General features: G+C 71.8%; 110 protein-coding genes and 1 pseudogene (2 of these 111 running past the window's edge). 67 read left to right on the top strand and 44 right to left on the bottom strand.

Going from position 1 to position 113,211, the window contains the following annotated elements:
* A protein-coding gene (locus ABGB14_RS15480; RefSeq protein ID WP_347644356.1) for a metallophosphoesterase crosses the window boundary here: on the top strand, positions 1-543 show its final stretch. The gene continues 897 nt to the left of window position 1, outside the view; only the last 543 of its 1,440 coding nucleotides appear in the window; the start codon falls outside the window, past its left edge; the stop codon is at positions 541-543.
* Between the two features lie 63 nt (positions 544-606).
* Positions 607-2,166, top strand: coding sequence for a bifunctional 3'-5' exonuclease/DNA polymerase (locus ABGB14_RS15475; RefSeq protein WP_347644355.1), 1,560 nt, complete (start codon positions 607-609; stop codon positions 2,164-2,166).
* Positions 2,167-2,239: 73 nt separating this feature from the next.
* Here ABGB14_RS15475 and ABGB14_RS15470 read toward each other — a convergent pair whose 3' ends face one another.
* The 10 genes from ABGB14_RS15470 to ABGB14_RS15425 all read right to left on the bottom strand — a co-directional run bounded on the left by ABGB14_RS15470 (position 2,240) and on the right by ABGB14_RS15425 (position 13,342).
* A complete protein-coding gene (locus ABGB14_RS15470) occupies positions 2,240-2,575 on the bottom strand; it encodes a transcriptional regulator (protein ID WP_347644325.1) in 336 nt (111 codons plus the stop codon).
* Positions 2,572-2,949 (bottom strand): hypothetical protein, encoded by a 378-nt coding sequence (locus tag ABGB14_RS15465; protein ID WP_347644323.1) that lies wholly within the window; start codon positions 2,947-2,949, stop codon positions 2,572-2,574. The genes ABGB14_RS15470 and ABGB14_RS15465 overlap by 4 nt, the downstream gene beginning before the upstream one ends.
* Before the next feature lie 68 nt (positions 2,950-3,017).
* Complete coding sequence (locus ABGB14_RS15460; protein WP_347644321.1) at positions 3,018-4,295, bottom strand: MFS transporter; 1,278 nt, start codon at positions 4,293-4,295, stop codon at positions 3,018-3,020.
* Positions 4,296-4,361: 66 nt separating this feature from the next.
* On the bottom strand, positions 4,362-5,177 hold the full coding sequence (locus tag ABGB14_RS15455) for an MOSC N-terminal beta barrel domain-containing protein (RefSeq protein ID WP_347644320.1): 816 nt from the start codon (positions 5,175-5,177) through the stop codon (positions 4,362-4,364).
* Positions 5,174-6,370 (bottom strand): Cmx/CmrA family chloramphenicol efflux MFS transporter, encoded by a 1,197-nt coding sequence (locus tag ABGB14_RS15450; protein ID WP_347644319.1) that lies wholly within the window; start codon positions 6,368-6,370, stop codon positions 5,174-5,176. Before ABGB14_RS15450 ends, ABGB14_RS15455 begins: the two co-directional genes overlap by 4 nt.
* Positions 6,371-6,421: 51 nt before the next feature.
* Entirely contained in the window at positions 6,422-6,994 is a 573-nt protein-coding gene (locus ABGB14_RS15445; protein ID WP_347644318.1) for a TetR/AcrR family transcriptional regulator, read from the bottom strand.
* Positions 6,995-7,071: 77 nt separating this feature from the next.
* Entirely contained in the window at positions 7,072-9,429 is a 2,358-nt protein-coding gene (locus tag ABGB14_RS15440; RefSeq protein ID WP_347644317.1) for a protein kinase, read from the bottom strand.
* Between the two features lie 220 nt (positions 9,430-9,649).
* The gene (locus ABGB14_RS15435; protein ID WP_347644316.1) at positions 9,650-11,041 is read right to left on the bottom strand and encodes a DUF1116 domain-containing protein; all 1,392 of its coding nucleotides are present in this window, start codon (positions 11,039-11,041) and stop codon (positions 9,650-9,652) included.
* 49 nt (positions 11,042-11,090) lie between these two features.
* Positions 11,091-12,446: an FdrA family protein gene (locus ABGB14_RS15430; RefSeq protein WP_347644315.1), complete on the bottom strand. Its 1,356-nt coding sequence runs from the start codon at positions 12,444-12,446 to the stop codon at positions 11,091-11,093.
* A 32-nt stretch (positions 12,447-12,478) separates the two neighbouring features.
* Positions 12,479-13,342, bottom strand: coding sequence for a DUF2877 domain-containing protein (locus ABGB14_RS15425; protein ID WP_347644313.1), 864 nt, complete (start codon positions 13,340-13,342; stop codon positions 12,479-12,481).
* Between the two features lie 131 nt (positions 13,343-13,473).
* Here ABGB14_RS15425 and ABGB14_RS15420 point away from each other — a divergent pair, with 131 nt between their 5' ends.
* The 9 genes from ABGB14_RS15420 (at position 13,474) to ABGB14_RS15380 (ending at position 22,750) form a co-directional block, all read left to right on the top strand.
* Positions 13,474-15,078, top strand: coding sequence for a PucR family transcriptional regulator ligand-binding domain-containing protein (locus ABGB14_RS15420; protein ID WP_347644312.1), 1,605 nt, complete (start codon positions 13,474-13,476; stop codon positions 15,076-15,078).
* 11 nt (positions 15,079-15,089) lie between these two features.
* On the top strand, positions 15,090-15,293 hold the full coding sequence (locus ABGB14_RS15415) for an RNA-binding S4 domain-containing protein (protein WP_220446781.1): 204 nt from the start codon (positions 15,090-15,092) through the stop codon (positions 15,291-15,293).
* 227 nt (positions 15,294-15,520) lie between these two features.
* Complete coding sequence (locus ABGB14_RS15410) at positions 15,521-16,933, top strand: solute carrier family 23 protein (RefSeq protein ID WP_347644310.1); 1,413 nt, start codon at positions 15,521-15,523, stop codon at positions 16,931-16,933.
* The gene (locus tag ABGB14_RS15405; RefSeq protein ID WP_347644309.1) at positions 16,930-17,844 is read left to right on the top strand and encodes an FAD binding domain-containing protein; all 915 of its coding nucleotides are present in this window, start codon (positions 16,930-16,932) and stop codon (positions 17,842-17,844) included. Before ABGB14_RS15410 ends, ABGB14_RS15405 begins: the two co-directional genes overlap by 4 nt.
* Complete coding sequence (locus tag ABGB14_RS15400) at positions 17,834-18,421, top strand: (2Fe-2S)-binding protein (protein WP_347644308.1); 588 nt, start codon at positions 17,834-17,836, stop codon at positions 18,419-18,421. The genes ABGB14_RS15405 and ABGB14_RS15400 overlap by 11 nt, the downstream gene beginning before the upstream one ends.
* Positions 18,418-20,775: an aerobic carbon-monoxide dehydrogenase large subunit gene (cutA, locus tag ABGB14_RS15395; RefSeq protein ID WP_347644307.1), complete on the top strand. Its 2,358-nt coding sequence runs from the start codon at positions 18,418-18,420 to the stop codon at positions 20,773-20,775. The genes ABGB14_RS15400 and cutA overlap by 4 nt, the downstream gene beginning before the upstream one ends.
* A 9-nt stretch (positions 20,776-20,784) precedes the next feature.
* Entirely contained in the window at positions 20,785-21,801 is a 1,017-nt protein-coding gene (locus ABGB14_RS15390) for a leucine-rich repeat domain-containing protein (RefSeq protein ID WP_347644306.1), read from the top strand.
* A gap of 50 nt (positions 21,802-21,851) precedes the next feature.
* The gene (locus ABGB14_RS15385; RefSeq protein WP_347644305.1) at positions 21,852-22,256 is read left to right on the top strand and encodes a hypothetical protein; all 405 of its coding nucleotides are present in this window, start codon (positions 21,852-21,854) and stop codon (positions 22,254-22,256) included.
* A 53-nt stretch (positions 22,257-22,309) separates the two neighbouring features.
* Positions 22,310-22,750: a hypothetical protein gene (locus ABGB14_RS15380; RefSeq protein ID WP_347644304.1), complete on the top strand. Its 441-nt coding sequence runs from the start codon at positions 22,310-22,312 to the stop codon at positions 22,748-22,750.
* Positions 22,751-22,770: 20 nt separating this feature from the next.
* On the opposite strand, the gene ABGB14_RS15375 is transcribed toward ABGB14_RS15380, so the two are convergent.
* Together ABGB14_RS15375 and ABGB14_RS15370 are read right to left on the bottom strand one after the other, a co-directional pair.
* Positions 22,771-22,968 carry a hypothetical protein gene (locus ABGB14_RS15375; protein WP_347644303.1) on the bottom strand — a complete coding sequence of 66 codons (198 nt, stop codon included), beginning with the start codon at positions 22,966-22,968 and terminating at the stop codon, positions 22,771-22,773.
* Between the two features lie 94 nt (positions 22,969-23,062).
* The gene (locus ABGB14_RS15370; protein ID WP_347644302.1) at positions 23,063-24,181 is read right to left on the bottom strand and encodes an RNA-guided endonuclease TnpB family protein; all 1,119 of its coding nucleotides are present in this window, start codon (positions 24,179-24,181) and stop codon (positions 23,063-23,065) included.
* A gap of 22 nt (positions 24,182-24,203) precedes the next feature.
* Between ABGB14_RS15370 and tnpA the strand changes: the two genes are divergently transcribed.
* The 6 genes from tnpA (at position 24,204) to ABGB14_RS15340 (ending at position 29,509) form a co-directional block, all read left to right on the top strand.
* Complete coding sequence (tnpA, locus tag ABGB14_RS15365; protein WP_347644301.1) at positions 24,204-24,659, top strand: IS200/IS605 family transposase; 456 nt, start codon at positions 24,204-24,206, stop codon at positions 24,657-24,659.
* A gap of 272 nt (positions 24,660-24,931) precedes the next feature.
* Positions 24,932-26,161: an amino acid ABC transporter substrate-binding protein gene (locus ABGB14_RS15360; protein ID WP_347644300.1), complete on the top strand. Its 1,230-nt coding sequence runs from the start codon at positions 24,932-24,934 to the stop codon at positions 26,159-26,161.
* Positions 26,158-27,036, top strand: coding sequence for a branched-chain amino acid ABC transporter permease (locus tag ABGB14_RS15355; RefSeq protein WP_347644299.1), 879 nt, complete (start codon positions 26,158-26,160; stop codon positions 27,034-27,036). The genes ABGB14_RS15360 and ABGB14_RS15355 overlap by 4 nt, the downstream gene beginning before the upstream one ends.
* Positions 27,020-28,009, top strand: coding sequence for a branched-chain amino acid ABC transporter permease (locus ABGB14_RS15350; RefSeq protein WP_347644298.1), 990 nt, complete (start codon positions 27,020-27,022; stop codon positions 28,007-28,009). The genes ABGB14_RS15355 and ABGB14_RS15350 overlap by 17 nt, the downstream gene beginning before the upstream one ends.
* On the top strand, positions 28,006-28,737 hold the full coding sequence (locus ABGB14_RS15345) for an ABC transporter ATP-binding protein (protein WP_347644297.1): 732 nt from the start codon (positions 28,006-28,008) through the stop codon (positions 28,735-28,737). The genes ABGB14_RS15350 and ABGB14_RS15345 overlap by 4 nt, the downstream gene beginning before the upstream one ends.
* A complete protein-coding gene (locus ABGB14_RS15340; RefSeq protein WP_347644296.1) occupies positions 28,730-29,509 on the top strand; it encodes an ABC transporter ATP-binding protein in 780 nt (259 codons plus the stop codon). The genes ABGB14_RS15345 and ABGB14_RS15340 overlap by 8 nt, the downstream gene beginning before the upstream one ends.
* Here the strand turns inward: ABGB14_RS15340 and cydB are convergent.
* Together cydB and ABGB14_RS15330 are read right to left on the bottom strand one after the other, a co-directional pair.
* Positions 29,478-30,359, bottom strand: coding sequence for a cytochrome d ubiquinol oxidase subunit II (gene cydB / locus ABGB14_RS15335; RefSeq protein WP_347644295.1), 882 nt, complete (start codon positions 30,357-30,359; stop codon positions 29,478-29,480). The two genes, ABGB14_RS15340 and cydB, sit on opposite strands and share 32 nt — an antisense overlap.
* Positions 30,360-30,370: 11 nt before the next feature.
* A complete protein-coding gene (locus ABGB14_RS15330) occupies positions 30,371-31,717 on the bottom strand; it encodes a cytochrome ubiquinol oxidase subunit I (RefSeq protein ID WP_347644294.1) in 1,347 nt (448 codons plus the stop codon).
* 161 nt (positions 31,718-31,878) lie between these two features.
* Between ABGB14_RS15330 and ABGB14_RS15325 the strand changes: the two genes are divergently transcribed.
* The 3 genes from ABGB14_RS15325 to ABGB14_RS15315 all read left to right on the top strand — a co-directional run bounded on the left by ABGB14_RS15325 (position 31,879) and on the right by ABGB14_RS15315 (position 34,365).
* Positions 31,879-32,649 carry a carbon monoxide dehydrogenase subunit G gene (locus ABGB14_RS15325; RefSeq protein WP_347644293.1) on the top strand — a complete coding sequence of 257 codons (771 nt, stop codon included), beginning with the start codon at positions 31,879-31,881 and terminating at the stop codon, positions 32,647-32,649.
* An 84-nt stretch (positions 32,650-32,733) separates the two neighbouring features.
* Entirely contained in the window at positions 32,734-33,630 is an 897-nt protein-coding gene (locus tag ABGB14_RS15320; RefSeq protein WP_347644292.1) for a hypothetical protein, read from the top strand.
* Between the two features lie 63 nt (positions 33,631-33,693).
* Complete coding sequence (locus tag ABGB14_RS15315; protein WP_347644291.1) at positions 33,694-34,365, top strand: DsbA family oxidoreductase; 672 nt, start codon at positions 33,694-33,696, stop codon at positions 34,363-34,365.
* On the opposite strand, the gene ABGB14_RS15310 is transcribed toward ABGB14_RS15315, so the two are convergent.
* Entirely contained in the window at positions 34,350-34,979 is a 630-nt protein-coding gene (locus ABGB14_RS15310) for a thymidine kinase (RefSeq protein ID WP_347644290.1), read from the bottom strand. The genes ABGB14_RS15315 and ABGB14_RS15310 overlap by 16 nt on opposite strands.
* Positions 34,980-35,105: 126 nt before the next feature.
* On the opposite strand from ABGB14_RS15310, the gene ABGB14_RS15305 reads away from it, so the two are divergent.
* The 4 genes from ABGB14_RS15305 (at position 35,106) to ABGB14_RS15290 (ending at position 40,127) form a co-directional block, all read left to right on the top strand.
* A complete protein-coding gene (locus tag ABGB14_RS15305; RefSeq protein WP_347644289.1) occupies positions 35,106-35,561 on the top strand; it encodes a hypothetical protein in 456 nt (151 codons plus the stop codon).
* A 7-nt stretch (positions 35,562-35,568) separates the two neighbouring features.
* On the top strand, positions 35,569-37,581 hold the full coding sequence (locus tag ABGB14_RS15300) for a hydantoinase/oxoprolinase family protein (protein WP_347644288.1): 2,013 nt from the start codon (positions 35,569-35,571) through the stop codon (positions 37,579-37,581).
* Between the two features lie 7 nt (positions 37,582-37,588).
* Entirely contained in the window at positions 37,589-39,727 is a 2,139-nt protein-coding gene (locus ABGB14_RS15295) for a hydantoinase B/oxoprolinase family protein (RefSeq protein WP_347644287.1), read from the top strand.
* Positions 39,728-39,851: 124 nt separating this feature from the next.
* Entirely contained in the window at positions 39,852-40,127 is a 276-nt protein-coding gene (locus ABGB14_RS15290) for a hypothetical protein (RefSeq protein WP_347644286.1), read from the top strand.
* Here ABGB14_RS15290 and ABGB14_RS15285 read toward each other — a convergent pair.
* Positions 40,101-40,196: pseudogene (locus ABGB14_RS15285) on the bottom strand (NADPH:quinone oxidoreductase family protein); the annotation flags it as partial. The gene ABGB14_RS15290 and the pseudogene ABGB14_RS15285 overlap by 27 nt on opposite strands.
* A 515-nt stretch (positions 40,197-40,711) precedes the next feature.
* Here ABGB14_RS15285 and ABGB14_RS15280 point away from each other — a divergent pair.
* The 5 genes from ABGB14_RS15280 to ABGB14_RS15260 all read left to right on the top strand — a co-directional run bounded on the left by ABGB14_RS15280 (position 40,712) and on the right by ABGB14_RS15260 (position 45,575).
* Positions 40,712-41,089 (top strand): peptidase inhibitor family I36 protein, encoded by a 378-nt coding sequence (locus ABGB14_RS15280; protein ID WP_347644285.1) that lies wholly within the window; start codon positions 40,712-40,714, stop codon positions 41,087-41,089.
* Between the two features lie 226 nt (positions 41,090-41,315).
* Positions 41,316-42,464 carry a hypothetical protein gene (locus tag ABGB14_RS15275; RefSeq protein ID WP_347644284.1) on the top strand — a complete coding sequence of 383 codons (1,149 nt, stop codon included), beginning with the start codon at positions 41,316-41,318 and terminating at the stop codon, positions 42,462-42,464.
* Positions 42,465-42,507: 43 nt separating this feature from the next.
* Entirely contained in the window at positions 42,508-43,392 is an 885-nt protein-coding gene (locus tag ABGB14_RS15270) for a Gfo/Idh/MocA family oxidoreductase (protein ID WP_347644283.1), read from the top strand.
* 76 nt (positions 43,393-43,468) lie between these two features.
* Positions 43,469-44,476 (top strand): NAD-dependent epimerase/dehydratase family protein, encoded by a 1,008-nt coding sequence (locus ABGB14_RS15265; protein ID WP_347644282.1) that lies wholly within the window; start codon positions 43,469-43,471, stop codon positions 44,474-44,476.
* Between the two features lie 43 nt (positions 44,477-44,519).
* On the top strand, positions 44,520-45,575 hold the full coding sequence (locus tag ABGB14_RS15260; protein ID WP_347644281.1) for a dihydrodipicolinate synthase family protein: 1,056 nt from the start codon (positions 44,520-44,522) through the stop codon (positions 45,573-45,575).
* 87 nt (positions 45,576-45,662) lie between these two features.
* Here the strand turns inward: ABGB14_RS15260 and ABGB14_RS15255 are convergent, their stop codons facing one another.
* A complete protein-coding gene (locus ABGB14_RS15255; RefSeq protein WP_347644280.1) occupies positions 45,663-46,868 on the bottom strand; it encodes a hypothetical protein in 1,206 nt (401 codons plus the stop codon).
* Between the two features lie 74 nt (positions 46,869-46,942).
* Here ABGB14_RS15255 and ABGB14_RS15250 point away from each other — a divergent pair, with 74 nt between their 5' ends.
* The 6 genes from ABGB14_RS15250 to ABGB14_RS15225 all read left to right on the top strand — a co-directional run bounded on the left by ABGB14_RS15250 (position 46,943) and on the right by ABGB14_RS15225 (position 53,073).
* Positions 46,943-48,079, top strand: coding sequence for a DegT/DnrJ/EryC1/StrS family aminotransferase (locus tag ABGB14_RS15250; protein WP_347644279.1), 1,137 nt, complete (start codon positions 46,943-46,945; stop codon positions 48,077-48,079).
* Between the two features lie 87 nt (positions 48,080-48,166).
* Positions 48,167-49,411 carry a sugar ABC transporter substrate-binding protein gene (locus tag ABGB14_RS15245; protein WP_347644278.1) on the top strand — a complete coding sequence of 415 codons (1,245 nt, stop codon included), beginning with the start codon at positions 48,167-48,169 and terminating at the stop codon, positions 49,409-49,411.
* 18 nt (positions 49,412-49,429) lie between these two features.
* The gene (locus ABGB14_RS15240) at positions 49,430-50,296 is read left to right on the top strand and encodes a sugar ABC transporter permease (RefSeq protein ID WP_347644277.1); all 867 of its coding nucleotides are present in this window, start codon (positions 49,430-49,432) and stop codon (positions 50,294-50,296) included.
* Positions 50,293-51,162: a carbohydrate ABC transporter permease gene (locus ABGB14_RS15235; RefSeq protein WP_347644276.1), complete on the top strand. Its 870-nt coding sequence runs from the start codon at positions 50,293-50,295 to the stop codon at positions 51,160-51,162. Before ABGB14_RS15240 ends, ABGB14_RS15235 begins: the two co-directional genes overlap by 4 nt.
* Positions 51,159-52,112 carry a hydroxyacid dehydrogenase gene (locus ABGB14_RS15230; protein WP_347644275.1) on the top strand — a complete coding sequence of 318 codons (954 nt, stop codon included), beginning with the start codon at positions 51,159-51,161 and terminating at the stop codon, positions 52,110-52,112. Before ABGB14_RS15235 ends, ABGB14_RS15230 begins: the two co-directional genes overlap by 4 nt.
* Before the next feature lie 31 nt (positions 52,113-52,143).
* Positions 52,144-53,073 (top strand): dihydrodipicolinate synthase family protein, encoded by a 930-nt coding sequence (locus ABGB14_RS15225; RefSeq protein ID WP_347644274.1) that lies wholly within the window; start codon positions 52,144-52,146, stop codon positions 53,071-53,073.
* A 28-nt stretch (positions 53,074-53,101) separates the two neighbouring features.
* Here ABGB14_RS15225 and ABGB14_RS15220 read toward each other — a convergent pair whose 3' ends face one another.
* Together ABGB14_RS15220 and ABGB14_RS15215 are read right to left on the bottom strand one after the other, a co-directional pair.
* Positions 53,102-53,818, bottom strand: a complete 717-nt coding sequence (locus ABGB14_RS15220; RefSeq protein WP_347644273.1) for an amidohydrolase family protein — start codon at positions 53,816-53,818, stop codon at positions 53,102-53,104.
* Complete coding sequence (locus tag ABGB14_RS15215) at positions 53,815-54,618, bottom strand: amidohydrolase family protein (RefSeq protein ID WP_347644272.1); 804 nt, start codon at positions 54,616-54,618, stop codon at positions 53,815-53,817. Before ABGB14_RS15215 ends, ABGB14_RS15220 begins: the two co-directional genes overlap by 4 nt.
* Before the next feature lie 152 nt (positions 54,619-54,770).
* Here ABGB14_RS15215 and ABGB14_RS15210 point away from each other — a divergent pair, with 152 nt between their 5' ends.
* From ABGB14_RS15210 to ABGB14_RS15195, 4 genes are all read left to right on the top strand, one after another.
* Positions 54,771-55,442 carry an amidohydrolase family protein gene (locus ABGB14_RS15210; RefSeq protein ID WP_347644271.1) on the top strand — a complete coding sequence of 224 codons (672 nt, stop codon included), beginning with the start codon at positions 54,771-54,773 and terminating at the stop codon, positions 55,440-55,442.
* Positions 55,439-56,221: an amidohydrolase family protein gene (locus ABGB14_RS15205; protein ID WP_347644270.1), complete on the top strand. Its 783-nt coding sequence runs from the start codon at positions 55,439-55,441 to the stop codon at positions 56,219-56,221. Before ABGB14_RS15210 ends, ABGB14_RS15205 begins: the two co-directional genes overlap by 4 nt.
* The gene (locus tag ABGB14_RS15200) at positions 56,218-57,393 is read left to right on the top strand and encodes a DegT/DnrJ/EryC1/StrS family aminotransferase (protein ID WP_347644269.1); all 1,176 of its coding nucleotides are present in this window, start codon (positions 56,218-56,220) and stop codon (positions 57,391-57,393) included. The genes ABGB14_RS15205 and ABGB14_RS15200 overlap by 4 nt, the downstream gene beginning before the upstream one ends.
* Positions 57,394-57,468: 75 nt before the next feature.
* Positions 57,469-59,469, top strand: coding sequence for a PQQ-binding-like beta-propeller repeat protein (locus ABGB14_RS15195; RefSeq protein WP_347644268.1), 2,001 nt, complete (start codon positions 57,469-57,471; stop codon positions 59,467-59,469).
* Here ABGB14_RS15195 and ABGB14_RS15190 read toward each other — a convergent pair.
* Positions 59,454-61,412, bottom strand: coding sequence for a hypothetical protein (locus ABGB14_RS15190; RefSeq protein WP_347644267.1), 1,959 nt, complete (start codon positions 61,410-61,412; stop codon positions 59,454-59,456). The two genes, ABGB14_RS15195 and ABGB14_RS15190, sit on opposite strands and share 16 nt — an antisense overlap.
* 73 nt (positions 61,413-61,485) lie before the next feature.
* On the opposite strand from ABGB14_RS15190, the gene ABGB14_RS15185 reads away from it, so the two are divergent.
* The gene (locus ABGB14_RS15185) at positions 61,486-62,163 is read left to right on the top strand and encodes a histidine phosphatase family protein (protein WP_347644266.1); all 678 of its coding nucleotides are present in this window, start codon (positions 61,486-61,488) and stop codon (positions 62,161-62,163) included.
* A 51-nt stretch (positions 62,164-62,214) separates the two neighbouring features.
* On the opposite strand, the gene ABGB14_RS15180 is transcribed toward ABGB14_RS15185, so the two are convergent.
* Positions 62,215-62,748, bottom strand: coding sequence for a hypothetical protein (locus ABGB14_RS15180; RefSeq protein WP_347644265.1), 534 nt, complete (start codon positions 62,746-62,748; stop codon positions 62,215-62,217).
* Between the two features lie 78 nt (positions 62,749-62,826).
* Between ABGB14_RS15180 and ABGB14_RS15175 the strand changes: the two genes are divergently transcribed.
* Positions 62,827-63,984, top strand: coding sequence for a CoA transferase (locus ABGB14_RS15175; protein WP_347644264.1), 1,158 nt, complete (start codon positions 62,827-62,829; stop codon positions 63,982-63,984).
* A 74-nt stretch (positions 63,985-64,058) separates the two neighbouring features.
* Complete coding sequence (locus tag ABGB14_RS15170; RefSeq protein WP_347644263.1) at positions 64,059-65,591, top strand: carboxyl transferase domain-containing protein; 1,533 nt, start codon at positions 64,059-64,061, stop codon at positions 65,589-65,591.
* A 32-nt stretch (positions 65,592-65,623) separates the two neighbouring features.
* Here ABGB14_RS15170 and ABGB14_RS15165 read toward each other — a convergent pair whose 3' ends face one another.
* From ABGB14_RS15165 to ABGB14_RS15145, 5 genes are read right to left on the bottom strand one after another with little or no spacing between them, the layout of a single operon-like run.
* On the bottom strand, positions 65,624-66,019 hold the full coding sequence (locus tag ABGB14_RS15165; protein ID WP_347644262.1) for a hypothetical protein: 396 nt from the start codon (positions 66,017-66,019) through the stop codon (positions 65,624-65,626).
* Positions 66,016-66,462: a hypothetical protein gene (locus ABGB14_RS15160; protein WP_347644261.1), complete on the bottom strand. Its 447-nt coding sequence runs from the start codon at positions 66,460-66,462 to the stop codon at positions 66,016-66,018. The genes ABGB14_RS15165 and ABGB14_RS15160 overlap by 4 nt, the downstream gene beginning before the upstream one ends.
* Before the next feature lie 4 nt (positions 66,463-66,466).
* Positions 66,467-67,264, bottom strand: coding sequence for a carbon-nitrogen hydrolase family protein (locus ABGB14_RS15155; RefSeq protein WP_347644260.1), 798 nt, complete (start codon positions 67,262-67,264; stop codon positions 66,467-66,469).
* The gene (locus tag ABGB14_RS15150; protein ID WP_347644259.1) at positions 67,224-68,141 is read right to left on the bottom strand and encodes a DUF418 domain-containing protein; all 918 of its coding nucleotides are present in this window, start codon (positions 68,139-68,141) and stop codon (positions 67,224-67,226) included. The genes ABGB14_RS15155 and ABGB14_RS15150 overlap by 41 nt, the downstream gene beginning before the upstream one ends.
* Positions 68,138-70,033 (bottom strand): alpha/beta fold hydrolase, encoded by a 1,896-nt coding sequence (locus ABGB14_RS15145; RefSeq protein ID WP_347644257.1) that lies wholly within the window; start codon positions 70,031-70,033, stop codon positions 68,138-68,140. Before ABGB14_RS15145 ends, ABGB14_RS15150 begins: the two co-directional genes overlap by 4 nt.
* 25 nt (positions 70,034-70,058) lie before the next feature.
* On the opposite strand from ABGB14_RS15145, the gene ABGB14_RS15140 reads away from it, so the two are divergent.
* On the top strand, positions 70,059-71,225 hold the full coding sequence (locus tag ABGB14_RS15140) for a pyridoxal phosphate-dependent aminotransferase (protein ID WP_347644256.1): 1,167 nt from the start codon (positions 70,059-70,061) through the stop codon (positions 71,223-71,225).
* A gap of 78 nt (positions 71,226-71,303) precedes the next feature.
* Here the strand turns inward: ABGB14_RS15140 and ABGB14_RS15135 are convergent, their stop codons facing one another.
* Complete coding sequence (locus tag ABGB14_RS15135) at positions 71,304-72,404, bottom strand: FUSC family protein (protein WP_347644255.1); 1,101 nt, start codon at positions 72,402-72,404, stop codon at positions 71,304-71,306.
* 102 nt (positions 72,405-72,506) lie between these two features.
* Complete coding sequence (locus tag ABGB14_RS15130) at positions 72,507-73,205, bottom strand: alpha/beta fold hydrolase (protein WP_347644254.1); 699 nt, start codon at positions 73,203-73,205, stop codon at positions 72,507-72,509.
* A 153-nt stretch (positions 73,206-73,358) separates the two neighbouring features.
* Between ABGB14_RS15130 and ABGB14_RS15125 the strand changes: the two genes are divergently transcribed.
* The gene (locus ABGB14_RS15125) at positions 73,359-74,450 is read left to right on the top strand and encodes a ring-opening amidohydrolase (RefSeq protein WP_347644253.1); all 1,092 of its coding nucleotides are present in this window, start codon (positions 73,359-73,361) and stop codon (positions 74,448-74,450) included.
* Positions 74,451-74,717: 267 nt separating this feature from the next.
* Here the strand turns inward: ABGB14_RS15125 and ABGB14_RS15120 are convergent, their stop codons facing one another.
* Entirely contained in the window at positions 74,718-75,308 is a 591-nt protein-coding gene (locus ABGB14_RS15120; RefSeq protein WP_347644252.1) for a nucleotidyltransferase family protein, read from the bottom strand.
* A 301-nt stretch (positions 75,309-75,609) separates the two neighbouring features.
* On the opposite strand from ABGB14_RS15120, the gene ABGB14_RS15115 reads away from it, so the two are divergent.
* Positions 75,610-76,152, top strand: a complete 543-nt coding sequence (locus ABGB14_RS15115; RefSeq protein WP_347644251.1) for an SseB family protein — start codon at positions 75,610-75,612, stop codon at positions 76,150-76,152.
* 133 nt (positions 76,153-76,285) lie between these two features.
* Here the strand turns inward: ABGB14_RS15115 and ABGB14_RS15110 are convergent, their stop codons facing one another.
* Positions 76,286-77,275 (bottom strand): hypothetical protein, encoded by a 990-nt coding sequence (locus ABGB14_RS15110; protein ID WP_347644250.1) that lies wholly within the window; start codon positions 77,273-77,275, stop codon positions 76,286-76,288.
* Positions 77,276-77,501: 226 nt separating this feature from the next.
* Between ABGB14_RS15110 and ABGB14_RS15105 the strand changes: the two genes are divergently transcribed.
* The 6 genes from ABGB14_RS15105 to ABGB14_RS15080 are packed head-to-tail and all read left to right on the top strand — an operon-like array spanning position 77,502 to position 82,073.
* Positions 77,502-78,083, top strand: coding sequence for an A24 family peptidase (locus ABGB14_RS15105; protein WP_347644249.1), 582 nt, complete (start codon positions 77,502-77,504; stop codon positions 78,081-78,083).
* A 46-nt stretch (positions 78,084-78,129) separates the two neighbouring features.
* The gene (gene aroC, locus ABGB14_RS15100) at positions 78,130-79,311 is read left to right on the top strand and encodes a chorismate synthase (RefSeq protein ID WP_347618232.1); all 1,182 of its coding nucleotides are present in this window, start codon (positions 78,130-78,132) and stop codon (positions 79,309-79,311) included.
* Positions 79,308-79,826 (top strand): shikimate kinase, encoded by a 519-nt coding sequence (locus tag ABGB14_RS15095; protein ID WP_347644248.1) that lies wholly within the window; start codon positions 79,308-79,310, stop codon positions 79,824-79,826. Before aroC ends, ABGB14_RS15095 begins: the two co-directional genes overlap by 4 nt.
* Positions 79,823-80,893, top strand: coding sequence for a 3-dehydroquinate synthase (aroB, locus tag ABGB14_RS15090; protein ID WP_347644247.1), 1,071 nt, complete (start codon positions 79,823-79,825; stop codon positions 80,891-80,893). The genes ABGB14_RS15095 and aroB overlap by 4 nt, the downstream gene beginning before the upstream one ends.
* Positions 80,890-81,324: a type II 3-dehydroquinate dehydratase gene (gene aroQ, locus ABGB14_RS15085; RefSeq protein WP_347618235.1), complete on the top strand. Its 435-nt coding sequence runs from the start codon at positions 80,890-80,892 to the stop codon at positions 81,322-81,324. The genes aroB and aroQ overlap by 4 nt, the downstream gene beginning before the upstream one ends.
* Positions 81,321-82,073: an SGNH/GDSL hydrolase family protein gene (locus ABGB14_RS15080; protein ID WP_347644246.1), complete on the top strand. Its 753-nt coding sequence runs from the start codon at positions 81,321-81,323 to the stop codon at positions 82,071-82,073. Before aroQ ends, ABGB14_RS15080 begins: the two co-directional genes overlap by 4 nt.
* A gap of 421 nt (positions 82,074-82,494) precedes the next feature.
* Here ABGB14_RS15080 and ABGB14_RS15075 read toward each other — a convergent pair whose 3' ends face one another.
* Positions 82,495-84,507: an ATP-dependent DNA helicase gene (locus ABGB14_RS15075; RefSeq protein WP_347644245.1), complete on the bottom strand. Its 2,013-nt coding sequence runs from the start codon at positions 84,505-84,507 to the stop codon at positions 82,495-82,497.
* A gap of 230 nt (positions 84,508-84,737) precedes the next feature.
* Here ABGB14_RS15075 and ABGB14_RS15070 point away from each other — a divergent pair, with 230 nt between their 5' ends.
* Positions 84,738-85,883, top strand: a complete 1,146-nt coding sequence (locus tag ABGB14_RS15070) for a hypothetical protein (RefSeq protein WP_347644244.1) — start codon at positions 84,738-84,740, stop codon at positions 85,881-85,883.
* A 195-nt stretch (positions 85,884-86,078) separates the two neighbouring features.
* On the top strand, positions 86,079-87,656 hold the full coding sequence (locus tag ABGB14_RS15065) for a Na+/H+ antiporter (protein ID WP_347644243.1): 1,578 nt from the start codon (positions 86,079-86,081) through the stop codon (positions 87,654-87,656).
* On the opposite strand, the gene ABGB14_RS15060 is transcribed toward ABGB14_RS15065, so the two are convergent.
* The 5 genes from ABGB14_RS15060 to ABGB14_RS15040 all read right to left on the bottom strand — a co-directional run bounded on the left by ABGB14_RS15060 (position 87,653) and on the right by ABGB14_RS15040 (position 93,101).
* Complete coding sequence (locus ABGB14_RS15060; RefSeq protein ID WP_347644242.1) at positions 87,653-87,910, bottom strand: UBP-type zinc finger domain-containing protein; 258 nt, start codon at positions 87,908-87,910, stop codon at positions 87,653-87,655. The two genes, ABGB14_RS15065 and ABGB14_RS15060, sit on opposite strands and share 4 nt — an antisense overlap.
* A gap of 154 nt (positions 87,911-88,064) precedes the next feature.
* The gene (locus ABGB14_RS15055) at positions 88,065-90,185 is read right to left on the bottom strand and encodes a transglycosylase domain-containing protein (protein ID WP_347644241.1); all 2,121 of its coding nucleotides are present in this window, start codon (positions 90,183-90,185) and stop codon (positions 88,065-88,067) included.
* A complete protein-coding gene (gene bla / locus ABGB14_RS15050) occupies positions 90,185-91,093 on the bottom strand; it encodes a class A beta-lactamase (RefSeq protein ID WP_347644240.1) in 909 nt (302 codons plus the stop codon). The genes ABGB14_RS15055 and bla overlap by 1 nt, the downstream gene beginning before the upstream one ends.
* A 96-nt stretch (positions 91,094-91,189) precedes the next feature.
* Positions 91,190-92,413 (bottom strand): MFS transporter, encoded by a 1,224-nt coding sequence (locus tag ABGB14_RS15045; RefSeq protein WP_347644239.1) that lies wholly within the window; start codon positions 92,411-92,413, stop codon positions 91,190-91,192.
* A 100-nt stretch (positions 92,414-92,513) separates the two neighbouring features.
* The gene (locus ABGB14_RS15040) at positions 92,514-93,101 is read right to left on the bottom strand and encodes a helix-turn-helix domain-containing protein (protein ID WP_347644238.1); all 588 of its coding nucleotides are present in this window, start codon (positions 93,099-93,101) and stop codon (positions 92,514-92,516) included.
* A 153-nt stretch (positions 93,102-93,254) separates the two neighbouring features.
* Here ABGB14_RS15040 and ABGB14_RS15035 point away from each other — a divergent pair, with 153 nt between their 5' ends.
* From ABGB14_RS15035 to ABGB14_RS15010, 6 genes are all read left to right on the top strand, one after another.
* Positions 93,255-94,247 carry an alpha/beta hydrolase gene (locus tag ABGB14_RS15035; RefSeq protein WP_347644237.1) on the top strand — a complete coding sequence of 331 codons (993 nt, stop codon included), beginning with the start codon at positions 93,255-93,257 and terminating at the stop codon, positions 94,245-94,247.
* A 160-nt stretch (positions 94,248-94,407) separates the two neighbouring features.
* Positions 94,408-94,797: a hypothetical protein gene (locus tag ABGB14_RS15030; RefSeq protein ID WP_347644236.1), complete on the top strand. Its 390-nt coding sequence runs from the start codon at positions 94,408-94,410 to the stop codon at positions 94,795-94,797.
* 64 nt (positions 94,798-94,861) lie between these two features.
* Complete coding sequence (locus ABGB14_RS15025) at positions 94,862-95,188, top strand: DUF202 domain-containing protein (protein WP_347644235.1); 327 nt, start codon at positions 94,862-94,864, stop codon at positions 95,186-95,188.
* An 8-nt stretch (positions 95,189-95,196) separates the two neighbouring features.
* Positions 95,197-95,547, top strand: coding sequence for a DUF202 domain-containing protein (locus tag ABGB14_RS15020; protein ID WP_347644234.1), 351 nt, complete (start codon positions 95,197-95,199; stop codon positions 95,545-95,547).
* Positions 95,548-95,616: 69 nt separating this feature from the next.
* Complete coding sequence (locus tag ABGB14_RS15015) at positions 95,617-95,928, top strand: hypothetical protein (RefSeq protein ID WP_347644233.1); 312 nt, start codon at positions 95,617-95,619, stop codon at positions 95,926-95,928.
* Between the two features lie 112 nt (positions 95,929-96,040).
* Complete coding sequence (locus ABGB14_RS15010; protein ID WP_347644232.1) at positions 96,041-96,463, top strand: hypothetical protein; 423 nt, start codon at positions 96,041-96,043, stop codon at positions 96,461-96,463.
* Here ABGB14_RS15010 and ABGB14_RS15005 read toward each other — a convergent pair.
* Complete coding sequence (locus ABGB14_RS15005; RefSeq protein WP_347644231.1) at positions 96,460-98,319, bottom strand: ABC transporter ATP-binding protein; 1,860 nt, start codon at positions 98,317-98,319, stop codon at positions 96,460-96,462. The genes ABGB14_RS15010 and ABGB14_RS15005 overlap by 4 nt on opposite strands.
* Positions 98,316-100,100: an ABC transporter ATP-binding protein gene (locus ABGB14_RS15000; RefSeq protein ID WP_347644230.1), complete on the bottom strand. Its 1,785-nt coding sequence runs from the start codon at positions 100,098-100,100 to the stop codon at positions 98,316-98,318. The genes ABGB14_RS15005 and ABGB14_RS15000 overlap by 4 nt, the downstream gene beginning before the upstream one ends.
* Before the next feature lie 169 nt (positions 100,101-100,269).
* On the opposite strand from ABGB14_RS15000, the gene ABGB14_RS14995 reads away from it, so the two are divergent.
* Both ABGB14_RS14995 and ABGB14_RS14990 read left to right on the top strand, forming a co-directional pair.
* Positions 100,270-100,749, top strand: coding sequence for a nucleoside deaminase (locus ABGB14_RS14995; RefSeq protein ID WP_347644229.1), 480 nt, complete (start codon positions 100,270-100,272; stop codon positions 100,747-100,749).
* Between the two features lie 48 nt (positions 100,750-100,797).
* Positions 100,798-101,337 carry a TetR/AcrR family transcriptional regulator C-terminal domain-containing protein gene (locus ABGB14_RS14990; protein ID WP_347644228.1) on the top strand — a complete coding sequence of 180 codons (540 nt, stop codon included), beginning with the start codon at positions 100,798-100,800 and terminating at the stop codon, positions 101,335-101,337.
* 22 nt (positions 101,338-101,359) lie between these two features.
* Here the strand turns inward: ABGB14_RS14990 and ABGB14_RS14985 are convergent, their stop codons facing one another.
* The gene (locus tag ABGB14_RS14985) at positions 101,360-101,914 is read right to left on the bottom strand and encodes a lytic transglycosylase domain-containing protein (RefSeq protein WP_347644227.1); all 555 of its coding nucleotides are present in this window, start codon (positions 101,912-101,914) and stop codon (positions 101,360-101,362) included.
* A 472-nt stretch (positions 101,915-102,386) separates the two neighbouring features.
* Between ABGB14_RS14985 and ABGB14_RS14980 the strand changes: the two genes are divergently transcribed.
* Positions 102,387-102,872 carry a glutathione peroxidase gene (locus ABGB14_RS14980; RefSeq protein WP_347644226.1) on the top strand — a complete coding sequence of 162 codons (486 nt, stop codon included), beginning with the start codon at positions 102,387-102,389 and terminating at the stop codon, positions 102,870-102,872.
* A 192-nt stretch (positions 102,873-103,064) separates the two neighbouring features.
* Entirely contained in the window at positions 103,065-104,198 is a 1,134-nt protein-coding gene (locus ABGB14_RS14975; protein WP_347644225.1) for a hypothetical protein, read from the top strand.
* Positions 104,199-104,236: 38 nt separating this feature from the next.
* On the opposite strand, the gene ABGB14_RS14970 is transcribed toward ABGB14_RS14975, so the two are convergent.
* Positions 104,237-105,295, bottom strand: a complete 1,059-nt coding sequence (locus tag ABGB14_RS14970) for a LacI family DNA-binding transcriptional regulator (RefSeq protein WP_347644224.1) — start codon at positions 105,293-105,295, stop codon at positions 104,237-104,239.
* Between the two features lie 179 nt (positions 105,296-105,474).
* Between ABGB14_RS14970 and ugpC the strand changes: the two genes are divergently transcribed.
* Positions 105,475-106,689 (top strand): sn-glycerol-3-phosphate ABC transporter ATP-binding protein UgpC, encoded by a 1,215-nt coding sequence (ugpC, locus tag ABGB14_RS14965; protein WP_347644223.1) that lies wholly within the window; start codon positions 105,475-105,477, stop codon positions 106,687-106,689.
* 143 nt (positions 106,690-106,832) lie between these two features.
* Here ugpC and ABGB14_RS14960 read toward each other — a convergent pair whose 3' ends face one another.
* Positions 106,833-107,582: an SDR family oxidoreductase gene (locus ABGB14_RS14960; RefSeq protein WP_347644222.1), complete on the bottom strand. Its 750-nt coding sequence runs from the start codon at positions 107,580-107,582 to the stop codon at positions 106,833-106,835.
* 34 nt (positions 107,583-107,616) lie between these two features.
* On the opposite strand from ABGB14_RS14960, the gene ABGB14_RS14955 reads away from it, so the two are divergent.
* A complete protein-coding gene (locus tag ABGB14_RS14955) occupies positions 107,617-108,771 on the top strand; it encodes a PQQ-dependent sugar dehydrogenase (protein ID WP_347644221.1) in 1,155 nt (384 codons plus the stop codon).
* Here ABGB14_RS14955 and ABGB14_RS14950 read toward each other — a convergent pair.
* Complete coding sequence (locus ABGB14_RS14950) at positions 108,731-109,066, bottom strand: carboxymuconolactone decarboxylase family protein (protein ID WP_347644220.1); 336 nt, start codon at positions 109,064-109,066, stop codon at positions 108,731-108,733. The two genes, ABGB14_RS14955 and ABGB14_RS14950, sit on opposite strands and share 41 nt — an antisense overlap.
* Before the next feature lie 151 nt (positions 109,067-109,217).
* On the bottom strand, positions 109,218-110,390 hold the full coding sequence (locus tag ABGB14_RS14945; RefSeq protein WP_347644219.1) for a TerC family protein: 1,173 nt from the start codon (positions 110,388-110,390) through the stop codon (positions 109,218-109,220).
* A 167-nt stretch (positions 110,391-110,557) separates the two neighbouring features.
* Between ABGB14_RS14945 and ABGB14_RS14940 the strand changes: the two genes are divergently transcribed.
* Positions 110,558-111,034, top strand: coding sequence for a hypothetical protein (locus ABGB14_RS14940; RefSeq protein WP_347644218.1), 477 nt, complete (start codon positions 110,558-110,560; stop codon positions 111,032-111,034).
* A gap of 121 nt (positions 111,035-111,155) precedes the next feature.
* A complete protein-coding gene (gene glnII / locus ABGB14_RS14935; RefSeq protein ID WP_347644217.1) occupies positions 111,156-112,175 on the top strand; it encodes a glutamine synthetase in 1,020 nt (339 codons plus the stop codon).
* 52 nt (positions 112,176-112,227) lie between these two features.
* Here the strand turns inward: glnII and ABGB14_RS14930 are convergent, their stop codons facing one another.
* A protein-coding gene (locus ABGB14_RS14930) for an aldehyde dehydrogenase family protein (protein ID WP_347644216.1) crosses the window boundary here: on the bottom strand, positions 112,228-113,211 show its 3' portion. It continues 555 nt past the right edge of the window; only the last 984 of its 1,539 coding nucleotides appear in the window; its start codon lies beyond the right edge, outside the window — the gene reads right to left on this strand; it ends in the stop codon at positions 112,228-112,230.

Raw genomic sequence — 113,211 nt, 5'->3', positions numbered from 1 at the left:
CGCTATCCGGTCAAGGTGGGGGACCGGGTGATCCAGTACGTCGTGTCAGGGGGCGGCGGCGCGTTCATGCACGCGACGCACACCATCGAGCGGGTCGACGTGGCCGGCGTGCACGAGGACGACTTCAGGTGCTACCCGCTGCGCGGCGACTCGCTGTCGTTCTACAGCCAGCTCTACGCCACCAGGCTGCGGATGAAGTGGCTCTACCTCACGCCCGCGGAGGCCGCGTGCGTCATGTCGGAGCACGTCAAGAACCGGCCGGTCAGGACACCGGAGGGCACCGTCGCGATCACCCGCAGGATGCGGTGGGCGGCGCGGCTGCTCGGGGCCTGGCCGTGGCCGTTCAGGCTGCCCGTCGACAAGGTGTTCCACCGCTACCTGTCCGAGCTGTCCGACTGGGACACCCCGCCCTTCTTCAAGCAGCTGATGCACGTCACGGTCACGCCCGGCGAGCTGACCCTGCGCTGCTTCGCCGCCACCGGGTGCCTGGGGCAGGAGCTGGATCCGCCGCTGGAGGACGAGGTGCGCATCAGCCTCGCGTGAGCCGTTCCCGGCCCGTTCCCGGCTTTGTCGGAGGCGTTTGGCACTCTTGACCACGTGCATGTCGTGGTCGCGGGAGAGACGCTGCTCCCGGTCGGTGGCTCCCCTCGCCGTCCCGCCGATCTGGCGCGGGCCGTCGCCGAGCTCGAGGCGGCCGAGCGCCCGCGCTGGGTCTGGGCCGACGCCAGGGAGGACTACACGCCCCTGGTGGCGGCCGGTGTGCGGGTCGCGCGCTGCCATGACATCGCGCTCACCGAAGGGCTGCTGCTGGCGCACGAGGGCCGCCACGGCGAGGCCCGATCCGCCAGGGCCGCGCACGCCAGGCTCCACGGGCTGGCGGTGCCCGATGACGAGCCGAGCGCGCCCGGCACGCTCTTCGCGCCCGAGCCGCTCGGAGCGGAGGCGGTGGCGGAGGTGCTGGCCGGCCAGCTCGGGCGCGTCGCGGCGCTGCCCGAGCCAGGAAGGTTCCGGCTGCTGGTCGCCGCGGAGTCCGCGGGGGCGCTCATCGCGGCCGAGATGGCGCACGACGGCATGCCCTGGCGCGCGGACGTGCACGACGAGCTGCTGACCGAGCTGCTCGGCCCGCGGCCCGTGCACGGCATGCGGCCGGCCAAGCTGCAGGCACTGGCCTCTGAGGTGGCGGCGGCGTTCGGCCATCCGGTCAACCCCGACTCGGTGCAGCAACTGGTCAGGGCGTTCAAGGGCGCCGGGGTGACGCTCAAGACGACCAGGTCGTGGGAGCTGAAACGCGTCGACCACCCCGCCGTGGCGCCGCTGCTGGCCTACAAGGAGCTGGCCAGGCTGTTCAGCGCCCACGGGTGGGCGTGGGCCGACCAGTGGGTGCGCGACGGCCGCTTCCGCCCGGAATACGTGGTGGGCGGGGTGGTCTCCGGGCGGTGGGCCACCAGCGGCGGTGGGGCGCTGCAGATCCCCAAGGTGATGCGGCGGGTGGTGGTGGCCGACGAGGGGTGGAGCCTGATCGTCGCCGATGCGGCCCAGCTGGAGCCGCGGGTGCTGGCGGCGATGGCCGGTGACGGAGGGCTGGCCAGGGCGGCGGGGGAGATCGACCTCTACGCGGCGCTGGCGCAGTCGTTCGGTGGCGAGCGGGCCAACGCCAAGATCGCGATGCTGTCGGCCATGTACGGCGGCACCAGCGGCGACGCGTCCAAGCTGCTGACGGTGATGCGGCAGCGCTTCCCCAAGGCCTACCAGTTCGTCGAGGACGCGGCGAAGGCGGGCGAGGAGGGGCGGCTCGTGCGCTCCTGGCTCGGGCGCACCTGCCCGCCCCCGTCGGCGCGGTGGAAGGAGCTGGTGTCGGGGCCCGAGGGCGGGCGGGCGGCCAGGGACCGAGGGCGGTTCACGCGTAACTTCGTGGTGCAGGGCACGGCCGCCGAGTGGGCGCTGGCGCTGATGGCGGTGCTGCGAGGGCTGCTGCCCGAGCCGGCCCGGCTGGTGTTCTTCCAGCACGACGAGGTGATGGTGCACTGCCCGCTGGAGCAGGCCGACGAGGTGATGGCGGCGGTGTCCGCGGCGGCGGCCGAGGCGAGCAGGCTGCTGTTCGGGCAGACGCCGGTGCGCTTCCCCATGGAGGCCGTGGCGGTCACCTCCTACGCCGACGCCAAATAGACAACCGCACGGCACCGCCGATCTCCCGCGCGGGGCGGCTGTCCCCGCACTGCCGGCCCGGCCTACGGGATCGTCAATCCGGCGTCGGGCCGGCGGCGGTCCGCCTCGCCGTTTCGGCGATGCTCTGGAGCGCGTCCAGGTGGCCGGCGAGAGCCTGGCGACCTTCGGGGGAGAGGGAGAGCCAGGTGCGGGGACGCTTGCCGACATAGCCCTTGCGCACCTTGACATAGCCGGCGTCCTGGAGGGCGGAGACGATCCGGCTGACACTGGCGTCGGAGATCCGGGCGTAGTCACGGACCGCAGCGAACTCGGCCTCCAGGCACCCCGACAGGAAGGCCATGACAGCCAGCCGCGTGGGGTGCTGGATCGACTCGTCCAGCGCCGGCGGCGGATCGTGTTCGGCTCTCATGGCCGGGCCTCGCCTTCTTCCCGGACGGTGACCGCCCAGAGCGCCGCACCGCCCAGTACGGCGGAGGCAAGAGCGCCTCCGGCCTGTCCGAACGGGATGGCCGACAGCCAGCCGAAGCCGAACGCGGCGGCCGGGATCAGCTGGCGCAGCACCCGCTGTCCGATCGTGCCGCCGGGCATGGTGATGACCCCTCCACGACTGACCACCGCCGCGTGCACGCCCAGGAACGCCAGCATGGCGAGCAGGCCGGCGGCCAGGAACGGAACCTGATCGGTCCACGGGCCGAGCAGCAGCCCGAATGCGGCGGCGAACAGCAACCCGCGCGCCGGTGCGTACCAGGCGGGAGCCGCAGGTCGGGCGCGGGCTGCTCCCATCGCGTCCCGGGCGAGGCGCAGCGCGTCGCGAGTGGTGTCGACCGCGGGCGGGTGCCGCCTTTGCGGCGCTAGCCCGTGGGGGTGCGGCGCCAGACGGTGACGAGCCAGCAGCCGGCCAGGGCGACCATGACGCCGACGACCAGGCCGAGCATGCCGTAGCCGAGCATCCCCACGATCGCCCCGGCGACGATCGTGCCCGTGGCGCCGCAGACGTTCATGAGCAGGTCCGACAGGCCCTGCACGGCGGGGCGGCGGGGGAGCGGGACGGACTCCGTGACCAGGGCGGAGCCCGACACCAGGCCGCACGACCAGCCCAGTCCGAGCAGCACCAGCGCCGCCGTCACCTGCCACACCCGGTGCCCAGCCGTGCCCGCCAGCGTGGCCGCGCACAGCAGCAGGGCCATGCCGAGCACCAGCACCGGCAGCTTGCCCGCCCTGTCGGCCAGCCAGCCGACGACCGGCGACAGCACGTACATGCCGGCGATGTGCAGGCTGATGACGAGGCCGATGACGTCCAGGTTGGAGCCGTCGTGGTGGAGCTTGACCGGGGTCATCGACATGACCGACACCATCGCGGTGTGGCTGATCGCGATCATGATCAGCGCCGTGCGGGCCATCGGGGTCGTACGCAGCGTCTCCCAGGCTGTCCTGATGGTCCGGTTGCGGCCGGGCGCGGGCTTGTCCTGCGTGTCGTCCAGCAGGCCGCGCGCCAGCTTGAGCGGGTCGGGCCGGAGCAACCCGAGGATGATGAGCAGGGCCAGGGCGAACGCCAGCGCGGCGAACGCGAACGGCCCCGCCTTCGCCGCCATCCCCAGCCGCATGCCGATCTCGTCGGCGGGCTCGGCCAGGTTCGGACCGGCCACGGAGCCGATGGTGGAGGCCCAGACGACCAGCGACAGGTGCCGGGCGGAGCGGCCCTTCGGGGAAAGGTCGGTGGCGGAGTAGCGCGCCGCCAGGCTGCCGGCGCTGCCGCCGCCCACCAGCACCAGCCCCACCAGCAGCAGCGGCCACGAGCCCAGGGTGATGGCGGCCACGGAGATCGCGCAGCCGGCCAGGGCCGCCAGATAGGCGAGCGACAGGCCGGCACGCCGCCCGCCGCTGCCCGATGCCCTGGCCGTGGGCAGGGCCAGCAGTGCCGCGCCGGCCACGGTGGCCGTGCCGGCGAAGCCGCTGATCACCGTGGATCCCGACAGCTCGTCCACGACCACCGAGCTGAGCGCCAGCCCGACCGCCACGCCCACGCCGCCCACGATCTGCGTCGCGGAGAGAACGGCCAGGGTGCGACGCTGAATGCTCGGGATCCGGTCAGAGGGCAGCGTCGCGGGCTGGATGGGGGCACTGGTCACCAGTGAAGTCTGACATAACCCCCCAACACCGCCACAAAGACGACAGAATTCTTATTTCCGCGATATTCAGAGGATCGTGACGGCATCGCCCACAACGATGCGTCCGGGCCCGTCAGGGATCAGATTGATCCCGAACCAGACCTTGCCGTCCCACTTGCGGTGCCTGGCCAGCGTCCTGAGGGGCTCCTTGCCCTTGGTGTACGTGGCGGTGTCGATCGTGGTCAGCACGCAGCGGTCGCAGCCCTTGGTGACCCGGAAGCCGACGTTCCCGATGCGCAGCCGCTTCCACCCGTCCTCGGCGAAGGGGGTGTCGACCCCGTCGATCACCACGTTCGGCCGGAACCGGCGCATGGGCAGCGGCGCGGGCGGCTCCTCGCCGTGTTCGAGCGCCGTCTCCGCGATCCAGTCGTTGAGCTGGGCGAGCGAGGCGCTGGTGGTGAGCAGCAGGGGATAGCCGTCGGCCAGGCTCACGCGGTCCTCCGGGCGCCCGTACGCCGGATTGACCGGGCGGCGGGTCGGGTCGTCGAGCCACTTGAGCCGGACGGGCTGCCCGGCGAGCTCCGACAACCACCGCGCCGCGTCGTCGCCGCAGTCGGTGAGCTCCACCGGGGTGCGTCCCACCTTCACCGTGGACATCGTGGTGGCCGGGACGACCGGCAGCGGGGCGGCGTGCGGGCCGGTCAGCGTGAGGGTGTCGCCGTCGAGCTCGGCCACGCAGGCCAGCAGCGCCGGCTCCTCGCGCGCGGTGAGGAGGTCGCCGTTGCGGTCGGTGACGAGATAGCGCCGGTCGCCTGCCAGACCATACGGCTGCACCTCAGCCTCATCGACGTCATGACCGGTGGTCGATTTGATGGGATAAAAGCGGATGTTCCCCAGCTTCATACGGCAGACCGTATCTCACTGATCGGCGCGGCCTGCGGGGACGCGCTCCTGCGGTGCTGGTACGCGGCCAGCGCGACCGCGCCGAGCGCGGCCACCCCGATGGCGGCGCCGATCCAGGCGACGGACGGGTAGCCGAATCCCGCGCCGATGGACAGCCCGCCCAGCCAGGGGCCCACGGTGATGCCGACGTTGAAGGAGGAGACGTTCATCGCGGCGGTCAGCGTGGGAGCGGCCTTGGCGAGGGCGAAGGGGCGGGCGTTCAGCGCCGGGTTGGTGCCGAATCCGAACGCGCCGAGCAGGAAGACCAGCACGATGGCGAGGACGGGCACGGCCGCGGACGCGGCCAGCGCGGCGGAGGTCGCGATGAGGCCCGTGACCCCGGTGAACAGGACGAGGAACGGCCGCGCGTCGGCGGTCCTGCCGCCGATCGTGATGCCGATCAGCGCGCCGACCCCGTACAGGGCCAGGACGGCGGGAATCCAGGCGGGCGCCAGGCCCGTGGTGCCCGTCAGCAGGACGCTCAGGTAGCTGAAGGAGGCCAGCAGGGCCGCCGTGGTCAGCGCGATCGTGCCGTAGGCGAGCCAGAGCGGCGGGTTCAGCATGGCGCGCAGCTCATCCTGCACGCGGGGCCGAGCCCCGGCCTCGGGACGGCCGCCGGGGATGGTGGCGAACACGCCCACCGCGGCGAGCGCCGACAGCCCGGCCACCGCCCAGAACGCGGCCCGCCAGCCGAGATGCTGGCCGATGACGGTGCCCGAGGACAAGCCGATGATGGTGGCGACCGTCAGCCCGCCCGCCAGGATGCTCATCGCCCTGCCGCGGGCGTTCGCGGGCACGAGGCCGATCGCGGTGCTCGCCGCCACGGCCCAGAAACCGGCGTACACGAAGGCGCCGGCCACGCGGGTGGCGAACACGACGGCGTAGTCGGCCGTCATCGCGCCAACGACGTGCGTGAGGGCGAAGACCAGCATGAACGTCAGCAGCGCCGTACGGGGTGGCCAGCGCAGCGTGGCGATGGCCAGCACGGGAGCGCCGACCAGCATCCCGATGGCGAACGCCGAGATCAGCAGCCCCGCCTCGGGGACGGACACGTGCAGGTCGCGGGCCATCTCCGGGAGCAGCCCGGCCAGCATGAGCTCCGACGTGCCCTGCGCGAATATCGACAGGCCCAGTATGTAGACCGCCAGGGGCATGGCGATTCCTCCAATTTAGAATGATCAGTACAAAATTAGGGCGCGAAAAAGTCAGAACGCGTCCAGCGCGGTTCGTGCGACGGACGCGAGGGTCTCGCGGCCGGCGCCCCCGCAGGCGGCCACGCGCAGGCCGCTGACCGTGGCGACGACGAAGTGTGCCAGGGCGAGCGCGTCCTTGCCCGCGTCGATCTCGCCCCGGGAGATGCCGGCCTCGATCGCCCCGCGGATCATCCGCACCCGCTTGTCGTAGTCCAGCCGCAGCAACTCGGCGACCGCCGGGTCGTGACGGGCCATCTCGACCTGCGAGTTGACCACCAGGCAGCCGGCCGGCTCCTCGGGATCGGGCTCGACCGCCCACCCCAGCACGGTGCCGACCTTCTCCCTGGCGGGCAGGTCGGACTCCATCAGCTCGGCGAGCCTGGCGTTGCGCCCGTCCATGTAGTGGCGCAGCGCCTTCTGGAACAGATCGCGTTTGCTCGCGAAGGTGTTGTAGATGCTGCTGCGCCCGAGACCGGTGGCCGCGCACAGGGCCTGCGTCGAGGTGTTCTCGTAGCCCGCGCCCCAGAACGCGCGCATGGCCGCCTCGACCGCACGGTCCTCCTCGAACGTCCTCGGTCGCGCCATGCCCGGCACGCTACCAGTTTTGGAACGGCCAGTGCAATATCCGGGGGTTCACGGTGAGACCCGCCGTCGCGCCGAGGTCAGGTGCTTCGCCGGAACGTGTCGAGGAACACCTTGCGCGTGCCGGCCTGGTCGTCCCACTTCAGCTCGGGCAGGTCGAACGTGATCATGAACCCGGTCGTGTCGTCGATCGTGACGTATCGGGTCAGCGCGTGCATGGGGACCCCGTTGGCGGTGGTGTAGGTGTACTCCCAGTCGGTGGCCTTCCATCCCCGGTAGGACACGGCACGCAACTGCACCTGGATGTAGCTCTCCCTGCCGCCCTCGGACTCCTCCCTGCTCAGCCGGGACAACCCGCCGTCGGCCTGCGGCGTCACCCGCTCCACCACGATCCGCATGCCGGAGTCCTCCGGCCCGTCGAACGTGGTCCTGCCGTCGGCCTTCGCCGGCTTCCAGCCCTCCGGCACGCCGGCCGCGAACCCGGCGGCGGTGTGCTCCTCGTAGCCCTCCGGCACCGGGGACGGCTCGCCCCCCGCGGCCGGAGCGCTCGTCGTGGCGGTGGGGGACGCGGTCGCGGCGGTGACCGCGGCCGGCTCCTGCGATGATCCGCCGGACAGGACGATCATCACGGCGCCCGCGACGACGGCCACCGCCACGATCGCGCTGATGAACGTGAGCGGCGTCGGCCGGCCGTCGCGTATCCACGCGCCGCCGCCGTCGTCCTCGCTCCTGCGCCTGCTCGTGCCGGTGCGCGGGGAGGGGCCGGGCAGCGTGGCCAGGCGGCTGCGGCCGATGTCGTGCGACAGGCCGCGTGACTGCTCGTGCAGGTCGGCGGGGGAGGCCAGCGGCCACGGGGTGGCGCCGGACGTACGGCTGTCGGACGTCAGCGGCAGGATCGGCCGGGGCCGCGGTCCTGAGGACGCGTCCATGCCGTCGGCGGAGTCGTCCACGGACGGGTACGTCCCGAAGGGGTCCGGTCCGCCGGGCGAGGACGCGCCACTCTGTGCAGGCGGGCCACCGAGCGAGGAAGGGCCGCCGGGCGCGTGCGAGCCGTCGAGCGAGGGCGGGGCGCCGATCACGGGGAAGCCGCCTGAGGACGAGGGCCCGCCCAGCGGGGAAGAAGGGTCGAGCGAGGGCGGGGCGCCGGCCACGGGGAAGCCGCCCGAGGACGAAGGGCCGCCCAGGGAAGGGCCGCCGTCAGGTGAAAGCGGGCCGCCGGGTGAGGGCGGGCCGCTGCCCGGCCGCTGTGCCCCCGACGGGCCGCCGAACGCCTCGAACCCCTGCGCCGGCGGTAACCGGTCGGTGTTGTGGCTGCCCGACGGGCTCGTCATCCCGTCATAGGGCATCGAGTAGCCGCCCGACGGGCTGCTCATCGGGTCGTACGGCACGCGCACCGGCCCCGAGGGCGTCTCCACGATCCGCGACGGCATCGGCCCCGAGGGGTGTTCCAGCGGCGGCAGCAGCACGGCCGGCGTCGGGTCGGCCTGGCTGGGCAGCGTTCCAGGCGGGGTCCCCGGCAGCGTCCCAGGCGGGGTCTCCTGCGGGCGCGGCCTGGCGGAGCCGTGCGCGCCCAGCACCGTCTCCAGCATCTCGATGACCTGGGCGGAGGTCAGCCGTTCCGCCGGGCTCTTGCGCAGCAGGCCCTCGATCACCGGCATCAGCGCCCCGGCCCGCTGCGGCCTGATCGGGTCCTGGGTGAGGACCGCGCCGAGCACGGCGATCGGGTCGGGCCCTTCGTACGGCGGCCGCCCCTCGACGGCGGCGTACAGCGTGGCCCCGAACGACCACAGGTCGGCCGCGTGCGTGATCGGCTGGCCGGACAGGCGCTCCGGCGGGATGTACGCGGGCGACCCCATGAGCAGCCCGGTCTGCGTGATCGTCACGTCGCCCTCGATGGCCGCGATGCCGAAGTCGGTCAGCACCACCCGGTCCGAGGTCAGCAGGACGTTGCCGGGCTTGATGTCGCGGTGCATGATGCCGGCGGCGTGGGCGTGCCGGATCGCGTCGAGCACCCTGATGCCGATCTCGGCCGCCTGGATCACCGGCAGCGGCCCGCTCTGGCGTACGGCCTGCTCCAGGGACCACGCGCGGACCAGTTCCATCACGATCCAGGGGCGGCCGTCCTCCTCGACGACGTCGTGCACGGTCACGATGCCGGGGTGCGTCAGCCGCGCGGCCGACCTGGCCTCGCGCAGCATGCGCCGGTGCGCCACCTGCTTGCCCGCGTGGTCGAGGCCGTACGGCAGGATCAGCTCCTTGACCGCGACGTCCCGGTCGAGCAGGACGTCGTGGGCCTGCCACACCATGCCCATGCCGCCCCTGCCGACCGGCGACATCAGCCGGTAGCGCCGGCCGATCAGGCGGCCCTGGCTCTGCGGGGTGCCGCTCGGGGGGCCTCCCTCCGCGCCGGGGCCGCTGAGCAAGCGGTCGGCTGCCATGTTCCCGCCCCCATCTCGCCTCATCCGTCACGTGCGTTCTCACGCTACTTGCAGATTGCCACTGAGAAATCCGCCTGACGGCTGCCGCAATGGGCTTTGACCAGGTGCGGCGACAGGGCCGCGGCGGTTTTCTTGCTGGCCTGAGGTTCGTTACGATATCGGCGCTATAACCGCAAGGGAAGCTGACATTGCTTGACAATAGTGCTGACGTGCGGCTATTTCACTTTTCAAATGGGTCACTTGCCGAGCGTGCCAACGCCAGCAACGCGCCGGCGAACGCCTCGGCGGGCGGCCTGACCAGGCCCGCGCCGACCTGCCCCGTGCCGGCCACGCGTCCCGCGATGCCGGTGTTGACGACGGGCAGCAACCCCGTCCTGGCCACCAGGGCGACGTCGATGCCGGCGGGAGTGCCGCGGAAACCGAGGCCCGGGATCTGGTAGGCGGGATGCTCGGCCAGCGTGATCTCGTACATCGAACGGGTGGCCCTGACGGCGTCGGAGACCTCGCCGCCGACGAAACGCACGATGGCGGGGGAGGCCGCCATCGCGAAGCCGCCCAGGCCGGAGGTCTCCGTGATGGTGGAGTCGCCGATGTCCGGGTTGGCGTCGCCAGGGCCGTACGCGCCGAGATAGAGCCCGTCGGGCACGCCGGCCGGGCCGGTGAACCAGCGTCCGCCCAGCCCCGAGACCTGCACGCCGAAGTCGGTGCCGTTGCGCGCCATCGCGACCACCAGCGACGAACCCGGCACGTCGCGGGCCGCGTCCGTGCTGACCTTGGCCGCGGCCATGCCGGCGTTGAGGAAGAAGTGGTCGTTGCCGTTGATGAAGCGCAGCACCTGCGCGGCGGCCCCGGGGGCGGCCTCGACCACGGCGGGCGCCAGCTCGCGCAGCAGCAGCGAGGTGGCGGCGCGGTTGCGGTTGTGCAGCTCGTCGCCCATCTGCAGCGCCTGCGCGATCAGCGAACGCAGGTCGATCGGCCCGGTGCGCTCCAGCGCCGCGGCCAGGGCGGGGCCGAGCACCCCGTCCATCCAGCGCAGCCGCTCCAGCACCTCCGGCCCGTACGCGCCGTAGCGGAGCACCTTGCCCAGGCCCTCGTTGAGCGAGCAGTAGGCGGTGCCGCCGTGCTCCTCGTCGCGCACCTCGAACACCCACATGGACGGGCTCACCACGCCCGCCATCGGGCCCACGGTGGCGTGCTCGTGGCACGGGCGCAGCGTGACGCCGCCCTCGGCGAGCGTGCGCCCGGCCTCGTGCTCGTCGCCCGCCAGGCCCTCCAGCAGCATCGCGCCGATGAGGGCGCCGCGCATCGGGCCGGACGCGCGCTCCCACGTGATGGGCGGGCCCGCGTGCAGGAACGTCCCCTCCGCCAGCAGCTCCGAGGCGCGCCGCACGCCCACCAGGTGCGGGCGGGCGGAGGTCAGCCGGCTGACGGCCAGCTCGTTGGCGGCCTGCCTGCGCGGGTCGGCGAGGACTCTGGCCAGCGCCTCGGCCGTGCCGGGCAGCGGCGGCCGCCACGCCACGGGGACCGTCGGCACGGCCTGGGCCCTGAGCGCGTCGTCGAGCAGGCCGGCGCCGACGGTGACGACGCGGGGCGGTGCGGAGAGCAGGGTCACAGCAGGCTCCTGGCGTGCTGGGGGGCCTGGGCGTCGGAGGTGAACGGGGTCACAGCAGGCTCCTGGCGTGCCGGGCGGCCTGGGCGTTGGAGGTGAACACGGCCGCGCCCGCCTCGCGGAAGGCGGTGGCCTGGCGGTGCAGGTCCTGGGGGTCGCCCTCCGTGCCGATGAGGGCGATGACGACGGTGGCGGGGGCGCGGGCGACGGCGTGCGCGAGCGAGGCGGCCGGATCGGGGTCGGCGCCGTGGCCGAGCACGACGTCCATGAGCACCACGTCGGTGTCCTCGGTGCAGGCGAGCGCCTCGACGCGGAGCGCCGGGTCGATCATGGGGTGGGCGCGTCCCCTGGTGTAGGCGTCGTCGCCGTAGTCGACGATGTCGCCGGAGCCGGCGACCATCGCGGCCTCCGCGCTGAGCGTGCCGCCGGCGTAGACGCCCTTGATCGCCTTGCCGGCCGGGCGGCCGCCCGGCCACGACGGCCAGGACGGCCACTCGGGTACGGGCCTGCCGAGCGCGCGCAGCACCTGCTCCGTCGCCTCCGTGAGGTCGGGCGCGCCCTCCTGGAGCATCGCGCGTACGACCGGCGTGCGCAGCCGGCCCACCGACTCCTCCACGGCCCGGGCCACCTCCGGCGACGGCGGCTTGGAGATGAGCACGATCAGCTCGGTGGCCGGGTCGTCGTCCAGCATGCGCAGGGCCCGCAGCGCCGACAGGCCGCCCACCTCGGCCGACAGGTCCCTGCCGCCCACGCCGAGCACGTGGCTGACGCCCGTGCCCGCCCAGTCGAGCAGGGACGTCACCTGCTGCGCGCCGGTGCCCGAGGCCGCCACCACGCCCACGGGGCCGGGGCGCAGGACGTTCGCGAAGCCCAGGCCGACGCCGCCGATCACCGCCGTGCCGCAGTCGGGGCCCATCACGAGGACGTCCCTGGTCTCCGCCCGCTCCTTCAGCAGGCGTTCCTGCCACACGGGCACGCCGTCGCTGAAGATCATGACGGGCAGGCCCGCCTCGACGGCGTCCAGTGCCTCGGCGAAGGCGTGCTCCCCGGGCGTGGAGACGAGAACCAGGTCAGCCGGGTTCCGCGCGGCCGAGCGGGTGGTCAGCGGCGGCTGGTGCTCCGGCGCCGGATCCGTTCGCTGGAAGGTGGTCAGCTGCCGGTCGGCCTCCTCGACGGCGGCCTCGGTGTCGCTCGCGCGTACGGCGATCAGCAGGTCGCCCGGATCGGTCTCCGGGACCGTGAACCCCAGCTCGCGCAGGATGGAGACGTTGAGATCGGTGGCCATGGCGACCATGGCGGCCCTGACACCCGGCATGTCGGACAGTGCCCGGCTGACCCGCATGAGCGTCACCGAGTCGTGATAAGTCCCCCGCCGTACCAGCACCATCTCGCTCACAGCGTCACTCACGGGCTTGCTCACTGGCTTGCTCACTGGCTCACTCACTGCTCCGGTTCCTGGTCGGCCAGGGCGAGGACCGCGTTCACCCCGATGGCGACGCCCTGCGCCAGATCGGCCCCCGAGGTGTGGCCGAGCCGGTGCAGCCGGCGCAGCGCGGGATCGAGCGCCTGCGTGCCGGCGATGCCGCGCAGCACCCCGATCACCTCGGGGCTGGCCGCGCCCCTGGCCGCGCAGTGCAGCAGCGTGGCCGAGATGGGCGTCGTCCGCGTACGGGCGTCGAAGGTGACCGTCGCGCCGAGCCAGCCGGCCAGCCAGACCGCCCGATCCACGCCGGCCGCCGCGCCCACGTGCCGCAGAGTCACCAGCAGCCCGGCCAGAACGTCGTCGCCGCTCGGCGTGAGCCCCGGCCCCAGCCCCACCAGCTGCTCGGCCGCCGTCACCGCCCCCAGCAGCCAGCCCTTGGCGCATCCGCCCGCCAGCATGTCGACCGCGGCGTTGCCGGCCAGGCCCGGCTCGGGCGGGTCGGTCAGGCGGGCGGCGGCGCGCACGAGGCTCGCCCGGTCGACCGTGCCCAGCGGCGGCGAGGGATCCCACCAGCGCCGGACGGTCAGGTTGAGCGGGCCCAGCTCGATCGAACGGTCGCCCACCGAAGCGTCGTCACCCACCGTGACCTTCGGGAGCGGGCCGGACAGCAACACGGAGTTGGGCAGGCGGATCGCCTCGCCGGTGATGACCGCGATCACCGAAGGCTCAAGATCGGTCCTGACCTCCAGGTAGATCCCGCTGGGAAACGCGGCGAGCACGCGCGCCGGGCGGCGGGACGACTCCAGGACGGGACGTACCGCCGTGCTGGCCGCTCCCGTGACGTGGACGCGGGTACGTCTCGCGTGAGTGCTGACCGTCACCAGACCTCCCAACCGACCCTGGTCCTGACCGTAGAACGGGCCGGGAACCCTCCGTACGGGTAAATTTGCCAACAGTGAGCGGGAAGGTTGGCTCTTCCTGACAGACGGTTCCCGGGGTCACAATCACCTCTATGGAGCCCTCCGTCCGTCCGGCGAGCACCGGAACGATCACCCATGGCGTGTCCGTCGGAGAGGTGCTCGGCGTGTCCACCCTCGCCGACGCCAGGCTGATCGCGGGGGAGAGCGGGCTGGGCCGCATCGTGCAGCGGCTCAACGTCATGGAGGTGCCCGACATCCTGGCCTGGGTCAAGCCGCACGAGCTGCTGCTCACCACCGGCTACCCGCTGCGCAACACGCCGCAGTCGCTCGGCAGGCTGGTGGCCGACCTGGACGAGCGCGGGCTGTCCGCCCTGGCGATCAAGCTGGGCCGCTACGTCGACGAGCTGCCCGCCGAGATGGCCGAGCAGGCCGACCGGCTCGGCTTCCCGCTCATCCAGCTGCCGAACGACGTCGGCTTCGACGACATCCTCAACCAGGTGCTCACCGACATCCTCAACCGCCAGGCAGCCGTGCTCGCCCGCGCCGAGGAGGCGCACCGGGCGCTGGTGCAGGTGGTGCTGGCCGGAGGCGGGCTCAACGAGGTCACCGCCGAGGTGGCGCACCTGCTCGACGTGTCGGTGGCCGCGGTCGACGGTTCGGGCCGCGTGCTGGCCGCCGCGGGACCCGCGGGACACGTGACCGTCCTGTGCGAGTCGGTCACCCGCGAGGGGCCTCCGGCGGCCGGGGCCGACGGGGTACGCAAGCGGTCGTTCGCCTCGGTGCCGGTGCTGGCGGGAGGGCACCACCACGGCAGGATCGTCGCCTACAGCCCGTCCGCGGGCATCAGGGACAGCGACATCGGCATCCTCGAACGCGCCGCCACCGTCGCCGCGCTCGTCGTCACCCGCCAGGAGGCGGTCAACGCCGTCGAGAGCAAATACCGGGCCGACTTCCTGCGCGACGTGCTCACCGGACGGGCCGGCACGGTCGAGCGGGTCACGGCCAGGGCCAGGGCGTTCGGATGGGACCTGTCGCGGCCCGTCACCGTGCTGGTGGCCGAGCTCGACCCCGACGGCGACGAGCGCAGCGCCCAGGACCGGCTGATGGCCTGCTGGACGGCCGCGGTCAGGCGGCACGACCCGCAGGGGGCGGTGGCGGGGTTCTCGCACGAGGTGGTGGCCGTGGTCGACGCCTCCGCCGACGTCGCCAGGATGGCCAAGGACGCCGCCTGCGCCTTCCCCGACGCGCCGCCCGCGACGTTCTCGACCGGCACGTCCCGGCCGAGCCCGGGGGCGGAGACGCTGCCCGAGGCCTACGCGCAGGCGCTGAAGGCCGCCAGGGTCGGGCGGCAGCTGCACGGGCCCGGCGCGGTGGCCCACTTCGACCAGCTCGGCGTCTACCGGCTGCTGTCGCTGGTGAACGACACCGACGAGCTGCACGCGTTCGTCCGCGAGACGCTCGGGCCGCTGGCCACCGACGACGACGCCGAGAACGCCGACCTGCGGCGCACCCTCCAGGCCCTTCTGGAGACCAACCTGAACGTGGCGGAGACGGCCAGGCGGCTGCACTTCCACTACAACACGCTGCGCTACCGGATCGGGAAACTGGAGCGGCTGCTCGGCGGCTTCACCGACGACCCGCACCTGCGGCTCAACCTCACCCTCGCCCTGCACGTGCTGCGCATGCGCGGCATCTAGGCTTGGGGCCTGTGGACTTCGAACTGCGCTCCGACTTCATCCCGCTGTGCGACCTGCTGAAATACTGCGGCATCACGGAGACGGGCGGCATGGCCAAGCAACTCGTCGCCGAGGGCATGGTGCTCGTGGACGGCGAGGTCGAGCTGCGGAAGCGGGCCAAGATCCGGTCAGGCCAGGTGGTCAGCGGTGAGGGGTTCTCGATCCGGGTCGAATAGCCCGAAGGTTCACCTGAACTCACCGCTGGATCACCGGTACCACCGCCGTCCTCCGTGCTGGAACTGATGGAAGGCGCCCAACTGCGGAGAGCGAGAGCTTTTCTCTGGTTCCCGGCGTAGATTTGGCAGATCATGCCCGTGTAGGAGTGATCCGGCGGGCCTAATGTGCCCGCAACGGAAAAGCGTGTCGCCGGCCCAGCGCAACGCCCGGTACAAGAGGGGCTCTCATGGTTTTGGGATGGACCAAGCACGGTGACGGCAAGCATCTGGCCCCGGGAGAGGTGGTCAGGCCCGACGAGCGGCTGAGCTGGCCCCGGATGGTGGGGTTCGGGGCGCAGCACGTGATCGCCATGTTCGGTGCGACGTTCGTCTTCCCCCTGGTGATGGGGCTCGACCCGAACATCGCCGTGATGATGTCGGGGGTCTCGACGATCCTGTTCCTGCTGATCGTAAAGGGCAAGGTGCCGAGCTATCTCGGCACCAGCGCCTCCTTCGTCGGCGGCGTGTTCGCCATCAGGGCGGCGGCGGGAGGCGACACCGCGGGAGCGGACGCGATCGTGACCGGCGCCATCCTGGTCGCCGGCCTCGTGCTGGCGCTGGCCGGGCTGGCCATCCACTTCCTCGGCGTGCAGATCATCCACCGGGTCTTCCCGCCCGTGGTCACGGGCGCGGTGGTGATGCTGATCGGGTTCGGGCTGGCGTTCGTGGTGGCGGACACGTACTGGCCGCAGGACCACTGGGTCGCCCTCGTCACGATGCTGATCACGTTCGTGGTGATCGTGGCGTTCAAGGGGTTCATCGGGCGGATCGGCGTGCTCGTCGGGCTCGTCGCCGGGTTCGTCCTGTCCTGGGTGCTGGACAGGGTGGCCGGGCCGGTCACGTCGGTGCTGCCCGGCGCGAACCTGCGGGACGCCTCCGGGGCCGCCTGCCAGCCCGAGGGCCCGTACTGCGTGGCGACGGCGTTCCCGCACGACCGGGTGGACTTCGAGCCGGTGGCGCAGGCGGAATGGATCGGGTTGCCGGAGTTCCACGGGCCCGACTTCAAGACCTCCGCCGTGCTGCTCGTGCTGCCCGCGCTCATCGCGCTCATCGCCGAGAACATCGGCCACGTCAAGGCGGTCGGCGAGATGACGGGCACCGACGTCGACCCGTACGTGGGCCGCGCCGTGGCGGCCGACGGCCTCACCACCGCGCTCGCCAGCTCGGTCGGCGGCTCGCCCACCACGACGTACGCCGAGAACATCGGCGTCATGGCGGCCACCAAGGTCTACTCCACGGCCGCCTACTACATCGCCGGGGTCATCGCGATCCTGTTCGGCCTGTGCCCCAAGTTCGGCGCGCTGGTCGCGGCCACCCCCGGAGGCGTGCTCGGCGGCGTCACCGTGATTCTCTACGGCATGATCGGGCTGCTCGGCGCGAAGATCTGGATCGAGAACCGGGTGGATTTCGCCGATCCCGTGAACATGGTTCCGACCGGGGCGGGCATCATCCTGGCCATCGGACCTGTGCAGCACTTCATCGGGGGCGACTTCACCTTGGAGGGCATCGCGCTCGGCACCATCGTGGTGCTGGGCGGCTACCACTTGCTCAGGGCCATCGCCGGGCGCGGCCCCGGGCCGGCCGGGGGCGAGCCCGCGTGAAGCCGCCGCCGTTCGCGTACCACGCGCCCCGTGACGTCGGCGCGGCGCTGCGCACGCTCGCGCAGGTGCCCGGCAAGGTGCTGGCCGGCGGGCAGAGCCTGATCCCCCTGATGAACATGCGGCTGGCCGCACCCGAGCACCTCGTCGACATCAACCGGATCGGCTCCCTGTCCACGATCGACGCGACCCCGGCGGGCGTCAGGGTGGGCGCGCTGGTCAGGCACTCCGATGCCGAGCACGCGGGCGCGCACCCGCTGCTCACGCGGGCGCTGAAGCTGGTCGCCCACCCGGCGATCCGCAACCGGGGCACGGTGGTGGGCAGCCTCGTGCACGCCGACCCGGCCGCCGAGCTGCCGGCCGTGCTGGCGGTGCTGGACGGCACGATCCGGCTGGCCCGCTGGGAGGGCCGGGCCGTGGAGCGGGAGGTGCCGGCGCGGGAGTTCTTCGTCGGACCTCTGGAGTCGGCGGTCCGGCCGGGCGAGCTGGCCGTGTCGGCGTACTTCCCCGCGCTGGGCCCGGGCACCGGCACCGCCTTCGAGGAGGTGGCCCGCAGGCACGGCGACTACGCGCTGGCCGGGGTCTGCGCCGTGGTCACGGTGGACGGCGACGCGCGCGTCACCGCCGCCAGGGTCGCCTGCGTCGGCGTCGGGCCCGTGCCCGTCGTCGTGGACGTGACCGGGGCATGCGGGGGAGCGGATGTGACCGGGGCGTTCGGGGAAGTGGACATGACGGGAGCGTCCGGGGGCGCGGCCGGCGGCTGGGCGGAGGCGGCGCGGGCCGTGCAGGAGGAGACCGAGCCGGAGAGCGACGTGCACGCCTCGGCCGCCTACCGGCGGCACCTGGTGGGCGTGCTCGCCGAGCGGGCGCTGCGGAGCGCGGCCGGGGAAGGGGCGGCAGCCCGTGGAGCATGAGATCACGCTCGTGGTGAACGGCGCGACCAGGCGGGTGAAGGTGCCCGCCCGCCGGTTGTTGTCCGACTGCCTGCGCCACGACCTCGGCCTGACCGGCACCCACGTGGGCTGCGAGCACGGCGTCTGCGGCTGCTGCACGGTGCTGCTCGACGGCCGGCCGGTGCGCTCGTGCCTCACGTTCGCGGTCACGGTCGACGGGCAGGAGATCACCACCGTAGAAGGCCTGGCACGCGAGGGAGCGCCGTCGCCTGGACTGAGGAGCGCAGGGAGCGCAGCGACCGGAGCGACGAGGGAAGGCGGCGGATTTGAGCGACCGAGCCGCCTCCACGAAGTGGAGGCAGTGAACACAGCGCTGTCGCCGGTGCAGCGGGCGTTCGCCGAGTGCCACGGCCTGCAGTGCGGGTTCTGCACGCCGGGATTCCTGTGTACGGTCACCGCGTTCCTCAGGGACAATCCGGCGCCGTCGGACGACGAGATCGTCGAGGGCGTCTCGGGCAACCTGTGCCGGTGCACCGGCTACCAGAACATCGTCAAGGCCGTACACCGGGCCGCCGAACTGCTGGCGGAGGAGACATGACGACGAGGTTGTTCGGGGAGCCCGTGCAGCGGCGCGAGGACCCCAGGCTGCTCACCGGGCAGGGGCGCTACCTCGACGACCTCGGCCCCGACGCGCTCGCCGCCGCCTTTGTCCGCTCGCCGCACGCCCACGCCCGCATCCGCGACATCGACGTGACGGGCGCACTCGACGTGCCGGGGCTCGTCGCGATCCACACCTGGGAGGACCTGCCCGAGCGGGTGGGCAGGGCGCTCCCGCTGCTGATCCCGCATCCCGCACTCACCCACGGCCGCACCGCCTACCCGCTGGCCCGGGACGTGGTCAGGCACGTCGGCGAGCCGGTCGTCATGGTCGTGGCGAGCGACAGGTATGCCGCCGAGGACGCCTGCGCGCTCATCGAGGTGGACTACGAGCCGCTCAAGGCGGTCGTCGGCCTGGAGGAGGCCGTGCAGGGGGCCGCGCTCGTGCACGAGGACGTGCCCGGCAACGTCGGCGCCCACCTCGTGCAGGAGGTCGCGGCGGCCGACGGCCGCGGCGCCGGTGAGGTGATCGAGGCCGCGCCGCACACGCTCTCCTTCCGGCTCGACATCGAGCGCAGCGCCAGCATGCCCCTGGAGGGACGCGGCGTCTACGCCCGCTGGGACGGCAGGGACCTGCGCGTCTACTCCAGCACCCAGACCTCCACCAGCGTCCGCATGGCCGTCGCCGCCACGCTCGGCCTGCCGCTGCCGCACGTCGAGGTGATCGCGCCGGACGTCGGCGGCGGCTTCGGCGTGAAGATCGTGCACCCGTGGCCCGAGGAGATCCTCGTGCCGTGGGCCGCCATGACGCTCGGGCGCGAGGTCAAGTGGGCCGAGGACCGCAGGGAACACTTCATCTCCTCCGCCCACGAGCGCGCGCAGATCCAGCACGTGCGGGTCGGCTTCGACGGCGACGGCCGCGTCCTGGGGCTGGACGTGACGATCCGGCACGACCACGGCGCCTACACGCCCTACGGGATCATCGTGCCGATCGTGACGTCCACCCAGTTGCCGGGGCCGTACAAGATCGGGGCCTACCGCGTCGAGTTCGCCTCCGTCTACACCAACACCGTGCAGGTCACCCCCTACCGGGGGGCGGGCAGGCCGCAGGCCGTGTTCTGCATGGAGCGGACCATGGACAAGATCGCCCGCCATCTGGGCAAGGACCGCACGGAGGTGCGGGCGGTCAACTTCATCGGGCCGGAGGAGTTCCCGTACGACCAGGGCATGACCTTCCAGGACGGCCGCCCGCTGATCTACGACAGCGGGAACTACCCGGAGATGCTCCGCATGATCAAGGAGCTGATCGGCTGGGACGAGCACGAGAGGCGTCCCGGGCGCGGCATCGGCATCGGCTGCTACGTCGAGGGCACCGGCGTCGGCCCCTACGAGGGCGGGCACGTGCAGGTCACCTCCGACGGCCGTGTGCACGTCTCCACCGGGCTCACCTCGCAGGGCCAGGGGCACGAGACGGTGTTCGCCCAGATCGCCGCCACCGAGCTGGGCGTGCCGATCGAGCGGGTCAGCGTGGTCACCGGCGACACCAGAAGGTTCGGCTACGCGGTCGGCACGTTCGCCTCGCGCGCGGCCGTCATGAGCGGCAACGCCATCGCGCTGGCCTGCAGGAAAGTACGCGAGAAGGCGCTGCGCATCGCGGCCGACGCGCTGGAGGCCGACCCGGCGGACCTGGCGATCGACGACGGCATGGTGCATGTGGCGGGATCCCCGTCGGCGTCGATCCCGCTGTCCACGGTGGCCGTGCTGGCCAACCCGCTGAGGTACGCCTTCGACGACGAGGCGGCCAAGGCGACCCAGTTCTCCGGTGCGGCCTCCCCTGACCGGCCGCCGGTCGCGGAGGGGGAGGAGCCCGGTCTGGAGGGGCGCGACTACTACTCGCCGATCAGATCCACGTTCGCGTCGGGCATGCACGCCGCCATCGTCGAGACCGACCCCGACACCGCCGAGATCAAGGTGGTGCGCTACGCCGTCGTGCACGACTGCGGGCGGCTGATCAACCCCATGATCGTCGAAGGGCAGATCCACGGCGGGGTGGCGCAGGGCATCGGCGGGGCGCTCTACGAGCGCATGGTGTACGACTCGCACGGCCAGCTGGTGAACGCCTCCTTCATGGACTTCCTCATGCCGTACGCCACCGAGATCCCGCGCGTGGAGACCGCCCACCTGGAGACGCCCTCGCCGCTGAACCCCCTCGGCATCAAGGGCGCGGGCGAGGCCGGCGTGATCCCCGTCTCCGCGGTCATCGCCTCGGCGGTGGAGGACGCCGAGGGCATCGACGTCGACCGTATGCCCATCTCCCCGTCCGAGCTCTTCGAGCTCCGCTCCGCCGTGGGATGATCCGGTCTCGTGCCGGATCTGCGTGCCCCCGGAGCGGGCCTGACCTCCTTCCCTGACGTTCCCGACGGCGTCCGCCTGATCGACCTGGCCTGGAACGCGATCACCGAGGTGCCCGGGTGGGTGGCCGGGCTCGGCTCGCTGGAGGAGCTCAGGCTCGACGGCAACCGCCTGCGCGCCCTGCCCGACCTGTCGGGGCTGGCCGCGCTGCGCGCGCTGCACCTGGACGGCAACGCGCTGACGGCCGTCCCGGCCTGCCCGCCGGGCCTCGAGTCGCTCTCCCTGTACGGCAACCGCGTCCGCGCGCTGCCCGAGCGGCTCGGCAGGCGGCTGCGGCACCTGGCGGCGGGCAGGAACGCGTTGACCGAGGTGCCGGCCTCGTTGTGGGAGCTGACCCGGCTGGAGTCGCTCAACCTGGCCGAGAACGAGCTGACCGAAGTTCCCGCGGCCGTCGGCGGGCTGGCCCGGCTGCGCATGCTCGACCTCGGGCACAACCGGCTCACCTCCGTCCCGCCAGAGCTCGGCGACCTGGCGCTCACCGACTACCTCTACCTGAGCGACAACCTGTTCACCGAGGTGCCCGCGGCGCTCGGGCGGCTCGACCGTCTCGCCTACCTCAACCTGACCGCCAACCGGCTCACCCGCCTGCCGGAGGCGCTGGGACGGATGGCCGCGCTGGTGGAGCTGCGGCTCTACGACAATCGCCTGGAGTCGCTGCCCGAGACGGTCGGCGGGCTGACCCGGCTGCGTGAGCTGCACCTCCAGGGCAACCGGCTGACCCGGTTGCCCGCCGCCATCGCCGAGCTGGAGGAGTTGCGCGTGCTCGACCTGCGCGACAACCTGCTCGGCGCGTTGCCCGACGCGTTGCCGTCCGGTCTCAGGCATCTCGACCTGCGCAACAACCGGCTGCGCGAGCTGCCGGACCGGCTGCCCCCGCTGGACAAGCTCGACCTGCGGTGGAACAAGCTCGACGGCGAGCCGGAGGTGCTGCGCCGGCTCGCCGCGCGCGGGTGCGTGATTCTGCGCTGAACCGAGGCGCCGGGTCCTGCGTACCTCCGCACATGACGACTTTTCCACGCTTGGCCGCTTTCGCGCTGCTGGCCGGGCTGGTCGCCGGATGCTCCTCAGAGGGCTGGAGCGACTACGTCGCAGCAGGCGCGAGCGGGCAGCCCGCGGCCCCGCTGACCGTCGAGCAACTCTCCGAGAAGGTCGGCTGCAAGCCGAAGATGCAGGTCGAAGGAGACGACCTGCGCACCGGGTTCTGCAAGACCTCCGACGGCAGGTTCTTCGTCAACACGTTCAGGACCGAGGCGCTCAAGGACGCGTGGATGGATCAGGCGCCCGAGTACAACCCCCACCTCGTCGGCCCTCGCTGGACCGTCCTTGGCCCGCTCGAGGTGCTGGAGTCGATCCAGGAGCGGCTCGACGGAGACCTGCACCTGACCGACCACCGGGTCTCGCAGACGCCCACGCCGGCCACCTGACCTCGCCGGCCCTGTCGTGCTGACCCGTCGAGCTGACCCGTGGAGCTGAACCCGTGGAACGCGTACCTCTGCACATGACGGCTCCTCGGAGCCTCGCCGCGCTCGCGCTGCTGGCAGGGCTGGTCGCGGCCTGCTCCGCGGGCGAGGGGAGCGGCGACTACCTCGCGGCCGGCGCGCGGGCCGGGGCCGCCCCCCTCACCGTCGAGCAACTGTCCGCCAGGGTCGGGTGCGAGCCGCGCCTGCGGGCCGGCGGCGCCGGCGTCCGCTCAGGACACTGCACCACCCCTGACGGCGAGTTCGTCGTGACGACGTTCACCACGCGGGCGGGCAAGGACGCCTGGATGGGCGCCGCCCCCGCGGGCACGCCGCACCTCGCGGGCGACCTGTGGACCGTCACGTCCAGCCGCAAGGTGCTCGACCTGCTGGGCGAGCGGCTCGGCGGCGAGCTGCACATGACGGACCCCGGGAGCGGCGCGATGCGGGTCGTCGAATAGTCCCGCTCACAGGCAGTTCCCTACCCGGGGCCGGCCAGGACGAGCAGGGTCACGCGGTGTGCGCGCAACGCGCGGATCCTGGCCAGCTCGGCCCGCGGGTCGCGCTGATCCTGGCTGATCAGCGCCAGGTAGCCGCGGCGCTTCGTCTCGTGCAGGAGGCCCTGGCGATCTCTCCGGAACAGGGGTCGCCGACCTCGTGGACGCCTGCCGCCGGTCAAGGCCCGCGCCCCGGCCCTTCCTTTCCGCGTGGCTGTTGGGGACTTGACGTGCTCCCCCGGCCTGAAGACCGGAGATTCTGGCCTGTGCCGCCGTTCACGCGGCGGCACTTCCCGGGCTTCCTGCTTCGTCGGGCTGTGCCGGACTTGCGCCTGGTCTTACCGGCCCTCCACAGGCGTTTAGCCTCTCCGCCCGTCCGGCGGCGAGAATGTTGTTCGCGGCGTTGACGTCCCGGTCGTGGTGCGCGCCGCACGGGCAGGTCCACTCCCGGGCCGAAAGCGGCAAGCTCTGGGCCCGGACCTGCCCGCAGGCCGAGCAGCGCTTGGAAGAGGGAAACCAGCGGCTGACCCTGGCGAAGGTCCTGCCGTACAGTTTCGCCTTGTATTCCAGCATGGCGATGAAGGCTGACCAGCCCGCGTCGTGAATGCTTGTGGCCAGCCTCGTGCGCGCCAGTCCGTTGACCGCCAGGTTCTCCACGTACACCGCTTGGTTTTCGCGGATGATCTTTGTGGAGAGCTGGTGGTGGAACTCGCGGCGCGCGTCGCTGACCTTGGCGTGCTTCCTCTCCGCCCGGCGCAGGAACTTCGGCGCGTCGATCTTCCGGCCGTCGGCCAAGATCGCGAAATGACCGAGCCCGAGATCAATCCCGGTCTCGGCGTCGGTGGCCGGGAGCGACTGCTCGCGCACCTCGACCACGAACGAGGCGAAGTATCGTCCGGCTGCATCCTTGACGATCGTGACCGATGACGGCTCGGCGGGCAGTTCCCGTGACCAGCGCACCGCCACCTGGCCGATCTTCGGCAGGCGCAGCATGCCCTGCCCGGTGATGGAGAAGCGGGCGTTCTTGGTGAACCGGATCGCCTGCCGGTTGTCCTTGCGGGACCGGAACCGGGGCGGCGCGATCTTCGGGCCCTTACGTTTCCCCGTGACCGAGGCGAAGAAGTTCCGGAACGCGGTGGTGCAGTCGGCCAGTGCCTGCTGCAGGACCACTGCGGACACCTCACCCAGCCAGACTCGTTCTGGGCGTTTCTTCGCCTCAGTGATCATTTTGCGGGACAGTTCGGCGTCGGCGACGAACGGCAAGCCTTCCCGGTAGGCCTGGCGACGCAGCGCGAGCGCGTCGTTGAAGACCACCCTTGCGCACCCGAACGCCTTGGCCAGCGCGACCCGCTGGCCCGGCGTCGGGTCGATCCGGAAGGAGTACCGCAACTGCACCCGCCCAAAATACAGTTGGTTTATGGCCGAGCACAGCGATATCAGAACGGGCCTCCACTGTGTTTGCGCCCTGCACGCTCATTTGCTTTTCGTGACGAAATTCCGGCATCGGGTGTTCACCGGCGCTCATCTGATTCCCCTGGACGAGATCATGAGATCGGTCTGCACCGACTTCGACACTGATCTGGCCGAGTTCAACGGCGAGAACAACCACGTCCACCTGCTCGTGAAATTCCCACCCAAGATCGCCCTCTCGAAACTGGTCAACTCCCTCAAAGGGGTCTCCTCCGGGCGGATGCGCCAGGAATTCCCCGAACTCGCCGCCCACTATTACCAGGCGAACAAGCTCTGGTCCGGCTCCTCCTTCGCCGGATCGGTGGGCGGTGCTCCGATCAGCGTCCTGCGCCATTACATCGAGCAGCAGAACCGGCTGTTCTTGCCCAGCTGCGCGGACTGGCCGGCTTCACCTCCGGTCTAAAAGCCGGAGCACTGCCGACGCTTCTGGTAGCCGATCCGCGAGGTGACCGCCTGGACGTGGGCGGGCGGGCTTGGCGCTCACTCCAGAGCTGCCCGTCGTGGCGTGGGAGGCCGTCGCCGGCGACACCCCCGCGGCCCTGGCCACGTCGACGCGCGTAAGGTCGCTCTGGCATGCGGACGACCCCCTTGTCCGGAGCTGGATCCCGTGTGATCGTGACCGAAAGCGCTTACGAAAGCGCTTTCGCGGCGCCTCTCCTGACGGGAGTCTCCTCGATGGCAAGACTTTCCAGCGGCCTAGTGATCATCTCGATGTGCGGTCTGGCGCTGACCGCCTGTGCGAAGACCGACGAACCCGGCGCCGCCCCGTCACCCGGTCAACGGCAGGGGCCGGTCAAGATCGGCATCTCGCTCCCGCTCACCGGCGACTTCTCCGAGCCGGGCAAGGGCATCCAGGAGGGTTACCAGGTCTGGGCGGACCGGGTGAACGCCAAGGGCGGCCTGCTGGGCAGGAAGGTCGAGCTGATCTTCCGCGACGACGCCTCCGACCCCAACAGGGTCAGCTCCGACTACGAGTCCCTCATCACGCAGGACAAGGTGGACCTGGTGTTCGGGCCGTTCTCCTCGCGGCTGGTGATCCCCGCGGCGAAGGTCGCCGAGTCGTACGGCATGGTGTTCGTGGAGCCGGCCGGGGCCGCGAAGGAGGTCTTCGAGCAGGGCTCCGAGCGGCTCTTCTACGCGGCCCCCGCGATCGCCGACGACCACTACGACTACCTGGCCGACTACCTCATCAAGCTGCCGGCCGACCAGCGGCCCAGGACGGCGGCGTACGCGAGCCTGGACGACCCGTTCGCCCAGGGCACCGCGTACGGGCTGCGCGACAGGCTGGCCGCGGCCGGGATCAGGACGGTCGTGGACGAGGTCTACCCGCCGGAGACCACCGACTTCTCGCCCATCGCCGCCAAGATCGCCGCGGCGAAGCCGGATCTGGTCGTCGGGGGCACGCAGTTCGAGGACTCCGTGGGCCTGGTGCGCGCGCTGCAGGAGCTGAAGGTGCAGCCCAAGCTGGCGGCGTTCTCGACGGGGCCGACGCTGGCCGAGTTCCCCGCCGCGGTGAAGGGGGCGGCCGAGCACATCGTCTCGCCCGTCGGGTGGTCGGCCGCCTCGACGTTCACCGGCAACGAGGAGATGGTCAGGCGGTACAAGGAGATGTTCGGCGGCGCGGCCAACGAGGACGCGGCCAACGGCTACACGGTCGGCCAGATCATCGAGGCCGCCGTGAACGCGGCCCGGTGCGCCGACCCGAGCAAGGAGTGCCAGGACAAGCTGACCGAGCACATCAGGCAGGGCACGTTCGACACCGTCGTGGGCCCGCTGTCCTTCGACGACAAGGGCCGGCCCGAGCAGGCGCACATGATCCAGCAGTACGTGAACGGCAAGATCGAGATCGTGCTTCCCGAGCAGGCGAAGACCGCCGACCTCGTCTACCCGAAGCAGGAATGGTGAGCCTGCTCCTGCAGGGGCTGGCCCTGGGCGTGCTGACGGGCGGGCTCTACGCGCTGCTCGCCTCCGGCCTGTCGCTGTACTTCGGCGTGATGCGGGTGGTCATGGTGGCCCACCCGGCGTTCCTGTTCCTGGCCGCCTACCTGACGTACACGGTGCACACGGCGCTCGGGGCGGACCCGTTCCTGGCGTTGCCGGTCACCGTGCCGGTCTTCTTCCTGCTGGGCGTGGCGGTGCAGCGGCTGCTCGTCGCGCGGCTGGCGCCGGAGAACGTGGCGATGATGTCGGTGCTGCTGACGTTCGGGCTCGCGCTGACGATCGAGGGGCTGCTCGGGACGTTCTACACGGGCTCCTACAAGTCGGTCAGCATGGAGTACGCGACCAGGTCGCTGACCATCGGCGGCGTGCACCTCCCGTACGACAAGATCATCGCCTTCGCGGTCGCCGCGCTCACCCTCGGCGTGCTCTTCGCCGTGCTGGTCAGGAGCAGGTTCGGGCAGGCGCTGCGGGCCACCATCCAGCACCGGGAGGCGGCCAGGCTGGTCGGGATCCCGACCGAGCGGGTCGCCGGCTACGGCTTCGGCCTCGGCCTGGCCACGGCGGCCGTCGGCGGCACCGTGCTGGCCCTGATCACGCCGTTCTTCCCCGCCTCCCACTGGGTGTGGATCGGCAAGCTGATGGCGATCATCGTGGTCGGCGGGCTCGGCAGCGTGGCCGGCGCGGCGCTGGCGGCCGTCCTGCTCGGCGTCGTCGAGGGCATCGTGCTCGTCACCGTGGACGCCACCTGGGCGACGATGATGTTCTACGTCTTCCTCTTCCTGACCCTGCTCGCCCGCCCGCAGGGGTTCTTCGGAGGCCGCCTTGCGCACCGCTTCTAGAGGCCTCCCGCTGCTGGTCGCCGCCCTGGCGATCGCCTACCCCTGGCTGGTGCCCAACTACTACCTCGTGTACGCGGGCGCGCTGACCGTCATGTACGCCGCCATGGCCACCTCCTGGAACCTCCTGGGCGGTTTCACCGGCTACGTCTCGCTCGGCCACTCGGCCTTCTTCGGGCTCGGCGCGTACGGCACCGGGCTGCTCGTGACCCGGCTGGACGTGCCGTGGGCGCTGGCCCTGCCGGTCTCGGCGCTGCTGGTCACCGTGTTCGCCGTGGGCGTCGGCGTCGCGGCCGTACGGGTGCGGGGCGCGTCGTTCGTGATCGTGTCGATCGCGCTCGTGTCGATGATGAACCTCGTCGTGCAGGGCTGGCGCTCGCTGACCGGCGGCTCCACCGGCCTGCAGGTGCCCTCGCCGTTCCCCGGCCTGCACCGGGGACAGACGCACATGGTCTTCTTCTACCTGTTCCTCGTGCTGCTCGGGCTCGCGCTGCTGTCCTGGTGGTACGTCTCCCGCTCCCGCTTCGGCGCCGGCCTGCGGGCGATCAGGGAGGACGAGGACAAGGCCGAGTCGCTCGGCGTGCCGACGGCGGCGTACAAGGTGGCGGCCTTCGCCCTGTCGGCCCTGTTCGTGGCGCTGGCCGGCGGCCTGTACGCGCTGTGGTTCGGCAGCCTCGACCCGATCTTCATGTTCTCCATCCTGATCGGCTCGTACATGGTGCTCATGAGCCTGCTCGGCGGGGTCCGGCACGTGTTCGGCCCGCTGCTCGGCGCGCTCATCGTGGCGCCCGCCGGCGAGTACTTCCTGATCGCGCTCGGCGAGACGCAGGTCCACCTGGCCGCGACGGGTGTGCTGCTCGTCCTGGTCGTGCTGTTCATGCCGGAGGGCATCCTGTCGAGGCTCACCAGGACAGGCCCGGGGCCGTCCATCCCGGAGGAGAGCGCCGGGCAGCGGCTGGAGGGGGCGGCCCGATGACCTCGCTGCGCACGGAAGGCCTCACGAAGGCGTTCGGCGGCGTGCCCGCGGTGCACGGCGCCACCGTCGAGCTGCGCGAAGGGCAGGTCAACGGCCTCATCGGGCCCAACGGCTCGGGCAAGACCACGTTCTTCAACCTGATCACCGGCATGATCAGGCCCGACTCGGGGCGGGTGCTCTATCGCGAGCGCGACATCACCCGCCACGCGCCGCACCGGATCGCGCACGCGGGCATCGGCCGCACCTTCCAGCTCTGCCGGGTCTTCCCGCGCCTGACCGTGCTGGAGAACATGCTGGTCGCCGTCCGCCGTACCCGCCTGCGGGAGCTGCTGGCCGGCCTGCACGACAAGGGCGAGGCCGAGCGCGCACGCCGCTGGCTGCACCGCATGGGCATCGAGCACCTGGAGCACGCCGAGGCCCGTGACCTGTCCTACGGCCAGCAGAAGCTGCTCGAACTCGCCGCCGTGCTCATGGCCGAGCCGGACCTGGTGCTGCTCGACGAGCCCGCCGGCGGCGTCAATCCGGCGCTGATCGACCGCATCGTCACCCTCGTACGCGAGCTGAACGCCGAGGGGCGCACCTTCCTCGTCGTGGAGCACAACATGGACATGGTGATGGGCATGTGCGACCACGTGATCGTCTTCGACCGCGGCGCGCCCATCGCCGCCGGGCCTCCCTCGGCGATCAGGGACGACCCTCGCGTGCTGGAGGCGTATCTCGGTGTCTGAGGTCCTGCTGTCGCTGGAGAACGTCGTGGCCGGGTACGGCAGGGCGGCGCCGGTGCTGCGCGGCCTGTCCGTCACCGTGCGCTCCGGCGAGGTCGTCTGCCTCGTCGGCCCCAACGGCGCGGGCAAGTCCACCGTGCTCAAGGTCGCCAGCGGCCTGCTCGCACCCAGGTCGGGCCGGGTGCTGCTGGCGGGGGAGGACGTGGCGGGCCTGTCGCCGCAGCGGCTGCTCGGCCGCGGGCTGGCCCACGTGCCGCAGGGGCACAGCGTGTTCCGGGAGATGACGGTGGCGGAGAACGTGCGGCTCGGCGGCTACACCGTCCGCGACCAGGCCGTGCTGAACGCGAGGATCGAGGCGGTCAAGGAGTTGTTCCCCGTCGTGGCCGAGCGGTGGGGGAGCGTGGCCGGGCTGCTGTCGGGCGGCCAGCAGAAACAGGTCGAGTTCGCCCGCGCCCTCATGCTGGAGCCGGCCGTGGTGCTGCTCGACGAGCCGTCGATGGGGCTCGACCCGCGCAACACGCAGGTCGTGTTCGACCAGATCGACCTCATGCGCGGGGCCGGTGTGGCGGTGCTGCTGGTGGAGCAGAACGCGCGCAGGGCGCTGGAGACGGCCGACGTCGGCTGCGTGCTCGACCTCGGCCAGGTGCACATCTCCGGCCCGGCGCGCGAGCTGGCGGCCGACCCGCGGCTCGGCCGCCTCTACCTCGGCGGAGCGCCGTCTGACCACACGGCCGGGGACGCGGCTACGCCGCGCCCACCCGGACCCGCTTCCTGAACACCCAGTACGTCCACCCCTGGTAGACCAGCACGAACGGCAGCGTGAGCAGCCCGATCCAGCTCAGCATCGTCAGCGTGTAGGGGCCGGAGGCGGCCTCGGCCAGCGTCAGCCCGGGCAGCGGCCGCGCGTGCAGCTCCACGAAGACGGCCAGCGTGGTCAGCATGATGGCGCCCGCCGTGGCCGCGAACGCCCAGCCCTCCCTGCGGCGCCAGATCAGCGCCGTGGCCGCGGCCAGCGCCGCCATGGCGGCCAGCGCGGGCGGCGTGCCCAGGCCCGACAGGGCGAACACGGCCACGGGGACGGCCACGGCGCTGGCGGCCATCGCCGCGACCCGGGCGCGGCGGCGTACCGGGCCGGTGGTCTTCAGCGCCAGGAAGACGGCGCCGTGCAGGACGCACACCGCCAGCGTGAACGCGCCGCCGAGCAGCGCGGCGAGCGGGCGGCCGAACAGCAGGCCGGCGAAGATCGCGCCCCAGAGGAACGCCGGGAGCGCGCTGCCCGCCACGATGCCCGCGTCGCACCAGCGCGGGGAGGCGACCTTGCCGCGCCACTCCAGGCCGACCCCGCGCACGATCAGCCCGACCAGGACGAGCGCGACCGGCAGGTAGAAGGAGCTGAACATGCCCGCGTACCAGGCGGGGAACGCGGCGAACATGGCGCCGACCGCGGTGATCAGCCACACCTCGTTGCCGTCCCACACCGGGCCGATGGTCCGCAGGCTCTGGCGCCGCTCCTCGGCGTTCCCGCTCACGAGCGGCGCCAGCATCCCGACGCCGAAGTCGAAGCCCTCCAGCACGAAGTAGCCGGTCCACAGGAAGGCGATGATGACGAACCACAGATCGATCACTGTCCGCTCCCTCAGTACATCAGCGATGGTTCGAGCTGCTCGGTCGCGGCCGCGGGCCGCCGCTCCTCCTCGGCGCCCCCGCGGACGTGCCGGACGAGGAGCACGACCTCGGCGACGGCGAGCGCGCCGTACAGCAGCGTGAAGACGGTCAGCGAGGTGGCCACCTCGGCCAGGCTCACGCCGGGCGACACGCTGGCGGCCGTCAGCAGCTCGCCCGCGACCGTCCACGGCTGGCGGCCGATCTCGCTGAGCAGCCATCCGGCGGTGACCGCGGCCAGCGGCAGCGGCAGGGCCAGCAGGAACGCCCGCGCCAGCCATCTCGGCATGTCACGCCTTCCGCGGGTCAGCCAGAGGCCGAGCACCGACAGGCCCACCGTGGCCATCCCGAACACGATCATCACCCGGAACGACCAGAACACGACCGCCTGGTCCGGCCGGTAATCCCCGGGGCCGAACTCCTGCTCGAAGCGCCGCTGCAGGTCCTCGGTGCCCTGGACGGTGGCGCCCGCGTCGTGGGTGGCCAGGAAGCTCAGGACGGCGGGGATCTCGATGCCCGGGGCGACGCTGAACGCCGCGCCGGCGGTGTCGCGCTCCAGCCCTTCGGCGGAGGCCAGCTTCATGGGCTGCTGCTCGTGCATCAGCCTGGCGGACGTGTCGCCCGTGCCCGCGACGACGGCGCCCGCGATCGCCGTCATGATGAGCGCGCCCCTGGCGGCGCCGCGCCACATGCCGGCGCGCGTCCTCAGCAGCCAGTATCCGCTCACGGCCAGCACGAAGCCGCCCGCCACGACGAACGCCGCCCCGATCACGTGGGGCACCTGGGCCAGCGCCGTGGGGTTGGTCAGCACCGCCCACAGGTCGGTCATCCTGGCCTTGCCGCCGACGACCTCGTAGCCGACGGGGTGCTTCATCCAGGCGTTGGCGGCCAGGATGAAGTAGGCCGACAGGTTGGAGCCGATGGCGGCCGCCCAGATGCACGCCAGGTGCGCCCTCTTCGGCAGCCGGTCCCAGCCGAAGATCCACAATCCCAGGAACGTCGACTCCATGAAGAAGGCCAGCAGCGCCTCCATCGCCAGGGGCGCCCCGAAGACGTCGCCGACGAACGTGGAGTATTCACTCCAGTTCATCCCGAACTGGAACTCCTGCACGATGCCGGTGACCACGCCCATGGCGAAGTTGATGAGGAAGAGCTTGCCGAAGAACTTCGTGAGCCGCAGGTAGTGCTCCTTGCCCGTGCGGTGCCAGGCCGTCTGCAGGCCCGCCACGAAGACGCCCAGACCGATGGTCAGCGGCACGAACAGGAAGTGGTACACGGTGGTCACCCCGAATTGCCACCGTGCGAGGTCAAGTGCGTCCATCGTCTGCGTCGACTCCCGTGAGCTCTACAAGCTGTAGTACATCTACTTGCAGTAGTACTACAAGCTGTAGAGCAATGGGGTGCGACCTTGGTCACAGTCCCTCTCCCCGTCTGGCAGGTGTTGCCCTTATCCGCCAGCACGCGGCCGCCTAAAGTTGCTCCATGAAGGTGGGTGGCAGCGCCGTGATCGGCGTTCAGAGAGATCAGGTGTGGACGGCGCTCCAGGATCCGGCGGTGCTGGTGCGCACCATCCCGGGGTGCGAACGCCTGGAGGAGTCGGGACACGACACGTACCGGATGACGGTCAACGCGGGTGTCGCCTCCATCAAGGGGGTCTACCAGGGGGAGGTGGCGCTGACCGACCCGCTCGCGCCCGAGTGCTTCACGCTCAGGGCCCGCGGGCAGGGCGCGCCGGGGACGGTCGACGCCACCGTCGTGGTACGGCTGACCGAGATCGACGGCGGCACCCGCGTCGACTACGACGCCGACGCCGTGATCGGCGGGATGATCGGCGGAGTCGGGCAGCGCATGCTCGGCTCGGTGGCCAGGCGGACGGCGGGCGAGTTCTTCTCGGCCGTCGAGGAGCACCTGCTCGCACCGGCGGAAACGCCCGCCACCATCTCAGGTGCGGCGGCTCCGGCCTCCGGAGACCTGGCTCTCTCGGGCCCGGCCCCCGGCGGCCTGGCCGCGGAGGCTCCCGCCGGCCCGGCTTCCGGCGGTCCGGGTGGGCAGGGCGTCACCGCGTCCGGAGCCGCCGCGGCCGTGGGTGGCGCCCGGTCGGCCGGGGCCGTTCACCAGCGGCCCGCCAAGGCGCGCGCGGAGACGCGGCCATGGGTGATGCTGGCGTCGTTCGGCATGGGCGCGGGCGTGGCGGTCGGAGGTGTCGTGGTGGGCTGGCTGCTCGGCCGCGGCTCCCGGCGCCGAGACCCCTGACGGCGGGCGGAAACAGGTGGTGAGGGGCGTGGCGGCGTGGCCGGGGCTCTCGCGGAAAAGGATCTCCCGGCGTAGCGTGGCTGTATGCGGCAGGCACACGCTGAAGACGCGAGGACCGAGGCCAGACGAGTCGTACGCAACCTGCTCGGCGAGGAGCGCCCGACGGCCCCGGCCCTCATCGACGGCGTACGCCCCGTGCTCGGCGACGAGCGGACCGATCGCACGCTGGAGCTGGCGCTCGGGGCCTCGCTCACGAGACGCTCCGCCGAGCTGGCCGCCATCGCCGCACTGCTGGTCGGCACCCGCGAGCTGGGCGCGGAGTGGTGGACGCGGCCCAGGGGCGGCAAGCTGCCCCCTCCCGACGAGGTGGTGCGCACGGCCGTCGCGATCGAGCCGTGGACCGATCTGACCGCGCTGGAGATGCTGGCGGCCTGGATCGCCGACGACGCCGCCGACCAGCTGTGGGGCCGGCCGGTCGCCCAGGTCGATCTCAACTCCTGGCAGGCGGAAGACCGTTTCCGCCTGCCGCCGGGGGTCAGGCCGGGGCAGCGGCTCGTGGTCCACTTCGACGCCGGCGGGCGGCTCGACGCGGTCGTCACGCGCCGGACCGACGACGACCTCGGATCCAATCTGGACTTCCAGTCGCTGCGTTACTCGCGGCCCGCCGAGGCGCAGTGGAGCTGGGGCGTGGCGGCCGGGCTCGGGCCGCACCGGCTGCCGGGGGAACGCCCCGACCCCTACGCGCGCGAGGTCCCCGCGGCGGCCTCGGGCGTGCTCCGCGACTGGGCCGTGCGCCACGGAGCCACCCGCGAGCAGCTGGGCGAGCGGTGGGAGACCGTGGGGGACGTCGTGGCCGCCATCGAGCGGGTCGACTGGATGTGGCGCAGCGGCGAGTGGTTCGGGTGGTGGCGCGGCGCGTCGGCGCTGGTGGACGACTCGGCCTACCTGCCGTACCGGCTGGAGGAGCTCGCCGCGGGCTGATCCGCCCCGGGCGGGGGCGGCGCGGGAGGAATCAGCGCGCGGGGCGGAAGGTTGCATCGGTACATGAAGGTCGAGATTTTCTCCGATGTCGTGTGCCCCTGGTGTTACATCGGGCATGTCAGGTTCGCTCGGGCGGCTGAGCGGTTCCGGGCCAGGGGCGGCACCCTCGAGGTGACGATGCGCCCGTTCCAGCTCGACCCCGGCGCCTCCGCGCAGGGCGAGCCCGCCCTGCCCGCGCTCGAGCGGAAGTTCGGGGCGAACGCCCGCCAGATGACCGAGCGCGTCGTCACCACCGCCGCCGGCGACGGCCTGCGGCTCGACTACGACAAGGCCGTCGCCACCAACACGTTCGAGGCGCACCGGCTGATCGAGGTGGCCACGCGGCAGGGGTTCGGCACGGAGATGGCCGAGCGGCTGTTCCGCGCGTACTTCACCGAGGGCAGGAACGTCGGCGACGCCGGCGTTCTCGGCGAGCTGGCGGCCGAGGCCGGGGTGCACGACGACGGGAAGGGCGCCGAGGAGGTGCGCGGGCAGCTCGCCAGGGCACGCGAGCTCGGGATCACGGGGGTGCCGCTGTTCCTGTTCGAAGGCAAGTTCGCGGTGTCGGGCGCGCAGCCGGAGGAGACCTTCGCGGCCGCGATCGACGAGGTGGCCGAGCGCACGGGGCAGGCGTCGATCACCCAGCTCGCCGCCCCCGCCGACGGTTGCGACGACGACGGCTACTGCGCCGTCTGAACGGGCTCGTGCGCGGGCTCGTGACCGGCGTCCGCCGAGCCCTCGCCGAGCCGGCCGGAGCGGTGGTGCCTGCGGCAGAGCACCTGGTAGCGCACGCGTGCGGCGTCGGTGTCGCCGATCACGACCTGCTCGCCCGTACGCGCCATCGCCCCGCCCACGACCCTGGCGTTCAGCTGCCCGGGCCGGCCGCACCAGCACAGCACCTCGACCTGCAGCCGGCACACCTCGTCGGCCAGCTCGAACAGCCGCTGGGCGGCAGGGAACATCACCGAACGGAAGTCGGAGGCCAGCCCGAACGCGTACACGTCGACGCCGTGCTCGTCCACCAGGTCGGCGAGCTGCTCGATCTGCCCGACCGTGTAGAAGCAGGCCTCGTCGCAGATCAGGTAGTCGATCCTGTCGTGCGCGGTCACCAGCCGGACGAGGTCGAGATCGTCCTCCACCTCGATCGCCTCGAGACCGAGCCCTATCCGGCTGGTGACCTTGGGGCCGCCGGAGCGGTCGTGCTTGGTCAGCACCAGGCCGCGCCGCCCTTGCCGGCCGTGGTTGTAGTTCATCTGGAGGGCGAGCGTGGACTTCCCGCAGTCCATGGGGCCGAAGTAGAACTTCAGCACGGCATCCCTGACACCAGACGGCACCGCAGACAAGGCAGACACTTCAGTCACAGGCCGCCAGCTTAGTGGCTTGGCTTGTTACATGACCTCATGGGACATTTCTCCCCTGGAGTTACAGGAGGAAGTGTGGTCACCGATAATTCGCCGTCCAACCCGCCCTCGACCCCGCCGTCCGGAGGGCCGTCCGGGGGGCCTTCCGGAGGGCCGTCCAGCGGGCCGTCCAGCCCTCCGGCACTCGACGCGATGATGTCTCAGGACGACATCACGGCCGCCCAGGCCGAGGCGACCCGATGGCGCTACGGATTCCTCGTCGTCGTCACCGGGATCGTCGCCGTCCTGGTCGCCTTCGGCGCCGCCGTGTTCGCCACCCGGGAGTTCGCCGTGCTGTTCGCGGGCGTGGCCGGTGTGATCGGCACCATCATCGGAGCGTATTTTGGGGTGCAGGCCGGTCAGTCCGGCAAGGCCAGGGTGGAGGCAGAGCTCTCCCGCTCCCAGGAGATGGTGGTGAGGCTGGCCGCGTACGTCGGCACAGACAACGCGCCCCGGGTCATCGACGAAGTTCTCGGCCGTCGCCGAAGCTAGAGGAGCCATGCGTAGCGTCCGTATCGGAGTGGACACCGGAGGCACCTTCACCGACGTCGTGGCGGTGGACGAGCAGACCGGTGAGATCCTCACCACCAAGACCCCCTCGACCCCCGCGAACCCGGCGGACGGGTTCGTCTCGGGCATTGAGAAGCTGGGTGAGCTCGACATCGGCTCGATCGTGCACGGCACCACGGTGGCGACGAACCAGCTGCTCGAAGACCGCATCGCCGACCTCGGGTTCATCACGACCGAGGGCTTCGAGTTCATCCTGGAGATCGCCAGGCAGAGCGTGCCCGACGGCTACGGCAACTCCTACTTCTGGGTCAAGCCGCCGAGGATCGTGCCCGTGCACCAGGTCAGGACCGTCGGCGGGCGGCTCGACCACCTGGGCGAGGAGGTGTGGCCGTTCTCCGAGGAGCAGGCCGTCGAGGTGGCCCGCTGGTTCAAGGCCAGGGGCATCACCGCGATCGGGGTGTGCTTCCTGCACGCGTACGCCAACCCCGAGCACGAGCGGCGCATGCGCGAGGTGTTGTGGCGCGAGCACCCGGAGGCGGTGATCTCCTTGTCGAGCGACGTGCTGCGCGAATACCGCGAGTACGAGCGCTCGGTGACCACCCTCGTGGACGCCGCCGTCAAACCGGCGATGCGCGGCTACATCGCCGGCCTGTCCAACCGGCTCGGCACGCCGTTCTCCGTGATGAAGTCGAACGGCGGCATCCTGTCGGCCCGCGAGGTCGTCAACCAGCCGATCACCACGGTGCTGTCGGGGCCCGCGGCGGGCGCGCTCGGCGCGGCGCTCATCGCGTCCACGGCGGGCCGCCGGTCGGTGATCACGCTGGACGGCGGCGGCACCTCCACCGACGTGGCCGTGGTGGTCGACGGTGAGCCGTCCATCACCACGGAGGGGTCCGTCGGCCGCTACCCGTGCAAGATCCCGATGATCGACATCGTCACCGTCGGGGCGGGCGGCGGCTCGATCGCGTGGATCTCGCCCGAGGGCACGCTCAAGGTCGGGCCGAAGTCCGCCGGCGCCGACCCGGGCCCGCTCTGCTACGGCAAGGGCGGCACGGAGGTGACGGTCACCGACGCGCACGTGTTCCTCGGACGCATCCCGCCGCACCTGCTGGGCGGGGAGATCCCGCTGGACGCCGGCGCCGCCCGCGCGGGCATCCAGGCGCTGGCCGGCAAGCTCGGCCTGACCCCCGAGCGCACGGCGACGGGCATCCTGGAGATCAGCGCGTTCAACCAGAGCAACGCGATCCGGCAGCTCACCGTCAAGCGCGGGCTGGACGTCCGGGACTTCCCGCTGGTGACGTTCGGCGGGTCAGGGCCGCTGCTGGCCTGCCGGCTGATCGACATCCTCGGCCTGCCGTCCGTGGTCGTCCCGCGCGACCCCGGCAACGTGTCGGCGTTCGGGCTGCTCACGGTCGACGTCAAGAACGACTACGTCCGTACGTACGTCACCCGCGACCTCGAACTCGGCAAGGCGGTCGAGATCTTCCACGACCTGGAACATCAGGCGGGCGAGGCGCTGGACCGCGAGGGCTTCGACGACCCGGTCTACGTGCGCAGCGCTGACCTGCGCTACTACGGGCAGGCGTACGAGGTGCGGGTGGCCGCTCCCGCGGGCGAGATCGACGAGGCCTGGCAGGCCGAGGTCGTCGACCGTTTCCACGCCGCCCACGAGAAGCTGTACGGCTACGCCTACCGCGACGACCCCCGCCACGGCGTCGAATGGGTCAACCTGCGCGTGTCCGGCATCGGCCCCATCAGCCGTCCGGTCATCCCCCGCCTGGACAAGGCGGGCGAGGGCGCCACCTCGGTGCGTCCCGTGCACTTCGACGAGACCCGCGACACCCCCATCCACCAGCGCTCCGCGCTCGGCCCCGGCGCCACGGTCACGGGCCCGGCGGTGATCGAGGAGTACGGCTCCACGATCCCCATCCACCCGGGCTTCACCGCGACGGTGGACGACTTCGGCAACGTGGAGATATCCGCAGTGGACGAGGAACGGTGAACGACCGATGAACACGGCTGACCCCATTCTGGTGGAGATCGTCGAGGGGACCCTCGCGTCCGTCGAGAAGGAGGTCGAGACGGCCATCGCGCGCACGGCCCGCTCGCCGATGATCCGCGACGCCCACGACTTCCGCGCCGGCATCCACGACGTGCGCATGCGCAAGCTGACCGGCCGCTCCTACAGCGCGCTGGTGCAGCCGGTCGTGCGCGACTTCCCCGTCGAGACGATGAAGCCCGGCGACGTCTACTTCCACAACGACGTCTACCTCTCGGAAGGCGGCATCGGCCACCTGCCTGACCTGTGCGTCACCGTGCCGGTGTTCCACGAGGGGGAGGTGGTGGCGTTCGTGCAGGCGTTCGGCCACCACGACGACATCGGCGGATCCGTGCCCGGGTCCATGCCCTCGCACGCCCGGTCGGTCTACGAAGAGGGCCTGATGGTGCCGCCCATCAAGCTGTGGGACGAGGGCGTGCCCAACGAGGCCGCGCTGCGCATCATGACCCGCAACTCCCGCATGCCCGACTCCCTCGCCGGCGACCTCGACGCCGAGTGCTCGGCCTGCCTCATGGGGGCGCGGCGGCTGGCGGAGCTGTTCGACCGGTACGGCAGGCAGGCCGTCGAGGAGAGCTTCGACGCGATCATCGGCAAGACCACCGAGACGTTCCGCAGGGAACTGCTCGCCAAGATCCCCGAGGGCACGTACGTGTGGGAGGACTACGCCGAGCACGACGGCGTGGACGAGCCGCGCCTGCACGCCCAGCGCATCACCCTCACCGTCGACCACTCCGCCCTCGGACACGCGGGCGGCCAGGCGCCGCTGACCATCGACTTCACCGGCACGTCGCCGCAGGCCAAGGGGCCGATCAACCACGCGGGCGACTACGCCGACGGCGTGTTCATGAAGAAGTGGCTGGCCCCGGTGCTGCGCAACCTGGCCGACACGCCGGAGCGCATGGCCGAGCTCGACGTCAACGAGGGCGTCGTCCCCCTCATCAACATGATCTTCCCGGAGAAGGGCAGCCTGCTCACCCCGGTCTTCCCCGCTCCCACCAACGCCCGCACGTTCGTCATCCTGCGGCTGCTCGGCGTGCTGGCGGGCGTGCTCGCCAAGGCCACGGGCGGGCGCATGCCGGCCGACCAGGAGACCATCCGCTACACCGGCGTCCACGGCACCGGCGCCGACGGCGAGCCGTACCTGATGCGGGAGGTGCTGGGCGGCGGCTCCGGCGGGCGCTGGTACGCCGACGGCGAGGACACCATCCACGTGGTGCCCGACTCGCGCAACATCCCCGTGGAGTTCGCCGAGGCCCGCTGGCCGTTCCGGGTGGAGCGCCTGGCGCTGGCCTGCGACTCGGGCGGGCCGGGCATGTTCAGGGGCGGTCTCGGCTACGACAAGCACATCAGGATGCTCAGGGACGCGTCGTACATGTCCATCGCCGACCGCTCGATCCTGTCCTGCTGGGGCGTCAACGGCGGCCTGGCCGGGCGGCCGTTCCGCGTGGAGATCGCGGGCAAGGAGATGGAGGGACTGGTCGACGACCACCCGGTGCAGGCGGGAGAGCTGATCAGGATCCGCACCACCGGGGGCGGCGGATGGGGCTCACCCTACGATCGCGACCCCCGGGCGGTGGCCGCGGACGTGCGCGACGGGAAGGTGTCGATCGCCGGCGCGCTGGGCGACTACGGCGTGGTGCTCGACGGCGATCGTATCGACGAGCAGGGCACCGCCGAGCTGAGGGCCCGGCTGCGGCCTCCGGCCGGACGGTTCTTCGACCGCGGGCCGGGGTATGCGAAACTCGCCGGCCGGCCCTTCGCGGACGTCGACGAGCTCAGCAGCCCTCTCGACAGCGGCCCTCCCGACAGCGGCCCTCCCGACAGCGGCCCTCCCGACAGCGGCCCTCCCGACAGCGGCCCTCCCGACAGCGGCCCTCCCGACAGCGGCCCGCCCCATGACGGCGCGCCTGACAGCGGCCCGTCGCACGGCGGCCCGCCTGAGAGCGGCCGGTCCCATGACGGCCCGCCCGGCGGCCCGCCCGGCGGCCCGCCCGGCGGCCCGCCCGGCGGCCCGCCCGACAGGGGCGCCCCCGGCGATGGCCCGGCCGACGGCGGCTCGCCCGGCGAAGGCCCGGTCGGAGAGCCCTGACAGGTCCCCCCCGACCCGGGACGAGTGGCGAGCCACGGGTTCGGTCAGCGCTGGTTCGGTCAGCGCTGGTTCGGTCAGGGCGTGTCGAAGCTGGCGACGTAGGTGGCCGACATGCCTCGTCACCGTGCCCCTGGGCCTCGGCGCGGCGCAGCCGCTCGCCCGCCGCCGCCACGTCGAGCCGTACGCCGGCTTCCTCTCCTCTCCCGTCTGCGTGATCAGCCGGGTGTCCTTCGCCGCGTTGCTGACGGCGAAGCCGGTCGTGAAGTCGCCCTCCGGGATCGACGCCGATCTCGCCTGGAAGCAGGGGCCGTCCATCGGGCCACCGGTGATCACTCGGCGGATCGGGCCGGGGTCGACGCCGAGCCGTGGCCGGCGCGAGGGCCCGCTTGCCGGCGGTTGACACGGTGGCGATGACCCGCCCCGCACCGAAGAGCCGGGCCGGCTGCACAGCCAGCGGCCCGACGCCGCCAATCGTTGGGTAATTTGCACGCTTCGTGTGAGTATCTGCGCTTATGCGGAGCCGGGCGAGCTCGCCTCATGTCTGTTTCGTGTGACGAATCGAACCCGACTCACCGCGTGGAGGCAGGCCCGGCTCGACCGCCGCCCCACCGGAGTACCCATCTCACCGACCTGCGCGACATCTTCAACTCGATCCCAGGTCGGGCACGTAGGACACGTCGATGCGGGAGGCCGCAGCCGATGCAGTGGAAGCGCAGCGGGCAGGCCTGTCCGCCGGCGGCAACGTGAGCGAGTCCCGCTTCGGTACGCCTATCCCGAGCCTTCTTGCTGGCACACCGGTCAAATGACTGATTCGCCGTGATGCGGCGCATGCCAGCCTGCTGGGGCCAACGCAAGATCAGGTTCCGGTGGTCTTCCTCATCCCGCCTCGTGCGCGGAGTACCGCGGGTTGGCCCGACCGGACTATACGGTCTCGTGTTCATCACTCGCGCTCCCGGTCGGAGCCGAGCCAAAGAAGGGGACTCCATGAAGCGAATCGCAAGGTGCGCGGCCAGCGTCGCGCTCGCCGCGGCCGGCCTACTGGGAAGCAGCGCCACTGCCCAGGCCGCCATCATCTACTGTAAACCCGGTGATATCTGCCTTTTCGAGCACACAAACTTCGAAGGGTATCGTGTAGACATGCAAGCCAATCAAGAAGACGTTTATTCTTGGTGTCGCAATCTGGGAGCAATCAACAACGAAGTAAGCTCAATGAAGAACGCATCCATAGAAAACGTATGGTTCTTCGACGGTAGAAATTGCACCGGAACTAAGGGCTATGTGGCGCTAAGCGGTTCGGAAGACTCTACCCTGAGTAACAACGGCTGGAACGACAGGGTCACCTCGATAGGGGGACCTCAATAAGCCTACCTGATCTTTAGAAACCCGCGATCTGGATCTCCGCAAGCCTGCGACCTGCGATCAATTTTGCGAGGTTCGGATCAGCGATCTCTGTTTAATACTCGCTAATAGTTCGACGGCCGGCAACTCGTGTCGGCCGTCGAGCTCCTGGCCACCGTGCTGAGGACTGCCGCGCCGCACCGCTCGATTGTGAAGTTGCCTGGCAATACCTCCTTCCGTCAGATGCCGGATGGCATCGACGGCCAATATCATGGGTCACCGGAGAAACAGCGTGGGTGTGCGTTTGCGGATTGTGGGTGCGGTCCTGCTGTCCGGTATGACGGCTTGCTCGTCGCCGGCAGAGCCAAAGGCCCTCTCTGCACCGGTTCCGATCGGGCTGGAGGCTCGCAGGCTGTCAGTGCCATTCGACCGCTATGACTTCTCCCCGAAGGACATGTCGCTGCTCAAAAGCGCCGAGGACCTTTTCATCCATGACTGTATGCGGGCCCGTGGCATGAAGTGGCAGGTGCTACCTCCAGCTGTGGAGGATGAGATAGGACCGGCCAACCGCCGCCGTTACGGCGTTATCGAACCCGAGGTAGCCCGCCTGTTCGGCTATCACCCCGCCCCGGCACTCCCTTCGATGGCGCGGCGCAGCGCGGTGCATAAGCTCCGCATGGAACACCTCTCAGCCACGGAACGGCAGGCCGCGTACGGTAAGGCGGACGGCTGTCTCAAACATGCCCGCGACCGTATCCAGCAAGGAGTTCCGCCCGTCGACGCGAAGTTGTTCAACAAGCTGATTTTCGATACCTTCGCGCAGTCCAAGCGCGACTCCCAGGTCGTCCGGGCCTTCCAGGTGTGGAGCGCCTGCATGCGGGACGATGGCCTGCATTACCCCGATCCGCTGGCCGCCGCCGGCGACCAGCGGTGGGACCATGGCGAGCCGACCCAGGAAGAGCGTCGCGCGGCACAGACGGACGTGCGATGCAAGGCGAAGAGCGACATGATCTCCGTCTGGTCCGCCGCGGAGAAGCGCCTTCAGGATGCCGCCATTCGCGCGCACCCTGCACAGTTCCGCGCGCTACAGGCAGCCAAAGACCGGCAGCTTGACACCGCCCGCCGCATCCTGGCTGATCAGAACCAACGCCCGGCCGGGGCACCGCTGTCGGGCTCCTCCGTGCCCTCCGCGCTCACCGCGTTCTTCTACGGCCAGGCGGCCGGCGGCATCGAACGGATCATCACCGGCCCGGCGACGCAGTTCTGCTTCTTTGGCATGTGGTCGTCGCTGTACGCCTACACGCCCGGTCTTTTTCCCGCCAGATGCGGAGCGACCGCCGCCGGCAGGCTGGGCGCCCTCTCCGGCGCCGTCCTGGTCCCCGTGCCGCAGCTGCCATGATGGTCTCCATTTCCATCAGTAATCCGTGGAAAAGGGGACGATCGTGCGTATTGCTCTCGCCGGGCTCGCCACCAGCCACCCGTACACCGACGCCCGCACCCTGACCCGGCATGCCGAGCTGGTGGTGTGGGAGCCCGATCCCGAGCGGTTGCGGCGTTTCACCGACGAGCATCCGGCCGCGAAGGTGGCGGAGAGCCTGGCCGGGGCGCTGGGACACGAGCCCGACGGCGTGGTGCTGACCGTGCCCAACCCGCAGGTGCCCGCGGCGCTGGCCCGGGTGCTGGAGACGGGCGCGGCGTGTTTCGTGAACAAGCCGGCCGCCGCGACCAGGGGCCAGCTCGACGCGCTCGACCGGCTGCCGATCCACGAGCGGGTGATGTCGACGTCGGTGCTGCGGTTCGCGCCCGCCTTCGCGGGGCTGCGGGCCGTCCCGGACGAGCTGCTCGCCGTGCGTGCCACCGTGCGCCATGACGTGGGCCTCTGGGCGTCCGGCTACAACGCCTGGCAGGACACGCCGGGCGAGGGCGGCGGCACGATGGTGACCATGGGGATTCACGGGGTGGAGCTGCTGGTGGCCCTGCTGGGCCCGGACGTGCGGCTGGCCGGGGCCGCCCGGTCCACGCGGCATTACGGTGCGCTGCGTTCGGAGGACACCGGGGTGATGGCCCTGCGGTGGGGCGGCGGCGTGCTCGGCACGGTCGAGGTGCTCGGCGTCTCCGAGACGGAGTCCTACGCGGTCACGCTGCACGGACGCGACTCCACCGAGACCGTGCTCATCGAGGGCGGCGACGACCCGATGAGGGGCCTCGGCTACGAAGGCACCATCGACGCGTTCCTCGCCATGGTGGGAGGCGCGCCCAGCCCGGTGCCGTGGGAGCAGACCAGGGCCGTCCTCGACGTGCTCGTCTCGGCGAGGGAGAGCGCGTAGGGAGCCGTCCCGGCGTTGACAGCACGACTCTCGCGCAGTTACGGTCTGGACCGTAAATAGCGGATGGAGGACGTTCGTGCGGACGACGGCGGAACTCGAGGAGCGGCTGGCGCGGCCCGGCGCCGGGCTCGTCGACGACCTGGGCAGGCTGCCCGGCGACATCATGATCCTGGGCGCGGGCGGCAAGCTGGGCCCGAGCCTGGTGCGGCTGGCCCTCAACGCCACCCGCGGCGACCGGCGGATCATCGCGGTGTCCCGGTTCGGCGAGCCGGGCCTGGCGGACGCCCTCAGGGCGGACGGCGCGACGGTGGTGAGCGCCGACGTGTCCGACGAGCGGGCGCTGCGCGACCTGCCGGAAGCGCCCAACGTGGTCTTCCTGGTCGGCGCCAAGTTCGGCACGCAGGGGCGTGCCCACGCCGCCTGGTTCACCAACACCTACCTGCCCGGCCGGGTCGCCGACCGGTTCAGGGAGAGCAGGATCGCCGCCCTGTCCACCGGCAACGTCTACCCGCTCGTCCCCGTGGCCGGCGGCGGCAGCACCGAGGACTCGCCGGCCGGGCCCGTCGGCGACTACGCGATGAGCTGCCTGGGCAGGGAGCGGGTGCTGACGCACTTCTCCGAGACCTACGGCACCCGCGTGGCGCTGCTCCGGCTCAACTACGCCGTCGAGCTGCGCTACGGCGTCCTGGTCGACCTGGCGCAGAAGATCCTGGCGGGCGAGCCCGTCGATCTCACGACCGGCCAGGTGAACGTGGTCTGGCAGGGCTACGCCAACGAGGTGACGCTGCGGTCGCTGCTGCTGGCCGACGCGCCGCCGTACGTGCTCAACGTGACCGGTCCCGAGCTGATCTCGGTGCGGCAGGCCGCGCTGGCGCTGGGCGAGGCGCTCGGCAAGGAGCCGGTCCTCACCGGCGAGGAGGCCCCCACGGCGCTGCTGTCGAACGCGGGCCGCTGCCACCGGCTGTTCGGCTACCCGGAGCTGACCCCCGCCGAGCTCATCGAGCACACGGCGCGCTGGGTCGCGGACGGCGGGCCGCTGCTCGGCAAGCCCACCAAGTTCGAGCGCCGTGACGGGCGTTTCTGATCCACAGCTCACATCACCGCACCTATCACTTGGGGGGACTCACGTGCTCGGCACGGCTCCAGAGGCGCACGCGTCCGTGCGCGACCTGTTCAGGCGCGGCCTGGTGATCCCGGCGCACCCGCTCGCGCTGACCTCGGACAGGAAGCTGGACGAGCGCCGCCAGCGGGCGCTCACCCGCTATTACGTCGAGGCGGGCGCGGGCGGACTGGCGGTGGGCGTGCACACCACGCAGTTCGCCATCCACGGCACCGGGCTGCTGGCTCCGGTGCTCGAACTGGCCGCCACGGTGGCGGGCGAGTACGCGCACGAGGTGGTGCTCGTGGCCGGCGCCACCGGGCCGACCGCGCAGGCGGTGGCGGAGGCCGAGCTGGCCAGGTCGCTGGGCTACCACATGGTGCTGCTCAGCCCGTACCGGGAGCTGGACGAGGACGGCCTGATCGAGCGGGCGCGGGCGGTGGGCGAGGTGCTGCCGGTGATCGGCTTCTACCTGCAGCCCGCGGTCGGCGGCCGCCACCTGTCCAGGGAGTTCTGGACGAGGCTGGCGCAGATCGAGGCCGTGGCCGGCATCAAGGCGGCGCCGTTCGACCGCTACCGCACCCTCGACGTGCTGCACGGCGTGGTGCGCGCGGGCCGGGCCGGCGAGGTCGCCCTCTACACCGGCAACGACGACCACATCCTGACCGACCTGATCACCTCGCACCGCGTGGTCGTGGACGGGCGGGAGGTGGACGTCGAGTTCGTCGGCGGGCTGCTCGGCCAGTGGGCGGTGTGGGTACGGCGGGCCGTGGAGCTGCTGGAACAGGCCAGGGCGGCGCGTTCAGGCGACGACGCGGCCGTGCGCCGGCTGCTCACCCTCGACGGGCACCTGACCGACGCGAACGCCGCCATCTTCGACTCCGCGAACGCCTTCCACGGCTGCATCCCCGGCATCCACGAGGTGCTGCGCAGGCAGGGCCTGCTGGAGGGCCGCTGGTGCCTGGACCCGGCGGAGGACCTGTCGCCCGGCCAGCTCGCCGAGATCGACCGGGTGCTGGCCGCCTATCCGGAGCTGCGCGACGACGAGTTCGTCGCGGAGAACCTCTCTCGCTGGCTCGCCTGAGCGATGGGCGGGGGCGGGGTGCCGGCGCGTCCGGCGGTGAACGGGGGCAGGGCGCCGGAGCGCCGGGCGGCAGCCGGCCGCGGGGCGCTAGAGCGTCAGGCGGTAGAGGGTCAGCGGGCGGCCGCTGGATCCGCTGGTGAGGTTGCCGGTGCGCTCGGCGAGCCCGGCCAGCTCCAGGCGGTGCAGCATGCGCCGGGCCGTGCGCTGCTGGACGGCCAGCCGGTCGGCGATCTCCCGCGTCGTCAGGGGTTCGTCGCCCGCGGCGGCCCGCGCCTCCAGGAGTTTCTCCAGCGTGGGCACCGACAGCCCGACCCGGCGGGCGATGACCGACAGGCTCTGCCGGCCCGCGGGCGTGGTGGTCACCGACTCCAGGACGATGTCGGCGTCCGCTCGCAACGACAGCACCGCGGCGACCGGGCCGATCCTGCGGGCCTTGGCCAGCGCGCGGCGCGCCAGGCTCTCCGCCTCCGCGGCGCTGCGTCCCAGGCCGAAGCCGACGCGGACCGCGTCGTTCTGGCCGGCCAGCCGGGCCAGCATGGGCAGCCCGGTGAAGCCGCCCGTGGCGTCGTGCAGCGGGCCGCGGGTCGTGACCAGCAGGTGCGTGCCGCCGCGGAAGGCCGCCAGCGTGCCGCCCAGGGCCGTGGCCTCGCGCAGCAGCCCCTCCTCGTTGGCCACCTCGATGAGCCCGAGCGCGATCTGGGCGTCCTCCTGCACCTGCCCCTCGGCGGTCAGCACGAGCTGGCGCAGCGCCACCCGTACGGAGTGCACGGACGGCACCAGGCGCAGCACGTGGCGCTCGTCGCGCAGCGCTTCGTACACGGAGCTCAGGCAGGTGATCACCGTGTGCGCGGGACTCCTGCGGTGGAAGGCGATCGCCTTCTGGGAGGTCATCCCGGGCCGGTAGGAGTGCGTGCGCAGCTCGCCGGTCGGCAGTCCGGCCTCGGTGAACGTGGCGTCGACGTCGGCGGCCGACAACGTGTCGATCGACAACATGGTGACGTCCTCGCCCTGGTGCTGGAGGCGTACGAGGGCGTTGAGCAGCGTCGCGCCGGAGTAGTCGACGAACGCGGCGGGACGGGTGAGGGCCTCGGCGTCGCGGGAGAGCATGTAGGGGACGATGCCGGTGAACAGCCAGCCCTCGACGGAGGTGGCGTGGGCCTCGACGATCGCGGGGGCCTGCGACTCATGGTCGTAGTCGAGGCGCAGGGTGCTCACGCCCGGCTGCTCCTCGCAGACGGCCGCGACGTCGTCGACCAGATCGTGCGGGCCGACGACTCCGATGACGATTCCCACGCACGCCTCCCTCTCGCTCATTTCGGTCAAGACCGCAATCATAACTGGTGAGGTGCCAGGTGAAGTTCCCGTCCATGGCAGAAGCAGACGGCCGCACCCTCGGCGACGAGGAGGTGGCCGCCGTCGAGCGGGTGATCCGTTCGGGCATGCTCAGCTCCGTCTGGGGGACCGAGGCGCGGGCGCTGGAAGGCGAGATCGCGCAGGCGTACGGCTCCCGCCATGCGATCGCGTGCAGTTCCGGCACCGCGGCCCTCCATCTGTCGGTCGTGGCGGCCGCGCCGGACCCAGGGGACGAGATCATCACGACACCGATCACGGACTTCGGAACCGTGGCCCCCATCCTGGCGCAGAACGCCGTTCCTGTCTTCGCCGACGTGGATCCGTCCGACGGAAATCTCGATCCCGGCGCGGTGGCCAGGCTCATCGGCCCGCGGACGAAGGCGATCATGGCGGTGCACCTGTTCGGGGCGCCGGCCAGGATCCACGAGTTGCGCGCGCTCGCCGACGAGCACGGCCTGGTGCTGATCGAGGACTGCGCGCAGGCCTGGCTGGCCGAGCTGCCCGGCGGCGGGCTCGCGGGGACGACGGGTCACGTGGCGTGCCTCAGCCTGCAGCAGTGGAAGCACATCACGTGCGGCGACGGCGGGCTGGCGATCACCGGCGACGACGAGCTGGCCAGGCGGATGCGGCTCTTCTCCGACAAGGGCTGGGACCGCGCGGCCGGGCGCTCGCACGCCTCCTTCGGGCTCAACTACCGCATGACCGAGCTCCAGGCCGCGGTGGCCCGCGCCCAGCTCGCCAAGCTTCCCGGCGTGGTCGCCGCGCGCCGCCGTACGGCCCTGCGGCTGATCGAGGCACTCAAGGACCTGCCAGGGGTACGGCTGCCGCGCCCGCAGGGCCACGCGTGGTGGCTCTTCCCGATCGTGTGCCCGGACGGCGACGCTCCCGAGCTGGCGGCGCACCTGGCGGCGGCCGGGATCCCGGCGCGCGCCGGGTACCTCGCGGAGCCGCTGAACAGGGCGCCGGTGTGGCGGGCGGCCGTCTACGGGACCGCCCGCTTCCCGCTCGACGGCTACTCCCCGAACCCCTGCCCGCAGGCCGAGCGCATGGTGGACCGTACGCTGCTCGTCATCGACTGGAACGAGAACTACACGTCGGAGCACGTCGAGCTGATCGCCCAGGAAATAACGAAATTTCGGGCTCGGGGCTAGTCACGTTCATATCTCAGGCATTGACCAGGCCAAGTCCCGCTCACTAGGTTTCGGTCAGGACCGGTATTAAGCGAAAGGAAGCCGCCGATGAAGAAGGCAGCGGCAGTCGGCCTCGCGGCCGCCCTGAGCCTGGCGGCCGCCGGGTGCGGATCAAGCGGCGGCTCGGACAAGAGCTCCGTGACCCTGTGGATGTACCCCGTCATCGGGGACCAGGCGAAGAGCCAGGCGTTCTGGGGCAAGGTCGAGAAGGACTTCGAGGCCGCCAACCCCACGACCGACATCAAGATCGACCTGCAGCCCTGGGAGGGCCGTCAGGAGAAGGTCACCACGGCGCTCGTCTCGAAGAAGGGCTTCGACCTGGTCGTGCTCGGCCCCGACCAGATCCCGCAGTACGCCCAGCAGGGCACGATCGAGCCGGTCGACGACATCGTCGCCCCGGCCAAGGCCTCCTACCTGCCCAACTCGCTGACCGCCCTCACCGTCGACGGGAAGCTCTACGGCGTCCCCATCTACCAGACGATCACCGCGCCCATCTACAACAAGAAGTTGTTCTCCGAGGCGGGCGTGGACAAGGTGCCGGAGACGCTCGACGAGCTGAAGGAGGCCGCGCCCAAGCTGGCCGCCAAGAAGGTCGCCATCCTCGACTACCCGGGCAAGCCCGAGGTGACGCTCAACCAGAGCTTCTACCCGATCCTGTGGGCCAACGGCGGCACCGTCTTCGCCGCCGACGGCAAGAGCGTCGCGTTCAACGGCCCTGAGGGTGTGGCGAGCCTGCAGCTCCTGCTCGACCTGAAGGCCGCGGGCGGCCTGCCGCCGAACACCGCCAGCAAGGGCAACGACATCGAGGGCGGCCTGCTGGCCGCCGGCAAGACCGCCATGTACCACGCGGCCACCGCGGGCCAGGTCGACCAGCTCGCCACCGCCATCGGCGAGGAGAACGTCGGCATCGGCCTGCCCCTCGAAGGCACGAAGCGGGTGGCGTTCGGCATCCCCGGAGGCCTGATGGTGGCCAAGCACTCCGAGAACAAGGAGGCGGCCAAGAAGTTCGCCGCCTACCTGGCCTCGCCGGAGGTCTCCGCCGCGCTGGCCAAGGAGTCGGGCTTCTTCCCCGCGCGCACGGACGTGACCGTGCCCGGCCAGTCGGAGGCGTCCAAGGAGTTCGCCAAGTCCCTGCAGTACGCCTTCCCCGGCGACACCCACCCGAAGGCCCGGCAGGTGATGGGCGTGCTCGCCCCGCACATCCAGGCGGCGCTGCTCGGCAAGGAGGACGCGAAGACCGCGCTCGACGCGGCCGCCGAAGAGGCGAACCAGCTGCTCGGCAGCGGCGGCTGAGAGGGAAGGAACCACCTGGTGCGTCAACGCTTGCGTGACCCGGTCACCGGCCTGCTGTTCGTGCTGCCCGTACTCGTGCTCTTCCTGATCTTCCGGATCTTCCCGTCGCTGGGCGCGGCGGGAATGAGCCTGACGAACTGGAACATCGGCGGCGAGTGGGACATCATCGGCGCGGACAACTACATCCGGCTGCTCGACGACGTGAACTTCTGGCTGAGCCTGCGGGTCACCCTCGTGTACTCCGCCGTCTACGTGCCGCTCACCATGCTCGTGGCGCTCGGCACGGCGTTGCTGCTCAACCAGGTGGTCTTCATGCGCGGCCTGTTCCGCGGCATGCTCTTCCTGCCGTACGTGACCAGCTTCGTGCTCGCGGGCATCATCTGGCGCTGGATCTACGAGTTCAACGGCCTGATCAACGGCCTGCTCGCCAAGGCCGACCTCGGCCCGGTCGCCTTCCTCGAGGAGTCGGGGGTGGTCCTGCCCGCCCTGGCGGTCGTGGCGGTGTGGAAGGGCTTCGGCTACTCGATGCTGATCCTGCTGGCCGGGCTCAAGGCGATCCCGTCCTCCTACCTGGAGGCGGCCAGCATCGACGGGGCGAGCGCGTGGCAGCGCTTCCGCAGGATCACGCTGCCGCTGCTCAGGCCCGCGATCTTCTTCGTCATGGTGATCGAGACGATCAGCGCGTTCCAGACGTTCGACACGGTGTACGTGATGACCGGCGGCGGCCCGGCCAGGGCGACCTACACCCTCATCTACGGCATCTACGACCACGGCTTCCGGTCGTTCGACTTCGGCTACGCCGCCACCTGGGGCATGGTGCTGTTCGCGATCGTGCTGGTCGTGTCGCTGGTCCAGCGCCGCTTCCTGGACCGGGGGAACACATGACGACCACCACGACCTCCCGTCCCTCCGTACGGGCCGAGACCCCCGGCGCGGCGCGCAGGCGGTGGTGGCGGGGCAGGTGGCCGCTGGCCGCCCTGCTCGCGCTGCTGTCGGTGCTGACCGTCAGCCCGTTCGTGGCGATGTTCATCGTGGCGCTGTCGCCGGCGGGCCGGCCGACCGTGCCCGCGCGGTGGCCGGAATCGCTCACGCTGGACAACATCACGATGGTGTTGTCGTCGTCCGGCTTCGTCACCTGGACGATCAACTCGCTGATCTACGCCGTGGTCTCCGTGGTGATCATTCTGCTCACCTCGTCGATGGCGGGCTACGCCTTCGCCAAGAAGCGCTTCCCCGGCCGCGAGGCGATGTTCTGGACGTTCCTCGCGACCATGATGGTGCCGTTCCAGGCCACGCTCATCCCGACGTTCGTGCTGGTCAACAGCCTGGACGGGGTGGACACGTTCTGGGGGCTGATCGTGCCGACGCTGGCCAACTCGCAGGCCGTCTTCCTGATGCGGCAGTTCATCCTGGGCCTGCCGGACGAGCTGTTCGACGCCGCGAAGGTGGACGGCGCCTCCGAGTGGCGGGTGTACTGGACGATCGTGCTCCCGCTGACCAAGCCGATCCTGGCCACGCTGGGCGTGTTCGTGTTCCTGTGGCACTGGAACGACTTCCTGTGGCCGCTGGTCGTCGGGCAGAGCGACGCCACGCGCACGCTCACCGTGGGCCTGACCACGCTGCGGACCGAGGAGATGCAGCTGTCGCTGCTCATGGCGTCGGCCGCGGTGTCCGTGGTGCCGTGCCTGCTGGTGTTCTTCCTGCTGCAGCGCTACCTGGTCAACAGCATCGCGATGACGGGACTGAAATGATCGCCCTCAGCCTGGCTCCCGAGCTGCGCGAGATGTTCCTCCCGCCGCCCGTCTTCGCGCAGCTCCGGCGGCTGGCCCCGATCGGCCCGCTGGAGCGGGCGCGGGTGCTGGTCACCGGGTGGGACACCCCGCGCGTGGACGCGGAGACGCTGGCCCGCGCGCCGGAGCTGCGGCTCGTGGCGCACACGGGCGCGGCGGTGGGGTTCCTGGTCTCCGACGCGCTCTGGGAACGCGGCATCCGGGTGACCCAGACCGGAGCGGCGATGGCGCCCGCGGTGGGCGAGGTGGCGCTCACGTTCACGTTGTGCCTGCTCCACCAGGTGCACCGCTTCGACCACGGCCTGCGGTCCGGGTCGGGCTGGGCGGAGACCAGGCAGGCCGCCAGGCCCCGGCGCGAGCTGCGCGGCAGCGTGGTCGGCGTCGTGGGCGCCTCCCGCACCGGCAGGGCGTACGCGGGCCTGGTCCGGGCGCTGGGCGCGGAGCTGCTGCTCGCCGACCCGACCGTCTCCGCCGGTGAGGCGGCCGGGCTGGGCGCCACGCTGGTGGAGCTCGACGACCTGCTGACGCGCAGCGACGTCGTGGCCCTGCACGCCCCCGCCATCCCGGCGACCCGGCACCTGATCGGCCGCAGGGAGCTGGCGCTCATGCCCGACGGCGCGGCGCTGGTGAACACCGCCCGATCGTGGCTGGTCGACCCCGCCGCGCTCCTCGACGAGCTGCGCGGCGGCAGGATCGACGCGGCACTCGACGTCTTCGACGAGGAGCCCCTCCCGGCGGACAGCCCGCTGCGCGGCCTGCCGAACGTGCTGCTCACACCCCACCAGGCGGCGGGCACCGAGGAGGCCAGGCACCGGATGGGAACGCTGACGGTCGGCGAGATCGCCAGGTTCCTCGCCGGCGATCCGCTCCAGCACGAGATCACCCGCGAACAGCTGCGCTGGACCGCCTAGCGCTCCCGGAGAGAGGGTCTAAGCTGTGCGAATGGCCCCTATCGACCCCCGTGCGGCCGCGCTGCGCGACCGGCTGCGCGGCACCCTGATCGCCGCCGCCGCGACCCCCATGACCGGGTCGGGCGAGGTCGACCTCGACGTGGTCTCGCGCTATTTCGCCGGCCTGGTCACCGGTGGCGCCACCGGCCTGGCCGTGCTCGCCCACACCGGCCGCGGGCCCTTCCTCGCCCCAGGCGTCCGCGCCTCCGTCATCGAGCGCGCCGCCGCCCTGAACGTCCCGGTGCTGGTCGGCGTGGGCGGCGGTCCCGAGACCTCCGACCCGGCCGAGCAGGCGCGGGTGGCCGCCGGCCTGGGCGCGGACGGCGTGCTCGTGTTCCCGTCGGAGGGCGACAGGGCGGCGCTGCACGAGGAGGTGTGGCAGGCCGCCCGCCTGCCGATGGTCGCCTTCGACCTCTACACGCGGCCGTGCCCGCCGGGCGTCCTGCGGGAGATCCTGCGGCACCCCGGCGTGGCGGGGCTCAAGACCGCGCTGCTGTCCGACGCCATCGGCTGCCAGCGGGCGATCATGCTCGCCCGCGAGTCCGGCCGGCTGGCGATCACCGGGGAGGACCGCATGTTCGGGCCCTCGCTGCTGTGGGGGGCCGAGGCGGCGCTGGTGGGCGTCGCGGCCGCCGCCGTCGAGGTGACGGCCGAGGTGATGCGCGCCTTCCGCGAGCCCGGCCTGCGCGCGTTCGAGCAGGCATCGGCACGCCTCGACCGGCTGGCGGCCGCCACCTTCACCGACCCCATGGAGGGGTACGTCCAGCGCATGCTCTGGCTGGCCGCCGCCGAGGGCCGCATCCCCGGCACCCACGCCCACGACCCTCACGGCCCCGGCCTGACGGAGCGCGAACGCCTGGAACTGCAGGCCCAGGACTTCGGCCCGCCCCCGGCGCGGGAACGGGCCGGGACGATCGCCTGAGCGAGGGCGCCGCCGAGCCCGTACGGTGTCAGAGCCGGAAGAGGGCGGCGGCGTTGCGCCAGGCGATCCGCTCGGCCGTCTGCCCTGACAGGCCGGCCGCGGCGACCGCCCCGAAGGCCGACGACGGGTCGATCAGGGTCGCGTCCGTGCCGAACAGAAGCTGGGCCGGGTCCACGCCCGCCACCACCTCCGCGATGCGGCCCGCCGGGGCGTGCGACCAGCAGGGCTCCAGATAGAGGCGGTCGCAGGCGCCCGCCGCCTCGATGGCGTGCCGGAACCCGTCCGCACCCATGTGCCCGGCGATCACGCGCAGATCCGGGATGTCTAGGCAGACCTCGGCCAGGTCGAGCACCGAGGTGCCCCACGTGTGCACGAGCGCAGGGCGGCCCGTCCCGGCGACCAGCGTCAGCGCCTCGCGCAGCCGCGCCGAGCCGGCCGGCGAGCCCGTGTAGTCGGTGTGGATCTTGACGCCGACGAACCTGCCGCCCGGGAGGTACGCGCGCAGATCCGCCTCCGCCTCGCGCAGCCGGCGCGGGTTGACCGTGACGTAACCGAGCAGGCGGTCCTGGGTCTCCAGGTACGCGGCCAGGGCGCGGTTGCCCGCCGGGGCGTCGTAGATCACGGCCTCGGTGGCGGAGACGATCGCCCGGTCGATGCCGTAGCGGTCCATGGTCGCCAGGGTGGATCCGGCCACGTCCATGGTGAAGAACCACGGGCCCCAGTGGGCGTGCACGTCGATGATCACAGCGCGGGCCTCCTCGGCGTTCCGGCGAGCAGCCTCGTCGCGTTGCCGCCCGCCACCGCGGCGGTCTCCGCCGGCCCCAGGCCGCTGGTGGCCAGGCGGAGGAGGGGGACGAGGGGTTCGTAGTGGGGGGTGCGCGAGCCGTACAGCAGGCGGTCGGCCCCGATCTCCGCGGCGACCGTCTCCAGGGCGTCGGGGGAGTTGAGCAGCCGGGTGGAGGTGTGGAAGCCGGGCTCGTCCGAGGCGGCCACCAGGAAGTCGCCCAGGTGGTAGAAGTGCGTGTCGAGGAAGACCACGTCGGCCCCGAGCCCCGAGAAGGGCTGCCAGAACCTGCGCACGTCGCCGCCGGTGAGCACCACCAGGCCGAGCCGCGCCGCCCGGCGGGCGACGTGCCGGACGGACGGGAAGCCCGCTTCGACCCCCTGCTCGTCCGGGAAGAGGCGGACGGCCCTGACCCCCGCCGACGCCAGCCGCTCCAGCTCGCGGGCCGCGCCGATCGGGTCGCGCAGGTCCACGGCCCCGACGGGAACGATCTCCGGGCGCGCGGCCATGGCCAGCAGCTCGTCGTTGCCCGTGCGCACGTCGAACAGGGCCGCCCGCAGGCCGGCCACGGCCGCCGCCCGGACGCGGTGCGCGGCCAGCGTCTCCAGCACGGCGCCGGGCGTGCCGGGCGGCCCGTCGCGGTCCGGGTACGCGCCGAACAGCACGTCCACGTCGAGCGTCACCTCCAGCTCGCCGACCAGCCGCCACGCGTCGAAGGGCGTGGCGGACCCAGCGTTTTCGGGCCTGTCCTCAATCGACATGCCGGTCATTATGTCATTGACGAGGAGCGTTGCTGAAGATACGGTCATGACCTTAATTAGGGCCTGCTCCGCCTCCGCGAGCGTCGTCGATCGCGCCGGGCACGTACCGCCCGGCCTTGACCGCCGCTCCATCGCCCGGATAGTTTCGGTCTGTGCCGAAATATGTGATCGATGCGCACCGGCTCGTCGGTCCCGTGCCGTTCGACGACCTGCCGTCGGATCCCCGGGGCGAGATGGACCGGCTGGGCATCGACCGGGCCCTCGTCACCCACACGCTCAGCCTCTACTCCGACCCGGGAGCGGGCAACGAGGCCCTGCTCGCGCTCGGCGATCCCCGGCTCGTCCCCGTGCCCGTCGTGGTGCCAGGGGAGACGGAGGAGCCGCCCCCCGGCGTGCGGATGGTCAGGCTCTGCCCGGAACGCCACCGGTTCGATCTCACGGGCCCGGCCACGCTGCGCTGCCTGCCCGCCCTCGGGCTGACCGCCGCGATCGACCTCGACGAGACCTCGCCCGCCCAGCTCCGCCACCTCGCCGAGCGCCTGCCCGGCCAGCGCCTCCTCGTGCTCAACCCCGGCTACCGCAGGCTGCGCGCGCTGGGCGAGCTGATGGACGAGGCGCCGAACGTGTGGGCCGAGATCGGCACCGTCAACACCCAGGGCGGCGTCGAATGGCTGGCCGCGCGGTTCGGGGCGGAGCGGCTGGTGTTCGGCACTGGAGCGCCCGTCGCCGACGACTGCGGGCCGCGCTTCCTGCTCGACCACCTCGACCTGCCCCCCGAGGACGTCGAACGGATCGCGTCGGGTTCGCTGGAGGCGCTGCTGTGATCCTCGACGCCCACGGCCACGTGGGGACCTGGCCGGACTTCCTCATCCCGCATCCCGCCGCCGAGCACCTCGTGGCCGCGATGGACCGGATCGGCGTGACCGCGATGGGCATCAGCCACCTGCTCGCCGTCGGTCCCGACGCGGTGCGCGGCAACGCCGCCGCCCTGGAGATCGCCGAGCGCTTCCCCGGCAGGTTCGGGGTCTGGCAGGTCTACAACCCGCACCACCGCACGCCGCTCCCCGGCGAGGGAGCGCGGGGCGTGTGGGGCGTCAAGCTCCACCCCGACGTGCACCAGTGCCGCCTCGACGACCCCCTGTACGAGCCGGTCTGGCGTCGCGGCCTGCCGGTTCTCGCGCACGGCCAGACCGACTCGCCATGGAGCGACCCCGCCCAGTTCGCCACCGTCGCCGCACGCCATCCGCACGTGCCGCTGCTCATGGGGCACACGGGGCTCTGGCCGTACGGGTTCGGCCGCGCGGCCCGGCTCGTGGCCGACCGTCCCAACGTGTTCCTGGAGACGTGCGGCTCGAAGATGACCGGTCGCTGGATCGCCAGGCTGGCGGCGCTCGCGGGGCCGGAGCGGGTGCTGTTCGGCTCGGACGCGTGCTTCCTCGACCTGCGTACGGGCTACGGCCGCGTCGCGCTGGCCCCGCTCGCCGACGCCGACCGCGCTCTCGTCCAGGGCGGCAACCTGGCCCGCCTCCTCGGCCTCCCCCTGCCTGACCTGCCCGGCTCGCCCGGGTCACCCGGTTCGCCTGAGAAGGGACATCCAGCGTGACGCTCGCCATCCACGGAGGCGCCCCCGTCCGGACGGCCCCCTGGCCGGCCTGGCCGCCGCCCGTCGACCCCGCCCAGCGCGAGCTGGTCACGAAGGTGCTGGAGAGCGGCCTCTGGGGCGCCACGCAGGGCGGCTCCGTCGTCGCGGACCTGACCGCCGCGTTCGCCCGCCGCTCCGGCGTCCGGCACGGCGTCGCCGTCGCCAACGCCACGCTGGGCCTGTTCGCGGCGCTGCGCGGCCTGGGCGTCGGCAGGGGGGACGAGGTGATCGTGCCGGCGTACACGTTCGTGGCCTCGGCCACCGCGGTGCTGCTGGCCGGAGCCACCCCCGTGATCGCCGACGTCGACCCCGTGGACCTGCACCTGTCCCCGGGCGCGGTGCGCGACGCGCTGACCGGCAGGACGGCCGCGATCATGCCCGTCCACCTCGCGGGCAGCCCCGCCGACATGGACGCGCTGAACGACCTGGCCGCCCGCCACGGCCTCGCGGTCGTCGAGGACGCCGCCCAGGCGCACGGCGCCACGTACAAGGACCGTCCGGTCGGCGGCCTGGGTGACGCCGGCGTCTACAGCTTCCAGGCGAGCAAGGCGATGACCGCGGGTGAGGGCGGCCTGATCGTCTGCCGCGACGAGGCCGTGCACGAGCGCGTCTGGTCGGTCTGCAATCTCGGGCGCGCGCTGAGCGGGCAGTGGTACGGTCACCCGTCCGTCGGCTGGAACCTGCGCCTGACCGAACTCCAGGCGGCGCTGCTGCTGCCCTGGCTGGACCGGCTCGACGAGGAGATCGACCGCAGGAACACCTTCTGCGCCGCTCTCGGGCGCGAGCTGGCCGGCGTCCCCGGGGCCGACGTGGTGCCCGCGACGGAGGGCACCACCCGCGACTCGCGCCACCTCCTCATGGTGCGCCTCGACCCCGGCGTGGACCGCGCGTTCCTGCTGGGGGCCATGGCGGCCGAAGGCGTGCCGCTGGACGCCGGCTACCCGCCGCTCGGCACCATGTCCGCGCTCACCGGCGAGGGCGCCCGCGCCGAGCCGTGCCCCGCCGCCGCCGAGGCGTCGGACACCGTGGTGTGGGTGCGCCAGTCGATGCTCATGGAGGCGCCGGCCGCCGCGGCCGACATCGCCGAGGCCCTCGCGAAGGTGCTGGGCCACGAAAGCGCCACCGTGAATTAGTTCCTTCACCGTAATCCAGGTATTGACGACATAACAGCGTCTCTCTAGGTTTCGGTCATGACCTTAATTAGACGAATGCTGACCGCCGCGCTGGCGGCCGTCCTCGTGCCACTGGCCGCGGCCGCCCCCGCGGGCGCGGCGGAGCGCCGGGTGGAGGACCTGGGCGTGCCCTTGGAGGACGTGCTGCTGCTCGGCGGCGTCGCGGCGCCGGGCCCGGGCGGCGAGACCGTGCTCTGGGGCGCCTCCTCCGGCAGCCCCGCCCACCTCAACGCCGTCGACCCGGCCACCGGGGCCGAGGTGGCCAGGTACGACCTGCCGGGCGCCGAAGGCGCATGGGCCGTGACCGCCACGGGCGACGGCAGCGTCTACGCCGGCACGTACGGTGACGGGCGGCTCTACCGCTGGACGGACCAGGGCGGTGTGCAGGACCTCGGCCGGCCCCTGCCCTCGGAGAACTTCATCTGGGCCGTGGCGGCCGGCGAGGGCGCCACCGTCTACGGCGGCACCTACCCCGGTGGCCGCCTGTTCGCCTACGACCCCGAGACCGGCGTACGCGACTACGGCAGGCTCTCGCCCGACCACGACTACGTCCGCAGCGTCTCCTACGCCGGCGGGAAGATCTACGCCGGCACCGAGGACCCGGCCGCGCTCTTCGAGATCGACGCCGCCTCCGGCACGTCCAGGCAACTCCCCCTTCCCGACGGCCTCGACCCGGCGGGCAAGTGGGCCTACGACGTGGACGTCGCCGCCGGCCACCTCTACGTCCGCTTCGGCAGCGCCTTCCCCGGCCCGCTGCACGTGTGGGACATCGCCGCCGGCCGCTGGACCGACACCCTCGACCCCGCCCACGGCCTGGACGTCTCGCCGCCCGACGCCGACGGCGCGGTCTACCTCGTCAAGGACGCCGAACTCGTCCGCTACGACCCGAAGACGAAGGAGACGACCGGCACGGGCATGCCGTTCACGGGCCGCGTCGCCAACACCCGGGGCATCGGCTGGGCCGAGCTGGGCCTGCCGGACTACCCGGGCAAGAGCGTCGTGGGCCTGCTCTGGCGCGGGCTGATGTTCCGCTACAACCCGCAGACCGGCGCGACGTCGTTCGTGGAGACGCAGGTCAAGGGCGAACCGATCGACGTGACCGCGCTCTCGGAAGGCCCCGACGGCCGCATGTACGCCGGCGGCTTCCTCAACGGCGGTTTCGCCGCCCTGGACCCGAAGACGGGCGAGCGCGCCGAGTTCCACACGTTCTCGCAGAGCGAGGACATGGCCACGCACGACGGGAAGCTCTACGTCGGCGCCTACCCCGACGCCAGGGTCTACGCCTACGATCCGAAGCTGCCGTGGAACAGCCCCGAGTACTCGCCGAGCCCCGTGCCCGGCCCGGCGGACAACCCGGCACGCCTGTTCGACCTGTCCGCGGACAAGCAGATCAGGCCGCGGGCGCTGGCGTCGGCCGGCCGCTACCTCGCCGCGGGCACCATGCCCGACCTCGGCCACCTGGGCGGCGTGCTGGCCGTCTGGGACCCGGAGACCGGCAAGCTCAAGCACTCCCAGCGCGACGTGATCAAGGATCAGAGCATCGTCTCCCTCGCCTACCGCGACGGCGTGCTCTACGGCGGCACCTCCATCTACAGCGGCCAGTCGGCCACGCCGCCGACCCAGCCGGAGGCCAAGCTCTTCGCCTGGTCGGTGAAGGACGACCGGCTGCTGTGGGAGATCGTCCCCGCGCCGGGCAAGCCGGCCGTCCCCGCGCTGGCGTTCGACGATCGGGGCAGGCTGTGGGGGATCGCCGGCGGCGAGGTGTTCGCCGTCAACACGGCCGCCCGCAAGGTGGTCCAGCGGGTCACGCTGTCGGGCAGCGAGAGCGCGAGCGGGCAGCTCTCCTTCAACCGGCGTGACCGCACGCTGTACGGCGCCCACGCCGGCCAGTACGTCTTCTCGCTCGACCCGCGTACCGGCCGGCACACCCAGCTGAAGCAGGGACCCGTGCACCAGCTCGCGGTGCACGGGTCGGGCGACGTCTACTTCGCCGAGGGCCCGCGCCTGTTCCGGCTCACGGGTCAGCAGACGCGGTAGGTGGAGAAGTTCTCGAAGCGCGACAGGTAGAGGTGCCCGTCAGGGCCGAGGAGGAGGTTCGAGATCGGGCGGGCGATGAGCGTGAAAGCCATCGTCCCCGGATCGATCCGGTACGCCTTCCCCTGTACCTTGCCCCAGAGGAAGCCCTTGTGGAACACGAGGTTGGTGTCGAGCCAGACCTGCGTGACGGTGTCCCACGGGTAGGTCTGGTGCTTGACGGTCCTGACGGTCCGCCCGGTGGCCGGGTCCAGCTCGAACAGCGCGTCCGGCGTCAGCCCCCACAACCGGCCGGCGTCGTCGAAGGTGATCGAGCCGAGAGCCAGGTCACCGGGCACCGGGACGCGTCGCCACTTGAGCGAGTCGGTGGCGATGTCGTACGCGAACGCCACCCCCTCGCCCTGAGGAGTGCTGGTGCCGCCGAAGCCCGAGGTGGCGCCGTAGACGACGCCGTCCCGGTAGGCCAGGCCGATGACGCTGTGACCGGGGATGATGTTCCTCTTGATCACCGTACGGCCGGTGGCGGGGTCGAGCAGGCCGAGCGCGCCGCCGAGCGTGCCCGACTTGGGCACGGTGCCGAACGCCAGCCAGTCGCCCGCGGAGATCATCGCGAAGGGACGGTCCTGCTCCTGGGCGCCGAGGTCGAGCAGGAGCCTGGGCGCGCTCCCGTCGAACTCGTAGATCCGGGCGCCCGGGTAGACGCCCAGGTAGAGCTTGCCCTTGTGGGAGACGATGCCCTCGCTCTGGCCGACGTCGGGCCAGTTGCGCGTCTCGCCGGTGGCGGGGTCGTAGGCGGCCAGGCCGCCGGTGAAGAAGCCGCCCGCGTAGACGTGGCCGTCGGGGCCCGCGCCGAGGGAGCGGATGCTGACGGGCTGGCCGGTCAGGGTGCCGTCGAGCAGCCTGCCCTGGCCGGTCCTGCGGTCGAAGTGCCAGATGCGGCCGGTGGAGCTGGTGCCGACGAGGGTGTGCCCGAGCCAGCCGAGCGTGCGGGCGGCGCCCCCGCCGTGGTCGGTGAAACCGAGTTTGGTGATCTTCTCGGTCTTGAGGTCGTACCTGACGAGTTCGCCGCCCTGGAACAGGTACAGGTCGTGGCCGAGCCGGCCGCCGCCGACGGTGAGGCTGCCGACGTCCTCCACCACGTCCTTCCACACGTTCTCGCGCAGGTCGTACACGCCCATGGGGGCGGCGCCGGCGGAGGTGACGAAGCGCACCAGCAGGTGGCGGCCGGTCACGGCCACGTCGTAGGCGTAGCCCGCGCCCTCGACGGGCGGCTCGATGACGCGCTCGACCGTCCCGCCGGAGCCGACCACCGCGACCTTCATGCTCTCCGCGCCGACGCCGGCGTACACGGTGCCGTCGGGGCCGACGGCGAGGTCTCTGACGAACTGCTCGCCGGGGACGGGGCTGCCCAGGTCGGTGGTGGTGCCGTTCGCGGTGTCGTGGCGGAAGAGCCTGCCCGTGGGCGAGGTGCCGCCGTAGACGGCGGACCCGTCGGGGCTGGCGGCGACGGTCCAGACGAACGTCTCGGTCGCGACGGGGATGCCGAGCTCGCTCACCCGGTCGGAATCCGGCTCGTAGCGGAAGAGCCGGCCCATCGCGCCGGCGGTGGCGTTGTAGCTGCCGACGTAGACCGAGTGGTCGGGGGCCACGGTGACGGCCCAGGAGCCGAGCGCCAGCGGCAGCGGCCGCTCGCCGATCAGGCGGCCGTCGCGGGCGTCCCTGATGCCGAGCAGCGCGGGGCCGGAGGCGCTGGAGGTGACGGAGTAGACGCGCGGGCCCTGGGGGTGATCGGCGTCGAGCGCGGTGCCGGCGGTGGTGGCGCCGGTCAGGGGAAGCGGGTCGAGGGTGTGGAAGCCGCACTCCGTCGGAGGTGCTGCCGCGGTATCGGCCTGGGCCGGAGACGAGAGGGATAAGGCGACAAGAAGCAGTGCCACGATGGTACGCACGTACGACCTCCCTGGGGTGTAATAACGGTCTCGACCGTAATTTGGCCGATGGCTCCGTGGCAAGATGGCGGGCGTGGGCCCTTCAGTGATCATCGCTGTCCGGCACGGGGAGAGCGAGGCCAACCTCGCCTACCGGCGGGCCGGCGACACGCCGCTGGTCTACGAGCGGGGCGACGACGAGGTGACGCTGACGGAGCAGGGCAGGGCGCAGGCCGCCGCCCTCGGGCGGCTGCTGGCCGCACTGCCCGCGGGCGAGGCGCCCGAGCTGGTGTGGTGCTCGCCCTATCTGCGCGCCCTCGACACGTGGCGGATCGCGCGGGCGACCTGGGGGATCCACCCACTCCCCGTCACCGTGGACGAACGGCTCAGAGACCAGGAGATGGGCGAGTTCGCCCGCTACAACCCCGCCGCGGTCAGGCAGCGGTTCCCCGGCGAGCCGGAGCGGCGGGAGGCGGAGGGCGCCTGGGCCTACCGCCCGCCCGGGGGCGAGTCGCTGGCCGACGTCGTGGCCCGGCTGCGTGACCTCCTCGCCGGCCTGCCGCGGCGGGCCGACGGCCGGCCGGTGCTGATCGTCGCCCACGACTCCGTGGTGCTGGGGCTGCGCCACGTCATCGCCGGCGGACCCGACGCGGAGCTCGCGGCCGTGCTGGAGTTCGCGCCGGTGCTCAACGCCTCCGTGTCGGTCTGGCGCACCGGCGGCGGCCGCTTCGAGCTCGTCCGCTTCAACGACGTCGGCCACCTCGGCCCCTGACCTCCCGGGGCTCGCCCGCCGCGACGGGCCCGCCCGTCCCGGCCCGTGGCCTCACCCCGTCCGGACGATCAGGTCGGCGCGTTGCCGCGTCCGGTCCTCGGCGAACCACGCGCGCTCGGCCACGAACCACGTCCGCCACCGCGGCTCCAGCTCGGGGCCGTCCCGCTCCAGGACGCGTGCCAGGCGCACCGCCTCGGGCGCCTCCACCCAGACGGTGTACGCCAGCAGCTCCGCCACCGAGGCCCTGGCCGTGCCGACCCCCTCGATGATGAGCGCCGGCGCGACAGGCACGGTCACCTGTTCGGCGTATTCGCCGCGCACCCAGTCATACCTGCGAAAACGCCCCGGACGGCCGTGCCGCAACGGATCGATCACCTGCGACTCCAGCGCGTGGAACCAGCCGCCGGGCCCGTCGTCCCACGGCACGGGGAAGTCGTCGCTGTGGATCACCTGGCACCCGAGATCCGCGGAGAGCCGCCGCGCGAACGTCGTCTTGCCCGCCCCCGCGGGCCCGTCGACGGCCACCAGGCGGACAGGGCCGCACGACGGGGGCAGCCTTCCGATGGCAGCGGCCGGCGGATTCATCGGACCAGGGTAGAGGAGAAGGGGCCCTCGCCTGAGAGAATGTTCCTTCGCCCCTGGATCGCACGTAGGAGGTTGATCTTGCTCGGACCCCTCGGCGGCATCGTCGTACTGGATCTTTCCAGGGCCCTGGCCGGGCCGCACGCCGCGCAGATGCTGGGTGACCTGGGCGCCAGGGTGATCAAGGTCGAGCATCCGGACGGCGGTGACGAGTCCCGGGGCTGGGGACCGCCGTTCGCCGGGCCGGATCACGACGTTTCGACCTACTTCCTGGCGGCCAACCGCAACAAGCAGTCCATCACCGTCGACATGAAGTCCGCGGAGGGCAAGGAGCTCATCGAGCGCCTCGTCCGCCAGAGCGACGTCCTCGTGGAGAACTTCCGCACCGGCGTGCTCGACCGCCTCGGCTTCTCCGTCGAGCGCCTCCACCAGCTCAACCCGCGCCTCGTCATCCTGTCCATCACCGGGTTCGGCCACGACGGCCCTGAAGGCGGCCGCCCCGGCTACGACCAGATCGCCCAGGGTGAGGCCGGCCTGATGTCGCTGACCGGCCCCTCACCCGACGAGCCCTACCGCGTCGGCGCGTCGATCGCCGACCTGCTGGCCGGCATCCACGGCGCCTACGGCGTGGCCGGCGCACTCTACGAGCGCGAGCGCACCGGCATGGGCCGGGTCGTGCGCACGTCGCTGCTGGCCGCCGTCACCGGCGTGCACGCCTACCACGGCACCGCCTGGACGGTCGGCGGCAAGGTGCCCGGCGCCGGCGGCAACCACCACGCCTCCATCGCCCCCTACGGCGCCTTCCGCTGCGCCGACGGCATGTTGCAGATCGCCGCGGCCAACGACGGCCAGTGGAGGAAGGTCGCCGCCCTGCTCGGCATCGACCCCGCCGATCCGCGCTACGCCACCAACAGGGAGCGGTTCGCCCACCGCGACGAGCTGATCGCCGACATGGAGCGAGCCCTGTCCGCCGACGACCGCGCCCACTGGCTGGCCAGGCTGGCCGAGGCCGGTGTGCCCGCGGGCGCGATCAGGTCGATCGACGAGGTCTACGCCTGGGAGCAGACCCGCTCGCAGGGCCTGGTCGTCGAGGTGGAGCACCCGGTGCTCGGGAAGATCGAGCTGCCGGGGCCGCCGCTGCGCTTCGACGGGCTCACCGGGGCCGAGCACAGCGCGCCGCCCGCGCTCGGCCAGGACAACGACGCCGTGCTCGCCTGGCTGGAGGCGCGCGAACAATGATCCGCCACCCGCGGCACCGGACGGCGCTCTCATGCGTCACCATTGCAAGGATGTCCGACTTCTAGGGAGTGATAGTGAGCCGTCCGGACGCGCGCACACTGATCGACACGGTCCTCGACAAGGACTCGTGGACATCGTGGGACGCGCCGCCAGCCGACCCGGCGCCGCCCGGCTCCTCCTACGCCGACGAGCTGGCCGCGGCCCGCGCCAAGTCCGGCTACGACGAGGCGATGATCACCGGCGAAGGGCGGCTCGACGGGCGCAGGGTCGCCATCGCGGCCTGCGAGTTCTCGTTCATGGCGGGCTCGATCGGGGTGGCGGCGGCCGAGCGGTTCGTGAGCGCAGTCGAGCGGGCCACGCGCGAGGGGCTGCCGCTGCTGTCCGCGCCGGCCTCGGGCGGCACGCGGATGCAGGAGGGCGCGCTCGCGTTCGTGCAGATGGTGAAGATCACCGCCGCGATCCAGGCACACCGCGCCGCCGGCCTGCCCTACCTGGTCTACCTGCGGCATCCGACGACCGGCGGGGTCTTCGCGTCCTGGGCGTCGCTGGGGCACGTCGCGGCGGCCGAGCCGGAGGCGCTGATCGGGTTCATGGGGCCGAGGGTGTTCGAGTCGCTGCACGGCTACCCCTTTCCCGAGGGCGTGCAGGTGTCGGAGAACCTGCACCGCAAGGGGCTGCTCGACGCGGTGGTGTCGGCCGGGGAAGCGCGCGATGTCGCGATCAAGGCGCTCGCCGTGCTCGCCGCCGACAGGTCCGCCGTCGTGGCCGGCGATCCCCCCGAGGAGGATCTGCGGCCCGTGGAGGCGTGGGAGGCGATCACCCGCTCGCGCCGCGACGACCGGCCCGGCGTGCGCACGCTGCTCAAGCTGGCCGCCACCGACGTGACCCCGCTCAGCGGCACCGGCGAGGGCGAGAACGAACCGGGGCTGCTGCTGGCGCTGGCCAAGTTCGGCACCGCGCCGGCGGTGGTGCTCGGCCAGGACCGGCGCTTCCAGCGCGCCAACTCGCCGCTGGGCCCGGCCGGGCTCCGCGCGGCCAGGCGCGGCATGCGGCTGGCGGCCGAGCTGGACCTGCCCCTGGTGACCGTCGTCGACACCGCGGGCGCCGACCTGTCGAAGTCGGCCGAGGAGGGCGGCCTGGCGGCCGAGATCGCCCGCTGCCTGGCCGAGCTGGTCATGCTCGACGCGCCCACCGTGTGCCTGCTGCTCGGCGAGGGCGCGGGCGGGGCGGCGCTGGCGCTGCTGCCCGCCGACCGGGTGCTCTGCGCGCAGCACGCCTGGCTGTCGCCGCTGCCGCCCGAGGGGGCCTCCGCCATCCTCTACCGCTCGGTCGACTTCGCCCCCGAGATCGCCCAGGCCCAGCACATCCGCGCCACCGACCTGCGGCGCGACGGCATCGTCGACCGGGTCATCCCCGAGGTGCCCGACGCCGCGTACGAGCCGCGCAACTTCTGCGAACGGGTGGGGCGGGCGCTTGAGCACGAGATCGCGCTGCTGCTGCGGGCGGCCCCCGCCGACCGGCTCGCCGCCCGCCAGGCCCGCTACCGCAACCTCGGCAACCCCGCCGGCTGGGGACCGGTCAAGGCGCCGGGTGGCCCGGAGGCGTGACCCCGCCGGGGCCCCGTCCGGTCAGGGCCCCCTTACGGCACCGGGACGCGCTCGACGCGGATCGAGAAGACCTCCTCGCGGGGCACCACGACCTCGTAGGCGCCGTGATCGACCATCCAGTAGCCCAGTGCCTCCGCCTTCATCCCGCTGTGCCCGGTGTAGGCGATGTGCAGGCCGTCGTCGTCCTCGTCGAGCACGATGCACGGCTCGCCGCCGAACGCTCCCACCGTGCGGATCAGCACCAGCCACTCCAGCTGCGCCCTGGGCACGACCCGCCGCCAGTAGCCGGAGGCCGGCTCGAACCCTTCCAGCTCCGTCTCGCTGAACAACACCACCTGGTCGCTGTCGGGGCCGAGGGCGGCGGGCAGGGTGCGCTCGCCGAAACGGGCCACGAACCCGGAGGCGATCGGCACGATCTCGTCGCTCATGCGGAGGGCCGCCAGGTCAGCCCGTCGTAGTGGGCGAAGGTCCGCTCGCCCTCAGCGGTGACGCGGATGATCTCCGCCCCGGCCGGGATCGGCATCGGAACGGTGTGGAACTGCGGCACCACGTGCTCCGACGAGGTCGTGAACCCGTTGCCGGCGAACGGCGGGGCGTCGCTCCAGTCGCCGCCCATGTGCGGCCCGTACGGCACCGCGTAGGTGTCGATGTCGCGGGCGAACCAGCGCATGACATAGATCTCGGGCACTTCGGCGAACAGCTCCGATCCATCGAACGACAGGTCGAGCCCGTGGTAGAGCGCCTCCGGCGTGGCCAACCTGACGCAATCCTGCACCCGGTAGACGTAGCCGGAGATGACCGTGCGCTTGCCCGACAGATATGGCACGAGCAGACGCGGCGGGACAACCTTCTGCATCTGCGTTCCGCTCACGCTTCTACTTTACGATCTGTTGAACCCGGAGCATCCGATGTTCCAGGCACGGCAAGGTGGCGCGGGCGGCCGCGGTCTGCTCGTGGTCGACCTCCACGACCTGCACACCCGGTGCGGTGCCGAGGTCGGCGCGCACCACGCCCAGCGGGTCGACCAGCATGCTGCGGCCCACACCGTAGCCGTCGGACGCCTCGGCCGGGTTGGGCGCCTGGCCGATGGCCGCGGTCCACATGGTGTTCTCCAGCGCCCGAGCTCTCACCAGGGTCACCCAGTGGTCCTCCTTGAGCGGCCCCGAGCCCCAGGCCGCGATCACCGCGAACAGCTCGGCGCCCTGGTCGACCAGCGCCCTGGCCAGCTCGGGGAAGCGGACGTCGTAGCAGGTGATCAGCCCGACCCGCACCCCGGCCAGCTCGACGACCACCGGCTCGGCGCCCGGTTCGACCAGGTCGGACTCCTTCGCCCCGAACGAGTCGAACAGATGGATCTTCCGGTACGCCGCCCGCACCGTGCCCTGGGCGTCGATGGCCACGGCCGTGTTGTGCACGCGCTGGTCGCCCGGCTCGAACACGCCGGCGATCACCGCGAGACCGTGCTCCTTGGCGGCCTCGGCCAGGCCGGACACGAACGGCCCGTCGAGGGGCTCGGCCAGGCTCGTGATGCGCCTGCCGTAGCGGGTGAGGGTGGCCTCGGGGAAGATCGCGAGGTCGGCGCCCTCGGCTCGGGCGAGCGCCTGCCGCGCTCTCTCGAGGTTGGCCGGCGGGTCAGGAGAGACCGGGATCTGGCAGAGGGCGATTCTGGTCACGGCCAGACTCTAGCCGGTTGGGGACCCGCCGAAACCACGTGAGGCAGCGCCAGATCCATTCGAGCGGGCCGTACCTGAACCTCGCCAGCCACCACCTGCTCAGCAGCACCTGCGCGGCCACGGTCACCACCGTCAGAGCCACCACCGACCAGCGGGTCCTGTCGGCGTCGACCAGCGGGCCCGCCAGCATGACGATCGCGGTGCCCGAGACGTAGTTGGTCAGCGCCATCCGGCCCAGCGGCTCCAGCAAAGCACCCGACCACGGCCGCAGCGCGAGCAGCAGCCCCAGCGAGTACGCCGCCGCGCCCGCCAGCGCGGCCACGCTGTAGATGCTCCAGGCGTTCGTGGACGACCACGCGGCCGTCAGCAGCGCGGTGGCCGCCACGGCGACCGCGAACGACGGCAGCAGCAGCCACCTGGGCGGACGCAACTGCCACAGCGCCATGCCGACCAGGAACAGGCCGGGGATCAGCAGCGGCCCGCCGCCGACGGCCACCCCCCATCCGACGACCGCCAGCCCGAGCACCAGCACCGGCAGGCCGGGCGCCAGGAACGAGGCGGGCAGCAGCACCACCGCGCCGTAGAAGGCGTAGTCGGTCAGCACCTCGCCCTCGTAGAAGGTGTGCTGCACGAGCCCGAAGCAGAACAGCCAGAACAGCCTGCTCAGCAGCGCCCAGCGGCTGTTGCCGCGCAGGAACAGCAGGAAGCTGATGCCGAACAACAACGAGAAGATGGGGTAGAACCGGCTCTGGAACAGCGCCTCGACGGTCCAGTCGACGCCGGTCTGCTGCTTCGTGGTGTGCTGCCAGGTGTTGACCAGCATGATCCCGCCCACCGCGAAGCCACGGAGAGCGTCGAGCTCACGGATGCGCGTCACAGGAACCAGGTGAACCACCATATGAGGAATCCGGCGCCGATGGCGGTCGCGGCGATCTGGGGCCACCTGCGGTCGCGCAGCAGCGCCGCGGCCGTCAGCACGGCCGACGCCACCGCGATCGACGTGTACGGGCCGGTGGTGCCGGGGACGCCGACGGCCAGGGCGAAGCCGTACGTGCCGGCCAGGGTGTGCGCGGACTGGGCCATGAGCCCGGTGAAGGCCACGCCGGCCAGGCCGGCGAAGGCCGCGGGCGCCCGGCCTCGCAGCGCCCCGGAGACGAGCTGGACCAGCGAGGCGAGTGCGAACGCCGCGAAGGGCGCGGCCAGCCAGGGGGAGCGGGAGATCAGGTAAGGGGCCGCGGTGACGTGCAGGTCGCCCGGCCGGGTGGCGGTGGTGGGGGCCGCGCAGGGAGCGGCCGGCGCCGTGGCCGGGCCGGCGACGAACGCGGCGATCTTCCCTCGGGCGCAGGCGCTGGTGAGGAAGACGGCGTGGGAGGCGCCGGCGAACTCCTCGAAGCGGGCGTCCGGCAGGGCCTGCGCGGCGGACCTGGCGGTCGCCGCGGGGGCGGCGGGGTCGTACCGGCCGCCCAGGACGTAGACGGGAGCCGAGGGGGTGGCGTTCACGGGCTCTGACCTGGGCACCTGCCAAGCATCGCATACCGCTTTGTCTGCATTTATGGTGAAAAGTCGTGATTCTGGGGTGAAGGTGTTGAACGGGACCTCGTCCTGGCACTGCACCGCGTGATACAGCCCCCACACGCGCGCCGCCAGCCGCTCGCCCGCGGCGTCCACCAGCGGCCGCAGCAGCTCGTCACGCCCCTCGGCGAGCCCGCCGACCAGCGCGGGCGCCACCGCGGCCAGGTCCGCCTCGCGCAGCGCCCCTGCCATGATCGCGGCCAGGTCGTCACCGGTCACGTGGGCCGTGAACGCCCCGCCGAGCACCGGATCCGTCGTGGGCACCCGCGCCGGCGAGGCGTTCAGTCTGGCCCGCACGGCCGCGAACCGCTCCCCGGCCCCCAGCGCGGCGAGCGCGCCGCCGAGGTCGCGATCGGCGCCGTCGTAGCGGCGGGCGCCCGGAGGAAGGAACGAGTCCAGCACCACCGACCGCACGCCGCCCGGGTCGGCCGCGGCCACGCCGAGCATGACCCTGGTCGAAGAGCCGACCCCGAACAGGTGCCACGCGTCGTACCCCAGCTCCTCGCGCAGGGCGACCACGTCGGCCACGATCTCCCGCGTGCGGTACCCCCGCAGGTCGACGCCCTCCTCCCGGAGCCGGTCGCGGCACCGTACGGCCGCCGCGACGATATCGGCGGGCAGGTCGGCGGCCACGTCGGCGGCCCTGTCAGCAGCCTTGTCGGCGGGCACGTCGGCGGGCAGGTCGGCGCTCCTGTCAGCGGTCCTGTCGGCAACGGGCCGCCGCAGCTGCCCGAGCAGCGCCTGCGCGGTCTCCGGGCAGCCCAGCGACGGCTCGGAGTGCCGGCCGCCGCGCTGTTCGACCGTCACCACGTCGCGATCGGGGAACATCGCGCTCAGCACGGACATCGCGTCCATCGAGGCCGGCCCCGGCCCGCCGCCCATGAAGACCACCGGATCCGCTTCGCGGTCACCGGAGCCCGCCACGCGCACGGCGTACGCCACCTTGACCGTCCGCCCGTTCGTGTCCCTCCGCTCGGGGACCTCCAGGAAACCGCAGGTCGTGCCCGGCGGCATGGCCACCGGGCACGGATGCCGCGCGGCCGTGCCGGAATGCGCGCCGGGGTCGCCGGCGGGGCTCACGGCGGGGCTCACGGTGGGGCTCACGGTGGGGCTCATGGCGGGAGTGGCGGTGTTCATGGCGGTGTTCATGGCGGGGGGCGCCGTGAGGGCGAGGGCGAGCACGACCCGAGAGATCACGGCACGAGACTAATAGTGTGGGCACGTGACCGAACCACTTGTTTCCAGGATGCGTGCCTTCGGCACGACGATTTTCGCGGAGATGAGCGCGCTGGCCGTGCAGACCGGGTCGATCAACCTCGGCCAGGGCTTCCCCGACACCGACGGGCCCGCCGCGATGCTCGGCCGCGCGGTCGAGGCGATCGGCTCGGGCGCCAACCAGTACCCGCCGGGACCCGGCGTGCTCGACCTGCGGCAGGCGATCTCCGAGCACCGCTCGGCCCACTACGACCTCTCCTACGACCCGGCGGGCGAAATCCTCGTCACGGTGGGCGCCACCGAGGCGGTCGCGGCGAGCGTGCTGGCGCTGTGCGAGCCGGGCGACGAAGTGATCGCGTTCGAGCCCTACTACGACTCCTACGCCGCCTCGATCGCGCTGGCCCAGGCCCGGCTGGTGGCCGTGACCATGCGGCCGGAGGCCGGCCGCTTCACGTTCGACCCCGGCGAGCTGCGCGCCGCCGTCACGCCGCGCACCAGGGCCATCCTGGTCAACTCGCCGCACAACCCCACCGGCACGGTGTTCACCAGGGAAGAGCTGACCGTCATCGCGGAGCTGTGCCAGGAGCGCGGGCTGATCGCCGTCACGGACGAGGTCTACGAGCACCTCTCCTTCGACGGGGTCGAGCACATCCCCCTCGCCACGCTGCCCGGCATGCGGGAGCGCACGGTGATGATCTCGTCGGCGGGTAAGACGTTCTCGGTCACCGGCTGGAAGACCGGCTGGGTGTGCGCGCCGCCCGCCCTGGTCACGGCGGTGCAGACGGTCAAGCAGTTCCTCACGTTCACGGCGAGCGCCCCGTGGCAGCTGGCGGTGGCGTACGCGCTGCGGCACGAGCTGGAGTGGGTGGCCGCGCTCCGGGCCGGTCTCCAGGACAAGCGCGACCGGCTCATGGAGGGGCTGACGGCCGCGGGCTTCTCCGTGCTCAAGCCCGCCGGCACCTACTTCGTGCAGACCGACATCCGGCCGCTGGGCTTCGAGGACGGCCTGGAGCTGACCCGCCGGCTGCCCGGCCTGGCCGGGGTGGTGGCGATCCCGACCCAGGTCTTCTACGACCATCCCGAACGCGGGCGGCACTTCGTACGGTTCGCCTTCTGCAAGAAGGACGAGGTCATCGACGAGGCGGTGACCCGGCTCAAGCGCCTGTCGGCCTGACCCGTGCCGGCGGGCGCGGTCCCGTCGGCACGGAGAGCGTCCTGCCGCGCAGCCGCACCGTCCCGTCGTGGCGGGCGGTCACCTGCGGTGGGCGTTGCCGCCGCTCGGCTCGTCCAGCGGGGTCAGCGCGGCCGTCGCCTCCTCGTTCTCCATCCCGGTCGCCTGGAGCAGGTCGACCACCACCGAGCGCAGCTGCGCGATGATGACGTGCGCCGAGAACCCCAGCTGCGGGGGCCGTTCCCGGGCCGCGACGGCGAGCAGGGCCTGCCGCGCCAGCGTCGGCTCGCGGCCCGCCCCCAGCTCCAACTGCAGCAGCAGCGCCGCCTCCGACACCTCCCGCATGGCCTCGGCCAGCGCGGCCGGGGGAGGGCTGACCTCTCCGAGCGAGGCCAGCGTGCGCCTGATCAGCACGCGTGCGTTCCGCAGCGCGAGGTCCACCGGCATGGCCGCGGTCTCGTAGCGGGCCAGCCGGGCCCGCCGATGCCAGTGCACCGGCGAGATCATGGCGATCTCCTTGCTCGTCTCCAGCGCCGCCTCGAACTCCTCGACCGCTCCCTGCGTGTTGCGGGCCTCCTCCAGCGCCTCGGCGGCCAGCTCCACGTCCCGCTTCTCGATCGCCGCAGCGGCCTGCTCCAGCACCGTCGACAGCGCGTCCAGCACCCCGGACAGGTGTTTCGCGGCGATCATGAACGGGCTGGCGGGCAGCAGCGCGACCGCCGCGATCCCGATGATGCCGCCGGTGAGCGCGTCGGCCATCCGGTCCAGGCCGCCCACGTCCTCGCCAGGCACCAGGGTGGCCACCAGCACGGCCGACGAGCCGGCCTGCGCGACGAAGAGCGCTCCGCTGTTGAGCAGCACCGCCACGGCCATCGCCAGCCCCACCACGAGCGCGAGCTGCCAGGCGCCCGAGCCGATCCAGGCCACCAGCAGGTCGCCCACGCCGACGCCGAGGCTGACCCCGACGACCAGTTCGATCACCCGGCGCAGACGCTGCCCCAGCCCCACGCCGACGCAGATGAGCACGGAGATCGGTGCGAAGATCGGCCGCGGGTGGCCGAGCAGCTCGATGGCGGCGAGCCAGGCGAGCGCGGCGCCGACCGCGCACTGTGCGATGGACGGCGCCATCAGGCCGAACGTGCCCAGCCGTTCCTTCACATGATCGCTGAGCCTCGTTCGCACCTCTCCACCTTGGCGGATCTCCGGCACAATGTCACGTTTGCCCCGGCCAGGTGTGTTTAGTCGGGAGCTGGTTCGACGATCAGGAGGGCGCCGCCGACCCGTTCAGGCGTTCGGCGATCCGGCAGCCGCCGGCGACCCGTCCAGGAAGTCGTCCACCACCCGCAGGAACGCGCGGCGCGCGTTGACGTGGACGAGGTGGCCGGCCTCGATCGTGACCAGCTCGGCCCCGGGGATCAGCGCCGCGACGTCCTGCGCGCGCAGCGGGCTCGCCGCCCCGCCCGACAGCACCAGCGTCGGCGCCGTGATCCGCGCCAGCCCCTCCCGCCAGGCCGGATCGGGGTCGACGAGTTGCCGCTCGGTGTCGTGCATCATCCGCCAGTCGAACCCCGTCGACCCGTCCTCCACGAGCGGCGCGCGGTTCTCCAGCGGGTAGGGCTGCGGCGGATCCTCCAGCACGAGCCGCTCGACCCGCTCGGGACGGCTCATGGCCAGAAGACAGGCCACCACGCCGCCGAGCGAGTGCCCCACCACCGTGGCGCGTTCGATGCCCAGGTGGTCGAGCAGCCCGGCGACGTCCTCGGCCATGGCGGGCAGCGGATATTCGCCCGGACGGTCGCTGGCCCCGTGCCCGCGCAGATCGAGCGCCAGAACGTGACGGCGGGCGGCGAAGTGCTGGGTGATGCCGTTCCAGTCGTTGTGGTCGGCGGTGCGCCCGTGGAGCAGCAGGAGCGCGGGCGCGGAAGGATCGCCTTCCTCCCGGTAGACGAGCCTGATCCCGTTGACGTGCGCGTCGCGAATCACAGGCGCGACCCTACCGCCGCCGCTCAGCGCACGTTGACATCGTCCGCGGCGTTCCTGGGCAGACATTGACCATGAACCCCGCTGACCGGCTCGGCTAGCGTCGCCAGGACAGGGGGCCAGAACAGGGGAAAGTACTGGAAGAAGGGGCTTCGCATGCCGGACCCGATAGAAGTGCGCAAGGTGCCCATCGAGAGCGTCACCGACGCCTCAGGGTTGTCACGGCTCATCGCCGACGGAGTGATCGAGGCGAGCCGGGTGCTGGCCGTCGTCGGCAAGACCGAGGGCAACGGCGGCGTCAACGACTACACGCGCATCCTCGCCGACCGCGCCTTCCGCGAGGTGCTCGCCGAGCACGGGCATCCGGCGCCGGACAGCGTGCCGCTGGTCTGGTCGGGCGGCACCGACGGCGTGCTCAGCCCGCACGCCACCATCTTCGCCACCACGGCCGACGCGACCCCGTCCGAGGAGCCGCGGCTGTCGGTGGGCGTGGCCATGAGCGAGGTGATCCTCCCCGAGGACATCGGCAGGCCCGCCATGGTCGAGAAGGTCGCCGCGGGCGTGCGCGAGGCCATGAAGATCGCCGGCATCGACGACCCGCGCGACGTGCACTACGTACAGACCAAGACGCCGCTGCTCACCCTCGCCACCATCACCGACGCCAAGAGCCGCGGCCAGGACACCGCCATCGAGGAGACCGGCCCCTCCATGGACCTGTCCAACTCCACCACCGCCCTCGGCATCGCCGTCGCCCTCGGCGAGATCGACATGCCGCGCGCCGACCAGATCCACAAGGACCTGTCGCTCTACTCGTCGGTGGCCTCGTGCTCGTCGGGCGTGGAACTGGACCGGGCGCAGATCGTCCTCGTCGGGAACGTACGCGGGATCGGCGGCCGCTACCGCATCGGCCACAGCGTCATGAAGGACGCCCTCGACGCCGACGGCATCTGGGAGGCCGTCAGGGACTCCGGGCTGGCGCTGCCGGAGCGCCCGCATCCGTCCGACCTCGGCGGGCGGCTGGTGAACGTGTTCATGAAGTGCGAGGCCGACCCGTCAGGGCGGGTGCGGGGACGCCGCAACATCATGCTGGACGACTCCGACGTGCACTGGCACCGGCAGATCAAGGCGACGGTGGGCGGGGTGGCGGCCTCGGTCACGGGCGACCCCGCCGTGTTCGTCTCAGTCGCCGCCGTCCACCAGGGCCCGTCCGGCGGCGGCCCGGTCGCCGCCATCGCCGACCATGGGTGATCTTCTAGGAGTCCTTACGGCTTCGCCGGGCTCAGCCGCCCGCCGCGGGTGGCTGATCGCCTTCCAGGGAAACGCCCGCTGACCCTTCACCGGCGGACCGCCGTCACGGAGCGCACTCTTGACCCTCACCGTGGTGAAACCCGTGACCGATCGCGCGACGTGACACGGGCACCCGTGCGCGCGGGGTTGCGGCAGGGGCGCCGATCGTGCGGCGGTCGACGGGGCGTGGGCGGCCGATGCCGGGCCGGTGCGGGCGGGCGGGCGGTGTCAGGGCCAGGGGAGGGCGGTGAGCTCGGGCCAGTCCCTGGTCCATCGGGTCACCTTGGCTTCGTACACGTGCTTGGGAGCCAGCCTGGGGTTGGGACGCAGTCGCAGGCCGAAGGCGTCGGACACGCCGTAGGGCGCGTACACCCGCCACTCGCCCGCCGCCGTGATCCGCGCGCCCAGCGCGCACGTCGTGGCCGGGAAGGAGTCGATCGCGTCCTCGGTGCTGTCGTACGGCGGGCACGGGACGCCGAAGCGTTCTTCGTACCACATGTGCACCCTGGCCTCGTTGCGGATCTCCACCGGCACGCCGCCGAACACCCGCCGCCCGATCCTGATCACCTCGTTCTCGGCCTCCCACGACAGGTCGGACGGGTCGTAATAGATCAGGTCGTAGTCCTTGATGCCGTAGCCCGGGTCGCGCCCGGTCACGTGGTTCCAGACGGTCTGCACGATCGCGCCCGCCGCGACCCACCAGCCGGGCAGGTCGAGTGTCCTCGCCTGATGCAGCACGGCGGTCAGCACCGGGTTGGTGCCCAGGACGCGGGGCATGGCGGCGAGTTGCTCGTCGAGGGGAAGGCGCGCGATCCGCATCGCCACCATGATGTCACCCGCATGTCGGCGGTCCGGATCTGGTGACTATGTAGAGTCCGGTGGGAGGATCCAGAGACGCACGTGGCGCAGGCACGCCCGCGCCGCCGCTACTACCGGATCACCGCTGACGGCGCCGAGCAGGCACGCGACGCCGTCGCCAGGGCATACCGCGCACGCAGACAGCCGGCGCCCGGCTGGTTGCCCCAGCCGGGCACAGCCGGAGGTGGGTCGTGAACGCCGGGGTGCGCGCGCTGCGGGCCAGCCTTCGGGCCGGGTCCGGGCGCGGGTAGTCTCGGGGGTTGTGCCGAGCATCCCGCAGCCTCTGAACCCTGACGACGACGGCCGCGCCGCTCCCGCCGTCGCCGCCGCCCTGGCCGCCTTCGAGGCCGGCACGGCCGGCGACGCCGAGGTGCTGGCCGCGCTGAGCGGCGCCAGGCTGCTCGTGCCCGTGGTCGCCCTGCTGACCGAAAGTGAGGTCGGCGCGCACGGGCTCCGGCAGGAGAAGGAGAGCGAGATGGCCCTGCCCAAGCTCGTCGGGCAGGACGGCAGGCACGCGGTGCTGGCGTTCACCGGTGCCGACGCGCTGGCCAGATGGCGTGCGGACGCCCGGCCCATCCAGGCCACCGCGCTCCAGGTCTGCCAGGCCGCCGTGCAGGAGCGGGCGGCGGCGGTCGTGGTGGATGTCGCCGGTCCTGTGCAGTTCGTGATCGAGGGGGAGGTGCTGGCGGCGCTCGCGGCGGTCGAGTCCGGCACCGTGGGCGAGCTCAGCGGCGTCACCGTCGCCCGCGTGGAGCCCGCCCGCAGGCGCCGCCGCTTCCCGTGGGGTCGCAGGGCCACCCGATGACCCACCCGGCCGTCGCCGGAGGCGACGGCCGCTCTTCCTTCACGCATCGTCCTGCACGCGGACGCGGCTCAGGGCACGTCACCCGGACTGTGTCATGCGGGACGGCGTACCGGTCGCGCGGTCACGACGGCGGTCAGGAGCCCGACTCCGGCCACGCCTGGTCCCTCCTGATCGAGCGCACGTTCCCGCCCGGCTCCGGCCGGCTGCGCTGGTTGATCGGCGGCAACGTGAAATGCTCGCGGATCATGTCGACGAGCTTGGCCATCTTGTCGTCGGCCTCGCCGACCTTGCGCTGGTCGAGCGTGACGCCCACGACGTAGCGGCCGTGGTCGACCCAGTAGTGGAACAGCGCGCCGCGCTCGACGTCCAGCACGGTCCTGATCACCGTGCCGCTCTCCAGCAGCCTGAGGTGCGTGTCGAGCCGCTGCCCGATCCAGTCGATCTGGCGGCTCAGCTTCAGATAGGAGATCCTGCGTTCCTCGGGTGTCGACTCGTGGAAGAAGTGCTGCAGGTCGGCGTCGTCGAGCACGTCGGTGTAGAAGGCGCAGCCGCCGGGGCCGAAGAACGCCACGAAGTGCAGATCCTCCTGGTCGATCATGGAGACGCAGCTCCCGAGCGCCTTCTCCATCGCCGCGCTGATGTCCGGCTGCGTGCGGATCAGGATCTCCGACTCGCCGATCACCTTGCGCTTGGTCGTGGTCGGCGACGGGCTCGCCGTCGCCTCCAGGTGCGGCACGTACAGGCCGCGCCGGAAGAGGACCAGCAGGTACGTCCCGGTCAGCAGGGTGAACGCGGCGATCCCGATCATCGACAGGCCGAGCAGCTCGCCGGACATGTGCCCGTTCCACAGAACCGGCCCGAACCCGGCCGCGAACCCCAGCACGATTCCCCCGGCCGCCGTCACGGTCATGGCCGTGACCAGCATGGCCGGCAGCCGCCCGCGCAGCCGGCCCGCGATCAGGGCGATCAGGGCCAGCCCTGTCACCACGGAGACGACGGTGATGGCGCGGGAGACGTTGTACTCCTCGCCCTCGATGTACCAGGCCAGCATTTCGAGCAGGACAGGGGCGAGCACGAAAGTCGCGATGACGACCGCGAATCTGACGAACCGATCCCTGTCCACGCGGGAAGTGTCCGTGATCGGCTCGTCGACCGCAATAGCCGAAGCCCCATCCCCGATGGCGGATCGTGCCTTCGAACGCCCCTGCCGGGCGCCCCCGCCCGGCGGGGGCGCGACGACGGACCGGCTGGGCGCCAGGGCTTGGGGCGGCGAGACGGCGCGGCTCCCGTGGCGGGGGCTTGGGGGCGATCGGCCCGCGGGGGCGGGCCGGGCGGTTTAGGGTCTGGGCGTGGTCGCACTCATGGCGCTGCTCGGACTCCTGTGCGGACGCGCCATCCGGGCGCTGGCCGATGCCTATGACGACGGTGTCACCCCCGTCCCCCCGTGGCCGCCGGCCATCGAGGTGGTGTGCGCCGCCGTCACCGCGCTCGTCGCGTGGCGGGTGGGGCTGCCGTACGCGTGCTTCGCCGTGATCGGGGTGGCTCTGGCCGTGGTCGACTGGCGTACGAGCCTGCTGCCCGACGCGATCACGCTCCCGGCGTACCCCGTCATGGCGCTGGCGCTCGTGCCGACGGGGGAACTGCCCGCGGCGCTGGCCGGCGGGGCGGCGCTGGCGGTCGTGTACGCGCTGCTCTGGTTCGCCAGGCCGTACGCGATGGGTCTGGGGGACGTGAAGCTGGCCGGGCTCATCGGCATGACGAGCGCGGCGCTGGGCTGGCAGGCGCTGGTCGTCGCCGCCTTCGCCGGACAGTTGCTGGGCGCGCTGTACGCCGTCGCCCTCCTGGTGACGAAGCGTGGGACCCGGCACACCGAGTTCCCTTTCGGGCCGTTCATGCTGCTAGGGGCGTTCAGCGTGCTCTGTCTCGGTTGATGAACGCCGGTCCGGCCACTGGGCCGCACATGGAAGACTTGGAGTCATGTTGCGCTGGTTGACCGCCGGAGAATCCCACGGGCCCGAACTCGTCGCCGTCCTCGAAGGCCTGCCTGCCGGCGTCGAGGTGACCACGGCCGCCATCGACGAGGCCCTGCGCCGCCGCAGGCTCGGCTATGGCCGCGGCGCCCGGATGAAGTTCGAGCAGGACCAGGTGACGATCGTGGGCGGAGTGCGCCACGGGCGCACGATGGGCAGCCCCGTCGCCATCCGCATCGGCAACACCGAGTGGCCCAAGTGGGAGAAGGTCATGGCGGCCGACCCGGTCGACCCGGCCGAGCTGGAGGGCCTGGCCCGCAATGCTCCGAGGTCGCGCCCCCGCCCCGGGCACGCCGACCTGGCGGGCATGCAGAAATACGGGTTCGACGACGCCCGGCAGGTGCTCGACCGGGCCAGCGCCCGCGAGACCGCGGCCCGCGTCGCGCTCGGCGAGGTCGCCAGGCGCTTCCTCAAGCAGGCGCTCGGCGTCGACATCGTCAGCCACGTCACCTCCATCGGCGGCGCCAGGACTCCGGCCGAGACGCTGCCCGGCCCCGCGGACCAGGCCCGCATCGACGACGACCCGGTCAGGTGCGCCGACCCTGAGGGCAGCGCCGCGATGATCGCCGTCATCGACAAGGCGCACAAAGACGGCGACACGCTCGGCGGCGTCGTCGAGGTGCTGGCCTACGGCCTGCCGCCGGGCCTCGGCAGCTACACCCACTGGGACCGCAGGCTCGACTCGCGGCTGGCCGCGGCGCTCATGGGCATCCAGGCCATCAAGGGCGTCGCGGTCGGCGACGGCTTCGAGACCGCCATGCGGCCCGGCTCCCGCGCCCACGACGAGATCGAATACACCGCCGACGACGGCGTCAGGCGCATCACCAACCGCGCGGGGGGCGTCGAGGGTGGCATGACCAACGGCGAGGTCCTGCGCGTCAGCGCCGCGATGAAGCCGATCTCCACGGTGCCGAGGGCCCTGGCCACCATCGACGTCAAGACCGGTGAGGCGGCCAAGGCCCACCACGAGCGCTCCGACGTGTGCGCCGTGCCGGCCGCGGGCATCGTCGCCGAGGCGATGGTCGCGCTGGTGCTGGCCGACACGGCGCTCGAGAAGTTCGGCGGCGACTCCGTCGAGGAGGTCGCGCGCAACCTGTCCGGCTACCTCTCTTCCATGGTGATCAAATGAGTGCACAGCCATCGGCGAGCATCGTCGTGCTGATCGGCCCTCCCGGGTCAGGCAAGACCACGATCGGGCGGCTGCTGGCCGAGCGGCTCGGTGTCGGGTTCCGCGACACCGACGCCGACGTCGAGGCCGTGGCGGGCAAGCCCGTCTCCGACATCTTCGTCGAAGACGGCGAGGCCCGCTTCCGCGAGCTCGAGCACCAGGCCGTGCGCAGGGCGCTGGCCGAGCACGACGGCATCCTGTCCCTCGGCGGCGGCGCCGTGCTCAACGAGGAGACCCAGGCCATGCTCGACGGCCACCACGTGGTCTACCTGCAGGTGGGGCTCTCCGACGCCGTGCAGCGGGTCGGGCTCGGCTCGGCCAGGCCGCTGCTCGTGCTCAACCCGCGCAGCCAGCTGAAGAAGCTGATGGACGAGCGGCGTCCGGTCTACGAGCGGCTGGCCGTGACGACCGTGGTCACCGACAAACGCGAGCCGGCCGAGCTGGCCGACGAGATCGTGAAGGGGCTGCCCGCATGAGCGCGACGCGCATCCACGTACGCGGCGACAGCCCCTACGACGTCGTGGTCGGCACCGGCGTGCAGGCCGAGCTGGCGACGCTGCTCAAACCGGGCGTGCGCACGGTCGCGGTCATCCGCCCCGAGAGCCTGCCCGATCTCGCCGGGCCGGTCACCGCGACCCTGTCGGAGCGCGGCTACGAGGTGGCCGACCTGCCCGTGCCCGACGGCGAGCAGGCCAAGTCCGTCGACGTGGCCGCGCGCCTGTGGTCCGCGCTCGGCCGGCACGGCGTGACCCGCTCCGACGCCGTGATCGGCGTGGGCGGGGGAGCGACCACCGACCTGGCCGGGTTCGTGGCGGGCACGTGGCTGCGCGGCGTGCAGGTCGTGCTCGTGCCCACGACGCTGCTGGCCATGGTCGACGCGGCCGTCGGCGGCAAGAACGGCATCGACACGCCCGAGGGCAAAAACCTCGTCGGCACGTTCCTTCCGCCGGCCGGGGTGTTGTGCGAGCTGTCGACGCTCGACAGCATGCCCAGAGCCGACTACGTCGCCGGCCTCGCCGAGATCATCAAGGGCGGCTTCATCGCCGACCCGGACATCCTCACGCTCGTCGAGGCCGACCCCGAGGCCGCCACCACACCCGGCGGCCCGCACACCCGCGAGCTGATCGAGCGCAAGATCCAGGTCAAGGCCGACGTCGTCGGCGCCGACCTGCGCGAGTCCGGCCTGCGCGAAGTCCTCAACTACGGCCACACGCTCGCCCACGCCATCGAACGCGAAGAGCACTACACCATCCGCCACGGCGAGGCCGTCGCCATCGGGATGGCCTACGCCGCCGAGCTGTCGCGCCTGTCCGGACGCGCCGACCTGGTCGAGCGCACCAGGTCGATCCTCACGAGCGTCGGCCTGCCCGTCTCCTACCGCGCCGGCGCCTGGCCCCGGCTGCGCGACCACATGCGCCTGGACAAGAAGAACCGCGGAGCCAAGCAGCGCTTCGTCGTGCTCGACGACCTGGCGCGACCCGGTCGCCTCGAAGATCCCGCAGAAGAGCTGCTCGAAGCCGCCTACAAGGAGATCTCCGCATGATCCTCGTGCTCAACGGCCCCAACCTGGGCCGGCTCGGCGTCCGCGAGCCCGACGTCTACGGCGCCGAGACGTTCGAGGACCTCGCCACCCTCTGCCGCGACACCGGGCGCAAGCTCGGCGAGCACGTCGAGGTGCGCCAGACCGACGACGAGGCCGAGCTGATCGGCTGGATCCACGAAGCCTGCGACGGCCGCATCCCCGTCGTGCTCAACCCGGCCGCCTTCACCCACTACTCCTACGCCCTGCGCGACGCCATCGCCCAGCGCACCGCGCCGCTCGTCGAGGTGCACATCTCCAATCCCGCGGCCAGGGAAGAGTTTCGCCATACCTCCGTCGTGGCCGGGGTGGCGACGGGCACGATCGCGGGCTTCGGGCTACAGTCATACATCCTTGCGCTGCACGCTATCGCGGAGATGAAGACGACCTCATGAGGCATTACAAGTCCTTCGTCGCTCTCGGCGACAGCTTCACCGAAGGGCTGAACGACCCCGGGCCGGACGGCCACTACCGTGGCTGGGCCGACCGGGTGGCCGAACGGCTCGCCACCGACAACCCCGGCTTCCGCTACGCCAACCTGGCCGTGCGCGGCAAGCTGATCGGACAGATCGTCGCCGAGCAGGTGCCGCTGGCCGTCGAGATGGCGCCCGACCTGGTCAGCTTCTGCGCCGGCGGCAACGACCTGCTCAGGCCCGGCAGCGACCCCGACGTGATGGCCAAGCAGGTCGCGCGAGCCGTACGCGACCTGCGGGCCGGGGGCGCCGACGTGCTGCTGTTCACCGGGGTCGACCCGCGCGACACGCCGGTGATGCGGCGCCTGCGCGGCCGCTTCGCCATCTTCTACCTGCACCTGCGCTCCATCGCCGACCTCTACGGGTGCCGGCTCGTCGACCAGTGGTCGATGCAGGGGCTGCGTGACTGGCGGGCATGGAGCGCCGACCGCCTGCACATGAACGAAGACGGCCACCGGCTGGTCGCCGCGCGCGTGCTCGACGTGCTGGGGGTGCCGTTCGACGACTGGCGCAAGGGCTGGCCGGAGCGGGCGGTGGACCCCCGGGCGCGCCGGCGCGAAGACGCGCAGTGGATGCGCGAACACCTCGTCCCCTGGGTCTCCCGCCGCCTCCGCGGCGTCTCCTCCGGCGACGGGGTCTCTCCCAAGCGTCCGGATCTCTCTCCTTTCTAGCGTCACGGCTCAGCCGGGGATGGCTGACGGCTTTCCAGGGGAACGTCCGCTGATCCGTGGCAGGTTTCGGGTGGTTACGGCTTCGCGGTGCTCTGCCGCCCGCCGCAGGTGGCTGACGGCCTTCCAGGGGAACGCCCGCTGACCCTTCACCGGCGGACCGCCGTTACGGAGCGCGCTCCTGACCCTCGCCGTGGTCAAGCCCGTGACCGAGGGTGCGCACGGCCGGCAGCGGTCGGGCACCGGAGGCGCGCATCCGAAAGGCTTCTGGCACGCCGTTTCGTCGATGGCCGGGCCCGCAGGCATGCGCAGCCGACCCCGCCGCCCACGCGACCGGCAACTGTCAGCCGCCCACGCGGCCGGTCGGGTGTCGACCGCCACGCGGCCGGTCCGGCGTTGGCCGTTACGCGAAAACGGTCATGTGTTAACCGTCGCGCGCCTCAGAGGCCGTTTCCGCGAGGCGTTTGAGTGCGGCTCGGGGGATGGCCGGGTCGTTCGTGCGCCAGAACGGCGGAAGGGAACCCAGGAGGAAGCCGCTGTAGCGGGCCGTGGCCAGGCGCGGGTCGAGGACCGCGATCACACCCTTGTCGTCCTGGGCGCGCAGGAGGCGGCCGGCGCCCTGGGCCAGCAGCAGGGCGGCGTGGTTGGCCGCCACCGCCATGAACCCGTTGCCGCCCTTGGCCGCCACGTGTCGCTGCCGCGCCGAGGTCAGCGGGTCGTCGGGGCGCGGGAAAGGCACCCGGTCGATGATCACGAGCCGTAGCGACGGGCCGGGCACGTCGACGCCCTGCCACAGCGACAGCGTCCCGAACAGGCACGTCGGCTCGTCCTCGGCGAACTGCTTGACCAGCAGCATCGTCGAGTCGTCGCCCTGGCACAGCAGCGGCACGTCCAGCCGCTCGCGCAGCGCCTCGGTGGCCGCCTTGGCCGCCCGCATCGACGAGAACAACCCCAGCGTGCGGCCCCCGGCCGCCTCGATCAACTCGGCGATCTCGTCGAGGTAGGCTTGCGGCAGCCCGTCGCGCCCCGGTTGGGGCAGGTGTTTGGCGACGTAGAGGATGCCCGCGCGCGGATGGTCGAACGGCGAGCCGACGTCGATGCCCTGCCAGCTTCTGCCCTCGCCCAGCCCCCACTGCGCGGCCAGCGGGTCGAACGTGCCGCCGAGCGCGAGCGTGGCCGACGTGAGCACCACCGTGCGCTCCCCGAACAGCTTGTCGCGCAGCATGCCGCTGACGCTCAGCGGCGCGACCCGCAACATCGGTGGCCGGCGGTCGGTGCCGGCGTCGAGCCAGACCACCTCCGCCCGGTCGGCCTCCGCCGCGTGTCCGTAGGCCTCCAGCATGCGCACCGCGGTGTCGTGCACCTCGTCGAGTGCCGTGAACGCGGCCTTGCGCTGACCCGCCTTGTCGGGGTCGTCCTTGTCGGCGTTGCGCGGGCCGAGCGCGGTGATGCATCGCCAGGCCGTGTCGCGTACGAGCGCCAGCGTCAGCCCGAGCACCTGGGGGAGCTCGTCGATGCGCCCGGGCGGTGCGGCGGCCAGCAGCGCCTTGAGGTCTTCGCCGGCCTCCATGAGCTGGTCGGCGATCGGCTGCTCGATCAGCCGGCCGACCCGGCGGACCGCCAGCATCACCGAGGTGTCGGACAGCTCGCCGGTGACCACCGACGTCACCCGGTCGACGAGCTCGTGGGCCTCGTCGACGACGACGACCTCGTGCTCGGGCAGCACCGGCAGGTCGCCCATGGCGTCGATGGCGAGCAGCGCGTGGTTGGTCACGACCACGTCGACCTCGCCCGCCCGCGCCCTGGCCAGCTCGGCGAAACACTCGGCGCCGCTCGGGCAGCGGGTGGCTCCCAGGCACTCCTGCGCGCTCACCGAGAACTGCCGCCACGCCTGCTCGCTCACGCCGGGCACCAGCTCGTCGCGGTCGCCGGTCTCGGTCTCCTCGGCCCACTCCTGGATGCGCTGCACCATGCGGCCGGTGGCGCTCACCTCGCGCGGGTCGAAGAGCTGGTCCTGCTCGTCCTCCTCGGGCCAGCCCGCCGTCGCCTTGTAGCGGCACAGATAGTTACGCCGGCCCTTGAGGATGGCGAACGTCGGCTCGTGCGGCAGCTCCTTGCCCAGCGCCTCGGAGAGCCTCGGCAGGTCGCGGTCGACAAGCTGGCGCTGCAGCGCGATCGTGGCCGTGGAGATCACGACCGGCTTCTCGCTGTCCATCGCGTGGCGGATCGAGGGCACGAGGTAGGCCACTGACTTGCCGGTGCCCGTGCCCGCCTGGACCGCCAGGTGCGTCTTGTCGTCGAGAGCCTGCCGCACGGCCTGGACCATGGTGATCTGGCCCTGCCGTTCGCTCCCTCCGAGAGCGTTGACCGCGATGCTGAGCAGTTCGTCCACTGACGGGAGATGGGAGTCCGGCACGGCACTAAACGCTACCTGCATTCCAGGGCCGCCGCGCCGAACGGGGCGTGATCGGCCAGACGCATCCCGGCATTCCTGAATCGGCGCGACGGCACGCATGGCACACTGGTCGATCGGGACTCCAGCTGGTGCCAGAAAGTCTCCACCGAGCGTGACCAGAAGGAATCCCGGTGTAGGTGGGAAGACCGGTCCCTTAGGGTTTTCCGGGGTTGAGTGGACGAATAAAGGCTGGTTAAAGCAATATGTCCTCCATGTCGGAAGTTGTCCCCTTGCCGTCGTTCGGCGAAGTCTTCTTCGATGCGCGAGGTCAGGAACGGTGTCTCCGCGTCACCTGGCACGAGGGCACACTGGTCCTCAGCCTCTGGCGCGGCGAGATGTGCACGGCGAGCTTCCGCATGCCCATGGAGGACGTCGGGCGGCTGCTCGACACCCTCGACGACGGCTACGCCGAGGCCACGGGCGAGCAGCCGGCCGTGCCCGCGCAGGAGCCGGGCACCGAGGTCATCCCCGGCACCGGCCAATACCACCGGCCGCCCCAGCACGCTCAGCAACCACCGCAGCAGCCGCAGCCCGACGACCGGCCCACGGCGGCCCTGTCGCCCAACGACGTCCTCGTGGCCAGGGGCGCGCCGCCGGCACCCCAGGACAAACTGGTGGCCTCGTACGGCGAGAGCGCGGCGCCGAGGGAGCAGCACGCGCCCGCCTATGGCGAGACCGCGGCCCCCAGAGAGCGGCACACCCCCGCCTACGGTGAGCGGACCCCCTTCACCGGCCCTCAATACGTCGACCAGACCGCCCCGCAGCAGGCCTACACCGGTGACCCTTTCAGCGGCCCTCAGTACACCGCCGACCCGGTGAGCGGCCCGCACTACATCCAGCAGGGCCAGGCCGAGCCCTTCACCGGCCCTCAGTACGTCGAGAACGAACCGGTCTACCAGATGCCCGGCGACCAGCGCCGTCAGGCGCCGGCCAGCACCGACCCGCCGGGCTTCCCCTCGCAGGCCGCCGACCCCTACCAGCCTGTCCAGCAGCACCGGCCCGACCCGTATCCGTCGGACCCGTACCCGTCCGACCCTTACGGACGCCGCTCCGACACCTCCTACGGGCAGCCCCAGCCGCAACAACCGCAGCCTCAGCAGACCCAGCCGAGCACGGCCGGTCTGGGCACCCCCATGCACGGCATCCCGGGGGCCGGCCGGCCCCGCCCGGCCCCGCAGCAGCGTCAGGTGCCGCCCCACCAGAACCCCGTGGACCCGCTGCTGACCCTCGGCCGCCAGGAACAGGGTGATCCCGAGATGACCCGCCCGTACGTCGGGGACCCGATGTTCTCCACGGGCGAGCGGCTGCGCCCCGAGCAGCCGGACTACCACGAAAGAAGCGACCGCAGGGAGTGGTGACGGGTACCCGCAGGTCCCTCGCCGCGACGCGTCCGCCGCCGCACGTCCGTGCCCCCGCGCAAACCGTTCCCGCGCGATCCGTTCGTGCGTGACTCGTTCGTGCGGGATCCGTCCCCGCGCCGGCGTGCGCCAGGCCACTCCCCTCCCGCGGGTACGCTCACCGCGGGGTGATGGGGTCGAGGGGAGGGGGCGCCGGTGAATCCCACCATGGGCCTGCAACTGCTGGTGGTGGCCGGGGGCGCCGTCGCAGTAGCGGCCGTGGCGCGGCGTATGGGCTGGCCGGCGCCGCTGCTGCTGGTCGCCGCGGGGCTGCTGGTGTCGCCCCTGGTCCCTCCGGTGCCGCTGGACCCGGAGCTGGCGCTGTTCGTGTTCCTGCCGCCGCTGCTCTACTCCGCCGCACTCGACAGTTCCTACCTGCGGCTGCGCGAGGCCAGGCGGCCTGTGGGGCTGCTGTCGGTCGGGCTGGTGGTGTTCACCGCGGTCGTGGTGGGGCTGGTCGTCCACCTCCTGCTGCCGGGCCTGCCGCTGGCGCTGGCGTTCGCTTTCGGCGCGATCGTCGCCCCGCCCGACGCGGTGGCGGCCGTCGCGGTCGGCCGGCGGCTGGGCCTGCCGCGCCAGACGCTGACGATCCTCGTCGGCGAGAGCCTGTTCAACGACGCCACCGCGCTGACGCTCTACCGGGTGGCCATCGGGGCGGCCGTGGGCGCTTCGGTCGACCTGGCCGAGGGCGCGGGCCTGTTCGTGCTCGCCGCGGCGGGCGGCGTGGCGATCGGGATGGCGCTGGCGTACGCGCTCTCGTGGTTGTTCGAGCGCACGCGCGACTCGATGGTCGAGAACGCGCTGATGTTGCTGATCCCGTTCGCCGCCTATCTCGCGGCGGAGTCAGTGGACGCCTCCGGCGTGATCGCGGTCGTGATCGTCGGTCTTCACCTGGGGCACCGCATGCACCTGCGCGGGTTCGGGACGCGTCTGGTGTCCGGCGCCGTGTGGAAGGTCACCGCCTTCCTGCTCGAGTCGATCGTGTTCGCGCTGATCGGGCTGCAGCTGGAGACCGTGGTGGAGGGCCTCACCGGCGTCAGCCCGTGGCAGGTCGCCGGATATGCCGCAGCGGTGCTGGTGGTGACGATCGCCAGCAGGTTCGTGTGGTTGTTCGCGGTGTCGTCGCTGGTCAACCTGCTGCACAGGGAAGAGCGGCCGCCCTCCCGGCGGCAGGTGACGCTGCTGGGGTGGGCGGGCATGCGGGGCGTGGTGTCGCTGGCGGCGGCGTTCGCCATCCCGCCCGAGGTGCCCGAGCGCGACCGCGCGATGCTGCTGTTCCTGACGTTCACCACCGTGATCGGCACACTCCTCATCCAGGGCACCACGTTCCCCGCGCTGATCAGGCGGTTGCGCGTGTCGAGCGACCAGGAGGACTACGAGGACCGCCTGGCCGGGGCGGCTGCCCAGCAGGCGGCGCTGGAGGAGGGGCTGGCGGAGCTGGATCGGCTGCTCGCCGAGCTGGGCGAGCCGGACGAGATCCAGAAGCAGGTCATCGACCAGCTCAGGGAGAAGTCGTGGCGCCGGTCGTTGTCGGCGTGGGAGCGGCTGGGCGGCGGCACCGGCCAGGACGGCGCGGAGACTCCCAGCGCTCTCTATCGGCGCCTGCGCCGCGAGATGCTCCAGGCCGAGCGCCGGGTGTTCGTGCGCCTGCGCGACGAGCGCCGCATCGAGGACGAGGTGCTGCGCGAGCTGATGGGGCAGCTCGACCTCGAAGAGGCGATGCTGGAGCGTTAGCCCATCCGGCTGTCCACGAAGCACCAGCGCCATGCCTCGCCGGGTTCGTAGGACTGCATCACGGGGTGGCTGGTGGCGTGGAAGTGCGCGGTGGCGTGCTTGGCCGGCGAGGAGTCGCAGCAGCCGATGTGGCCGCACTCCAGGCAGCGCCGCAGGTGCACCCAGCGCCCTCCGTCGGCCAGGCACTCCTCGCAACCCTCCGGGGTCCTTGCCGCAGGGTCGTCGGCCTGGGAAAGGTGTTCGCACGTGGCCATGCACCCATCCTATGACCCGCCGTGCGGCTCGGCTCGTGGAGGGCGGTCGGCGACCATCAGGGCGGCGGCGGGTCCTCGGTGACCACGGCCATTTTCGTGAAGTCCTGGTCGAAGAGCGATCGGATCCTCTCCGGTATCGGTTCGTACATGTCCATCAAGGGAGTCGTGTTCCCGGGCTCTCCGGGTTCTCCGCATCACGCCGCCCGGGGCGGCAGAGCTCGTCGCAGCCGCCGAACCGGGCCGTGTCCATCGCGGTGAACGGCGTCGGCGCCACGCGCTTCAGCGCCGCCGCCATCGTGTCCCGCCAGATGGGGCCGGGCACGCTCGCGCCCTGCACCGCACCGTGGTAGCGGCCGCCCAGCGTCACCCCGACGAGCTTGTGGCGCTGGGAGCCGCGCGGGTCGCCGACGCTCACCGCGCCCGCCAGGTCGGGGGTGAACCCGGCGAACCACGCCGCCGCGTAGTCGTCGGTGGTGCCGGTCTTGCCTGCCGCGTCACGGCCGATGCCGCCGACGCCGCTCATCGTGCCCTTGGTGAACACGCCCGACAACACGGACGAGGCCGCGTCCGCGACGGCGGGGTCGAGGACCTGGCGGCATTTCGGCCGGTAGCGGGTGGTCGAGCCGTCCCGGTCGGTGATGCGGGTGATCGCCATCGGCGCGCAGTGGCGGCCGCGCGCCCCGATCGCCGCGTACGCGTTCGCCACCGTCACCGGGTCCATCTCGTTGATGCCGAGCGTGAACGTCTCGTACTCCTGCAGCTTCTTCCCGTCCGCGCGGCGGATCCCCAGCGACTCGGCCATCGTGACCGTCGCGCACAGCCCGACCCGCTGCTCCAGCTCCATGAAGAACGTGTTGACGGAGTCCCACGTGCCGGTCCGCAGCGTCTTCCACCCGGGCGAGCCCTCGTCGTTGGTGACCGTGTGCGCGGGGTCGCCGACGTTCTCGCCCGCGCAGTTCCGGAACGCCGCGTGATCCGGCGCGCGGTAACCGGCGCCCGCCTTGAGGCCGTCGTCCACCTTCATGCCCTGCTTCAACGCGGCGAGCAGGGTGAACGTCTTGAACGTGGAGCCCGCCTGGAACCCCGCCCCGCCCCCGTGCGCGGCGTCCGCGACCACGTTGTACGAGATCTCGTTCCGGTCCGCGCTGCGGCCGTAGCGCCTGCTGGCGGCCATCGCCCTGATCGCGCCGGTGCCCGGCTGGACCAGGGCCTCGGCCGCCACGGCGCGGTCGGAGGGCCTGACCCACGTCTTGATCGCCCGGTCGGCGGCGGCCTGCATGGCCGGGTCGATCGTGGTCCTGATGGTGAGGCCGCCGCGGTTGAGCCTGGCCAGGCGGTCCCGGGCGGTCGGGCCGAAGCCGGGGTCGCTGAGAATCTCATGCCTGACATAAAGGCAGAAGTACGGATATTTGCTGGATTCGCAGCCGCCCGGGAGCTTCGTGCCCCTGTACCCCAGCCCGGTGGCCTCAGCCTCAGCCGCCTCAGCCGGGGTGATCTTGCCGAGTTCGGCCATCCGGCCCAGCACGACGTCACGCCGCGCCCGCAGCCGCTCGCGCTGCGCCCTGCCCAGGTTGGGGTCGGTGGCGTTGGGATCCTGCACGGCCCCGGCCAGCGTCGCCGCCTGGGCCAGGGTCAGATCGGAGGCCCTGACGCCGAAGAAACGTTTCGCCGCCGCCTCCACGCCGTAGGCGCCGGCGCCGAAATACGCGATGTTCAGATATTTCTCGAGGATCTGGTCCTTGGTGTACTTCTCCTCGACCCCCATGGCATAGCGCAGTTCGCTGAGCTTGCGCGCGTAGCTGGCCTCCACCGCCGCGTTGCGCTCCTCGTCACTGCCGGCCGAGTTGAGCAGCACCTGCTTGACGTACTGCTGGGTGATGCTCGACCCGCCCTGGCTGACCCGGCCCGCCCGCAGGTTCGCGGCCAGCGCCCGGAGCGTGCCCTCGACGTCGATCGCGCCGTGCTCGTAGAAGCGGTAGTCCTCGATCGAGACGATCGCCGTCTTCATCACGCCGGCGATCTCGTCGAAGCCGACGACCTCGCGGTATTCCTCGTAGAAGCGGGCGATCTCCTTGCCCCTGGCGTCCTGCACGATCGTGACCTCCGCCGGCGGCGGCTCGACGAGGTCGGCGGGCTCGAGGTTCACCCCGTCGGCCGCCGCCACGAACCCGAACCCCGCGCCGCCCACGGCGGGCAGCGCGATCCCCGCGACCAGCACGCCCGCCGCCACTCCCACGGCGGCGAGGCGTACGATCTGCGTCCCCCGGCGTGCCATCAGAGTCTGCCGAGCCCGCGGGCGAGGATGGTGGCGGTCTTCGCGATGGTCTTGTCGTCGGCGGCCAGGCCAGGCGTGCGGTTGGTGTAGATGGCCATGATGATGGGAGCGGCCTTCTTGTCCGGCCAGATGACGGCGATGTCGTTACCGCCGCCGAACCCGTCGGAGTTGGTGCCGGTCTTGTCGCCGATCGTCCAGGTCTTGGGCAGGCCGGCGCGGATGCGGGCGTCTCCGGTCTTGTTGGCGATCAGCCAGGCGTTGAGCCGGGCGCGGTCCTTGGCGTTGAGCGCCTTGCCGTACGTGACGGCGCGCAGGTCGCGGGCGATGGCCGACGGGGTGGTGGTGTCGCGCCGGCTCTTGGGCGTCCAGTCGTTGAGCTCGGTCTCCCAGCGGTCGAGGCGTGAGACGCGGTCCTTCAGCGACCGGAAGTATCTGGTCAGCCCGGCCGGTCCGCCGATCTGCTTCAGCACCATGTTGCCCGCGGTGTTGTCGCTCATGGTGATGGCGGCGTCGCAGAGGGCGGCCACGGTCATGCCGTCCTTGACGTGCTTCTCCGTGACGGGGGAGTAGTCCACCAGCTCGCGGGCCGTCCACCGGACACGCTTGTTCATCAGCCCCGGCCGGGAGGTGCGGGCCTTGTGCAGCACCGCCGCGCACGCCATCGCCTTGAACGTGGACAGCAGCGGGAACCGCTCGCCCGACCGGTACGCGATCGTCCTGCCGGTGGCGGTGTCGATCGCGTACGCGCCGATGCGGCCCTTGAACGAGCTCTCCAGGGCTCGCAACTCCTTCGCGGCCCTGGCCTGGCCGGACGTGACCGTCGTGGCCGAGGCCGTGCCGGTGACGAGACCGCACCCGAGGAGGGTGATCGTCAGAGTGGTCGCCGTCGCCGCCCGGAGGTGTCGCATGTCGAATCCTTTGCCGTCGTCCGTCAGAGGGCAGGAGCAAAGCAGATGCGATCAGCGGATGTCTAATAGCGATATCGTGAAGGGATCGATATCGGATCACGCATGACGCCAGGTCAGCAGCACCATGGCGCCGGCGATGGCCAGCCCGAGCGCGTGCAGGCACAAGGTCGGGACGATGCCGAGCACACCGCCGAGCACCCCCGCGGCCGCCATGCCGGCCAGCGACGTGGCCGCCTGGGCGCTGCCCAGCAGGCCGATGACGCCGCCGCGGCGATCGTCGGTGGTGACGGTCTGGGCAAGGGTGGTGAAGCCCGCCATCGCGGCCGCCGCGGGGACGCCGGCCAGCACGATCAGCACGAGCGCGGGCCAGAGCGCGGGCCCGGATGCCGGCCCGGATGCCGGCAGGACGAGGGGGTAGGCGAACAGCGCCAGATCGACCGCCCCGAACACGATCGTCCCCCAGCCCAGTAACGCCCGCGGGGCCGCCCTGCCCGGGCGGGCCGCGACGACGAGCCCGCCGAGCAGCCCGCCGACCGCCTGCACCGACAGGAACAGCCCGTACGCGTCACCGCCGCCGCCGAGGACGTCCGCGACGAAGGGCGCGGCCAGCGTGGCGAAGATCCCCTCGCCCAGCCCTGTGATCACCATGTACGCCACCAGCACGCGCACGCCCGCGTTCCCCATGGCCAGGCGGAGCCCCGAGATCCACTGCCCGCCCGCCGACATCGACCGTGCGGGCCGTCCCGGCGCCCGTACCGCCGCCTGCAGGGCCGCGGAGACGACGAAGCTGGTGACGTCGACGAGCACGACGGCGGGAAGTCCGCCCGCGCTGACGGCGACGCCGCCCAGCATCGCCCCCAGCAGGCGGGCCAGCTGCCCGCTCTGCCCGTGCAGGGCGTTGGCACGGACGAGCTGGGACTCCGCCACGACCTGCGGGAGCAGCGCCTTCTGCGCGGGGACGAGCACCGTGCTGAGGACGCCCGTCCAGAGCGCGACCGCGTACACGATCCACATTTGTGCCGGGTCGTGCACCGCCAGCAGCGGCAGCAGCCCGATGGCGAGCAGCAGCTCGGTGACGACCAGCAGCCGCCGGCGGTCCCAGCGGTCGGCCAGCATCCCGGCCACCGATCCGAGCAGCACGTCGGGCAGCCGCGTGACCACCAGCATGACGGCGGTGGACAGCGTCGAGCCGGTGAGCTGGTAGACGTGGAAGGCCAGGCCGGTGCTGATCGCCCAGTCGCCGGTCTGCGAGACCAGGCCGGCGGCGAGCAGCCGCCGGTAGTCGCGGTTGCCGCGCAGCGGTCCCGGCGCCCCGGACACCGCCCCGGGCGCCGCTCCGGACGCCGCGGTGTCCGGCGCCCCGGGCGGCTTCCCGGGCGGTGTCCCATCCGGTGTCCCGGGCGGTGTCCCGGCGGGCGCCTCAGCCATCGGAGCCGGCCGGTGGCAGCGGGACGACGACCTGCGTCAGGAGCACGGGCCGGGCGCCGTCGGGCTGCGCCGCCGGGTCGCCGACGCGCGCCATCAGCGGCTCCAGCAGCTCCGTGATGGCCGCGCCGATCTCGGCTACCTCGTCGGGCGTGGCGTGGAGGTGGAAGTTGCCGATCCCGCCGATCGAACGCCACGGCTCCGGCTCCTCCTGCCGCCGCTCCCCCCAGTCCGCCAGCCGCGCCAGCGCCCGCTCGGCGATGACCTGCTCCAGCAGGCTCCTGGCGGCCGAGTGCTCGAGCCCGGGCGCGCTGTCGTCCCACTCCTGGACGCGCTCGGTCACCTTCCACGGCCGTTCGCGCTCGTCGCGGGCCTCGGCCTGCTCCACGAAGCCGTATTTGGCGAGCTGCCGCAGGTGGTAGGAGGCCAGTGCCTGGCTGACGCCGGTCTCGCGCCCGGCGTCGGCTGCGGTCGTGGGGCCCGACCGCAGCAGCAGCTCGTGCAGCGCCAGCCGGACGGGATGGGCGAAGGCCCGCATGGCGGACGGGTCGTCGAGCCGCCGCCGCGAGGATTCCAAAGACATGCTTGGAATCTTCGAGCCGAGGGGATGGGGATGTCAAGGAAATCCTTGGCATCAGGCGCCCGCATCGGGAATCCGTTGCCGGAACGGCAAGGCGATGTGTGCGCGCCGCCCCCGGGCCCGCATGATGCGAAGAGCAACCCCTTGGGAGGACGCATGACCGATCACCCGTCTTTCTCGCCCGCCGAGGTGCGGCACCGGCTGGTGGAGACGCCCGGCGGCCGCATCCACGTGGCGGAACAGGGCACGGGCCCTCTGGTCCTGCTGGTCCACGGCTTCCCCGAGTCGTGGTATTCCTGGCGGCACCAGCTTCCCGCCCTCGCCGCGGCGGGCTTCCGCGCGGCGGCCATCGATGTGCGCGGCTACGGCCGCTCGTCCAAGCCCGCGCAGACGCACGCGTACCGGATGCTCGACCACGTCGCCGACAACGTCGCCGTCGTGCGCGCGCTCGGCGAGCGGTCCGCGGTGGTCGCGGGCCACGACTGGGGGTCGCCGATCGCCGCCAACAGCGCCCTGCTCAGGCCGGACGTGTTCACCGCGGTGGCCCTGTTCAGCGTGCCCTATTCCCCGCGCGGCCCCTTCCGGCCCACCGACGCCTTCGCCCGCCTCGGCGGGGAGGAGGAGTTCTACGTCAGCTACTTCCAGCGGCCCGGGCGGGCGGAGGCGGAGATCGAACCCGACGTCCGCGGCTGGCTGGCGGGAATCTACGCCGCGCTCTCGGCCGGCACGATGCCCGCGACGGGCGTCTCATCCGTTCCCGAAGGCGGCCGGCTCTCCGACCGTTTCCCCAAGGGCGGGCTGCCGTCCTGGCTCACCGAGGCCGACCTCGACGTCTACGCCGGCGAGTTCGAGCGGACCGGGCTGACCGGCGCCCTCAACCGCTACCGCAACGTCGACCGCGACTGGGAGGACCTCGCCGCGTGGGACGGCGCCCCGATCACCCAGCCCGCGTTGTTCGCCGGAGGCGAGCTCGACCCCACCACCACCTGGATGGCCGGCGCCATCAAGGCGCTCCCCGAGACGATGCCCGGCCTGACCGCCTCCCACATCCTCGACGGCTGCGGCCACTGGCTCCAGCAGGAGCGCCCCGGCGAGGTCAACCGCCTCCTCACCGGCTGGCTCCGGCTCCACACCCCGCCCACCAGGTGAACCGCCGTCTTTCCGCGTGCGGGCCCGGAAACCGGAGCCGGCCGGCTCGAGAGCCCCCACCCGGACGAACCGTGTGCGGGCGATCGCAGGTTTCGGTCGCGTCTACTGTCCGAAAAACAGCGGTCACGTCGCGTGGCCGTTCGTTGGGTAGGGTCGAAACATGCGCCACCTCAAGAGCCGGTTCCTGCCCCTTGCCGCTTTCGCCGTGTGCCTTTTCGCCGCCGGGTGCGGCGAGGTCAACGACACCATCGACAAGGCCCAGGCGTGCCTGGAGGCGCCGAAGATCGTCACTGATCTGGGCGCGCAGATCGCCAAGCTGACCGACGACCCGCAAGCCATGGACAAGGCGCTCGACGACGCCGCGACCAAGCTCAACGACGTGGCCGACAAGGCCGCCAACACCACGCTCAAGGAGGCCACCGACGACCTGGCCGCGACCCTGAGCGGCATCTCCGTCACCAGCGTCAACGACGCCGTCGACGCGGCGCAGAAGGTCGGCACCGACTCGGCCGCCTACCTGGAGAAGGTCGCCAAGGCCTGCACCGGCTGACCTCCCGCAGAAAGGGCAATCCCGACTTCTCTAGGGGAAAAGTAGACGAATTACCGTTTTTGTCATGGAACCCGACCCGCGTTTCACCTTGGCCAACGAACGCACCTTTCTCACCTGGCTGAGCACGGCGCTGGCGCTCAGCGCGGGCGGGGTGGCCATGGCGGCGGTTCCGGCCGACATGTTCGTGCCCTGGATCCGTACCACCCTGGCCATCATGCTCGTCACGCTCTCCGCCCTGGCCGCGGGCTTGGCCTACCCGCGCTGGCGCAACATCCAGCGCGCCCTGCGCCGGCAGGCGCCGCTGCCTCCGCCCGCGCTCGCGGCCGTCTTCGGCTACGGCGTCGCGGCCGTCGCCGTGATCGCCCTCGTCCTCATCGTCCTGTCGATCTGAGGCCGCGGGTGGGGGAGGAGGCGAAGGCGCCCGACGAGGAGATCTGGGACCAAGGGCTGCAGAGCGAACGCACCCGGCTGGCCTGGGTGCGCACGGCGGTGGCCCTGGCGACCGGCGGGCTGGGCGCGGCCGGCCTGTCCGCCAGGCACGGCCTGCCCCTCCTCGCCGTCACGGGGTTCGCCCTGGCCGCGCTCTGCGGCGCCGTGCTGCTGATCAGGACCAGGGCACGGTTCCGCCGGGTGCAGGCCGCCCTGCACGGCGGCCGGCCCCTGGACTCCCGGCTGGACGCCGTCTTCGCGTGGCTCGGCACCTTGAGCCTGGTCGCGGGCGCCATGGCCTTCGTGCTCACGGTCAGGTAGCCGGCACGCGGGCCAGGTTGCGATGTTCCCCCAGACGGGCGGACACTCGAAAGCGAGGGGGTGACCTCGTTGACCGAAGAACTCAGGACCGTGCCCTTCGAATGCCGCCGCTGCTGGCATGTCTGGGAAGAGCAGTATCTGGTCAGGCGCATCGACGACCGCCACGGCAACGAGACCGAGGTGTGGCTGCGCGACGGCCTGCCCGTGCTGCCGCCAGGGCCGGGCGTGATCTGCCCGCACTGCGGGTGCCAGCAGTCCACCAGGTTCCCGGACGGCTATCTGTCGCGTCATCCGGAGCTCGTCCCGCCGGCTGAGCCCGGCGTGCCCGACGCGACACCGCTGCTCAGCCCGGTGCAGCGGCGCCGCCGGGGCCTGACCTGACTCTTGGTGAGCATTCCATAGCGCTTAGTGTTACAAAGGCTGGCCTTGTCGGGCGTACGGGACCGGACGGACACTCGGGTCCGACACCGATCCGCAGCCGGGGGTGGTCCTGGTGCCCGATGGTTTCGACACCCGCGAGACGTGGCCTTTCGCATGCCTGCGGTGCCTGCACGTCTGGGAGGAGCAGTTCGTCGTCAGACGCCTCGCCGACTCCCACGGCAACGCGGCCGAGATCTGGTTCAGTGCCGGAGTCCGCGTGCCGCCGCCCTGGTCGGGGGCGTGCTGCCCCGGCTGCGGCGCGTACGACGTGACGTCGTTCCCCTCCGGCTACCTGGCCCGCCATCTCGAGCTGGTGGCCGTGCCGGAGGAACCGCCGCAGCCGGTGTTCGTGCCCGCGGCGCGGCCAGGAGAGACGCCCGCTGACAGGGCCCGCCTCCCCGGCCGGCTGCTGATCGCGCTGGGCGTGCCGCTGGTCGCGTTCCTCGCGTACGAGCTGTACATCGGTTTCGCGGCGGCGGCCCGCCCGCACGGCTAGCTCAGGCTGTCGAGCCAGGCCTGGTGCAGGCCCGCGAACCGCCCTGAGGCGGCGATGAGCCTGGCCGGCGGGCCGTCCTCGACGACCTCCCCCCGCTCCATCACCAGCACCCGGTCGGCGATCTCCACCGTCGACAACCGGTGCGCGATGATCAGCGCGGTCCTGTCCGCGAGGATCGTGCGCAGCGCGCGCTGGACGAGCCGTTCGCTCGGCACGTCGAGGCTGGAGGTGGCCTCGTCGAGGATGAGCACCGCGGGATCGGCGAGGAACGCCCTGGCGAACGCGACGAGCTGCCGCTGGCCGGCCGACATGCGGCCGCCCCGCTTGCCCACCTCGGTGTCGTAGCCGTCGGGCAGGCCGGCGATGAACTCGTGCGCGCCGATCGCCTTGGCGGCCTCGCGCACCTGCCGGTCGGTCGCGTCAGGGCTGCCGAACCTGATGTTGTCGGCGACCGTGCCGCTGAACAGGAAGTTCTCCTGCGTGACCATGACAACGGCCTGGCGCAGCGTGGGCTCGTCCAGCGTGCGCAGATCGACGCCGTCGAGCAGCACGCGGCCCTCGGTGGGGTCGTAGAAGCGGGAGATCAGCTTGGCCAGCGTCGTCTTGCCCGCGCCCGTCGCGCCGACCAGGGCCACGCTCTGCCCGGCCGGGATCGTCAGGTCGAGGCGGGGCAGGATCGGCATCTCCTCGACGTAGGCGAACCTCACGCCCTCGAAACGCACCTTGCCGCGCGCCCCGCCCGGCGGCAGCGCCGCGGGCTCGCGCGGCTCGGGCACGGACGGCTCCTCCTCCAGCACGCCGGACAACTTCTCCAGCGCCGCGCCCGCCGACTGCAGCGTGTTGTAGAACTGGCTGACCTCCTGCATCGGCTCGTAGAACTGGCGCAGGTACAGCAGGAACGCCGCCAGCACGCCGACCTTGACCTCGCCGTGGAGCGCCAGCCAGCCGCCGTAGAGCAGCACCCCGCCGATCGTCATGTTGCCGATGAGCTTGATGCCGGTCATGAACGTCGCGCCGAGCTGCATGCTGCGGGCGTTGGCGCCGCGGTAGTCGTCGTTGAGCTGCTGGAAGATCTCCTGGTTGCGGGGCTCCCTGCGGAAGGCCTGCACGGCGCGGATGCCGGTCATCGACTCCACGAAGTGCACGATCACCAGCGCGACCGTCTCGCGCGTGCGGCGGTAGACGATCGCCGACTGCCGGCGGAACCACTTGGTGAACAGCAGCAGGAGCGGCAGCGGGACCAGCGCCACCAGGCCGAGGTGCACGTCGAGCACCAGCAGCAGCACCGCCGTGCCCACCATGGTCAGCACGGCCTTGACGAGCGCGTCGAACCCCGACTGGAGCAGCTCGGCGATGGCCTCGATGTCGGAGGTCAGCCGCGAGATGACCCGCCCGGAGGTGTACTGCTCGTGGAAGCTCAGCGACAGGCGCTGGAAGTGGTCGAACACCCTCCTGCGCAGCTCCAGAAGGATGCTCTGGCCGATCCGGCCCGACAGCCGCAGGAACGCCTGCCGCGTGACCGCCTGCGTGACGGCCGCGGCCAGGATCACCCCGACCACGGTCAGCAGCACGGAGGGGCCGGACCCCTGACGGATGGGCGGGATGCCGGAGTCGATCCCGATCGAGACCAGGAAGGGGATCGACAGGCCGGCCGCGTTCGAGACCAGGATGATCCCGACCAGCAGCGCGATCTTCTTCCGGTAGGGGCGCAGCAGGTTGCCCAGCAGCCGCCGGGAGCGCGCCCGCAGCAGGACGGAGACCTTCTCCGGCAGCTCGTCCTGGTCCTCGGAGGCGACGCCGCGCCAGGACGCCGTGCCGGACGCGTTCGGCGGGGGCGGTGTGGTGGTCGTGGTCATCGCAGAGCCCCTTCCGACGCGCCGTCGAAGTCGGCGTCCTGGGCGAGCAGCTCGCGGTATTCGGGCACCTCGGCCAGCAGTTCCTGGTGCTGCCCGACGTGCGTGATCGTGCCGTCACGCAGCAGCGCCACCTTGTCGGCCAGCAGCACGGTGGAGGCGCGGTGGGCGACGACGATGCCGGTCGCCTCGCGCAGCACGTGCCGCAGCGCCTCCTCCACGAGGGCCTCGGTCTCGACGTCGAGCGCGGACAGGGTGTCGTCGAGGACCAGGATCCGCGGCCTGCTCAGCACCGCCCTGGCCAGGGCGAGCCGCTGCCGCTGGCCGCCGGACAACGACAGGCCCTGCTCGCCGATGCGGGTGTCGAGCCCCCACGGCAGGTCGTAGACGAACATGGCCTGCGCGGTCTGGATGGCCGCGGCGAGCTCTTCCTCGGTGGCGTCGCGCCGGCCGAGCATGAGGTTCTCGCGCACGCTCATCGAGAACAGCGTCGGCTCCTCGAACGCGGTGGCCACCACCTGGCGCAGCGTCGTCAGCTTGAGGTCGCGTACGTCCTGCCCGTCGATCGTGACGCGGCCCGAGGTGGGGTCGAGCAGGCGGGGCACCAGGGCGGTCAGCGTGGTCTTGCCCGCGCCGGTCGCGCCCACGACGGCGACCGTCTCACCGGGCTTGACCTCCAGCCACACGTCGCGCAGCACCGGCTCGTCGGCGTCGGGGAAGCGGAACCCGACCCCTTCGAAGCGGAGATGGCCGCGCGGGCGCTCGATGGTCTGGGTGCCGCCCTCGATGGCCGGGACGGTGTCCATGACCTCCATGAGGCGGTCGGCGGAGGTCATGGCCTCCTGGGCCATGGCGAGGATGTAGCCGAGGCTGGCGATCGGCCACACGAGCTGCAACATCAGCGTGGTGAACGCCACCAGCGCGCCCAGCGTCAGCTCCCCCGAGCCGACGGCCAGCGCCCCGAGCAGCAGGACGAGGGCCAGCGTGATGTTGGGGATGATCTCCAGGAAGGAGAAGAACCGGGCTGACAGCCGCACCTTGGCCATCGAGCTGCCGTACACCTTGAGCGCGGCGTCGTCGTAGCGGTCGTAGACGTGGTGGCGGCGGCCGAACGCCTTGATCGTGCGGATGCCGAGCGCGGACTCCTCGACGAGCGTGGCGAGGTCGCCCTGCTCGTCCTGCACCTGGCGGGAGATCTTGATGTAGCGCTTCTCGAAGCGCAGCGACGTCCAGATGATCGGCACGGCCGAGGCCAGCACCAGCAGCCCGAGCGGCCAGTACTTGTTGAGCAGCAGCACGGTCACCGTGATCAGCTGCAGGATGTTCATGACCAGGAAGAGCATGCCGAAGCCGAGGAACCGGCGGATCGTCGACAGGTCGGTGGTCGCCCGGGATAACAGCTGACCCGACTGCCAGTCGCCGTGGAAGCCCATGGGCAGGCGCTGCAGGTGCTCGTAGAGGTCGTCGCGGATGCGGGTCTCCAGGCCGAGCACCGGTTTGACCTGGGCCCATCGCCTGAAGAAGATCAGCAGGGCTTCGACCACGCCGACGCCGACCGCGAGCAGGCCGAGGGGGAGCAGCCCCGCGGAGTCACCGTGGGCCACGGGGCCGTCGATGACCTGCTCGCTGATGAGCGGGAGTGCGAGGCCGGCGCCGATGCCGACGATCGCGGCCAGCCAGATGAAGACCAGTCTGGCGGCGTACGGGCGGAGGTAGGACTTCATCCGCCACAGGGAGTTGGTGGACAGCAGGGGACGGCGAGGTTTGTGCGTATCGGGAGGCATCCCATCTAGGCTAATACGTGGGATCAACAGATTTTCTGTGGCCTGGAGGTGGGGTTCACGTTTCTGACGTGGGAAAACGTGAAAGACCATGCACGCTCCGGCTGACCATCACTTTTGTTGTGGTCTGTTGGGGAATGTTCCTCGAGGCTGCTCGACCCTGCGAGGAATCATGATCGACAGTACGGAACTGCCTCACCTGCGCCGCTGCGTCGAACTGGCCAGGCAGGCGCTGGAGGAGGGCGACGAGCCGTTCGGCTCGGTCCTCGTCTCCGGCGACGGCGCCGTCCTCGCCGAGGACCACAACCGGGTGGCCTCGGGCGACCGCACCCGCCATCCGGAGTTCGAGCTGGCGCGCTGGTCGGCGGCGAACATGACGCCGCGGGAACGCGCCGCCGCCACCGTCTACACCTCCGGAGAGCACTGCCCGATGTGCGCCGCCGCCCACGCCTGGGTGGGGCTGGGCCGGATCGTGTACGTCGCGTCGTCGCAGCAGCTGGCCGGCTGGCTGAGCGAGCTGAACGTGCCCCCGCCGCCCGTGCGCACGCTCCCCGTCAACGAGGTCGCGCCGGAGGTGACGGTGGAGGGGCCGGTGCCCGAGCTCGCCGACGAGGTCCGCGAGCTGCACCGCCGCTGCCACGCCAGGTCCTGAACGCCCTTGCCGGCACGGCCCACGGCCTCCCCGTCCCCAGAATGCACTATGCCCACCGAGCCCGGGGCGCCCCCGGCTGAAGGGCCCCTGACGCGGGGCCGCATCGTCGCCGCGGCCATCGACCTGATCGAGCGCGAGGGCGCCGACGACCCCGGGGCGCACTGGACCGACAGGGTGCGCGCGCAGGCGCGGGCCTTCCGGCAGATCGCGCACGGCCATCCGCGCTCCACCATGCTCGTGGTCAGCCGGCAACTCCACACCACCGCCGGCCTGCTGCCCGTCGAGCGAGCGCTGGTTACGCTGCGCAGCGCCGGGTTCGACGGCGCGGACGCGGTCCGGATGGTGCGCGTGTTCATCGCGTTCGTCGTCGGCTCGCTGCTGCGGGAGGTCGGGGTGACCCCCGCTTTCGCACCCGTCCAGGGCGGGCCGGCCACGGCCGGCGGGGTCGATGCCGCGCTGTCCCCCGAGGTGAGCTCGCTGGCGGGGCTGCTCGGCCAGTGCGATCACGAGGCCGAGTTCGAGTTCGGGGTCGAGCTGCTCCTGCGGGCCATGGAGGTGCATCCGGGGCGCAGGCAGGGCACCCGGTGAAGCCCGGGTGCCCGTCCCGCTTCTAGTACCAGTTGTGCGATCTGAAATGACCCCAGGCGCCGCAAGGCCGGCCGTACCTCCCCTTGATGTATGCCAGGCCCCACCGGATCTGCGTCTCGGGGTTGGACCGCCAGTCGTGGCCCGCACCCCGCATCTTGCCCGCGGGCAGCGCCTGCGGGATGCCGTACGCTCCGGACGAACGGTTGCGGGCCCGGTGGTTCCAGTTGCTCTCCCTGGTCCACAGGTTGTCCAGGCAGCGGAACTGCTTGAGGTCCCACGATCGCTGGACGACCTGCCCCAGGGCGATCCGCTTGTTCCTGCTGGCCGGCTTCTCTGCCGTGATCTTCGGTTGCGCTGTCGTGGTCCACACCCGGGTCTTCGGCCGCGCCGGCGTGGTCCAGAGCCGGGTCTCGGGCTGCGCCGGCGCGGTCCAGATCCCGGTTCTGGGTAGCGCCGGCGTGGTCCAGGCCCGGGTCTTGGCGGGAGGCGCTGTCTCCGCCCGGGCCGGCGCGCCACCGAACGCGGTGAGCGCGGTGACGGAGATGAGAGTGGTGCTGAGCGCGCGTTTGCTGTCCAAATCGATCCTTGCTGTCGGGTCGCGTGCGGACAGGCGCGCTTCTTCCTGCGCCTCGTGCCGGTCCGCGTCCGTGGCTCGGACGCGGAGAGTCCGCGTGGCCCTCCGGGATTCCGGTGCGCCGCCCGATCGTGCTGGGCGGCCCGGAGGGCGCCGCGACGTGTCCTCTAGCACGATTCCTATTACGCTCCGTAATCGCGGGTCGCGCATCGCGACACGGCGTGGACAGGTGTTTGTTGCACCGTTGCGGATATAAGGCCCGCTCGCTGGGCCGGGATTGCCCGCCCCGCCGCGCATATGGGGCGGGCTTGCCGGAAAAAGCGGCCAAGCCTGAGGTTTGGCTCAGGGGCAAGAGTGGGATGGGGCGCTGTCTCCAGGCGGTAACACGGCGTGCCGGACCTCTGCCCGCTGGGCCCGGGACGGGGGCAGGCGGTGCGAAAAGTCCCGGCCCGCGGCGTTCTGTAGGGTCAGGGCCATGAGTCTCAGCGACATTCCGCTCCGCACCCTCGACGACGCTCCCACTACGCTCGGTGACCTTGCGGCCGGCAAAGCCGCCCTGATCGTCAACGTGGCCTCCCGGTGCGGCCTCACCCCGCAGTACGCCGGCCTGGTCAAGCTCCAGCAGGAGTACGGACCGCGCGGCTTCACGGTGATCGGCATGCCCTGCAACCAGTTCGCCGGCCAGGAGCCGGGAACGGCGGAGGAGATCCGGCACTTCTGCGCGGCGACCTACGGCGTCGACTTCCCGCTGCTGGCCAAGGCCGACGTCAACGGCCCCGGCCGGCACCCTCTCTACGCCGAACTCACCCGGACGCCCGACGCCGACGGCGAGGCCGGTGACGTCCAGTGGAACTTCGAGAAGTTCCTGGTGGACCGGGAGGGCGAGGTCGTCGGCCGCTTCCGCCCGCGCACGGACCCGGAGGACCCCGCCCTCGTCGCGGCACTCGAGAAGGTGGTGTAGCCGCCGGTGGCGGCCCGGCGAAGGTGCGGGATCGGGTTCGACCCCGTAAAAGGTCGGCGCACGTGCCCTTCGAGATGGAAAGTCCGTTTGCACGTGTAGTGAGCATATTGCTGCGGTAAGTAATTGGGTGAGCTGTGGCTGGTTCCTTCACCGGCTCCGCACACCGACCTGATGTTCCGCAGGGAGTTCGCGATGACGATCAATCCGTACGCAGGGTCGCCCTCCAGCTACGTCTCCGAACCCGCCGCGGGCCCGTACTCGATCGTCGAGCTGATGCCGGGCGTCCGCAACCTGTGCGAGTACGTCCGGCTGGCCGCCGGCGAAAGGGTGCTGCTGCTCATGGAGCACACCGTCGACCCCGTCGTCGTGCAGGCCATCGCCGCCGGCGCGGCCTTCCGCGGGGCCGACGTCCGCATCCTGTCGGTGCCGCCGTTCAGCGCCGGCGGCTGGGACAGGGGGGCGCCGCTGCAGATCGAGACGGCCGCGTTCCACGAGGCCGACGTCGTGATCAGCGGCACCTGGTGGGGCGAGGTGCACACCGCGCCGCTGTTCTTCGACCAGATCAAGGCCCGCTCCTCCCGCTTCCTGTCGCTGCACATGACCGCCACGGCCGGCGCGCTGCTCACCGGCGGTCGGCTGCCCGCCGAGGTGTTCTACGCGCTGCTGAGCCGGGCGCTGCGGCAGTTGTCGGGGGCCGGGTCCATCCGGGTGACGTCCGGGCGGGGCACCGACGTGACGTTCTCCGGCCTGACCTTCGACCCCGACCCGGGCGCGCTGCGGCCCGGCGACTGGCGGCCCTTCCCGTACGGCGGCGCGAACTTCTGGCCCACCGACACCGAAGGCGTGATCATGATCGAGGACAGCACGGTCACCGGCGTGCCCGGCGAGCCCGTGCGCCTCACCCTCGAAGGCAACCTGGTCCGCAAGATCGAGGGCGGGGCGGAGGCGGAGAGCCTGCGACGCTACGCCCCCGAGGGCTTCTACATGCGCCACGGCCTGATCGGGCTGAATCCGAAGGTGCGGATCGCCGGGGGGACCCAGTTCGAGCGGGAGAAGCACGCCGGGGCCTTCTACTGCGGCATCGACGGGCTGACCGGTGGCGAGCCCGTCACGACGGGCCCGGGTTTCGCGCACTGCGACTGCCAGATGGACCGGCCCACCGTCACGGTGGACGGCGAGCTCTTCATCGAGCAGGGGCGGCTGCTGCTGCTCGACGAGCCGGAGATCCAGGAGGTGGCCGCGCGGTTCGGCCCCCCCGAGGTGGTCCTCGACGACAACCCGGTCATGATCCTGCCCCGCCGCTACACGGGCCTGCCCGGAAAGTAGTCTCGCCCCCGCCGCTGACCGAGGGCGGGAGACCCCGGTCAGCGGCGGGGGCCGCAGCTGCCCCTGACGATGAGCTCCGTGGGCAGGATCACGCTCCTGGCCCTCCTGGTGCCCGCGCGCAGGACGAGCTCCGCCGCGCGGTAGCCCATGTCGCGCCCCGGCTGGGCGATCACCGTCAGCGGCGGCGAGCACAGCTCGGCCCAGGGCACGTCGTCGTACATGACGAGCGAGACGTCTTTCGGCACTCTCAGGTCGAGCTCCCTGGCCGCCAGCACGGCCGCCTCCCCGAGCACGTTGCCGCCGGCCACCACGGCCGACAGGTCGGGGCGGCTCTGGTAGAGGCCGGAGGCGGCGGCGTACGCGGAGTCGCGGCTGCCGGTGCCGAACACGATCAGCTCCTCGTCCACCGGAGCGCCTACGGCCCCCCTGAAGGCGTGCGCGCGGCCCTCGTGGCCGGGGCCGCCGAGGAAGGCGATGCGCTTGTGGCCGAGGCCGCGAAGGTAGCGGACCGCCGTACGGATGCCCGCCCGGTCGTCGGCCACCACGGCGGGGACGTCCAGCGGCCGGGACGGAGGAGCGGGCGGCAGGCCGTCGAGGGCCATGAGGTCGCCCACGGCGGACGGCCCGTCGTCGCCGGCGGACGCCTGGGAGGGAAGCCGGTCGGCGAAGATCACGGTCATGCCCGCGCGTGTCGCCGGGGTCCAGGTTTCCGCGTCTCCTGACGGGACGGCTATCAGGCGGTCTACGCTCTGTTCGATGAGCATGCCGATCAGGTCGGCCTCCTGCTCGGGGTCGCCGCCCGTCGAGCCCAGGACGACGGGCTCGCCCGCCGAGCGGGCGCAGGCCAGCACGCCTTCCGCCAGCTGCCCGTAGAAGGTGTCGGTCAGGTCGGGGACGAGCAGGCCCATGCCGCCCGTGCGGCGCTGGCGCAGGTTGCGGCCGAGGGCGCTGGGGCGGTAGTCGAGCTGGGCGGCGGCGGCCAGGACGCGCTCTCTGGCGCCGGCGCTGGCCGAGCCGCCCGACAGCACCCGGGAGACGGTGGCGACGCCCACGCCGGCCGCCTCAGCCACATCCTTGATCGTCGCCCGCTTCTCCATGGAAACGATTCCATCATGGTTTCCGGAAATCGGGAAGTGTGCCGTTTCGGCAACGGCTGGTCACGCTGCAACCCTTGACACCGATGTCCGTTTCGGGTGAGATGCTTGAAAACGTATCCACGCGAGTGGGCACACGGAACCAACGTCCGGGCCACAGCCCTGGAGCGCGAAGGAATGTCATGGCATCCATCGTTCTGACGAACGTCGACAAGATCTACGCCGGTGGCGTGAAGGCCGTGAACGGGCTCAACCTTGAGATCAAGGATGGCGAGTTCATGGTGCTGGTCGGTCCGTCCGGTTGCGGTAAGTCGACCGCGCTCCGGATGATCGCGGGCCTGGAGGACATCAGCGGCGGCGAGATCTCGATCGGCGAGAAGGTGGTCAACCACCTGCCGCCCAAGGACCGCGACATCGCGATGGTCTTCCAGAACTACGCGCTCTATCCGCACATGACGGTCGAGGAGAACCTCGCCTTCGGCCTCAAGCTCCGCAAGATGCCGAAGCCGGAGATCCAGAAGCGCGTCGGCGAGGCGGCCAAGATGCTCGGCCTCGAGAGCTACCTCAAGCGCAAGCCCGCCGCCCTGTCCGGTGGTCAGCGCCAGCGTGTCGCGATGGGCCGCGCCATCGTGCGTGAACCGCAGGCCTTCCTCATGGACGAGCCGCTGTCCAACCTCGACGCCAAGCTCCGCGTCTCGATGCGCGCCTCGCTCAACACGCTGCACGAGCGCCTCGGCGTCACCACGGTGTACGTCACCCACGACCAGGTCGAGGCCATGACCCTCGGCGACCGGGTCTGCGTGCTGCGCGACGGCATCCTCCAGCAGGTCGACACCCCGCAGAACCTGTTCGACAAGCCGGTCAACCTGTTCGTGGCCGGGTTCATGGGCTCGCCCGCGATGAACTTCGTCACCGCCGAGCTCGTCCGCGGCGACGACGGCGCCGCGGTCGCCTTCGCCGACATCAAGCTGTCGATCCCCGAGTCGACCTTCACCGACAAGCCGGGCCTCGACCAGTACGTCGGCAAGAAGATCATCCTCGGCATCCGCCCGTCCGACTTCGAGGACGCCACGTCGGCCGGCAACCACGCCAACGGCTGGGCCACCCTGCCGGTCAAGGTGGAGGTCACCGAGGAGCTGGGCTCCGAGATCAACGTGCTGTTCCTGATCGACGCCCCGCCGGTCGAGCACAAGGACACGGTGGCGGCCGCCGACTCCGGAGAGGACGAGGAGGCGTCGCTGCCGCTCGTGGGCGACAAGTCCCTGTGGACGGCGCGCGTCAACGCCCGCAGCCACGCGCGTTCCGGCCAGAACCTCGACCTGGTCGTCGACACGCACAACCTGCACTTCTTCGACCAGGCCTCCGGCCTGGCCATCGGCCACGAGGCCAACCGCTGAGTCCCCCGCTGTCTCCCGGTTCCCGGCCGTGAGCACGCTCACGGCCGCTCGGGCCCCCACCGCGACCCCCTCCCGCGGCGGGGGCCCGTCCTTTTCCTCTCCCGCCCCTCATCGCCCCTTCCCGGCCCTTGCCGAGCGGAAGGTCAGCGGCCGATCCTGGCCGACACCATGGCCTGCAGGCTCCGCGGCACGAACCGGCCGACCCCGACGATGACCTTGTAGCGCAGGCTCGGGACCGACACGCTCCTGCCCAGCGCCAGGTCGCGCATCGCGCCGCGGACCACGTCGTCGGCCTTGAGCCACAGCGGCCCGGGGATGCCCGAGGTGTCCATCCCGGCGCGCTGGTGGAACTCCGTCCGCACGAAACCGGGACACAGCGCCATGACCCGGATGCGCGGGTGGCCCGCCTGGTGCGCGGCCGCCTCGCTGAAGCTGACCACCCACGCCTTGGACGCTCCGTAGGTGCCGCGGGTGAAGAACGCCGCCGCGGACGCCACGTTGACGATCGCGCCCCTGCCGCGCTTCTTCATCGCGGGCAGCGCGGCCAGCGTCAGCCGCAGCACCGCCTCGCAGTGCACCCGCAGCATGCGCAACTCGTCCTCGACGGGCGCATCGGGGAAGCTGCCGGCGTTGCCGAAGCCGGCGTTGTTGACCAGCAGGTCGACCCCCTCGCGGAGCCTGGACTCGACCCTGGCGATCCCCTCGTCGCTCGCCAGGTCGGCGGGCAGCACCTCGACGTCGACGCCGTAGCGGAGCCTGAGCTGCTCGGCGTTCCGGACGAGCCGCTGCTCGTCGCGCGCGACCAGGACGAGTGAGAACGCGTCGGCGGCCAGGCGCCGGGCGAAGGCGGCGCCGATGCCGGCGGTCGCGCCCGTGATCAGTGCGGTAGGCATGGCTGAACCTTAACGTTCATGGCAGGATGACGCCGTGCGCCCCGTCCTGGCCGTGCTCCTCCTCCTGGCCGTCACCGCCTGCTCGGGTCAGGCTCCCTCGCCCGGCCCCTCCGCCGGGTCGACCGGCCCTGCGGCCACCGCGACCGCCGCCCCGCCGACGTCCCCGGCCGCCACGCCGGCCGAGCGGGGCCGGCTGCGGTTCGCGAAGATCGGCGAGTTCGACAAGCCCGTCGCGTTCGCCGTGCGCGAGGGTGACGACCGCCTCTACGTCGCCGAGCAGACCGGCAGGCTGCGCACCTCCGCCGGCGACACGGTGATCGACCTGTCCCGCGAGGTGAGCGGCGGCAACGAGCAGGGGCTGCTCGGCGTGGCGTTCCATCCCAGCGGGCGGTGGGTCTACCTCGACTGGACCGACGCCCAGGGCGACACCCACGTCACCGAATGGGCCTACGACGGCTCCACGGCGACGGCCAGGCGCGACGTGCTCACCCAGGAGCAGCCGTTCGCCAACCACAACGGCGGCCAGCTGGCCTTCGGGCCCGACGGCCACCTCTACATCGCGCTGGGCGACGGCGGCGGGGCCGGCGACCCGCAGGGCAACGGCCAGGACCTCGGCACGCTGCTCGGCAAGATCCTGCGCATCGACCCGCGCGGAGACCCGTACACGATCCCCGAGGACAACCCGTTCGCCGGCAAGAAGGGCGCCAAGGGCGAGATCTGGGCGTACGGGCTGCGCAACCCCTGGCGGTTCTCCTTCGACCGCGAGTCCGGCGACCTGTGGATCGGCGACGTCGGCCAGAACGAGTGGGAGGAGGTCGACCACCAGCCGGCGGGCTCGAAGGGCGGCGAGAACTACGGCTGGAGCCTGCGCGAGGGCAAGGAGCGCTTCCACGGCGGCAAGGGCGGCGACCTGACCGACCCGGTGATCGTCTATCCGCTGGGCGAGGACGGCAACTGCTCGGTGATCGCCGGGCCCGTCTACCGCGGTACGAAGATCCCCTGGCTGCGGGGGCATTTCGTGTACGGCGACTTCTGCGCCGGCTGGATCAGGGCCGCACCCGCCGACGCGCCCGACGAGGCGGCGGAGGTCGGCGAGGTCGAGCAGCTGTCGTCGTTCGGCGAGGGGCACGACGGCGAGCTCTACGCGCTCAGCCTCCAGGGCCCGCTCTACCGGATCGAGCCCGCCTGACCCGCTCGATCAGCTCCTCGACCTGGCCGTTCAGCCTGGCCCCCCGGATCCACCCCGCGTAGTGGGTGACGAAGATGACCACCTCGCGCAGCTCGGGCTCGGTGAGGTCGCCGGTGCGCAGGGCCGCGTCGAGCTGGACGTCCGTCATCTCGTCGAAGCCCTGCCCGACGAGGAGCCCGAGAAGGAGCAGGCGACGATCCCTGTCCGACAGGGCCGTCCTCGACCACACCTCGGCGAACTGGCGCTCGGCCGTCATGCCGAAGGAGTCGACGGTCTCCATGGCGGGGTCTGTCATCGTACGCTCCCGATGGTCGCAAGGGATCCTCACATCTTTCGCTACCTCTTGAGTTGAGCCAATGGGGGTTGCATGAACGTTGCACGCCCGTTCCGTCACGGAGTGTCGCCTCCGAGAGGTTGACAGCCGTACGTCGCGCGTGCGCGGGCGGTCAGGCCCGGTCGTGCTCCTCGTGGGCGCGGCGCAGGAGCGTCATGAGACTCTCCTCCTCCCTGATCCACCGCCTGTGCTTCTCCGGCAGGCGCCTGAGCTGCTCCTCCTCGGCGAGCAGCCGCTGGTACACCTGCTCGCGCACGTCCGGGTCGCGCTCCACCTCCAGATACTCCTGCGCGTGCCGGCGCACGGCGGAGACCGCGTTCTGCGCCCGCCCCCGGCCGCTGACCAGCGAGGCCACCACGGTGACCAGCAGCACGCCGAGGATCACCAGCAGGGACAGCCCGGTGGTGATCTCGATCACCGGCACCGGCTCGCCGTCGTTGATGAACGGCACGTTGTTCTCGTGCAGGGCGTGCAGGATCAGCTTCACGCCGATGAAGCCGAGGATGACGGCCAGCCCGTACGACAGATAGATCAGCCGGTCGAGCAGGCCGTCGAGCAGGAAGTAGAGCTGCCGGAGCCCCATCAGGGAGAACGCGGTGGCGGTGAAGACGAGGTAGACGTCCTGGGTCAGGCCGAAGATCGCCGGGATGGAGTCGAGGGCGAACAGGATGTCGGTGCCGCCGAGGGCGACCATGACGAGCAGCATGGGCGTCATCACCCGCCGGCCGTTCTCGACGGTGAACAGCTTGTCGCCGTCGTACGTGTCGGACGCCGGCAGCAGCCTGCGGGCGGTGCGGACCATGAAGTTGTCCGGGGTGTGGCTGTCCCCGCCCTCGGGCTTGAGCAGGTTGCCCGCCGTCAGCAGCAGGATGAGGCCGAACACGTAGAACACCCAGGCGAACCGGTCGATCAGCGTCGCCCCGAGCCAGATGAACCCGCTCCTCGCGATCAGTGAGAACACGATGCCGAACAGCAGCACCTTCTGCTGGCCCGCCCGCGGCACCTTGAAGCCGCCCAGGATGACGAGGAAGACGAACAGGTTGTCGACCGACAGCGCCTTTTCCGTGACGTATCCGGCGAAATACTCCGCTCCCGGGTCCGAACCGCCGAAGATCCACACGGCCACGCCGAACACCAGGGCGATGCCGACGTACAGAGCCGACCAGAAGGACGCCTCGCGCAGGGTGGGGATGTGCGCCTTGCGTACGTGGAAGACGAAGTCGAAGAGCAGCAGGCCGGCGATCCCCGCGATCGTCAGCCACCACACCACGGCGGGCACGTCCACTCCGGGCTCCCTCCCTGCCGGCCGTCGCGAGGGGCGACTCGGGGTAGGGCTCGCGACTCGGCATGAGCTACCCGATCACGGCGGCGGTAAGCCTCGGCGCCGGACCCGCCGCGAGGCTGTCCTGGGCGGGCGTCGAACCCGCGGGGGCCGGGCGACGTCTTAGGGGTGTGCATCGACTCGCCCTCATCGTCGCCCTGTTCGCCGCGTTGCCGGCCGGATGCTCGGAGGGGACGCCGTGCACGCTGATCGGCACCCCTGTCGGCGTGTCGGTGATGGTGAGGGCGCCGGTCGCCGCCCAGGCGGACACCGCCGAGATGGAGGTGTGCTGGGACGGCGCCTGCCGGCGGGCCGTGGCCGAGCTGCGTACGGTCCGGCGGGCAGGAGAGGAGACCTGCGACGGTGACACCTGCTCGGTCACCGCGGTCCCGACGGCGGACAAGAGCGGTTTCGGCACCGTCGAGGGGTTGCCGAAACGGCCGGTGGAGGTGCGGCTGACGCTCAAGGGAGCGGGCTCCGAGCCGGTGGCCGAGCACGCCGTCACGGTCACCCCGAAGGGGCGCTTCCCCAACGGGCCCGGCTGCGGGGAGGGCGGCCCGAACGTCGTGCTCACCGTCGAGGCCGACGGCACCGTGCGGGAGAGCTGAGCCGCCGTGGTGACCTGCATCATGACCTGTGCGGATTAACACGGCGTTCACATACGGGCAAAAAACGGGAAACGGTCGTCCATAAGACTCGGCGTGGCTGAAAGAACCCGAAAGGACCGCCGTGAGCTACAAGGCTGAGTACATCTGGATCGACGGCACCGAGCCCACGGCTCTGCTGCGCTCGAAGACGAAGATCGTGTCCGACGGGGTCGAGCCTCCGATCTGGGGCTTCGACGGCTCCAGCACGAACCAGGCCGTGGGCCACGCGTCCGACCGCGTGCTCCGCCCGGTGTTCACCTGCCCCGACCCGATGCGCGGCGGCGACAACGTCCTCGTGTTGTGCGAGGTCGAGGAGACCGACGGCGAGCCCCACCCGAGCAACACCCGCGCCCTGCTCCGCCCGATCGCCGAGCAGTACGCCGAGCAGGACTCCTGGTTCGGCATCGAGCAGGAGTACACGTTCTTCAAGGGCAGCCGGCCGCTCGGCTTCCCCGAGGGCGGCTTCCCCGCGCCGCAGGGGCACTACTACTGCGGTGTCGGCGCCGAGGCCGTGTTCGGCCGCGAGATCGTCGAGCTCCACCTCGACCGCTGCCTCGCCGCCGGCCTGAAGATCTCCGGCATCAACGCCGAGGTCATGCCGGGCCAGTGGGAGTTCCAGGTCGGCCCGGCCGGTCCTGTCGAGGTCGCCGACCACCTGTGGGTCGCCCGCTACCTGCTGTACCGGACGGCCGAGGAGTTCGGGGTGGAGGCCACGCTCGACGCCAAGCCCGCCCGCGGCGACTGGAACGGCGCCGGCGCGCACACCAACTTCTCCACCCGCGCCATGCGCGAGGGCTACGACGCCATCATCACCGCCTGCGAGTCGCTCGGCGAGGGCGACAAGCCGATGGAGCACGTCTCCCAGTACGGCGCCGACATCGAGTTGCGCCTGACCGGCCACCACGAGACGGCCCCGTGGAACAAGTACACCTACGGCGTCTCCGACCGCGGCGCCTCCGTCCGCATCCCGTGGCAGGTCGAGGTGGACAAGAAGGGCTACATCGAGGACCGCCGCCCCAACGCCAACATCGACCCGTACGTGGTCACCCGCCTGCTGGTGGGCACCTGCTGCGCCGCGCTGGAGAAGGCCGGCCAGGTCTGACGACGGCGCCGCGTCTCCCGGGGGCTCCTCGCCGAGGAGCCCCCGCCGGCTGTCACGGCAGGCGGAAGTCCAGATCCGGCTCGATCTCCGCGACGTCCATCTGCGCCTTCTGCAGCCGGCCCGAATGATCCCAGTTCATGGACTGCCAGCGGGTGAACTGGTCGAGCACCCACATGCCCGACTGGCGGCTGCCGTTGCCGGACTTGCCGTTGCCGCCGAACGGCAGGTGCGCCTCGGCGCCGGACGTCGAGTTGTTGACGCTGACCATGCCGGCCGAGATGCCCTCGCGGAAGCGGAAGGCGTGCCTGGCGTTCGTGGTGTAGATCGAGCTCGACAGGCCGTAGCCGGGCAGGTTGGCCAGCTCGATGGCCTCGTCGAGGGTGGCGAACGACGTCACGCCCACGATCGGGCCGAACGTCTCCTCCAGGAACAGCCGGTCGCCCGGCTGGACGCCGTCGACGATGACCGGGTGGTAGTAGAGGCCCTCGCCGCCGTCGAAGTCGCCGCGCGGGTTGCCCTCCGTGATCCGCCCGACCTTTCCTGACACGACCTCGTGGTGCGGCTGGAGCCAGGTCAGGAACTCTTCGTACCGGTCGGCGAACTTCTGGTCGAGCAGCGGGCCCGCCAGCACGTCGCCCGCCGGGTCGCCGATGTCGGCCGCGTGCAGCGCCCGCGCGAACCGCTCGACGAACTCGTCGTGCACGCTCTCGTGCACGATGACCGTGCCGAGGCTGGTGCAGCGCTGCCCCGCCGTGCCGAAGCCGGAGAACAGCGCCCCCTCCACGGCCAGGTCCAGGTCCGCGTCCGGCATGATCACCATCGGGTTCTTGCCGCCCAGCTCCAGGCAGGCCGACTGCAGGTGACGCCCCGCCAGCTCGCCGACCTTCCTGCCCACCTCGCTGGAGCCGGTGAAGCCGACCTTCTGCACGGTGCCCTCGCCGAGGGCCAGCTCTAGGCCGTCGAAGGTGTCGGCGCCGCCGGCGAACACGAGGTTGAGCACCCCGTCGGGCAGCCCGGAGGCCGTGAACAGCCGGAA

The organism is Nonomuraea sp. B10E15 (genome assembly GCF_039871615.1).
Classification (GTDB): domain Bacteria; phylum Actinomycetota; class Actinomycetes; order Streptosporangiales; family Streptosporangiaceae; genus Nonomuraea.
Note: the sequence above shows the minus strand (reverse complement) of the source record. Positions and strands in the feature narration are given on the sequence as shown.

What these genes read in the sequence shown, in the direction of transcription:
- ABGB14_RS15470 (WP_347644325.1), bottom strand. Translation starts at nt 2,575, where the DNA reads ATGAGAGCCGAACACGATCCGCCGCCGGCGCTGGACGAGTCGATCCAG.
- ABGB14_RS15465 (WP_347644323.1), bottom strand. Translation starts at nt 2,949, where the DNA reads ATGGGAGCAGCCCGCGCCCGACCTGCGGCTCCCGCCTGGTACGCACCG.
- ABGB14_RS15455 (WP_347644320.1), bottom strand. Translation starts at nt 5,177, where the DNA reads ATGAAGCTGGGGAACATCCGCTTTTATCCCATCAAATCGACCACCGGT.
- ABGB14_RS15450 (WP_347644319.1), bottom strand. Translation starts at nt 6,370, where the DNA reads ATGCCCCTGGCGGTCTACATACTGGGCCTGTCGATATTCGCGCAGGGC.
- ABGB14_RS15445 (WP_347644318.1), bottom strand. Translation starts at nt 6,994, where the DNA reads ATGGCGCGACCGAGGACGTTCGAGGAGGACCGTGCGGTCGAGGCGGCC.
- ABGB14_RS15440 (WP_347644317.1), bottom strand. Translation starts at nt 9,429, where the DNA reads ATGGCAGCCGACCGCTTGCTCAGCGGCCCCGGCGCGGAGGGAGGCCCC.
- ABGB14_RS15420 (WP_347644312.1), top strand. Translation starts at nt 13,474, where the DNA reads ATGGAGCCCTCCGTCCGTCCGGCGAGCACCGGAACGATCACCCATGGC.
- ABGB14_RS15410 (WP_347644310.1), top strand. Translation starts at nt 15,521, where the DNA reads ATGGTTTTGGGATGGACCAAGCACGGTGACGGCAAGCATCTGGCCCCG.
- cutA (WP_347644307.1), top strand. Translation starts at nt 18,418, where the DNA reads ATGACGACGAGGTTGTTCGGGGAGCCCGTGCAGCGGCGCGAGGACCCC.
- tnpA (WP_347644301.1), top strand. Translation starts at nt 24,204, where the DNA reads ATGGCCGAGCACAGCGATATCAGAACGGGCCTCCACTGTGTTTGCGCC.
- ABGB14_RS15360 (WP_347644300.1), top strand. Translation starts at nt 24,932, where the DNA reads ATGGCAAGACTTTCCAGCGGCCTAGTGATCATCTCGATGTGCGGTCTG.
- ABGB14_RS15345 (WP_347644297.1), top strand. Translation starts at nt 28,006, where the DNA reads ATGACCTCGCTGCGCACGGAAGGCCTCACGAAGGCGTTCGGCGGCGTG.
- ABGB14_RS15330 (WP_347644294.1), bottom strand. Translation starts at nt 31,717, where the DNA reads ATGGACGCACTTGACCTCGCACGGTGGCAATTCGGGGTGACCACCGTG.
- ABGB14_RS15325 (WP_347644293.1), top strand. Translation starts at nt 31,879, where the DNA reads ATGAAGGTGGGTGGCAGCGCCGTGATCGGCGTTCAGAGAGATCAGGTG.
- ABGB14_RS15320 (WP_347644292.1), top strand. Translation starts at nt 32,734, where the DNA reads ATGCGGCAGGCACACGCTGAAGACGCGAGGACCGAGGCCAGACGAGTC.
- ABGB14_RS15315 (WP_347644291.1), top strand. Translation starts at nt 33,694, where the DNA reads ATGAAGGTCGAGATTTTCTCCGATGTCGTGTGCCCCTGGTGTTACATC.
- ABGB14_RS15300 (WP_347644288.1), top strand. Translation starts at nt 35,569, where the DNA reads ATGCGTAGCGTCCGTATCGGAGTGGACACCGGAGGCACCTTCACCGAC.
- ABGB14_RS15295 (WP_347644287.1), top strand. Translation starts at nt 37,589, where the DNA reads ATGAACACGGCTGACCCCATTCTGGTGGAGATCGTCGAGGGGACCCTC.
- ABGB14_RS15280 (WP_347644285.1), top strand. Translation starts at nt 40,712, where the DNA reads ATGAAGCGAATCGCAAGGTGCGCGGCCAGCGTCGCGCTCGCCGCGGCC.
- ABGB14_RS15275 (WP_347644284.1), top strand. Translation starts at nt 41,316, where the DNA reads ATGGCATCGACGGCCAATATCATGGGTCACCGGAGAAACAGCGTGGGT.
- ABGB14_RS15250 (WP_347644279.1), top strand. Translation starts at nt 46,943, where the DNA reads ATGGCAGAAGCAGACGGCCGCACCCTCGGCGACGAGGAGGTGGCCGCC.
- ABGB14_RS15245 (WP_347644278.1), top strand. Translation starts at nt 48,167, where the DNA reads ATGAAGAAGGCAGCGGCAGTCGGCCTCGCGGCCGCCCTGAGCCTGGCG.
- ABGB14_RS15235 (WP_347644276.1), top strand. Translation starts at nt 50,293, where the DNA reads ATGACGACCACCACGACCTCCCGTCCCTCCGTACGGGCCGAGACCCCC.
- ABGB14_RS15230 (WP_347644275.1), top strand. Translation starts at nt 51,159, where the DNA reads ATGATCGCCCTCAGCCTGGCTCCCGAGCTGCGCGAGATGTTCCTCCCG.
- ABGB14_RS15225 (WP_347644274.1), top strand. Translation starts at nt 52,144, where the DNA reads ATGGCCCCTATCGACCCCCGTGCGGCCGCGCTGCGCGACCGGCTGCGC.
- ABGB14_RS15215 (WP_347644272.1), bottom strand. Translation starts at nt 54,618, where the DNA reads ATGTCGATTGAGGACAGGCCCGAAAACGCTGGGTCCGCCACGCCCTTC.
- ABGB14_RS15195 (WP_347644268.1), top strand. Translation starts at nt 57,469, where the DNA reads ATGCTGACCGCCGCGCTGGCGGCCGTCCTCGTGCCACTGGCCGCGGCC.
- ABGB14_RS15180 (WP_347644265.1), bottom strand. Translation starts at nt 62,748, where the DNA reads ATGAATCCGCCGGCCGCTGCCATCGGAAGGCTGCCCCCGTCGTGCGGC.
- ABGB14_RS15165 (WP_347644262.1), bottom strand. Translation starts at nt 66,019, where the DNA reads ATGAGCGACGAGATCGTGCCGATCGCCTCCGGGTTCGTGGCCCGTTTC.
- ABGB14_RS15125 (WP_347644253.1), top strand. Translation starts at nt 73,359, where the DNA reads ATGCCGGACCCGATAGAAGTGCGCAAGGTGCCCATCGAGAGCGTCACC.
- ABGB14_RS15120 (WP_347644252.1), bottom strand. Translation starts at nt 75,308, where the DNA reads ATGCGGATCGCGCGCCTTCCCCTCGACGAGCAACTCGCCGCCATGCCC.
- aroC (WP_347618232.1), top strand. Translation starts at nt 78,130, where the DNA reads ATGTTGCGCTGGTTGACCGCCGGAGAATCCCACGGGCCCGAACTCGTC.
- ABGB14_RS15095 (WP_347644248.1), top strand. Translation starts at nt 79,308, where the DNA reads ATGAGTGCACAGCCATCGGCGAGCATCGTCGTGCTGATCGGCCCTCCC.
- aroB (WP_347644247.1), top strand. Translation starts at nt 79,823, where the DNA reads ATGAGCGCGACGCGCATCCACGTACGCGGCGACAGCCCCTACGACGTC.
- aroQ (WP_347618235.1), top strand. Translation starts at nt 80,890, where the DNA reads ATGATCCTCGTGCTCAACGGCCCCAACCTGGGCCGGCTCGGCGTCCGC.
- ABGB14_RS15080 (WP_347644246.1), top strand. Translation starts at nt 81,321, where the DNA reads ATGAGGCATTACAAGTCCTTCGTCGCTCTCGGCGACAGCTTCACCGAA.
- ABGB14_RS15075 (WP_347644245.1), bottom strand. Translation starts at nt 84,507, where the DNA reads ATGCAGGTAGCGTTTAGTGCCGTGCCGGACTCCCATCTCCCGTCAGTG.
- ABGB14_RS15070 (WP_347644244.1), top strand. Translation starts at nt 84,738, where the DNA reads ATGTCGGAAGTTGTCCCCTTGCCGTCGTTCGGCGAAGTCTTCTTCGAT.
- ABGB14_RS15060 (WP_347644242.1), bottom strand. Translation starts at nt 87,910, where the DNA reads ATGGCCACGTGCGAACACCTTTCCCAGGCCGACGACCCTGCGGCAAGG.
- ABGB14_RS15055 (WP_347644241.1), bottom strand. Translation starts at nt 90,185, where the DNA reads ATGGCACGCCGGGGGACGCAGATCGTACGCCTCGCCGCCGTGGGAGTG.
- bla (WP_347644240.1), bottom strand. Translation starts at nt 91,093, where the DNA reads ATGCGACACCTCCGGGCGGCGACGGCGACCACTCTGACGATCACCCTC.
- ABGB14_RS15040 (WP_347644238.1), bottom strand. Translation starts at nt 93,101, where the DNA reads ATGTCTTTGGAATCCTCGCGGCGGCGGCTCGACGACCCGTCCGCCATG.
- ABGB14_RS15035 (WP_347644237.1), top strand. Translation starts at nt 93,255, where the DNA reads ATGACCGATCACCCGTCTTTCTCGCCCGCCGAGGTGCGGCACCGGCTG.
- ABGB14_RS15030 (WP_347644236.1), top strand. Translation starts at nt 94,408, where the DNA reads ATGCGCCACCTCAAGAGCCGGTTCCTGCCCCTTGCCGCTTTCGCCGTG.
- ABGB14_RS15025 (WP_347644235.1), top strand. Translation starts at nt 94,862, where the DNA reads ATGGAACCCGACCCGCGTTTCACCTTGGCCAACGAACGCACCTTTCTC.
- ABGB14_RS15005 (WP_347644231.1), bottom strand. Translation starts at nt 98,319, where the DNA reads ATGACCACGACCACCACACCGCCCCCGCCGAACGCGTCCGGCACGGCG.
- ABGB14_RS15000 (WP_347644230.1), bottom strand. Translation starts at nt 100,100, where the DNA reads ATGCCTCCCGATACGCACAAACCTCGCCGTCCCCTGCTGTCCACCAAC.
- ABGB14_RS14995 (WP_347644229.1), top strand. Translation starts at nt 100,270, where the DNA reads ATGATCGACAGTACGGAACTGCCTCACCTGCGCCGCTGCGTCGAACTG.
- ABGB14_RS14990 (WP_347644228.1), top strand. Translation starts at nt 100,798, where the DNA reads ATGCCCACCGAGCCCGGGGCGCCCCCGGCTGAAGGGCCCCTGACGCGG.
- ABGB14_RS14980 (WP_347644226.1), top strand. Translation starts at nt 102,387, where the DNA reads ATGAGTCTCAGCGACATTCCGCTCCGCACCCTCGACGACGCTCCCACT.
- ABGB14_RS14975 (WP_347644225.1), top strand. Translation starts at nt 103,065, where the DNA reads ATGACGATCAATCCGTACGCAGGGTCGCCCTCCAGCTACGTCTCCGAA.
- ABGB14_RS14970 (WP_347644224.1), bottom strand. Translation starts at nt 105,295, where the DNA reads ATGGAGAAGCGGGCGACGATCAAGGATGTGGCTGAGGCGGCCGGCGTG.
- ugpC (WP_347644223.1), top strand. Translation starts at nt 105,475, where the DNA reads ATGGCATCCATCGTTCTGACGAACGTCGACAAGATCTACGCCGGTGGC.
- ABGB14_RS14960 (WP_347644222.1), bottom strand. Translation starts at nt 107,582, where the DNA reads ATGCCTACCGCACTGATCACGGGCGCGACCGCCGGCATCGGCGCCGCC.
- ABGB14_RS14950 (WP_347644220.1), bottom strand. Translation starts at nt 109,066, where the DNA reads ATGACAGACCCCGCCATGGAGACCGTCGACTCCTTCGGCATGACGGCC.